This window comes from Phaeobacter sp. B1627 (genome assembly GCF_006265095.1).
Lineage (GTDB): Bacteria > Pseudomonadota > Alphaproteobacteria > Rhodobacterales > Rhodobacteraceae > Epibacterium.
Genome location: NZ_VCNK01000001.1, coordinates 1 through 115,343, shown reverse-complemented (window position 1 = coordinate 115,343; position 115,343 = coordinate 1). Strand labels below are relative to the sequence as shown.

The 115,343-nt window shown below is 61.8% G+C and carries 95 protein-coding genes and 1 pseudogene (1 of these 96 running past the window's edge); 58 read left to right on the top strand and 38 right to left on the bottom strand.

The window, feature by feature from the left end; genetic code table 11:
* From FGE21_RS00475 to FGE21_RS00455, 5 genes are all read right to left on the bottom strand, one after another.
* Positions 1 to 111, bottom strand: the 5' portion of a protein-coding gene (locus tag FGE21_RS00475) for a hypothetical protein (protein ID WP_139660732.1). 486 nt of this gene lie to the left of the window's left edge; 111 of the gene's 597 nt are visible here — the first part of the coding sequence; it begins with the start codon at positions 109 to 111; its stop codon lies beyond the left edge, outside the window.
* 90 nt (positions 112 to 201) lie between these two features.
* On the bottom strand, positions 202 to 507 hold the full coding sequence (locus tag FGE21_RS00470) for a hypothetical protein (RefSeq protein ID WP_139660730.1): 306 nt from the start codon (positions 505 to 507) through the stop codon (positions 202 to 204).
* 265 nt (positions 508 to 772) lie between these two features.
* On the bottom strand, positions 773 to 3,127 hold the full coding sequence (locus tag FGE21_RS00465; RefSeq protein WP_139660728.1) for a peptidoglycan -binding protein: 2,355 nt from the start codon (positions 3,125 to 3,127) through the stop codon (positions 773 to 775).
* A 3-nt stretch (positions 3,128 to 3,130) separates the two neighbouring features.
* A complete protein-coding gene (locus FGE21_RS00460) occupies positions 3,131 to 4,318 on the bottom strand; it encodes a biopolymer transporter ExbB (RefSeq protein WP_139660727.1) in 1,188 nt (395 codons plus the stop codon).
* Between the two features lie 77 nt (positions 4,319 to 4,395).
* Positions 4,396 to 4,923 carry a gamma-glutamylcyclotransferase gene (locus FGE21_RS00455; RefSeq protein WP_139660725.1) on the bottom strand — a complete coding sequence of 176 codons (528 nt, stop codon included), beginning with the start codon at positions 4,921 to 4,923 and terminating at the stop codon, positions 4,396 to 4,398.
* Between the two features lie 68 nt (positions 4,924 to 4,991).
* On the opposite strand from FGE21_RS00455, the gene FGE21_RS00450 reads away from it, so the two are divergent.
* Positions 4,992 to 6,005, top strand: coding sequence for a DUF2125 domain-containing protein (locus FGE21_RS00450; RefSeq protein ID WP_139660723.1), 1,014 nt, complete (start codon positions 4,992 to 4,994; stop codon positions 6,003 to 6,005).
* Positions 6,006 to 6,087: 82 nt separating this feature from the next.
* On the opposite strand, the gene FGE21_RS00445 is transcribed toward FGE21_RS00450, so the two are convergent.
* The 4 genes from FGE21_RS00445 to FGE21_RS00430 form a co-directional block, all read right to left on the bottom strand.
* A complete protein-coding gene (locus tag FGE21_RS00445; RefSeq protein WP_139660722.1) occupies positions 6,088 to 6,996 on the bottom strand; it encodes an extensin family protein in 909 nt (302 codons plus the stop codon).
* Positions 6,993 to 7,913 (bottom strand): prephenate/arogenate dehydrogenase family protein, encoded by a 921-nt coding sequence (locus FGE21_RS00440; protein WP_139661037.1) that lies wholly within the window; start codon positions 7,911 to 7,913, stop codon positions 6,993 to 6,995. The genes FGE21_RS00445 and FGE21_RS00440 overlap by 4 nt, the downstream gene beginning before the upstream one ends.
* A 23-nt stretch (positions 7,914 to 7,936) precedes the next feature.
* Positions 7,937 to 9,028, bottom strand: a complete 1,092-nt coding sequence (gene hisC / locus FGE21_RS00435; RefSeq protein ID WP_139660720.1) for a histidinol-phosphate transaminase — start codon at positions 9,026 to 9,028, stop codon at positions 7,937 to 7,939.
* A 64-nt stretch (positions 9,029 to 9,092) separates the two neighbouring features.
* Complete coding sequence (locus FGE21_RS00430; protein ID WP_139660718.1) at positions 9,093 to 10,553, bottom strand: aminotransferase class V-fold PLP-dependent enzyme; 1,461 nt, start codon at positions 10,551 to 10,553, stop codon at positions 9,093 to 9,095.
* 106 nt (positions 10,554 to 10,659) lie between these two features.
* On the opposite strand from FGE21_RS00430, the gene FGE21_RS00425 reads away from it, so the two are divergent.
* Positions 10,660 to 11,121, top strand: coding sequence for an Lrp/AsnC family transcriptional regulator (locus FGE21_RS00425; RefSeq protein WP_139660716.1), 462 nt, complete (start codon positions 10,660 to 10,662; stop codon positions 11,119 to 11,121).
* 208 nt (positions 11,122 to 11,329) lie between these two features.
* On the opposite strand, the gene FGE21_RS00420 is transcribed toward FGE21_RS00425, so the two are convergent.
* The 4 genes from FGE21_RS00420 to FGE21_RS00405 form a co-directional block, all read right to left on the bottom strand.
* Complete coding sequence (locus FGE21_RS00420; RefSeq protein WP_139660715.1) at positions 11,330 to 11,902, bottom strand: PA14 domain-containing protein; 573 nt, start codon at positions 11,900 to 11,902, stop codon at positions 11,330 to 11,332.
* A gap of 192 nt (positions 11,903 to 12,094) precedes the next feature.
* Positions 12,095 to 12,715: a 30S ribosomal protein S4 gene (gene rpsD / locus FGE21_RS00415; protein WP_139660713.1), complete on the bottom strand. Its 621-nt coding sequence runs from the start codon at positions 12,713 to 12,715 to the stop codon at positions 12,095 to 12,097.
* A 318-nt stretch (positions 12,716 to 13,033) separates the two neighbouring features.
* Complete coding sequence (locus FGE21_RS00410) at positions 13,034 to 14,095, bottom strand: Hint domain-containing protein (protein WP_139660711.1); 1,062 nt, start codon at positions 14,093 to 14,095, stop codon at positions 13,034 to 13,036.
* A gap of 234 nt (positions 14,096 to 14,329) precedes the next feature.
* On the bottom strand, positions 14,330 to 14,758 hold the full coding sequence (locus FGE21_RS00405) for a rhodanese-like domain-containing protein (RefSeq protein ID WP_139660710.1): 429 nt from the start codon (positions 14,756 to 14,758) through the stop codon (positions 14,330 to 14,332).
* A gap of 180 nt (positions 14,759 to 14,938) precedes the next feature.
* Here FGE21_RS00405 and FGE21_RS00400 point away from each other — a divergent pair, with 180 nt between their 5' ends.
* A complete protein-coding gene (locus FGE21_RS00400; RefSeq protein WP_255731190.1) occupies positions 14,939 to 16,273 on the top strand; it encodes an FAD-binding oxidoreductase in 1,335 nt (444 codons plus the stop codon).
* Between the two features lie 76 nt (positions 16,274 to 16,349).
* Here the strand turns inward: FGE21_RS00400 and FGE21_RS00395 are convergent, their stop codons facing one another.
* Positions 16,350 to 17,147, bottom strand: coding sequence for an IclR family transcriptional regulator (locus tag FGE21_RS00395; protein ID WP_139660706.1), 798 nt, complete (start codon positions 17,145 to 17,147; stop codon positions 16,350 to 16,352).
* A gap of 425 nt (positions 17,148 to 17,572) precedes the next feature.
* On the bottom strand, positions 17,573 to 18,511 hold the full coding sequence (pcaQ, locus tag FGE21_RS00390) for a pca operon transcription factor PcaQ (RefSeq protein WP_139660704.1): 939 nt from the start codon (positions 18,509 to 18,511) through the stop codon (positions 17,573 to 17,575).
* Positions 18,512 to 18,592: 81 nt separating this feature from the next.
* Here pcaQ and pobA point away from each other — a divergent pair, with 81 nt between their 5' ends.
* The 7 genes from pobA to FGE21_RS00355 are packed head-to-tail and all read left to right on the top strand — an operon-like array spanning position 18,593 to position 24,268.
* Positions 18,593 to 19,762 carry a 4-hydroxybenzoate 3-monooxygenase gene (gene pobA, locus FGE21_RS00385; protein WP_139660703.1) on the top strand — a complete coding sequence of 390 codons (1,170 nt, stop codon included), beginning with the start codon at positions 18,593 to 18,595 and terminating at the stop codon, positions 19,760 to 19,762.
* Complete coding sequence (gene pcaD, locus FGE21_RS00380; RefSeq protein ID WP_139660701.1) at positions 19,762 to 20,553, top strand: 3-oxoadipate enol-lactonase; 792 nt, start codon at positions 19,762 to 19,764, stop codon at positions 20,551 to 20,553. The genes pobA and pcaD overlap by 1 nt, the downstream gene beginning before the upstream one ends.
* Positions 20,543 to 20,947, top strand: coding sequence for a 4-carboxymuconolactone decarboxylase (gene pcaC / locus FGE21_RS00375; RefSeq protein WP_139660700.1), 405 nt, complete (start codon positions 20,543 to 20,545; stop codon positions 20,945 to 20,947). Before pcaD ends, pcaC begins: the two co-directional genes overlap by 11 nt.
* Positions 20,944 to 21,666, top strand: a complete 723-nt coding sequence (gene pcaH / locus FGE21_RS00370) for a protocatechuate 3,4-dioxygenase subunit beta (protein ID WP_139660698.1) — start codon at positions 20,944 to 20,946, stop codon at positions 21,664 to 21,666. The genes pcaC and pcaH overlap by 4 nt, the downstream gene beginning before the upstream one ends.
* A 2-nt stretch (positions 21,667 to 21,668) precedes the next feature.
* Complete coding sequence (gene pcaG, locus FGE21_RS00365; protein WP_139660696.1) at positions 21,669 to 22,286, top strand: protocatechuate 3,4-dioxygenase subunit alpha; 618 nt, start codon at positions 21,669 to 21,671, stop codon at positions 22,284 to 22,286.
* Between the two features lie 8 nt (positions 22,287 to 22,294).
* Complete coding sequence (locus FGE21_RS00360) at positions 22,295 to 23,128, top strand: 3-keto-5-aminohexanoate cleavage protein (protein WP_139660695.1); 834 nt, start codon at positions 22,295 to 22,297, stop codon at positions 23,126 to 23,128.
* Positions 23,129 to 23,185: 57 nt separating this feature from the next.
* Positions 23,186 to 24,268: a 3-carboxy-cis,cis-muconate cycloisomerase gene (locus FGE21_RS00355; protein WP_139660693.1), complete on the top strand. Its 1,083-nt coding sequence runs from the start codon at positions 23,186 to 23,188 to the stop codon at positions 24,266 to 24,268.
* A gap of 146 nt (positions 24,269 to 24,414) precedes the next feature.
* Here the strand turns inward: FGE21_RS00355 and FGE21_RS00350 are convergent, their stop codons facing one another.
* From FGE21_RS00350 to ectA, 4 genes are all read right to left on the bottom strand, one after another.
* Positions 24,415 to 25,854, bottom strand: a complete 1,440-nt coding sequence (locus FGE21_RS00350) for an aspartate kinase (protein ID WP_139660691.1) — start codon at positions 25,852 to 25,854, stop codon at positions 24,415 to 24,417.
* Between the two features lie 14 nt (positions 25,855 to 25,868).
* Positions 25,869 to 26,261, bottom strand: coding sequence for an ectoine synthase (locus FGE21_RS00345; protein WP_139660690.1), 393 nt, complete (start codon positions 26,259 to 26,261; stop codon positions 25,869 to 25,871).
* 22 nt (positions 26,262 to 26,283) lie between these two features.
* The gene (ectB, locus tag FGE21_RS00340) at positions 26,284 to 27,570 is read right to left on the bottom strand and encodes a diaminobutyrate--2-oxoglutarate transaminase (RefSeq protein WP_139661035.1); all 1,287 of its coding nucleotides are present in this window, start codon (positions 27,568 to 27,570) and stop codon (positions 26,284 to 26,286) included.
* Between the two features lie 64 nt (positions 27,571 to 27,634).
* Positions 27,635 to 28,186, bottom strand: coding sequence for a diaminobutyrate acetyltransferase (gene ectA, locus FGE21_RS00335; protein WP_139660688.1), 552 nt, complete (start codon positions 28,184 to 28,186; stop codon positions 27,635 to 27,637).
* Positions 28,187 to 28,414: 228 nt separating this feature from the next.
* On the opposite strand from ectA, the gene FGE21_RS00330 reads away from it, so the two are divergent.
* The gene (locus FGE21_RS00330; protein WP_139661034.1) at positions 28,415 to 28,918 is read left to right on the top strand and encodes a MarR family winged helix-turn-helix transcriptional regulator; all 504 of its coding nucleotides are present in this window, start codon (positions 28,415 to 28,417) and stop codon (positions 28,916 to 28,918) included.
* A 266-nt stretch (positions 28,919 to 29,184) separates the two neighbouring features.
* Here the strand turns inward: FGE21_RS00330 and FGE21_RS00325 are convergent, their stop codons facing one another.
* On the bottom strand, positions 29,185 to 29,391 hold the full coding sequence (locus FGE21_RS00325; RefSeq protein WP_139660686.1) for a cold-shock protein: 207 nt from the start codon (positions 29,389 to 29,391) through the stop codon (positions 29,185 to 29,187).
* 622 nt (positions 29,392 to 30,013) lie between these two features.
* On the opposite strand from FGE21_RS00325, the gene FGE21_RS00320 reads away from it, so the two are divergent.
* The gene (locus tag FGE21_RS00320) at positions 30,014 to 30,475 is read left to right on the top strand and encodes a CHAP domain-containing protein (RefSeq protein WP_139661032.1); all 462 of its coding nucleotides are present in this window, start codon (positions 30,014 to 30,016) and stop codon (positions 30,473 to 30,475) included.
* 171 nt (positions 30,476 to 30,646) lie between these two features.
* Positions 30,647 to 30,826 carry a PLDc N-terminal domain-containing protein gene (locus FGE21_RS00315; protein WP_139660683.1) on the top strand — a complete coding sequence of 60 codons (180 nt, stop codon included), beginning with the start codon at positions 30,647 to 30,649 and terminating at the stop codon, positions 30,824 to 30,826.
* Between the two features lie 242 nt (positions 30,827 to 31,068).
* Here the strand turns inward: FGE21_RS00315 and FGE21_RS00310 are convergent, their stop codons facing one another.
* Positions 31,069 to 32,316 (bottom strand): AI-2E family transporter, encoded by a 1,248-nt coding sequence (locus FGE21_RS00310; protein ID WP_139660682.1) that lies wholly within the window; start codon positions 32,314 to 32,316, stop codon positions 31,069 to 31,071.
* A 336-nt stretch (positions 32,317 to 32,652) separates the two neighbouring features.
* Here FGE21_RS00310 and FGE21_RS00305 point away from each other — a divergent pair, with 336 nt between their 5' ends.
* Complete coding sequence (locus FGE21_RS00305) at positions 32,653 to 33,567, top strand: PRC-barrel domain-containing protein (protein ID WP_139660680.1); 915 nt, start codon at positions 32,653 to 32,655, stop codon at positions 33,565 to 33,567.
* 142 nt (positions 33,568 to 33,709) lie between these two features.
* On the opposite strand, the gene FGE21_RS00300 is transcribed toward FGE21_RS00305, so the two are convergent.
* Positions 33,710 to 36,298, bottom strand: a complete 2,589-nt coding sequence (locus FGE21_RS00300; RefSeq protein ID WP_139660679.1) for an HWE histidine kinase domain-containing protein — start codon at positions 36,296 to 36,298, stop codon at positions 33,710 to 33,712.
* Entirely contained in the window at positions 36,291 to 36,851 is a 561-nt protein-coding gene (locus tag FGE21_RS00295; protein ID WP_139660677.1) for a biliverdin-producing heme oxygenase, read from the bottom strand. The genes FGE21_RS00300 and FGE21_RS00295 overlap by 8 nt, the downstream gene beginning before the upstream one ends.
* A 450-nt stretch (positions 36,852 to 37,301) precedes the next feature.
* On the opposite strand from FGE21_RS00295, the gene FGE21_RS00290 reads away from it, so the two are divergent.
* Positions 37,302 to 37,637, top strand: coding sequence for a hypothetical protein (locus FGE21_RS00290; protein WP_139660676.1), 336 nt, complete (start codon positions 37,302 to 37,304; stop codon positions 37,635 to 37,637).
* 106 nt (positions 37,638 to 37,743) lie between these two features.
* Here the strand turns inward: FGE21_RS00290 and FGE21_RS00285 are convergent, their stop codons facing one another.
* Complete coding sequence (locus tag FGE21_RS00285; RefSeq protein WP_139660674.1) at positions 37,744 to 39,105, bottom strand: aspartate aminotransferase family protein; 1,362 nt, start codon at positions 39,103 to 39,105, stop codon at positions 37,744 to 37,746.
* A gap of 325 nt (positions 39,106 to 39,430) precedes the next feature.
* On the opposite strand from FGE21_RS00285, the gene FGE21_RS00280 reads away from it, so the two are divergent.
* From FGE21_RS00280 to purU, 13 genes are all read left to right on the top strand, one after another.
* Positions 39,431 to 40,402 (top strand): TAXI family TRAP transporter solute-binding subunit, encoded by a 972-nt coding sequence (locus tag FGE21_RS00280; protein ID WP_139660672.1) that lies wholly within the window; start codon positions 39,431 to 39,433, stop codon positions 40,400 to 40,402.
* 86 nt (positions 40,403 to 40,488) lie between these two features.
* Positions 40,489 to 43,089, top strand: a complete 2,601-nt coding sequence (locus tag FGE21_RS00275; RefSeq protein ID WP_139660670.1) for a TRAP transporter permease — start codon at positions 40,489 to 40,491, stop codon at positions 43,087 to 43,089.
* Positions 43,086 to 43,514 (top strand): universal stress protein, encoded by a 429-nt coding sequence (locus FGE21_RS00270; protein WP_139660669.1) that lies wholly within the window; start codon positions 43,086 to 43,088, stop codon positions 43,512 to 43,514. The genes FGE21_RS00275 and FGE21_RS00270 overlap by 4 nt, the downstream gene beginning before the upstream one ends.
* Positions 43,515 to 43,881: 367 nt before the next feature.
* Positions 43,882 to 45,132 carry a sarcosine oxidase subunit beta family protein gene (locus tag FGE21_RS00265; RefSeq protein WP_139660667.1) on the top strand — a complete coding sequence of 417 codons (1,251 nt, stop codon included), beginning with the start codon at positions 43,882 to 43,884 and terminating at the stop codon, positions 45,130 to 45,132.
* Complete coding sequence (locus FGE21_RS00260) at positions 45,132 to 45,419, top strand: sarcosine oxidase subunit delta (RefSeq protein WP_139660665.1); 288 nt, start codon at positions 45,132 to 45,134, stop codon at positions 45,417 to 45,419. The genes FGE21_RS00265 and FGE21_RS00260 overlap by 1 nt, the downstream gene beginning before the upstream one ends.
* Positions 45,416 to 48,376, top strand: coding sequence for a sarcosine oxidase subunit alpha family protein (locus FGE21_RS00255; protein WP_255731184.1), 2,961 nt, complete (start codon positions 45,416 to 45,418; stop codon positions 48,374 to 48,376). Before FGE21_RS00260 ends, FGE21_RS00255 begins: the two co-directional genes overlap by 4 nt.
* Positions 48,369 to 48,959 (top strand): sarcosine oxidase subunit gamma, encoded by a 591-nt coding sequence (locus FGE21_RS00250; RefSeq protein ID WP_139660664.1) that lies wholly within the window; start codon positions 48,369 to 48,371, stop codon positions 48,957 to 48,959. The genes FGE21_RS00255 and FGE21_RS00250 overlap by 8 nt, the downstream gene beginning before the upstream one ends.
* Positions 48,960 to 49,141: 182 nt before the next feature.
* Positions 49,142 to 49,786, top strand: coding sequence for an XRE family transcriptional regulator (locus FGE21_RS00245; protein ID WP_255731183.1), 645 nt, complete (start codon positions 49,142 to 49,144; stop codon positions 49,784 to 49,786).
* 404 nt (positions 49,787 to 50,190) lie between these two features.
* Positions 50,191 to 51,117 carry a glutamine amidotransferase family protein gene (locus FGE21_RS00240; RefSeq protein WP_139660662.1) on the top strand — a complete coding sequence of 309 codons (927 nt, stop codon included), beginning with the start codon at positions 50,191 to 50,193 and terminating at the stop codon, positions 51,115 to 51,117.
* Position 51,118: 1 nt separating this feature from the next.
* Positions 51,119 to 51,796: a GXGXG domain-containing protein gene (locus tag FGE21_RS00235; protein WP_139660660.1), complete on the top strand. Its 678-nt coding sequence runs from the start codon at positions 51,119 to 51,121 to the stop codon at positions 51,794 to 51,796.
* A gap of 9 nt (positions 51,797 to 51,805) precedes the next feature.
* On the top strand, positions 51,806 to 53,149 hold the full coding sequence (locus tag FGE21_RS00230) for an FMN-binding glutamate synthase family protein (protein WP_139660659.1): 1,344 nt from the start codon (positions 51,806 to 51,808) through the stop codon (positions 53,147 to 53,149).
* A 66-nt stretch (positions 53,150 to 53,215) separates the two neighbouring features.
* Positions 53,216 to 54,541, top strand: a complete 1,326-nt coding sequence (glnT, locus tag FGE21_RS00225; RefSeq protein WP_139660657.1) for a type III glutamate--ammonia ligase — start codon at positions 53,216 to 53,218, stop codon at positions 54,539 to 54,541.
* 841 nt (positions 54,542 to 55,382) lie between these two features.
* The gene (purU, locus tag FGE21_RS00220; protein WP_139660656.1) at positions 55,383 to 56,267 is read left to right on the top strand and encodes a formyltetrahydrofolate deformylase; all 885 of its coding nucleotides are present in this window, start codon (positions 55,383 to 55,385) and stop codon (positions 56,265 to 56,267) included.
* A gap of 105 nt (positions 56,268 to 56,372) precedes the next feature.
* Here purU and FGE21_RS00215 read toward each other — a convergent pair whose 3' ends face one another.
* Together FGE21_RS00215 and FGE21_RS00210 are read right to left on the bottom strand one after the other, a co-directional pair.
* On the bottom strand, positions 56,373 to 58,133 hold the full coding sequence (locus tag FGE21_RS00215) for a sulfite reductase flavoprotein subunit alpha (protein ID WP_176695333.1): 1,761 nt from the start codon (positions 58,131 to 58,133) through the stop codon (positions 56,373 to 56,375).
* A gap of 13 nt (positions 58,134 to 58,146) precedes the next feature.
* A complete protein-coding gene (locus FGE21_RS00210) occupies positions 58,147 to 59,871 on the bottom strand; it encodes a NirA family protein (protein WP_139660653.1) in 1,725 nt (574 codons plus the stop codon).
* A 583-nt stretch (positions 59,872 to 60,454) separates the two neighbouring features.
* Between FGE21_RS00210 and FGE21_RS00205 the strand changes: the two genes are divergently transcribed.
* From FGE21_RS00205 to FGE21_RS00170, 9 genes are all read left to right on the top strand, one after another.
* Positions 60,455 to 61,303, top strand: coding sequence for a formate/nitrite transporter family protein (locus tag FGE21_RS00205; protein ID WP_139660651.1), 849 nt, complete (start codon positions 60,455 to 60,457; stop codon positions 61,301 to 61,303).
* Positions 61,304 to 61,354: 51 nt separating this feature from the next.
* A complete protein-coding gene (locus tag FGE21_RS00200) occupies positions 61,355 to 63,085 on the top strand; it encodes a bifunctional protein-serine/threonine kinase/phosphatase (protein WP_139660649.1) in 1,731 nt (576 codons plus the stop codon).
* A gap of 20 nt (positions 63,086 to 63,105) precedes the next feature.
* Positions 63,106 to 63,555 (top strand): cyanase, encoded by a 450-nt coding sequence (gene cynS / locus FGE21_RS00195; protein ID WP_139660648.1) that lies wholly within the window; start codon positions 63,106 to 63,108, stop codon positions 63,553 to 63,555.
* A gap of 428 nt (positions 63,556 to 63,983) precedes the next feature.
* Entirely contained in the window at positions 63,984 to 64,292 is a 309-nt protein-coding gene (locus FGE21_RS00190) for a DUF2218 domain-containing protein (RefSeq protein ID WP_139660646.1), read from the top strand.
* A gap of 88 nt (positions 64,293 to 64,380) precedes the next feature.
* Positions 64,381 to 64,503, top strand: a complete 123-nt coding sequence (locus FGE21_RS20260; protein WP_255731179.1) for a hypothetical protein — start codon at positions 64,381 to 64,383, stop codon at positions 64,501 to 64,503.
* A 33-nt stretch (positions 64,504 to 64,536) separates the two neighbouring features.
* On the top strand, positions 64,537 to 65,823 hold the full coding sequence (locus tag FGE21_RS00185; RefSeq protein WP_370285311.1) for an exonuclease SbcCD subunit D: 1,287 nt from the start codon (positions 64,537 to 64,539) through the stop codon (positions 65,821 to 65,823).
* Entirely contained in the window at positions 65,823 to 69,278 is a 3,456-nt protein-coding gene (locus FGE21_RS00180) for a YhaN family protein (protein WP_139660643.1), read from the top strand. The genes FGE21_RS00185 and FGE21_RS00180 overlap by 1 nt, the downstream gene beginning before the upstream one ends.
* Before the next feature lie 45 nt (positions 69,279 to 69,323).
* A complete protein-coding gene (locus FGE21_RS00175) occupies positions 69,324 to 69,509 on the top strand; it encodes a hypothetical protein (protein WP_139660641.1) in 186 nt (61 codons plus the stop codon).
* A 281-nt stretch (positions 69,510 to 69,790) separates the two neighbouring features.
* Complete coding sequence (locus FGE21_RS00170; protein ID WP_139660640.1) at positions 69,791 to 71,743, top strand: TonB-dependent siderophore receptor; 1,953 nt, start codon at positions 69,791 to 69,793, stop codon at positions 71,741 to 71,743.
* Between the two features lie 95 nt (positions 71,744 to 71,838).
* On the opposite strand, the gene FGE21_RS00165 is transcribed toward FGE21_RS00170, so the two are convergent.
* Positions 71,839 to 72,360, bottom strand: a complete 522-nt coding sequence (locus FGE21_RS00165) for a MarR family winged helix-turn-helix transcriptional regulator (protein WP_370285308.1) — start codon at positions 72,358 to 72,360, stop codon at positions 71,839 to 71,841.
* Between the two features lie 326 nt (positions 72,361 to 72,686).
* Between FGE21_RS00165 and FGE21_RS00160 the strand changes: the two genes are divergently transcribed.
* From FGE21_RS00160 to FGE21_RS00090, 15 genes are all read left to right on the top strand, one after another.
* Positions 72,687 to 73,988, top strand: a complete 1,302-nt coding sequence (locus FGE21_RS00160) for an amidohydrolase family protein (protein ID WP_139660638.1) — start codon at positions 72,687 to 72,689, stop codon at positions 73,986 to 73,988.
* 50 nt (positions 73,989 to 74,038) lie between these two features.
* Entirely contained in the window at positions 74,039 to 75,022 is a 984-nt protein-coding gene (locus tag FGE21_RS00155) for a BMP family protein (protein WP_139660637.1), read from the top strand.
* Between the two features lie 12 nt (positions 75,023 to 75,034).
* On the top strand, positions 75,035 to 76,396 hold the full coding sequence (locus tag FGE21_RS00150; RefSeq protein ID WP_139660635.1) for an amidase: 1,362 nt from the start codon (positions 75,035 to 75,037) through the stop codon (positions 76,394 to 76,396).
* Entirely contained in the window at positions 76,393 to 77,916 is a 1,524-nt protein-coding gene (locus tag FGE21_RS00145) for an ABC transporter ATP-binding protein (RefSeq protein ID WP_139660633.1), read from the top strand. The genes FGE21_RS00150 and FGE21_RS00145 overlap by 4 nt, the downstream gene beginning before the upstream one ends.
* Positions 77,906 to 78,949: an ABC transporter permease gene (locus FGE21_RS00140; protein ID WP_139660632.1), complete on the top strand. Its 1,044-nt coding sequence runs from the start codon at positions 77,906 to 77,908 to the stop codon at positions 78,947 to 78,949. The genes FGE21_RS00145 and FGE21_RS00140 overlap by 11 nt, the downstream gene beginning before the upstream one ends.
* Entirely contained in the window at positions 78,946 to 79,887 is a 942-nt protein-coding gene (locus FGE21_RS00135; protein ID WP_139660630.1) for an ABC transporter permease, read from the top strand. Before FGE21_RS00140 ends, FGE21_RS00135 begins: the two co-directional genes overlap by 4 nt.
* Before the next feature lie 89 nt (positions 79,888 to 79,976).
* Positions 79,977 to 81,104: an MHYT domain-containing protein gene (locus tag FGE21_RS00130; protein ID WP_139661026.1), complete on the top strand. Its 1,128-nt coding sequence runs from the start codon at positions 79,977 to 79,979 to the stop codon at positions 81,102 to 81,104.
* 111 nt (positions 81,105 to 81,215) lie between these two features.
* Positions 81,216 to 82,070 (top strand): xanthine dehydrogenase family protein subunit M, encoded by an 855-nt coding sequence (locus FGE21_RS00125; protein ID WP_139660629.1) that lies wholly within the window; start codon positions 81,216 to 81,218, stop codon positions 82,068 to 82,070.
* Positions 82,071 to 82,081: 11 nt separating this feature from the next.
* Entirely contained in the window at positions 82,082 to 82,576 is a 495-nt protein-coding gene (locus FGE21_RS00120; protein WP_139660627.1) for a (2Fe-2S)-binding protein, read from the top strand.
* Positions 82,573 to 85,002, top strand: a complete 2,430-nt coding sequence (locus tag FGE21_RS00115; protein ID WP_139660625.1) for an aerobic carbon-monoxide dehydrogenase large subunit — start codon at positions 82,573 to 82,575, stop codon at positions 85,000 to 85,002. Before FGE21_RS00120 ends, FGE21_RS00115 begins: the two co-directional genes overlap by 4 nt.
* 51 nt (positions 85,003 to 85,053) lie before the next feature.
* Positions 85,054 to 85,929 (top strand): MoxR family ATPase, encoded by an 876-nt coding sequence (locus tag FGE21_RS00110; RefSeq protein ID WP_139660624.1) that lies wholly within the window; start codon positions 85,054 to 85,056, stop codon positions 85,927 to 85,929.
* Positions 85,926 to 87,110: a VWA domain-containing protein gene (locus FGE21_RS00105; RefSeq protein WP_139660622.1), complete on the top strand. Its 1,185-nt coding sequence runs from the start codon at positions 85,926 to 85,928 to the stop codon at positions 87,108 to 87,110. Before FGE21_RS00110 ends, FGE21_RS00105 begins: the two co-directional genes overlap by 4 nt.
* Positions 87,107 to 87,898 carry an XdhC family protein gene (locus FGE21_RS00100; protein WP_139660620.1) on the top strand — a complete coding sequence of 264 codons (792 nt, stop codon included), beginning with the start codon at positions 87,107 to 87,109 and terminating at the stop codon, positions 87,896 to 87,898. Before FGE21_RS00105 ends, FGE21_RS00100 begins: the two co-directional genes overlap by 4 nt.
* Positions 87,885 to 88,499 carry an NTP transferase domain-containing protein gene (locus FGE21_RS00095; RefSeq protein WP_139660618.1) on the top strand — a complete coding sequence of 205 codons (615 nt, stop codon included), beginning with the start codon at positions 87,885 to 87,887 and terminating at the stop codon, positions 88,497 to 88,499. The genes FGE21_RS00100 and FGE21_RS00095 overlap by 14 nt, the downstream gene beginning before the upstream one ends.
* Positions 88,500 to 88,610: 111 nt before the next feature.
* A complete protein-coding gene (locus FGE21_RS00090) occupies positions 88,611 to 89,063 on the top strand; it encodes a CoxG family protein (protein ID WP_139660617.1) in 453 nt (150 codons plus the stop codon).
* Positions 89,064 to 89,153: 90 nt separating this feature from the next.
* On the opposite strand, the gene FGE21_RS00085 is transcribed toward FGE21_RS00090, so the two are convergent.
* Together FGE21_RS00085 and FGE21_RS00080 are read right to left on the bottom strand one after the other, a co-directional pair.
* Complete coding sequence (locus FGE21_RS00085; protein ID WP_176695332.1) at positions 89,154 to 90,776, bottom strand: alpha/beta hydrolase-fold protein; 1,623 nt, start codon at positions 90,774 to 90,776, stop codon at positions 89,154 to 89,156.
* 44 nt (positions 90,777 to 90,820) lie between these two features.
* Positions 90,821 to 92,953 carry a TonB-dependent siderophore receptor gene (locus FGE21_RS00080; protein ID WP_139660614.1) on the bottom strand — a complete coding sequence of 711 codons (2,133 nt, stop codon included), beginning with the start codon at positions 92,951 to 92,953 and terminating at the stop codon, positions 90,821 to 90,823.
* 199 nt (positions 92,954 to 93,152) lie between these two features.
* Between FGE21_RS00080 and FGE21_RS00075 the strand changes: the two genes are divergently transcribed.
* Positions 93,153 to 93,968, top strand: coding sequence for an AraC family transcriptional regulator (locus tag FGE21_RS00075; protein ID WP_139660612.1), 816 nt, complete (start codon positions 93,153 to 93,155; stop codon positions 93,966 to 93,968).
* A gap of 34 nt (positions 93,969 to 94,002) precedes the next feature.
* Here the strand turns inward: FGE21_RS00075 and FGE21_RS00070 are convergent, their stop codons facing one another.
* From FGE21_RS00070 to FGE21_RS00030, 9 genes are all read right to left on the bottom strand, one after another.
* Positions 94,003 to 94,755 (bottom strand): ABC transporter ATP-binding protein, encoded by a 753-nt coding sequence (locus FGE21_RS00070; protein ID WP_139660610.1) that lies wholly within the window; start codon positions 94,753 to 94,755, stop codon positions 94,003 to 94,005.
* Positions 94,752 to 95,696: an iron chelate uptake ABC transporter family permease subunit gene (locus FGE21_RS00065; RefSeq protein WP_139660609.1), complete on the bottom strand. Its 945-nt coding sequence runs from the start codon at positions 95,694 to 95,696 to the stop codon at positions 94,752 to 94,754. Before FGE21_RS00065 ends, FGE21_RS00070 begins: the two co-directional genes overlap by 4 nt.
* Positions 95,686 to 96,636, bottom strand: a complete 951-nt coding sequence (locus tag FGE21_RS00060; protein WP_139660607.1) for an ABC transporter permease — start codon at positions 96,634 to 96,636, stop codon at positions 95,686 to 95,688. Before FGE21_RS00060 ends, FGE21_RS00065 begins: the two co-directional genes overlap by 11 nt.
* A 6-nt stretch (positions 96,637 to 96,642) precedes the next feature.
* Positions 96,643 to 97,539, bottom strand: a complete 897-nt coding sequence (locus FGE21_RS00055) for a siderophore ABC transporter substrate-binding protein (RefSeq protein WP_139660605.1) — start codon at positions 97,537 to 97,539, stop codon at positions 96,643 to 96,645.
* 294 nt (positions 97,540 to 97,833) lie between these two features.
* Positions 97,834 to 100,401 carry a DUF3131 domain-containing protein gene (locus FGE21_RS00050; protein WP_139660604.1) on the bottom strand — a complete coding sequence of 856 codons (2,568 nt, stop codon included), beginning with the start codon at positions 100,399 to 100,401 and terminating at the stop codon, positions 97,834 to 97,836.
* Entirely contained in the window at positions 100,398 to 103,811 is a 3,414-nt protein-coding gene (locus FGE21_RS00045) for a glycosyltransferase (RefSeq protein WP_139660602.1), read from the bottom strand. Before FGE21_RS00045 ends, FGE21_RS00050 begins: the two co-directional genes overlap by 4 nt.
* 483 nt (positions 103,812 to 104,294) lie before the next feature.
* Positions 104,295 to 107,420 (bottom strand): hypothetical protein, encoded by a 3,126-nt coding sequence (locus FGE21_RS00040; RefSeq protein WP_139660601.1) that lies wholly within the window; start codon positions 107,418 to 107,420, stop codon positions 104,295 to 104,297.
* Between the two features lie 36 nt (positions 107,421 to 107,456).
* Positions 107,457 to 111,140 carry a hypothetical protein gene (locus tag FGE21_RS00035; protein ID WP_139660599.1) on the bottom strand — a complete coding sequence of 1,228 codons (3,684 nt, stop codon included), beginning with the start codon at positions 111,138 to 111,140 and terminating at the stop codon, positions 107,457 to 107,459.
* 127 nt (positions 111,141 to 111,267) lie between these two features.
* Positions 111,268 to 112,758, bottom strand: coding sequence for a hypothetical protein (locus FGE21_RS00030; RefSeq protein WP_139660597.1), 1,491 nt, complete (start codon positions 112,756 to 112,758; stop codon positions 111,268 to 111,270).
* 282 nt (positions 112,759 to 113,040) lie between these two features.
* Here FGE21_RS00030 and FGE21_RS00025 point away from each other — a divergent pair, with 282 nt between their 5' ends.
* From FGE21_RS00025 to FGE21_RS00005, 5 genes and pseudogenes are all read left to right on the top strand, one after another.
* On the top strand, positions 113,041 to 113,667 hold the full coding sequence (locus FGE21_RS00025; protein ID WP_139660595.1) for a hypothetical protein: 627 nt from the start codon (positions 113,041 to 113,043) through the stop codon (positions 113,665 to 113,667).
* Between the two features lie 104 nt (positions 113,668 to 113,771).
* Positions 113,772 to 113,957 (top strand): annotated as a pseudogene (locus tag FGE21_RS20255) (IS110 family transposase); the annotation flags it as partial.
* 85 nt (positions 113,958 to 114,042) lie between these two features.
* Positions 114,043 to 114,201, top strand: a complete 159-nt coding sequence (locus FGE21_RS00015; protein WP_176695330.1) for a hypothetical protein — start codon at positions 114,043 to 114,045, stop codon at positions 114,199 to 114,201.
* Positions 114,202 to 114,241: 40 nt separating this feature from the next.
* Positions 114,242 to 114,580: a hypothetical protein gene (locus FGE21_RS00010; protein ID WP_139660594.1), complete on the top strand. Its 339-nt coding sequence runs from the start codon at positions 114,242 to 114,244 to the stop codon at positions 114,578 to 114,580.
* 272 nt (positions 114,581 to 114,852) lie between these two features.
* On the top strand, positions 114,853 to 115,197 hold the full coding sequence (locus tag FGE21_RS00005; RefSeq protein ID WP_139660592.1) for a hypothetical protein: 345 nt from the start codon (positions 114,853 to 114,855) through the stop codon (positions 115,195 to 115,197).
* The last annotated feature ends 146 nt before the right edge of the window (positions 115,198 to 115,343 follow it).

The following is a 115,343-nucleotide window of genomic DNA, read 5'->3' as shown; positions in this document are numbered from 1 at the left end:
GGCTTGCACCGGATTGACGATCCAGGCGGTGATTCCGTGGCACAATACATAGGCCAACACGATAACGACTGTATCGGATGCGCCCGGAACTAAACCTTTAGAAGTATTCATGCCGAAGATGTAGCCGGCCTCTGTTCACAAAACAATTCCTGTCTCTTGCGAAAGCGGAAAACCCGGCGCCGCTGCAGTGCTCCAGCCACATCACAGGTCGTGCAGCAAATCCCGCCGCACAAGATAATGCTTCGCCCGGGTGCCGTCCGGGCGTTCCAGAAAACCGTGGTCCAGCAAGGTCTTCAACGCGCGGTGAAACGTCGCCTGTGCCAAATCCCGGGCCAGGTGATGCTGACGGATCTGATCGGACAGCACGAAATCTCCCGGCGCCTCGGTCAGGGTATGAGCCGCCTGGAATACATCCTTTTCAGCCGGACTCAGATCTTCCAACCCTATGTCGCGCTCCATCTGGCGCAGCATGTCACGGAGTTCAAAAATTGCACGCAACCTGTCCAAGATCTCAGTCCCCTCAAACCATTCAGGAAGAAGAAGTATAGATAAAACTCAACACGGAGACTATAGCACATTGAAATTGTCGCGCATGATAATTTATTGAAAGTTCAAGCCTTCCGTGATATTGCCTTGTCTGGACGAACCCAAATGCCGTGAGTGGTGGAGGCGTCCGTATTTCAGACATTCAATTTAATCATCCAGGCCTTGGCGATATCGTGTCGCCAAGGCCTATTTATTTCATGTTTTTCAAATTGATAACCTAGCCGAATCAGCGCTCTGTCAGCTTCAGTTCGATCCGCCGGTTCTGCGCCCGCGCCGCTGGCGTATTGGCCGGATTGATCGGCTGGAACTCGCCAAATCCATTCGCCGCCAGCCGGTTTGGGGGTATCCCCAGCTCATCCATCATGTAGCGCACCACCGACAGGGCCCGCCCCTGGCTGAGCTCCCAATTGTCGCGATATTTGCCCGTGCCATTGAAGGCCTGATTGTCCGTATGCCCGTCGACCCGGATGATCCAGTTGATATCGCTCGGGATTTCGGCGGCAATATCGCGCAGGATATTGGCAACTTTGGCGATTTCAACCTTGCCCTCCGCCGACAGTGTCGCACTGCCGAGCGCGAAGAGAACCTCGGAGGCGAAGACGAAGCGGTCGCCCTCGATGCGGACACCGTCCTGATTGCCCAGAACCTGACGCAATTCGCCAAAGAATTCAGATCGATAGCGTTCCAGATCTTCCGCCTTGGAGGTCAGCTGCGCGGCTTCAAGCTCCAGGCGCTTGCGCTCCTGCTCTTCCAGCAGACGGCGGCGGCGCTCCTCTGCTGCCGCGCGCGCAAGGGCCGAGTTCAGGTCCTGGCCCAGGTTCTGAAGCTGCACCGATTGCGAGGCATCGCGGTCCTTGAAATCGTCCAGCAGCGCCTGCAACCCGCCGAGCTGTTCGCGCAAAGCTGCCACCTGCTGATTGAGCAGGGCCGTCTCGCGGCGCGCCTCTTCCGAGATCGCCTTTTCTTCGGAGAGGGCCGCGCGCGCCTGTGCCAGCAGATCCGCCCGTTGCTGCGCCAGGCTCTTCTGCTCCGCCGCCTCGACCGAGGCCGCCTCGCCCTGGGACAGTGCCGCCAACAGGCGCCGCTGCAGCACGTCCTGATCTGACGCCGCCGCCTGCGCCCGTTCGAGCGCCTCCAGAGCGGTCAGCAGACGCTGCTCGACCGATGCGCGTTCCTCGGCGGTGGAGGTCGCCGCAGAACGGGCGGCTCTCAGATCCGCTTCGGTCCGCTGCAGCCGGGTTTCCAGTCCGATCCGGGTTTCCTCGGCCTCGCCGCGCAGGGTGGCCAGCTGGTCCTCCAGCGCGCGGCGGGTGACTTCTGTCTCCGACCGCAGCACAACCAGCTGGTCTTCGAGGGCCCGGCGTTCGGTGTCGAAACGGTCCTGAAGCTGCGCCAGTTCCTGTTCGTATTGCGATTGGGTTTCGACCGTCGCCGCCCGCTGGCGGGTCAGTTCTGCCTCCAACTGGCCCCGGGTCCGGGCTGCGTCCTGACGCGCCGCTTCCAGTTCGATCGCCAATTGGGTCCGGGTCACGCGGCTGTCTTCCCGCACCCGCTCCAGCTCGGCCTCAAGCGCAGACACCCGCGACGCCGCCTTGCTTTCGGAGACCTCCATCTGAGCCAGGATGCGGGTCAGGCGCTCGGCCAGAACATCCCTGTCCTGCGCCTGTGCCCGGGCCTGATCGATTGCCGTCAGGGCCGTTTCCAGCTCTGCATCGAGCCGGTCGCGCGCGGCCTCGGCCGCCGCCAGCAACGTCAGCGTATCCTCGGCCTTCCGCCGCTCTGCCTCGAGCGCCAGCGTCATGGCGGTGAGCTCTGCGTCAGCGTTCTCCAACCGCGCGCGCAGGGCCTCTGCTGCTGCGGTTTCGGTCAGGCGGGCGACCTCTTCCTGCGAGAGGCTGGCCTCCAGTTCCGCGATGCGCCCGCTCTGGGTCTCCCCTTCGGCCCGCAGCTCATCGACCAGCGCCTGCAGCGCCTCGGTGCGGGCGGCGGCCAGGCGGGCGGTTTCGGTTTGCGAATCCACCTCCTCCCGGGTCTGGGCGAGCGCGAGGTTCAGGGCCTCCTGCTCTGACAAGAGATCCGCGCGCGCCGCGTCCAGCGCATCCCGCTCCGTCTGCAAGGCCGCGATCTCTGCCTCGGCACTGTCGCGCCCGGCGATCAATGTGGCCACCTGCGCCTCAAAATCGGTGATGCGGCTGCGCGCCGCCGCGAGATCGGATGTGGCCTGATCTCTTTCGCCGGAGAGAGAGCTGATCAGCGCCTGCTGTCGGGTGAGCTGCTCGCGGGCCGCGTCAAGGTCGGACCGCGCAGAGTTGAGCGTCGCGCCCAGGGCCCCCAACCGGGCCTGCAGCAGGCTGGTTTCGCGTTCCTTCACACCCAGAGCGCGCGCCAGAGCCCGGATTTCGGTGGACAGTTCGTCAAGCTCGGTTTCCTGGCCGGTGATGGTTTCGCGCAGCACGAATTGCACCACCATGAAGATGGTCAGAACGAACATCAAAACCAGCAGGAGACCGGTCATCGCATCGACGAAGCCGGGCCAGATCGACCCCTGAAACCGTTGCCCCGTACGACGCGACAGAGCCATGGGTCAGCTTTCTCTCTGGGTTGCCACGCGCGACGCCCGGTCGAGCCCCCGCGGGCTGGCGAAGGCCTTGACCAGCAGGTCGATATCCTTGCGCAGCTCGGCGAGGCTTTCCTGCCGCCCGGCCGAGATTTCCTCCAGAATGCGCAGCATCTGCACATCGATGGAGCGCAGGCGCATGCGGCTTTCGGCGTCAATGCCGACATCGCCATGGGCGCGCATCAGCTCGGTCAGCGTCTCCTGCCCCACCGCCACCCGTTCGAGCGCGGCAGAGATCGACGCCACATCATCCTGACGGCGGTTCATATCGCTGATCGCGTCCACGAGGCGCGAGAGTTTGCTGTCCACCTCCGCCCGGCCCTCGGAGGTTTCGACGAACATCGCCTGCAGCGCGTCCATCTGCTCGGCCATCGTGTCCAGAACACCGGCCACGAGGTTACTGTCGCCGACGCCCTCCTCCCCCGAAGAGAAGCTGACGCGGGTGAAGGAGGCGAGCCATTCTTCCAGCTCGCGGTAAAAACGGTTCTGGCCGTGTCCTGCAAAGAGTTCCAGCAGCCCGACGATGAGCGAGCCGGCCAGACCAAGAAGCGAGGACGCAAAGGCCACGCCCATGCCCCCGAGCTGCGCCTCCAGCCCGGTCATCAGGCGATTGAAGATCGCGAGCCCTTCTTCGCCCTCCTGCGGGGCGAGGCTGCGAATGGTGTCGACCACGGCGGGCACCGTCGTCGCCAACCCGTAGAAGGTACCCAAAAGTCCGAGGAAAATCAGCAGGTTGACAATGTACCTGGTGATTTCGCGTTCTTCGTCGATACGCTCCGCGACGGAATCGAGGATCGATCTGGTGGAGGCCGACCCGAGCTGCATCCGTGCCGCGCGCGACCGCAGGAGCGAGGCCAGAGGCGCCAGCATGGAGGGCGGGCCGTCCTCTGCCGCATGCACCCCTCCGGCAAAGCGTTCGATCCAGCGCACCGAATTGATCAGCTGCACCACCTGCCAGAAACAGGCGAAGACACCGATACAGAAGACAAAGAAGATGAACCCGTTCAGATAGGGGTTTGCCTCGAACACAGGAAGCACCCGTGGCAGGGCGACAAACGACCCCGCCCCTGCCAATCCCAGTGCGATCAGCATCATGACGACCTGGCGCACCGGCTGAGAAAATTGTGGCCGGCCTTCGCGTTCGTGATGCGCCATTCCGTGCGGCTCCTGATAGGCTCTTTCGTGGTTCTGCGCGTGCAGCCTAGCTTGAAAGACCTAGGATCGCCAAGGATTTATGATAAAATTTGCCGGACCCGCTCGGTGAGCCAGCTGAGATCGGGGTCCCGCAGGCCAATTTCGTCCAGATGACTGGCCGTATTGAACAAATATTCGCGATTCGGCCCCCGTCCGCCCACCGCATGGGCGATGATCTGCGCCTGCTCTTCCAGCTCCAGGCGGCAATATTGGACATGCTGCGGGTCGATCACATAGGCGACGGCGGTGACCGTCTCTCCGGAGGCGAGATCCACATCGAGAACCCGTTCCAGATAGGCCGAGGAAATCAGCTCACGCTCGCGCAGGGCCTCCAGCGTGGGGTCCTCATGACCCGGCTCGACCGCAAGCGCCAGCCCCGTGCAGCGCGCGCCCTCAAGCGCGTCGAGCGCCAGCACCAGCCCCGGCTCGGCCTCGCTGCCGCGGTGATGGATCGAGCGCATGCAGAAGGAGCGCGCAAAGCCGTTCAGGGTCGCGACCTCGCGGCGCGCCACCGGAAACTCCGGGTTCCACAGCAGTGATCCGTAGCCAAATACCCACATCGTCATGTTACTGGTCCTTTTTCGCCCGCCCCTGTAAACAGCAAAACGGGCAGGAACAAAAGGGGCTGTGCTGGATGAAACGCGGGCTGAAAATCCTTCTGGGCATAGCGCTGATCTGGTCGCTGTATTGGGCGGTTGCTGCCTGGGGATTGCGCCAGAGCGTGGCCGCCTGGTTCGACGCGCAGGCGCAACAAGGCTGGCAGGTCGAGGTCGAATCCATCGCGCCCGCCACCCCTTTGGGGGGCTTTCCGACGCATCATCGCACCCGGATCACCGCGCCCGCCCTGGTCGATCCGGCGACCGGCGCGGCCTGGCGTGCGGATTGGCTCGACATCGAGAGCCCCGCGATCTGGCCGGGCCGGCAGGTGCTTCGGTTCGCCGACGGTCAACAGCGGCTGTCGTATTACGACCAGACGGCCGTGATCACCACCGAGGGGCTGCGGGCAAAGCTGACGCTGGCCCCCGGTCTGGCGCTGGAGGTCGAAGACCTCGGCCTGACGGCGCAGGACTGGAGTATCGGTGATGGGCAGACGGCCACCCTCGGCGCGGCGGATCTGTCGCTGCGGATGGTCCGGCAGGGAACATCGCAAACCTATCGTATCACGGCGGACGCCCGCGAGTTTCGCCCGGGTGCGGAGCTGCGGCGCTTGCTGCGCTCGGCCCCGGAGCTGCCGCAGACCTTCGAGGTGCTGACATTGGCGGCCGACGTGGCATTTGACGCTGCTTGGGACCGTTCGGCGCTGGAAACCCGCCGCCCGCAGCCGCGCCAAATCGATCTGGAGCGTATGGAACTCCGCTGGGGCGAGATGCGGATCAAGAGCACCGGTCAGCTGGACGTCGACGCGGCAGGCATCCCCACCGGAGCGCTGGCGCTGCAGGTCGAATCCTGGGCTGCGTTCCTTGATATGGCGGTGGACACCGGCCTGTTGTCCCCCGGCGCCCGCGATCAGGCCAGCCGCGTGGTGGCGATGCTGGCGCGCGCCACGGGCAACCCGGAGGATCTGGATATCACGCTGGGATTTCGTGGCGGCTATATCACCATCGGGCCGATCCCGCTCGGCCCCGCGCCCCGCCTGATACTGCACTGATACTACACGGAAACTGCACGGAAACTGGCCGGGTCCTGAACTGACCCTGCGCTGGTCCTGCCCCCCCCGCGAGACGGGAGGATCAGCGACAGTATCGCCCGCTGCGGTGGCGCGCCACATCCAGGTGAAAGTGATCGCGGTGGTAGATGTCCGCCTCCGGCCCGAGCACGGTGCGAAACGGTCCGCAGGCCGCTTTCCACAGGCGACGCAGAGGCCGGCGGGTCGGCTTGTCGCGCCAGCCCTTCAGCACGCTGACCATGGTGCCATCCTCAAGACCAAAACCGGAGATATCGATGGCACGTCCGCGCCCGTGTTCAGAGATCCTGGCGCCGGGACGGTTGTTGCGGGTGCGACAGGAATAATGCGCCGCCACCCGCAGGCGGGTCACCCGGTTGGAGCGGCCAAAGGCCTTTTCCACATCGCTTTTGACCCATTTGTGCAGCGCCTTGGCGGTGTCGCAGGTCATCAGCGCCGGAGTGCTGAGCTGAACTCCGGCCACCGAGCGCACCCGCACGGCATTCCTTGCGCCGCAGCCCTTGAGCGTGCCGGGGATGTGCCCCGCTTCCTCGCCCTGGATGTCGAGGGAGCCACAGACAGAGCCACGCCGTTTCTTCGCTCGCCCGAACAGGACCTGCTGCAGGAGTTCGGGACTGCGGACTGTGGGGCGCGGCGTGGTCTCGGGCGCAACCGGAAGCAGGCCTGCGGGGCGGTTGAGGGTGGCGGCGACCTGCGGCGACGGCGGGCGTTTGCGGGGACGCAGGACCGCGTTCGCCCCCTGCGGCACAGTGCCGATGCCGTCGGGCAACACCGCCCCGAGGTCGCCCGGCGGCAGGGCCGCCCCGAAGTCACCCGGAGGCAGGGCCGCCGCAAAGGCCAGACGGGCCAGCGGCGGCCGGGGTGTTGTGTCCGGCGCTGCGGCCTCTGTCACAGCGGCCGGCCCCACAAGCGCAAGGCCCAGCCCGATCAGACAGAGAGCCGCAGGGGACCTCATTTCTTCGGCCCGCGGCCGAAGTCCGGCGCAGCGGTATCCTGCCCCGCCTGAATGATGCCGCGACGGATGGCACGTGTGCGGGTGAAATAGGCATGCAGGTGATCCCCGTCGCCGGTGCGGATTGCGCGCTGCAGGGCGAACAGCTCTTCGGTGAAGCGGCCGAGGATTTCGAGCGTTGCGTCCTTGTTGGACAGGAACACATCGCGCCACATGGTCGGATCGGAGGCCGCGATCCGGGTGAAGTCCCGAAACCCCGCAGCCGAATATTTGATGACCTCACTGTCGGTTACACGACGCAGATCATCCGCCACCCCGACCATCGTATAGGCGATCAGATGCGGCGCGTGGGAGGTGACCGCGAGCACCAGATCGTGGTGATCCGCGTCCATCTCGTCCACATGGGCGCCCATGCCTTCCCAGAGCGCGCGCAGCCGGGCCACGGCGTCAGGGTCGCTGCCCTCGACCGGCACCAGCAGGCACCACCGGTTGTCGAACAGCTCTGCAAAGCCCGACTCGGGGCCGGAGTGCTCGGTGCCCGCAAGAGGGTGAGAGGGCACGAAATGGACACCATCGGGGATATGCGGCGCGACCGACTCGATCACCTGGCCCTTGACCGAGCCCACATCGGAGACGGTAGCGCCCGGCATCAAGGCAGGGGCGATCTCGGCCGCGACGGCCCCCATGGCGCCGACCGGCACGCAGAGGACGACCAGATCGGCCCCCTCGACGGCCTCTGCCGCACTGTCGCAGACCCGGTCACACAGGCCGATGCGACGGGCGGTGTCGCGGGTTTCCGCGCTGCGGGCAAATCCCGTGACCTCTCCTGCGAGGCCTGCGCGTTTCATCGCCCAGAACATCGAGGAGGCAATCAGCCCGAGGCCAATCAGCGCCACACGGTTGTAGACGGGTGTGGTCATGTCCGCAGGGAGAGGAGGCGTGGTCATACGGGGGCCTGCCCGGTTTTGAAGTCCTTGACCGCCGCAACCACCGCGCGGCACGCTGTCTCATCCCCGATGGTGATCCGCAGCGCGGCCGGCAGGTTGTAGCCCGCCACCCGGCGCACCACCAGGCCACGGGCCTTGAGGAAGTCATCGCAGGCCTCGGCTTCGGCCTGATTGGCAAAACGCGCGAGGATGAAATTGGTGCAGGATGTATCGGAGGGAACGCCCAGAGCGGCCAGCTGATCGGCCAGCCAGCCGCGCCATTTCGCGTTCTCCCGGCGGCACTGCTCCACGTATTCAGTATCGCGCACGGCGGCCTCTGCACCGGCAAGTCCGGTCAGGGACACGTTGAACGGCCCCCGCACCCGGTTCAGCACGTCGATGATCGCCTGTGGCCCGTAGCCCCAGCCAACCCGGGCGCCCCCAAGGCCGTATATCTTTGAAAAGGTCCGGGTCATGACCACGTTTTCGCGGCGCTCGATCAGGCTCCGCCCGGCATCGAAGCCTTCGACATATTCGGCATAGGCGCCGTCCAGAACAAGGATGGCGTCCTTGGGCAGGCCATCGGCCAGACGGGCGACCTCCGCATCGGAGATCATTGTGCCGGTGGGATTGTTGGGGTTGGCGATGAAGACCAGCCTGGTCTGCGCGGTGCAGGCCGCAAGCAGCGCATCCACATCGGTGACGCGCTCGTGTTCGCGCACCTCCACCGGGGTCGCCCCGGCCGCCAGAGCGGAGATGCGGTACATGGCAAACCCGTGCTCGGTATAGAGCACCTCATCCCCCGGACCGGCATAGCATTGGCACAGAAAGGCGATGATCTCGTCGCTGCCGGCGCCGCAGATGATACGGTCGGGATCTAGGTCGTGGGTTTCTGCAATCGCGCGCCGCAGATCGGAATGATCAGAGCTCGGGTAGCGGTGCATATTGGCGGCAACCTGGACCATCGCCTCGGTCGCCTTCGGGCTGGCGCCGAGGGGATTTTCATTCGAGGAGAGCTTGGTCACATTGCTCACCCCATCCACATGGGCGGCGCCGCTCTGATAAAGGACAATGTCCATGATACCGGGCTGTGGCGTGATTTGGGTCATGTCTTCGAGCTCCTTGACGTCCCTCCTCTCATAGCGCCCGGCGGCGCGCGGGAAAAGCGGCATCTCACGACATCGCAGCAGAACTCCGGTGCGGCGGTGGCGTCATCGAACGGGGATGAAAGCGCGCGGTGGCGGCGTCGGCCTCATACCAGGTGGCAAGATCTTCGGCCCGGGCAACCAGCTCCGTGACACTGTCGAGGATGTAGTCCACCGTCGTCTCCGGCATCAGATAGGAGAAATTCAGCCGCACCCAACCGGGTTTGCGGATCTCATGCCCGGCCTGAAGATCGGCAAACAGCGCATCCGATCGGGGTTGATCAATATCCAGAAGACGGTGCGCATAGGCGCCGGCACAGGCACAGCCGCCCCGCGCCTGAATGCCATAGGCGTCGCTCAGCATGCGGGTGAAAAGCTGCTGATGGATCGGCGCGCCGGAGGCGCCGCGCAGGGTGAAGGAAAAGATCGGCAGGCGGTGCACGCGCGGATGGCCCAGCAGGGTCAGCCCGGGCACCTTTGACCAGGCGGCGACCGCTTTGGCGCCGTAGCGGGCCTCGCGTTCTTCGATCTGCGCCTGCCCGACGGCGTCCTTGACCAGAAAGGCCAAAGCGGCGCGGATATCGCCGATCACATTCGGCGTCCCCGCCTCCTCGCGGGCGGCGAGGCTGGCGGCATAGCGATGGGACCAGGGCGAAACAAAGCTGACGGTGCCGCCACCGGGCCAGGACGGGGTGGTTGCCCGGACCGCGTCGCGGCGCAGGACCAAAACGCCCGAGCTGCCGGGACCCCCGGGGAATTTATGGGGCGAGACCACCACCGCATCCTTGGGAACCGCGCCACCGGCCCCCATGTCGATCGGCAGATAGGGCCCCGCCCCGGCATAGTCCCAAACCGCAAGCGCATTATGGGCCCGCAAGAGCCGGGTCACGGGATCGGGATCGGTGACAATGCCGGTGACGTTGGAGGCAGCGGAAAAGCTACCGATTTTCAGATCGCTGTCCGCATGGGCCAGCAAAGCGGCCTCGAGTGCCGCGAGATCGACGCCGCCCAGCGCGTCCTCGGGGATCTCCACCACCTCCGCCCGGCTTTCGCGCCAGGGCAGGATGTTGGAGTGATGCTCGTAGGGCCCAATAAACACCACCGGGCGTCTGGCCGCGTTGACGCCAAAGAGGCTGACCAATCGGTTGAGACCGGCGGTCGCCCCGGCCCCTGCAAAGATCACCTCACAGCCCTCCCCCGCGCCGGTCATACGCGCGATTTCGGCACGGGCGGCCTGGCGCAGGCGGGTCATATACTGGCCGCAATAGGAGGCCTCGGTATGGGAATTGGCATAGTAGGGCAGCACCTGGGCGGCGATGAAATCCTCCACCTGCTGCAGGGCGCGCCCCGAGGCGACATAATCGGCATAGACAAGCGGTACATCGCCAAAGGGTCCGGGGATCCGCAGCCCCTCCCCGATCAGCCCCTGGGCCAATTGCCCGGTTTTCGCTGCGTGGTTCAGAGATGATTTGAAGTCTTCGAGGATCATTGGCGCGCTCTTGTGATGATTTCCTCAATCATATCACCCTTGAAATAGATCATTTTCACATTTCTCATTGCCACGATTCGTAATATGACTATCAATTGACCCTGAAATGACGAAATCTATCGATCAAATTGACCGCGCGATTTTGCGGACCCTGCAGCGGGACGGCAGCCTGTCGCAACGCGATCTCGCGGACCGGGTCGGCCTGTCGCAGAACGCCTGCTGGCGGCGTCTCAAAGCGCTGGAGGAAAAAGGCATTCTGCGCGGCACCCGGGCAGAGGTGGATCGCCTGCAGTTGGATCTTGGGCTGGTTGTTTTTGTCATGCTGCGCACGCGGCACCACTCAAGCGAATGGCTGGACCGGTTTCGCCGTCATGTGCTGACCATTCCGGAAGTGGTGGATTTTCACCGGATCGGCGGCGACTATGACTATCAGCTGAAGGTCGTCACCCGCGATATGGCCAGCTATGACTCCGTCTACCAACGGTTGATCTCCGGGGTCGAGCTGGACAGCGTCACGTCGTATTTTGCCATGGAGACACTTGCCGAGGGGCGACCGCTGCCGGTTTAGGCCGCCCAGCCCCTACGTCCCCCCAGTCCCTACGTCCCCTACGTCCGCCTCCCTCCCGTGCGCCCGGTCCTTCCAGTCCGCCCATCTGCTGGCTGCTGGCTGCTTACTGTTGGCGGCTGGCGCTTCTGCCGCCCCATGCGCCAGCCCCACTACGCGCCGAGCCGTCTGCGGACTGGCGCGCCGATTTCAGGTTGGTATCTGGGGCTGCTCAATGTCCGAATGCGGCGTTGGGCATCCACTTCGGGCGCTTGCCCTTGGGACCCGCGCGCATGTGCAGACAGGCGGTGTTGGTGCGTTGAAACCACAGCGCCTTGAGCGGATACCACCCGGCCTTTGGAACCTCGACCTCGACCGCGAAGGTCTCCTCGCAGGGTTGACGGCCGTCAAATTCACCGACGGGCTGTCCGCCCACCATCGCCTCCAGCCCGTCATTGGTCAGGAAATCAATGGTATAGATCCCCGGTCTGTCAAACCGCACGTATCCCTGAATATCAGCCACCACGCGCTCTGCCCGCTTGGAGGTCAGAACCGCCTGCCCCAGTTCGGAATCGCGGTAGTCGAGGCCGCTCAGCGGTGCGCCCTGTTCCACCTTGTATTTCAACGCATTGCGGGCCGAGGCGAGGTTTTTCACATCGGAGGGATAGGCATAGCGCACAGAGAGCCCTGGTTTCAGGTTGGTGGGCTGGGGGTTGGCGGGCTGCAGTTTCAGCGGCGCGGCCACCGCCGATGCAGCGAGACCCGCAATGACCCCAAAGGCCAGAGCGATGGATTTCAGTGACATTGTATTCTCCCGAGGTATCCGGACCTCAAACCATATCAACGGCCGGATCCGGTGTCAGCGCCACCATAATCTGCAAACCCCTCCACCCCCAAGAGATTCCTGCGCCAGATGGCCAAGACGCAAAAAAGCCGCCCCAAACAGGAGCGGCTTTTGTAATCTTGCCATCCAACAGGCCTCCGAAGAGGTCGCGGATCAGTTTTTGGCGTAGAATTCGACCACGAGGTTCGGTTCCATAATGACCGGGTATGGCACGTCAGCCAGGGACGGTGCGCGCACAAAGGTCGCGGTCATTTTGTTGTGGTCGGTTTCGATATAGTCAGGAACGTCACGCTCGGCCAGCTGAACCGCTTCGAGAACAACAGCCAACTGCTTGGACTTGTCGCGCACCTCGATCAGGTCGCCTTCCTTGACGCGGTAGGACGGGATGTTGACGCGCTGGCCGTTCACCAGAACGTGGCCGTGGTTCACGAACTGACGGGCGGCAAAGACGGTCGGTACGAATTTCGCGCGATACACGACGGCGTCCAGACGGCTTTCCAGCAGGCCGATCAGGTTTTCACCGGTGTCGCCTTTGACACGCTCGGCTTCACCGTAGATGCGGCGGAATTGCTTTTCGGTCAGATCGCCGTAGTAGCCCTTGAGCTTCTGCTTGGCGCGCAGCTGAATACCGAAGTCGGACAGTTTGCCCTTGCGGCGCTGGCCGTGCTGACCGGGGCCATATTCGCGGCGGTTCACCGGGGATTTCGGACGGCCCCAGATGTTTTCGCCCATACGGCGGTCAATTTTGTACTTGGCAGACGTGCGTTTGGTCACGGCTGTTCTCCTTCGTTAAGTGGCGCTGCAGCGCGCCCTTGAACAAGGTCTCACTTTGTCGACCGCAGGGTCCCCCGCGGTCTCAGTGTTCACCTGCCCCAGGAAACCTGCAACATATGAAGGGCGTTGTCCTCTTGGGGTTGGATCCATCCGGATCCGCTGCCATGACAGGCTTCCCCTTGCGGGGGCCACCAACACCAATGTGAAGCCGGGCGTATATAGGAACCCGGCGCAGTGTCAAGCCGACATCCCATAGTTTTTCTGTCTGGCCTGCGTCTCAAGCTGATTGGCGGCCGCCGATGGTCCCACCCCTGCCGGTCAGGCCGCGTCCTGCATCAGGATCGCCGCCTCTGAGGCGGACAGATTGCGCCGGGCAAAGGCGCCGTAGCTTGCCGGGTCGGCCTCGATCCCCGGCAGTCGGCGCAACAGACGCCTACGGTCAGAGTTGTCCAGCGCCGACAGCGCCGCATGGGCGGGGTGAAAGCTCTCGGTCTCGACGCCGTTGGCCCAGATCACCTGATGGTTTTCCAGCAGGAGATGGACATAGGTCACCTCTGTCACCGTCTGATCGACCGAAATGGTACGGTTGTTGACCAGATCACGTGCCGCGACCAGCACCTCCGGCACGTTGAACAGGGCGCGCGCGGCATGCCCCCGCAGCAACATGCGGTGCTCGGGCGAGACCAGAAGCTCCTGTTCCGGGCGGTCAATGCCCAGCGCGCCAGCGCAGATACGCACCGGCCGCAGGTGCGGCATCACAAAGAGCCGGGCCCCGCTCATGCGACGCGCGCCGATCCACTGCACGCGCTGCGCGCCATTGTCCCGGGTCTGAACGAGATCGCCCTCGCGCAGGCTTTGCACCTGCCGTGGCCCCGACGGTGTGGCGATCCGAGTCCCCGGCGTAAAACAGATGACGCCCGGATCCTGCGCGATTTGTGCCGATGTGGGCTGTACCGAGGTGTGATGAACAACCCAGAGATCGGTATTGCGGGGCGGCACCTCATCGACGAACATCAGCAAAGGCAACCCGCCAGCACCGGTTTCAATCAACGTCACGGTGTAGATTCTGACGCCATTGGTGACAACAAAGGTGCTGTCGGTGGCCGGATCATCGACGTTGACGGCGCCGATGTCGGTCCGGTTCTGGACCGCAGCGCCGACAAGACGGCGCACCATGCGGGCGGCCTGTTGGCGTAGGTCGCCGTCTCCACGCAGCATGTCCGGACACAAGAACTCTGACGGGCCGTCCACACGCACCGCGTCACCATGCCAGGACCACGTTGCGCCGACATCGACCGCCGCAAGAGGGGCCGCGTCGAGACCGTCAATTTCCGTTTGCGTCCAGGAGATGACATACGTGCCACGAAAGCCCGTTTTCATCTGCAACACCCCATCACCATTCACCTCAAATACACATACCTAAACGTCAGGCATTTTCTCGGACATTAAGAGAGCCTTAACCAAACCTGCCCGCTGGGGAAAGACTGAATACCACAGGGCTGACCGTTTTTACGTATAGTCATTCCAGCGAAGGTATAGTTTGGCGGCCGTGGCGCGTGTGCAAAACAGCAACCGACGGCTTGCGCAGACATGTTGTTCCGGCATGTCGCTCGTTCAGGCCCCGCGCTCCGGGTCGTCGCCGGGCATCTCCACCGGACCGCCGGCCTTGGTCCAGCCGGAAAACCCGTCCCGAAGATGCGCCGCCTCGAACCCCATGTCCTGAAGCAGTGCCACCGACAGGGCCGAGCGCCAGCCCGATGCACAGTAGAACACGAACCGTTTGTCCCCGGCGGCGAATATTGTTTTGAAATAGGGGCTTTCGGGATCCACCCAGAACTCCAGCATGCCGCGCGGACAATGAAAACTGCCGGAGATATAGCCCGTCCGCTGGCGTTCCCGCACGTCGCGCAGATCGACAAACACCACCTCCGCGGAACCGGCCTGCGAATGATGCAGGGCAATCGCGGTGTCGCAGGCCAGCTCCTCTATTCGGGCGCGGGCGTCGGCGACCATCTGCGCCGATGAGATCTTGAGCGGTGCCATCGCGGGCCTCCTCCTTGGTAGGGTTGGCGGACACTATGCAGTATTGCCCGCGCAGGCCAAGCCCGATTGCCCGATTGACAGGCAGGCGTCCCTCGCTCAATGTTGCCACCGGCCCCGGCGCGCGCCTCCGTGCGACGGTCCCGCCCCCCAAGACATGTGCCAGAGAATGAGGCCCGCCAGGTGACCGCAAATCCCCCCATTTCCCTGTGGGACCATTCCTCCGAGGAAACCGCCACCGACCGGCCGCTGGCGGCCGAGAGCCGGAGTGCTGGTCAAGCGGGGCCAGAGACCAATTTAGCAGCCAGTTTCAGCGCCAGTCTCGATGTCGATGTCGCCATCGTCGGCGGCGGCTATACCGGTCTGTCCACCGCCCTGCATGGGGCGCTGAACGGTCTGGCCTGCCATGTTCTTGAGGCCAATGACATCGGCCACGGCGGGTCCGGGCGCAACGTCGGGCTGGTGAATGCGGGGCTGTGGTTGCCGCCGCAGGACGTCGCTCAGCGCTTAGGCACGGAGCGGGGAGCGGCGCTGGTGGCAGAGCTGGGCCGGACCCCGGATTATGTCTTTTCCCTGATCGAGCGCTATCAGATCCGCTGTGAAGCCACGCGGGCGGGCACGATCCATGCCGCCCACTCGGCCTATGGGCTGCGCGACCTTGAGCGCCGCGCGCTGGCCTGGCAGGCCCTGGGCGCGCCGGTGCGGTTGCTGACGGCCGAGGAAACCGCCGAGAAAACCGGCAGCCACCGGTTCCATGGCGGTCTGCTGGATGCGCGCGCGGGCACGATCAACCCGATGGGCTATGCCCGCGGACTGGCCCGTGCGGCCCGCGCAGCAGGTGCGGACATCTCGACCGGGACACAGGTGCTGGCGCTGATCCGGGAGGGCGACCGCTGGCGCGTCGAGACCAGCCGTGGCGACCTCACGGCAAAGCGGGTGGTGATTGCCACCAATGCCTATACCTCGGATCTCTGGCCCGGTCTGGCGCAGAGCTTCACACCGATCAATTTCTTTCAGCTGGCGACGGCCCCGCTGGGCGAGGCCGGGCGCATGATCCTGCCGGAGGGACAGGGCCTGTGGGACACCGGCAAGATCATGCTGTCGCTGCGGCGCGATCAGGCGGGCCGGTTGATCATCGGGTCAATGGGATCGGTGATCGGCGGCACCGAGGGGCTGACCCGCCGCTGGGCCGCGCGCAAGTTGCGGCGCCTGTTTCCGGATCTCGGACCGCAGATATTCGAGGACGCCTGGCACGGGCAGATTGCCTTCACGCCGGATTATCTGTTCCGCATCCATCGTCTGGCGGAGGGACTCTATGCGCCGATCGGCTACAACGGGCGCGGGATCACCACCGGCACCCTGTTTGGGCGCGCATTGGCGGATCTGTTTGTCGGCGCCCCCGAGGACAGCCTGCCGGTCCCGGTCAGCGATCTGACCCCCGACCGGGGCCGTGGCGTGAAAATGCAGGCCTATCGCGCCGCGTTCCTCGCCAAGCAGACCGCCGAAAGCCTGTTCTGACGTCGGGCGGCCGGAGTTTACGCGTCCCGCCTGCTCGCCCCGTCCCGCCTGCTCGTCCCCGCCTGCATGCCCCCGCCTACTCATCCAGCACCTGATCCAATGCGCGGTTGACGTCCCGCGCCGTGGCCTGCAGGGCGGCGAGATGCAGGTCGGCGAAGGCGTCAACCGGTTTGTAGCTGCGCAGCCACAGCACCGAGAGCGCGCCAAGCACCCGCCCCTGCGCGGTGATCGCAACCGCGATGGCGTGCAGGTCACTGTCCCGTTCGTGCTCGCTCAGATAGGCGGGGCTGCGGGCGGCGTAGCCCTGTTCCCGGATCTCGCCGATCCGCTGCATCAGGGCGGGCAGATCCAGACCGAAGCGCACGGGCCCCCATGTGAGATCCGGTTTCAGCGTCTCATAGGTGGCGCGGATCTCCGCATCGCTCAGCATGGCGAGACAGGCCAGCCCGGTCGCTGATCCGAAATGGGTGACGCGCCGGTTGATACGGCCCTGGCCGACCTGAAACTGGCTGGCCTGCCGGGTGCTGTCGATGATGCGCATCGCGCGGGCCTCGCGGATATGGATATCCGATGGCCAACCAATCGCCTGCGTCAGCGCCAGCGTGCGGGGGATGGCTGCATCTGCGACCTGCAGCATCCCCTTCGGCATCACCTCTGCGGAAATGTCGGGGAACACGATCAATGTGCGATAGAGCTGATCTGCCAAAGACCGGCGCACGATCCGGCGCGTGATCAAGGTCTGCAACAGCCGCCGCAGGGTGCTTTTGGGCAATCCGGTGGCCCGGTGCAGGTCAGCCAGCGACATGGCGCCTTGGCGGGCGAGCGTTTCCAGGATCGCAATGCCCCGGTCGAGTGAGCGGTTTTCCTTGACCATGGCCCCTCATGCCACTGTGCGGCACAGATTGACAAAGGGTATTTGCTGCCCGCGATCGCCCGTCGTGTTGGTGCCCGGCCGAGCTCACAGCCCGGTCACGGGGCGAACCGCACCGCTCAGGCGGAGAGGGGCGCACGGAGCCGGTCGCTCTCCCGCCCGGGCTGCAGGGATCAATAGATCCCCTTGCCCCGTTGGGCCCGGCGTCGCGCGCAAGGCGCGCGCCGCGGCTGCGCTCTGTGACTTTCGGGGAGACCCAAACAGGCGGAGATGAACTGCCCCACCACTGGGGGCGCATTCGGCTTGGGACTGGCTGGCGCTGGGGCTGCGTGGCGTCGGGGGTTTGGCGTCTGGCGGCCCGGCCGGTTGGCATCCCGAATCGCAAACAACCAAGGGGCGTATGTGGTGGGGCCGAACCGGGGTGACCCTCAGGTGACGTCATAGCCGATCACACGGATCGCCTCCTGCAAGGCATTGACAAAGAGGCTCTCCACCGGCGACAGCTCCGCATCCTGGCGCTGCATCAGCCCCACCGGCCCTTTGGTCAATGTGGTGTCGAAGGGCAACCGGACCAGCCGCCCGTCCGACAGTTCCGTACGCACGACGCCATGGGAAATCATCCAGATGGCATCGGTATCGCGCGTATAGACCCGGGCGAAGGCACCCGAGACCGTCTCGATGCGCTGCTGCGGCTCGGGCAGGCCGTGGCTGATCAGCCAGCGCTCCACCTGCGGCCGGATTGCCGCCGCGGGGGGCGGGAAGATGACCGGCCAACGCGCCAGATCCGCGAGGTCAGGTGCCTGCAGACAGGGATGGCCGGGGCGCACCACGCAGACGACTTCTTCGGTATAGAGCTGCGTGAAGGACACCCCCTGCATCGTCGCCGGATCCCCCATCCGCCCGATCACCATGCTCACGGCGCCGCTGCGCAACAGATCCATCAGCATCCCGTGCGGCCCGTCCGTGAGCCGCAGGATTGCCTCCGGTGCCAGTCTGCGAAAGCCCTCCGCAACATGCGGCAACAGCCCCGCCGCCACGCTGGGCAAGGCGCCGATGGTCACCTCTTGCGCGAGCACCCCGCCCCGCGTGCGGTCGATCCCCTCCAGGCCGTGATCCAGCGCAGCAAGGCTCATGCGGGCGAAATGGGCAAAGACTTCGCCCGCCTCGGTCAACTCCACCCCGGCGCGGCTGCGCAGCAACAGCGTGGAGCCGAGGATGTCCTCCAGCTCTTTCAGAGTGCGCGAAATGGCGGGCTGGGTCAGGTGGAGATGCTCGGCCGCGCCCTTCAGGCTGCCACGGGTCACCACCTCTGCCAGGCATTGCAAATGGCGGATCTTGACCTGTCTGCTGCGCGTATAGTTTACCATACCGATATCTATATCGGCCAAAAAGTCATTTTTGAATACCGAAACCGCATGATAATGGTGGGCTGAAGAGGGAGGACTTTCATGCGCACACAGGTGGTGATTGTTGGCGGCGGGCCGTCGGGGATGCTGTTGGGGCAGCTGTTGCACCGAAAGGGGATCGACACCGTCGTGCTGGAACGGCGCACCAGAGAGCATGTGCTCAGCCGCATCCGTGCAGGCATTCTGGAACAGGGTCTGGTGGCGCTGATGGGGGAGGCCGGCGTCGGGGACCGGCTGAAGGCCGAAAGCTATCTCCATGAGGGCACGCTGATCGCGCATAACGATCAGATGTTTGGTATCAACTTTCAGAACCTGATCGGACAATCCGTCGTCCTCTACGGGCAGACCGAGGTGACGCGGGATCTCTATGACGCGCGCGAAAAAGCCGGGGCCGAGATCGTTTTCGAAGCCGAGGATGTCAGCCTTCATGACGCCGACAGTGACGCCCCGTTTGTCACCTACCGAAAGGACGGCGAGGCACGGCGCATCGACTGCGATTTCATTGCCGGTTGCGACGGGTTTCACGGCGTCAGCCGCCGCAGCATTCCGGCCGCTGTCCGGACCGAATACGAAAAGGTCTATCCCTTTGGCTGGCTTGGCATCCTGTCCGAAACGCCTCCGGTCAATGACGAGCTGATCTATGCCAACTCGAAGGACGGCTTTGCGCTGTGCTCCATGCGCAATGCCAGCCTCAGCCGCTATTATGTGCAGTGCTCGCTGGGCGATGACGTCGGCGACTGGAGCGACACGCGGTTCTGGGACACGCTGCGCCACCGGCTGCCTGATGAGGTCGGCGAGGCGCTCGTCACCGGGCCGTCGATCGAGAAATCCATCGCGCCGCTGCGGTCCTTTGTCAGCGAGCCGATGCGCTGGGGACGGCTGTTCCTGTGCGGCGATGCGGCCCATATCGTGCCCCCCACCGGGGCCAAGGGGCTGAATACTGCAGCCTCGGATGTGCATTATCTGTATCAGGGGCTGCTGCAGTTCTATCAGGAGAAGGACAGCGAAGGCCTGGATCGCTACTCTGAGAAAGCTCTGGCGCGGGTCTGGAAAGCCGAGCGTTTCAGCTGGTGGATGACCTCCATCCTGCACCGTTTCCCGGATCAGAGCCCGTTTGATCTGCGGATGCAGGCGGCGGAGCTGGCCTTTTTGCGCGACAGCGAGGACGCCCAGCGCGTGATGGCCGCGAATTATGTCGGGCTCCCCTATTGATGCGCGTGGCACGTACCCGCGGCGCGGCGCTGCATTGGCGTCAGGATGGCGATCCCTCCGGGCCTGCGGTGGTCTTTGCCAACTCGCTGGGGACCGACCTGCGGCTCTGGGATGGCGTGGTGGAGCTGCTGCCGTCGCATCTGCGGCTGATCAGGTACGACAAGCGCGGTCATGGCTTGTCCTCCTGCCCGCCCGGTCCCTGTACCATCGACGATCTGGCGCAGGACACGCTGGACCTGCTGGATCATGCGCAGGTCGACAGCTGCGTCTTTGTCGGCTTGTCCATTGGCGGCATGATTGCGCAATCGCTTGCAGCCCGCGTGCCGGAGCGGATCAGCGGCCTCGTGCTGTCGAATACGGCGGCAAAAATGGGCGAGGCCGAGATGTGGCAGCAGCGGATCGAGGCAATCGCAAGCCAGGGGATCGAGGCGCTGTCCGGGCCGATCCTGGAACGCTGGTTCGCCCCCGCCTTCCTGCGCGATGATGCGCATCTGCCCTGGCGGCATATGCTGGAGCGCACCCCAAAGGCGGGCTATATCGCCTGTTGTCAGGCCATCGCAGGCAGCGATCTGAGCGCGACCACACTGGGGCTGACCCAGCCCACGCTCGGCATTGCGGGGCGTCTTGACGGCGCCAGCCCGCCTGCTCTGGTCGAGGCCACCCTCGATCTGATCGCGGATGCGCGGTTTTGCGTGCTCGAGAACAGCGGCCACCTGCCCTGTGTCGAGGCGCCCGAGGCCTATGCGGGCCTGTTGCTGAATTTTCTGAAGGAGCTTGGTCATGTCGACTGATACTGCCAATGAACGGTTCAACGCGGGCATGACCGTGCGCCGCAAGGTTCTGGGCGATGCCCATGTCGACCGGGCGGAGGCGAAGAAAACCGCCTTTGACGCGCCGTTTCAGACCTTGATCACCGAGGGCGCCTGGGGCACCGTCTGGGCCAGCGACGGGATCAGCGACAGGGAGAGGTCGATGCTGACGCTCGCGCTGCTGGCCGCCTTGGGGAATTTTGACGAGATCGCGATGCATATCCGGGCCACGGCCCGCACCGGCGCCAGCAAGACGGATGTTCTGGAGGCGTTTCAGCATGTGGCGATCTATGCAGGCGTCCCGCGCGCCAACCATGCGCTGAAGCTCGCCAAGGAGACCTATGCCGAGATGGAACGGGAGGAGAAAACCCTATGACCAACGGGTATGTGAACCGGGACCGGCGCTGGCACCCCGCCGCGCTGACCCCCGACTACAAGACCTCGGTGGCGCGGGGGCCCCGGCAGGCGCCGCTGTCTTTTCCCACCACCCTTGTGGAAGAGACAGGCCCGGTGTTCGGCCATGAGATGCTTGGCCGCCACGACAATGATCTGATTGTGAACTTTGCCACCGGCGACGGCATGGCGATCGGCCCGCGCATCATCGTGCATGGCCAGCTGCGGGACGAATTCGGCCGTGGGGTGCCGAACACGCTGATCGAGGTCTGGCAGGCCAACGCGGGCGGCCGCTATCGTCACAAGAAAGAGAGCTACCTTGCGCCGCTTGATCCGAACTTTGGCGGCTGCGGGCGCTGCATGACCGATGCGCAGGGGTTCTATGAATTCCGCACCATCATGCCCGGCCCCTACCCCTGGCCCAATACCATGAATGACTGGCGCCCGGCGCATATCCACTTTTCGATCTTCGGGCAGGCCTTTGCCCAGCGCCTGATCACCCAGATGTATTTCGAAGGCGACCCGTTGATCTGGCGCTGCCCCATCGTCGATACCATCCCCACCCGCGAGGGCATCGAGAGCCTGGTGGCGCCGCTGGACATGGCGCGGACCGTGCCGATGGATGCCCGGGCGTACAAGTTCGACATCACCCTGCGCGGCCGCCGCCAGACCCTGTTTGAAAACCGCATGGAGGGGCTTTAATCATGGTGCAACCTCTGGATCACCTGAAGGAATCCCCATCGCAGACCGCCGGTCCCTATGTCCATATCGGCTGCACCCCGAATTTTTCCGGCATCACGGGTGTCTACCCGCAGGATCTCGGCCATGAGATGATCACCGGAGAGGTCAGCGGCACCCCGATCCGCATCACCGGCCGTGTTCTCGACGGCACCGGCACGCCACTGCGCGATGCGATGATCGAGATCTGGCAGCCCGATGCCGCGGGCCTGTTCAACAGCCCGGCAGAGACCCGTGGCAGGGCGGATCCGAATTTCACCAGCTGGGGGCGCGCGGCCTCTGATATGGTGACGGGCGAATTTGCCTTTGACACCGTCAAACCCGGCGCGGTGCCCTATGTGGATGGACGGCTGCAGGCGCCGCATGTGACTTTGTGGATCGTGGCGCGGGGGATCAACCTCGGCCTGCACACCCGGATGTATTTTCCCGACGAAGACGCGGCCAATGCCGCCGACCCGATCCTGACCCGGATCGAGCATCAAAACCGGGTCCGGACGTTGATTGCCGAAACCCCGGGGAAAGGTCACTATCACTTTGACATTCACCTGCAGGGGCCAACCGAAACCGTCTTTTTCGACATCTGAGGCAGACCATGACCAACCCATGTATTCTATGCGTGGCGATCACCGGATCGCTTCCGACCAAGGCCAACAACCCGGCGGTGCCGATCACCGTCACCGAGCAGATCGAAAGCACCCAGGAGGCCTTTGAGGCCGGGGCCTCGATCTGTCATGCGCATGTGAGAAACGACGACCAGACGCCCTCCTCCGATCCGGAAAAATTTGCGCGCCTGAAGGAAGGGTTGGAAAAGCACTGCCCCGGCATGATCATCCAGTTCTCCACCGGCGGGCGTTCCGGCGCGGGCAAGACGCGGGGCGGCATGCTGCCGCTGGCACCCGACATGGCGTCGCTCTCGGTGGGGTCCAACAATTTCCCCACCCGCGTCTACGAGAACCCGCCGGATCTGGTGGATTGGCTGGCGGGCGAAATGCGCCAATACAAGGTGACGCCCGAGGTCGAAGCCTTTGATCTCAGCCATATCCTGCAGGCGATCCGCCTGCATCAGGACGGCCAGCTCTATGGCAGGCTCTATGTGCAGTTCGTGATGGGCGTGAAGAACGCGATGCCCGCCGACAAGGAAGTATTCGATCTCTATGTGGATCTGGTCAAACGCCGCGCGCCCGAGGCAAATTGGTGCGCCGCCGGGATCGGGGCAAATCAACTGCTGGTCAACGAGTGGGCGATTGCGGCGGGCGGACATACGCGCGCGGGGCTCGAAGACAACGTGCGCCTCGATCGCGACCACCTGGCGCCCTCGAATGCCGCCCTGATCCGCCGCGCGGCGGAGTTGTGTGACAAATACCAGCGCCCCGTCGCCACATGGCAGCAGGCCCGCGCCATTCTTGACGTGCCCCTGCGCAGCTGATCTGCCGCCCGGAAAATCGAGACCGACCGTGAAACCGACCCGAGGATATGCGCCACCGTGAACCCGCTGACCGCAACCAACCCGTTCTTTGCAGGCCTGTTTGCCGATGATGACATTGCGGCCCTGTTTTCGGGCACCGCGACGGCCCGCGCCTTTCTCGCCTATGAGATCGCCCTGACACAGGCCGCGTCCCAGGTCGGGCTGATTGACCGGGAGCTGGGGCAAAGAACCGTCGCGGCGATGGCAGACTTCAAACCGGAGATGGAGGGGCTGCGGAGCAATCTGCCGACCGATGGGCTGGCCGTTCCGGGCTATGTGCGGCAGCTCAAGGCCCATGTGGGTCATATGGGCGCGGATCTGGCCGGGGCCGTCCATCCCGGTGCCACCAGTCAGGATCTGATCGATACCAGCATGTCGCTGGCGATCCGGGCCGCGAATGACATCTACCAGACGCGGCTCACCACGCTGATCACCGCGCTTGAGGCGCTGGCCGAGGCACAGGCGGATCACCGGATGATGGCGCGCACCCGCATGCAGGCCGCGTTGCCGATTGACGCCTGCCATCGTATCGCCACCTGGGTCGCGCCCTGTCGGCGTCAGCTTGACCGGCTTCGCAGGCTTCGGCCGGAGGTGGAACTGCTGCAATTCGGCGGCCCGGTGGGCGACCGCCAGCGCAGCCAGCCGCAGGGCGACGCGCTTGCAGCCGCGCTGGCGCAGCAGCTCGGCCTGCAGAACCCAGCCCAGAGCTGGCATACGGAACGCGACGGGCCTGCGCTTTATGCCGGGTGGTTGTCTGCGGTGACCGGCACATTGGGCAAGATCGGCCAGGACATCTGTCTGATGGTGCAGCAGGGCATCGATGCGCTGGAGCAGACAGGAGGCGGCGGCAGCTCTGCCATGGCGCATAAGCAAAACCCCGTCACCGCAGAGCTGCTGGTCACGCTCGCCCGCTACAACGCGGGTCAGCTGCCCCTGATGCATCAGGCGCTGGTCCACGAGCAGGAACGGTCAGGCGCGATGTGGACGCTGGAATGGATGGTGCTGCCCGCCATGATGACCTGCACCGGCGCCGCCTTGGCGCTGGCCACCACCCAGATCGAGGCCATCACCCGGATCGGCAGCCCAGGTGACGCGGCCTGAGCGAGCGCCCGGGCCCGCGCTAGGGAATACGTCGCAGATCGCAGGCCGGATCAAACGCACCAAAGGCGCCCCGAAAGGCGCCTCTGGTCCCGCGTATCAGTATACGCAGCTTCTGTGCGCGTCCCTGTCAGACTGCGGCTTTCGGGTCAGGCTGCCGCTTTTATCGGCTTGGCCTGAACGGGCAACGCGTGCCCTTCAACGAGCTGTCTGTGCAGCGCGCTGATGACGGGTTTCAGATCTTCGCGTTCAACGATGAACTGCACATCGACGCTGCGGGGGCCTTGTGACGCGCCGACACTGGCAAGCCCCACATCCGCAATCGCCTGCAGCCCACGGGTCAGGACCGAGAGCCCCTTGAGATCCCGCCCGATGGCGGAGGCCATGGACAGCAGCCGGGCCGAGATTTCGGCATTGGGATAGCGCCGCGCCAGATCTTTCTCCACCCGCTTCATCACCGTCAGTGAGGTATCGAGGTAATGCGTGATCGTATTGGCGTTCGACGTCTTCGAGACAATGCGCACATCATGGCGGGTCAGCACCTCGAGGATCGCGGCATCATAGCCTTTGACACCGACCATGTCCTGTTCAAAGACTTCCAGCGCGATGATATCCAGCCCGGTGATCATTTCGACCGCAGGCTGTTCGGCGGGCTTGTCGTCGATCAGCGTGCCGGGGTCCCCCGGTTCAAAGGCATTGGTCACCCGCAGCGGCACATCGGCCTGGCGCAGCGTCTTGGCGGCCTTTGGGTGGATCGCCTCCATCCCCATGTTCGACATCTGATCCGCGACATCATAATTGGTGTGCCCCAGCTTGCGCGCGACGCCCGTACCCACCAGTTTCGGATCGGCGGAGGACAGGTGGAATTCCTTGTGGATGATCGCCTCGCTGGCACCGGTGAGCGCGGCCAGACAGGAAAAGGTCACCTCGGAATAGCCCCGGTCGAATTCGCGCATCAGCCCTTCGGCACATTGCGCATAGCCGGTGACGATGGGCATTTCGATGGCCGGATCGACCCCGCCGAGCGCCTGCGAGATCCGCTGTTCCAGCGTTACGTCGCCCTCGTCCCGCCAACCGGAAAGGTCCACGAAGCGCGCGTTGACACCGGCGCGTTGCAACATCAGCGCGGTGACAAAGGCGGAATGCGCCTCGCCCAGCCCGGACAGCAGCTCGCGGATCTGCAGCATGTGTTCGGCGAGACGAAAATGGCCGTAGCTGCACAGGCGCTGCAGATCGATCAGGCAGTTGCGCGCGCCCTCAATCCGTTCCGCCACAAAGCCATCCGCCTGCGCCACATCGCCTGCATTCTCCAACACCGCCCTGTGGGCCCGCCGCATTTCGTCGCCCACACGGGACAGGGCATCATGCCAGCCATGATCCGTATCCGCATCGGCGAAGCGGGCATAGACCCCCGGCTCTCCGGTTTTCTTGTGTTCCAGCAGGAGGTTGGTAATGCCTGCGAAGGCGGAGACCACAAAGACGCGACCATAGAGTTCCGCCTCGGTGCGCTGGCCCACAAAGAGGGCCTCCACCAGTTCATTCACGCGGGACATCGATGTCCCGCCAATCTTTTCAACGGTATGTGTCATGTCTCACCTGACGCTTATGCCAGCTCCTCGGCCGGAGCATAGGAGCCATCCTCGCGGTGGACTTCGGTGCCGGTCACCGGCGGGTTGAAGCAGCAGGCCATGTGCAGCTCTTCTTCGGCCCGCAGGATGTGCTTGTCATGCAGGTTCAGCGCATACATCACGCCGGGCCGGATCTCATGCGTCTCGCCGCTGGCAATATCGGTGATCGATCCCTTGCCTTTCATGCAGTAGACGCTCTCGAAATGATGCTTGTAGTGGAACTGATGTTCCGACCCCGCCTCAAGCACGGTGATGTGGAAGGAAAATCCCATTCCGTCATCGGCCAGCAGCATCCGGGTGGACGTCCAGCGCGCATCCGCCACAGAGCGGTCCGTGGTTTTCAGTTGGTTGAAATCGCGTATGATCATCTGTCTGTTCTCCGGTCGTGGCTTATTGAGCGGCAATTTTGGTGCGGGCGATCACGTCGCGCGCTGCAACGCTGAGGATGGCGAACCCCTCGCAGAAGGTGGCTTCGGAGGTGGTGACCGGGGCCAGGACCTTCACGACCTCATCGTGGGGGCCTGAGGTCTCGATCACCAATCCCAGCTCGTAGGCCCGGGCGCAGATCTCAGCCGCCAGCTCGCCGCTGCCCACATCGACCCCCTGCATCAGGCCCCGCCCCTTCAGGACAGCCCCCGGAATGTGACCGGCGACCTCCTGCAGGGCGCTGGTGACCAGGTCGGATTTGCGGGCAAGTTCGCTCGCGAATGCATCATCCGCCCAGAATTTCTCGATCGCCACGCGGGCTGTGACAAAGGCGTGGGTATTGCCGCGGAATGTGCCGTTGTGCTCTGCCGGGCCAAAGACGTCATACTCCGGGCGCACCAGAACCAGCGCCATCGGCAAACCGAAGCCGGAGACGGATTTCGCCATGGTCACCAGATCGGGCACCACGCCCATCTCGTCAAAGGAGAAGAAGGTCCCGGTCCGACCGCAGCCTGCCTGGATATCGTCAACAATCAAGAGCGCGCCGTGGTCGCGCGCCACCTGCGCGATCTTGCGGACCCAGTCACCGGAGGCGGCGTTCAGCCCGCCCTCGCCCTGCACGGTTTCCAACAGGATCGCCGCCGGCGCATCAATGCCACCCGACGGGTCAGACAGCATCTTGTCCAGCATCGCGGCACTGTCGAGCCCCTCAACGTAGCCCTCAAACGGCATCCGGGTCACGCCGGACTTGTCCATGCCCGCCCCACCGCGATGGTAGCCATTACCGGTTGCCGCCAGGGCGCCCATGGTCACACCGTGAAAACCATTGGTGAAGGAGATGATATTGGTGCGGCCCGTCACCTTGCGGGCAATTTTCATTGCCGCCTCGACGGCATTGGCACCGGTCGGGCCGGTGAACATCACCCGGTGGTCCATATTGCGCGGCGCCAGGATCAGGTCGTTGAAGGCATGCAGGAAGGCTTCTTTGGCTTCGGTATGAAAGTCGAGCCCATGGGTGATGCCATCCTTCAGGATATGCTCCACCAGCGCGTCCTTCATGTCCGGATCATTGTGGCCGTAGTTCAGCGAGGAGCAGCCCGCGAGAAAGTCGATATAGCGGGTGCCGTCCTCGGTAAAAAGCTCTGATCCACGTGCGGTATCGAAGGAGGCCGTGAAGGAACGGCAATAGGAGCGCGCATTGCTTTCGCGGCGCGCGTAAATTGATGTCTCGGATGCGATGTCTTTGGCCATGTCTTTGGGCATGGGGGAATCCTCTTCGGAAAAGTAAAATGTTGATGTGATGGGGGAGAAAGGGTCAGGCCGCCTGCAGCAGGGCCCTGACATCACCATCGAGGGCAATCGTCACCAAATGCTCGGTGTCATGTGCGCCATCGAAATGGGTCTCTTTTTTGAAATGCGGCTCATCGCGCAAATCGCCGCCGATATCGCGGGCGAAGCTGCGAAAGAGACCCCAGGAGGCCGCATTGTCTCTGGTGATGGTTGTTTTGAGGACGGATGCATCACGGATCGTGTCGCGCGCGATCAGCGCCGCCAGCATCCGCTTGCCCAGTCCGGTGCCCCGCGCGGCCTCACCCACCGCGACCTGCCAGACAAAGAACGCGTCCTGGCCGGGAATCATATGGCCGGAAATCCAGCCGACAATATCGCCATCAAGCTCCGCCACCACGCAGGTGTCACGGAAATGATCCGCCTGGATCAGATTGGCATACATGGAGTTGCGATCGAGCGGCGCACAGGCCCTGACCAGCTCCCAGATTGCGGCCCCGTCTGTCGCTTCAGGTTTGCGCAGGCGGGGCTGTCGCGTTCGGGGCTTCGCGGTCTCAGTCTGCAGGATGTCTTTGGGCATCGCTCGCTCTTTCCTAATTTCGTTCGCCTACCTAAATATAGCGGCATATAGAAAAGTTCAAGCTCCTTAGCAATATTACGCCCATAACGCCACATATGCCTTATTTATATGGCTTATTATTACTTCACTTAACAAAGCATAGATGGAAACTTTTACTTCACCCAAAGAATATTCCATGTGAACGGCAGGCATTGAAGGTTTTCTGCAATCATGGCACTTTGGGCCGCCATGGATGACCAACCGCGTGACAGAACGGATGACAGCCTGATTGCGCTCAGACGAATTCTGCGCGCAACCGAACTCTATTCGCGCAACCTCGCGCAGGCCTCGGGGCTGACACCGGCTCAGCTGCGGGTGCTGCAGATCCTTTCGTCTCAGGGCGGCAGCGCGACCCCAAAAGAACTGGCACAACGGATGGGCGTCGCGCAGGCGACAGTGACCTCGCTGGTGGATAAGATCGTCTCGCGCGGGATGGCGACTCGCCTGCGCTCAGAGGCGGACCGGCGCCAGACCAATGTGGTGCTTGAGCCGCGCGGCCAGGAGGCCGTGAAGGCGGCCCCCGATGCGCTGCAGCAGCGCTATGTGCGCGCCTTTGAAAAACTGAAGGACTGGGAGCAGGCACAGCTACTGGCCTCGCTCGAGCGTGTTGCCGCCATGCTGGACGCCGACGATATTGACGCAGCCCCCGTGCTGACAACAGGTGAAATCAAACCCGGCGATCGCCTCCCCTGACCGCCCGATCCCGTGGCGGCGCCCTGTAGTGGGCCATCAAAATGGGGCGATATAACGGGGCGCTCCCTGCTGTGCCTGTGGCGGCCCGGCAGGCGCTTGGACATCGGTGACGCGGATGGGGGTGACGCAGACGGGGGTGACGCCGAAACCCAAAGCCCCTGCAGACAGAGCCCCCAACAAAGCCGCTAAATACAAAACGCCTGCTAAACACAAAAAGAGCACCCCGAAGGGTGCTCTCAGATCTCTCAGCGTAAACCGGTTAGGGCTTATGCGAGTGCGAGGTTGCTCGCGGATTCACGTCCATCACGGCCGCTTTCGATGTCGAAAGTTACGGCCTGACCGTCGTCGAGATGCTGGATGCCAGCGCGCTCAAGCGCGGAGATGTGCACAAAAACGTCGCGGGAGCCTTGCTCGGGAGCAATAAAACCAAAACCTTTTTGAGCGTTGAACCATTTCACGGTGCCATTAGCCATCGTGTCGTCTCCTGTTATAATGCTACCCACACAACGCGATAGCCCGGCCTAGTGTCATCATAGGAACAACTGGGCCGTGAGGAAACAGAAGGTCGTAAGAAGAAGCTTTGCCTGCCCTAGATGAGCCGTACGGTGGAAAAATACAACCCCCAATCCGGGTGGTTCAATAATTTCCCCGCGAATTCTCGCCTCAAGGCAGCGTTTTCAGGGGCCTGAGAAGCCGTCGAACATCGCTCCCAACCGCAAAGAGGGCCTAGGCGCGCGCCCCTGCCCCCTACCCGAAAGAGCCGAGTCTTCGGCAAGGTCGGCCTTGCTGCGTTCAACTTTCTGCGGGCAAGGCTGGGGCTGAGCAAGCTATATTGCCCGCACCTGAGGCGCAAACCCGACACCCGGCAGAGGATGACCGAATTGTTCCATACCAAATTCGCAGGTGGCGGATTTTTGCCACCCTTCAACCTCCGGGCTTGGCAGACACAACCATTTGAAACAAAGTTACAGCGCATCACGAATTGAAAAGACGCTGGGGCTCGCTTTGCATCACTCGACACCTCGCCTGCGCAGGACGCCATTGCTTGGCGGGCTTCTGCTTCTTGTGACTCTTGCCCTGTCCGCCTGTGGCGAGATGCCGGGCAGCACCAGTCAGATCGACCCTCATCGGCGGGCCTTTGCGGTGAGCGAAGCGCAAAGCCTGCAGGCACGGGGCGCGCGGGTTTGGTGCGTGCCCTTTGCCCGGAACCTGTCCGGCGTCCAGATCCGCGGCAATGCAAAAACCTGGTGGCAGAAGGCGCAGGGTGATTTCGACGTCAGCAAGACGCCGACAATCGGTGCCGTTATGGCTTTTCGCGCGACATCCTCGATGCCGCTCGGCCATGTCGCCGTTGTCTCCGAGCTGATAGATGACCGGATGCTGCGCGTCGATCATGCCAACTGGCACCGCAACAAGATCTCCCTCGGGATGACAGTCATTGATGTCTCGGAACAGAATGACTGGAGCCAAGTGCGGCTTGAAAGCAACCCCGGCGCCTTTGGCCGCGTCTATCCGATAACCGGATTTATCCGCCCCGGGGCGAGTTCCAGAAGCTGATCCCGCCGCCACCGCGCCGGACACCGCATGCCGCATGCCGCATGAACACGCACGAACACTACGGGCGCGCGCGATATCGCCGCCCTGTCCCTGAGGGCGCATCCACATCAAAGGCGGAACAAAATCCGATCTCCCTGCGTTGATCCACGAATGCAGAACGGAGAAGATAAAATGGAATATGGTATTTTTGGCCTATTGGTCCTGATTGCGGACATCTATGCGATTTTGAAGACTTGGAGCAGCGGCGCCAGCACCGGCGCAAAGATCATCTGGACCCTGCTGATCCTTGTGTTGCCAGTACTTGGCTTCATCATCTGGTTCTTTGCAGGCCCCAAAGGTCAGACTGCATAACGACGGCGCTGCCGCGCCTCTCGCAACGGAGCGCCGGAGCACCAGCGGGCGCTCCGAACGGGGCGCAGGGCAGAGGATGCAATACAAGATACACCGGCCCCATTCCGAACACTTCGGAGTGGGGCTTCTTCTTTCCGGAGCCTCGTCACCCTATCAGCGCCGCTCCTGCCTGAGTGAGAGGCATGCCGCGATCTGCGAATTGGCCTCGTGGCGCGGGGGGGACGTCCGTTGGGAACGCCGGTTCAGTTGGCCTCCGTGGCGGCATGATCCTCGGATGCCGAGGGAGTGTCGGACGGCATCCCACCCCCGCCCCGGCTTGCACTCAGGAAGTTGCCGACAACGGCCAGCGCCGGAATATGATCGCACATCGACTTGAGGCAGACCAAAAGCGGAACCGCCATCAAGGCCCCGGCGATGCCCCACATCCAGGCCCAGAGCACGACGGCCGAGAACACCGCAACCGCATTGAGGTTGAGCCGCCGTCCCAGAAACACCGGCGTGACGCATTGCCCTTCGATCGCCGTTGCAAGCATATAGGCCAGCGGTGCCAGCATCGCATAGGTCAGTGAGGGGAAGGTCACCAGCGACACTGCGCCACATAACGCAATGCCGGTCATCGCCCCGATAAAAGGCAGGAAGTTGAACAAAAACGCGATTGCCCCCCACAGTGCAGGCTGAGGCATGCCGATCACCCACATGCTCGCGGCGACGACGAGGCCCACGCCTGCGTTGATCAGGGTGATGGACAGCAGATAGCGGGAAATGCGCCGTTCAATACTATACATGATCCGCAGGGCCCGGGTCTTTTCGGAGAGATTGGCAAAGCTCTCGACGATCTTGACATAGAAGATGTCGTTGGATGCCAACAGGAACAGCGCCAGAACGAGCGCAACCAGCGAGGTCGTCGCCAGCGACACCATGTCGAGCGCCGTGGAGGTCACGATCCCCGGCTGGTCAATGGCCACCTTGATCACATCCGTATCTTCGGTGCTCGCGGCGATATCCTCCACCTGCTCCGAGGCCTGGCGCACCGTTTCCAGCGAGGCCGTGATGTCGCGCAGGCGATGCTCCAGCTCCAGCCGCATACGGGGCGCCTGATCGATCCACTCCGATACCGGCCCGCTGAGCAGATAGATCCCCCCGGCGAGCGTCACCGCCACAGCGAGGATCAACAGGACCGCCGAGACGATGGGCGGCACCCCGTAGCGTTCGACGCCGCGGGTCAAAGGCCGCAGAGTCAGCGCAATCAGGATGCCCAGCACGAATGGCAGCACAACGTCCTTGGCAAAGAACAAAACGACGGCGGCGCAGATCACCACAATAAAGGCCAGAAAGTTGCGGATCAAAACGAGGTTCTGCCGCAGGGACAGCCGCCCCGGATGCGCATGGGGGGCAGCCGACAGCTCGGCCAGCGCGTCGTCGCGCCACTCATCTTCCGGATGATTGCCAGTTATGTCCTTCGACACCGCCACGTTACTGCTGTCACTCATTGCCTCTGCCCTTTTCTGACATGCGGCTCACGCATGCGCGGGATCGTCATGCTCCCAGTTCTGCTTCTCTACTCTAGCGCCGGAGCCCGCAAGCACCACCCCCGCCCGTGGCCCGCGACCGCGCCGGAAAAATTCAGAGGCGTTGGGGACGCGCCACCCCGGGGCGCATTTCCCTTGCCTGTATGATGATCTCGTCCGCATTGCGGCACAGGCCGCGCCGCCGTGCTTTGAAAATTCAGAAATCGTCAAAAAAATGCGGAACCTTTCTGCCGCATCCCCGTTGTCTGGATGAGTGTGGCCACCAACGAAGAGTGTAACTCAATGAGGAGAGTAACAATGAAAAATCTGTTGATTTCTACCGCTTTGCTGACCGCAACGTCCACCGTGGCGTTTGCCGACACCGCTATGTTCCGGGCCGAGGCGGATCCGACCTCCATCCACGCCTCCGAGTTCATCGGCCAGCGGATCTACCGCAGCGAAACCAACGTTGACTCCGATGCGTTTGCCGGTGTTCAGGGCGATTGGGAAGACATCGGCGAAGTGAACGACATCCTGCTGAGCCGCGACGGCGACATCCAGTCGGTTCTGGTCGATATCGGCGGTTTCCTTGGCATTGGCGAACGTCAGATCGCCGTCGAGATGGACGCCCTGAAGCTGGTGTCCGACAGCGAGACCGAGGATGACACCTCTGACTACTTCCTCGTGATGCAGGCAAACACGGCGGACTTCGAGAATGCCCCCGCCTATGAAACCAATGCAGGCCACAACCTTGGCGCGAGCATCGAGCAAGCCGCGAGTGACACTGCGACAGCGGTTGAGAACACGGCCAAGACCCTGCACAGCAGCGCCGAAACCGCGGCATCCGAGGTGGGAACCGCGATCAACAATACCGCCGCTGGCGCTGAAAAGCTGATCGCCGGCGACACCGCCCGCACCCATGATCCGATGATGCGTGACGGCTATGATCTGGTCGGCCACACAGACCTGACGGCGGAAATGCTGACCGGTGCGCGGGCCTATGATGTCAAGGACGAGTGGATGGGCGAAGTGTCCGATCTGATCCTCAACGACAAGGGCCAGATCACCCATGCGATCATCGATGTGGGTGGCTTCCTGGGGCTGGGCGAAAAGCCGGTGAAACTTGATCTCAATGAGATCGACATCCTGCACGAAAAAGACGGTGACGACGTGCGCGTCTATGTGCCGATGGCCGAAGACAAGCTGGACGCAATGCCCGCGTATGAAGGCTGATACGACTGTTTAATGAGTGCCGGGGGCTGTTCAGGCACCCAGTTACCGAGCTGCGGCCCGCCTGTTTGATCAGGCGGGCCGTTTTTTTGCCGTCATGCGTTTTGCCGTCATGCGTTGTGCAGTCATGGCACCCATCCTGTGCTCAGCCATCTGCGAACAGATCGGACAATCCCTTTTGCACATGTTCAAAGGTGTAGGGCTTGCGCAGTACAACCGTTTGCGGGTAGTCGGACACCGCGTCGCCGCCCCCACCATAGCCCGTCGCGAGAAGGGCCGGGATATTCAGCGCGGCACAGGTTTCCGCCACTTTGAGAGAGACCTCCGACCCGAGGTTCACATCCAGCAACGCAAAGCTGATCTGCCGGGTTTCCAGCAGCCTGAGCGCGGCAGCGACATCGCCTGCGGTGTGGACCTGCTCTGCGCCAAGTTCAGCCAGCATGTCGGCGGCATCCATCGCGATGATCATATTGTCCTCCACCACCAGCGCTTCGCCGCTGAGGGTGATATTCGACATCTCCTCCCGCGCGGCCTCGGCCACATCCGCAGCCTGCTGCGCGGCGCGGGCAATGGCGCGGGTCATTTTGCGGACATGCTGCACCGGCAACACAAAATCCGCCTCGATCCCGCTGGGGCGGAACCGCAATGACGCACTGCCCTTCAGTTCAAACGGAACCGAGCGTTCGATGATCGTGGTGCCGAAGCCCTTGCGGGTGGGGGGCCGCACCACCGGCCCGCCCTGCTCTTGCCAGTGGAGGGAGGCCGTCCCGTCGGCATTCAGCGTCACATCAAGCGTGACCCGCCCGCTATTGTCGCTGAGGGCGCCGTATTTCACGGAGTTGGTGACCAGCTCGTGCATGACCAGCGCCATGGAGGTGAAGGCCGCCGGAGACAATGCAATGTCATCCCCGGTTATGGCCACCCGTTCGCGGTCATCCGAGAGAAAGGCATCCACTTCGGTGCCGATCAGCGCCCGCAGCGAAATCCATCCCCAGTTCTCCTCGGTGAGCTGATCATGGGCGCGGGCAAGCGAATGGATCCGCTTGTCGAGCACATCGCTATATTCATCAATGCTGACCGCATCGCCGCGGCCCTGTGAAATCAACCCCCGGATCAGGTTGAGGATATTGCGCACCCTGTGGTTCAGCTCGGCAATCAACAGCTCCTGCTGCTCTTCTGCGCGCTTGCGCGAGGCGTTGGCCTCATCCGCCAGTTTCAGCACCACCTCAAGCAGGGTGATGCGCAGCGCCTCAGCCGCGCGTCGTTCACCGGGTCTCCAGGGCGCCGACTGACCATGCACCACATCCTGCCATGCCTCAAAACTCTTGCGCGGCGTCAGGCGCGGGCCATTGGGGCCACTGATCACCGGTTTGGCCGGATCACCCGCCCATCTGACGGAATGAACGAGCTCCCGGCGAAACAGCACCAGATAATCCCGAGGATTGCGTGAAATCGGCAGGGCAAGCACCCCCGCGGCCCGATCCGCGAACTGACCGGCCCGGTCATAGCGCAACCCGATCTGGTTCGACGCGTAGATTTCGGAGGTCCGGGTGGTATTGAGAAAGCGCGCAAGGCCGAGAAATTCATCCTCTGTCGGCGTGGCGCCGATTGACCTGAAAACCCCGTCGACATACACCACCAACCCGTGATGCGGGATGACGGCGGCGATCTCATTGGCGAGGGATTGAAACACATCCATCAGGGTGTCACGGCCTGAAACCTGCGTCATCAGCGTGTCATGCAGCTCTCTCGCCCGGTCAAGGTCTTCGAGCTCGCGCGCGGTTTCCAGATGTGCCAGTTCGTAGTTGAACATCTGCACGAACAATTCGATTGCGCTGCGCCGTTCATAGTCCACGTGAAAGGCGCTGCTGTGATGACAGGCGAACAGCCCCCACAGCTCGCCACGCCGCAGGATCGACACCGACATCGAGGCCCCGACGCCCATGTTTCGCAGATATTCCAGATGGATCGGCGACACCGCCCGGGTGACGGCCAGTGACAGATCCAGGGGCTGCCCGGTCGGGCTCTGTGCCGGGAGGATCGGGTGGGTTGGCGCGTTCACATCGGAAATAATCCGCAGCAGGCTGCGTTTGTAGAGTTCGCGCGCCTGTTTCGGAATGTCGCTGGCCGGATATCGCAGGCCGAGGTAGCTCTCGCCCTCTCCGCGCAGGGATTCGGCGATGACCGTACCGGTATCGTCCTCTTCAAATCGATAGACCATCACACGATCCATCCCCAGCAGCACCTGCAACCCGCGCGCAGCTTCCTGGCTCGCCTGCTCCAGATCGTTGTGTCGCTGCACCCGCGCGATCAGCGCCTGAACCAGGGCGATGTCGTCCCGGCTGGGCGCGGAGGTTTCGCGGGGTTCGAACTCGCAAACGAATATCCGGCCCATGCGATGGACGGAGATGTCAAAGAGACGGCCGTCTCCGAAGACATCGATCCGGAACATGCGCGCCGCGCCTTTCAGATTTGCAAGGGACTGCACTTGCGTGCGCAGAAAATGGACGAAATCATCACTGAAATATTCGAGAAAGGGCTGCCCGATCAGCGTATCCGGGGCCAGCCCCAAAAGGTCCAGACAATTGGCCGAAGCATGGGCGATCAGCCAGTCCGAAGAGACCGCAAGAAGACAGCCAAAGGACTGCGTATGCCCCAGAATATGGATCGGCTCGCGGTCGCAGTTGCTCAGGTCAACGGCCGGGGTATCGTCCTGTGTAGTGGGGTCAGACATATTCCTGCCTCTCTTCAAAGCTGCGATCGGCCGCTGTTTCGAACAGAGCGAAAAGGTCGGATGCATCACCGCAGATCCGCCGGGCCAGCGGTGTCCCCCCCGATATGTCGGCAGCGCTGGCGCAGAAGTCTCGCCAGATGTCGATGTATCGCGGCGCGGACATATACTGTCCGCCAACCCCGAGTTCCGCAGCCCGACCCGAGGCCCAGCGCCGCTGCAGGACCTCCGCGCCGAGACGGGAGCCGCCGATGACATAATCGACCGCCAGCGGGTGAAGCCGCGACAAATCGGGTGATTCAATCTGCAGACAGGACACGCCGCGCTGCTGCAGATCAGCCCGGGCGCGCTCTGTCAGATCGGCGATGGCTGCAGCTGTCGGGCCGCTGGCTTGTGACATGGGAAGTCGGGCGAGAGCCGCCTCCTGTACGCGCAAAAACGCTATCATGCCGTCGATCTCGGTCAGATCAAATCGCGACACTGATGCATCCAATGCATCATGCGCCGTCCGAAGACCATGCCGCAGCATCAGTCTTAGGTTTTCGTGTGTGTTCAAGCGAGTTTAACCTTCGCATTCAATGGACTTTGGTGATTGGCGACCCTGCCCCACAATCATCCCTTTTGCGATAAGATCACAAGGATGTCATCCGCGCAAACCTTTCTCACCGGTGAGGACCCTCCGTCATAAACGCCGCTGCTGTTCATGATCCGTCCGCCCCGGTGGAGTTAGTCCGCCCGCCGCGTCGGAGGAATAGCAGACGTTGCGTCAGCCCCATGGCGCCCGACGGATTCACCGCCAGCGGCCCGCGCATTTCACGCCCGCCGCCCTTGGTCCGGGCAGTATCTGGCTGACATCCCGCGATCTGAGCCGGAGGGCAAAACCCGTCCCTTCCCGCGCCGCATTCCGGGGGGGCAGGCAGCCCGGGTCAATCCATCCCATTGTTTTTCGCCCAGGCAATGGGCACGCTGGATGGAGCGCCCACCTTTCACATCCCGCGGAGGCATCATGGAGATCGAAGCCGGAACCAACATTGCAATCAAAGTCCCTGAATACAAATGGGCAGAGACGGTCGCCTTCTACAGGGACCGCGTGGGCCTTCAGGTCCGCAAGGAATATGACCACAGCACATCATTTGCCTTTGGCAACATGACGCTATGGATCGACTGCGTCCCCGCACAGAGCCAGGTCGATATCTGGCTGGAGCTGATAACCGATGACCCGGATCGTGCCCTCGACCAGCTCCGCAGCCCGGAGCGGGACGCTCTGGAACCCCTCGGCACGGTCAACGGCCACTGGACGTCAGACCCCGCTGGCGTTGTCCTCCTGGTGAGAGCGCAATAGCGCACAGACCAAACCCGGTGGTCCGAAGCTCTGCGTCCGGGGCTCAGGGACCGGAGCTCGGGGGCAGGAGACTGGAGTCTGGCGACAGGAGGCTGGCGACAGGGGTTCACCCTTGCGACCCGGCTGACCCAGTCTCCTTCACCGTCTTGTCCACTGTCTTGTTCACTGCCCGCACCAACGCATCCAGGGCGAATTCCAGCTCCGCTTCGCTGGCGATAAACGGCGGCGCCAGCAGCACATGATCCCCATGCCTGCCATCTCGTGTGCCGGGCATCGGGTAGCAGATCAGCCCCTCCGACACGGCGGCAGATTTGAGCCGGGCCGCGATCCGGGCGGAGGGGTCAAAGGGCATTTTGGTCTCCCGGTCGGCAACAAATTCGACGCCCCAGAACAGACCACGCCCCCGAATGTCCCCAACGTTGGGGCTCTGTTCAAATCGCTGTCGCAGCTGGTGTTCGAAAAAGGCGCCGCGCTGGCGGACCTGAGACACCAGATCGCGATCCAGGAGTTCGCGCACCACCGCAAGTCCCGCAGCCGCAGCCACGGGATGGCCGAGATAGGTATGGCCATGTTGAAAAAAGCCGCTTCCCTCCGCGATGGCCTGATAGATCCGGCGGCTGCACATCATTGCTCCGATTGGCTGATACCCCGCCCCCAGCCCCTTTGCGATGCAGAGGATATCGGGGGCCACAGCCTCGGCCTCGCAGGCGAACAAGTGACCGGTGCGGCCCATGCCACACATGACTTCGTCGAGGATCAGCAAGACGCCATAGGCATCGCAGATTTCGCGGATGCGGGCGAAATAGCCGTCAACCGCCGGCACCGCGCCGAGAGTTGCACCGACAACCGGCTCGGCAATGAAGGCCATGACGCTGTCCGGGCCAAGCCGCAGGATTTCATCCTCCAGCTCCTGCGCGACCCGCTGCCCATATGCGTGCAGGGTCTCGTTTGCTCCACGTTCCGCATAGTCATAGCAGGGCGCAATGTGGCTGACATCGGTCAGAAGCGGCGCGAACTGGTGCCGCCGCCACGCATTGCCGCCAGCCGCGAGCGCACCCAGCGTGTTGCCGTGATAGCTCTGGCGGCGGGCAATCAGATGGCGTCGCTGCGGTTCGCCCCGCTCAAGATGGTACTGCCGTGCGAGCTTGATCGCGCTTTCCACCGCCTCGGAGCCGCCGGAGACGAAATAGACCCGGTCCAGATCGCCGGGCACATGGGTGACAAGAAGATCCGCCAGCGCCTCGGCCGGCTCCGATGTGAAAAACCCCGTATGGGCAAAGGCGAGCCTGTCGACCTGATCCTTGATCGCTTGCGTCACACGCCTGTTGGAATGGCCCAGACAGGACACCGCAGCCCCGCCTGAGCCGTCGAAATACCGCTTGCCGTCGGCATCGATCAGAAAGCAGCCGTCTCCGGTCGCGGCCATGGGCAGCGAACTATGGCAGTGGCGGGGGAATACATGGCTCATGGCGAAGTCCTTTCAATCTGGTCAATCTGGCAGATTTCGGCGATCGGGGCGCGGGCCGATGCGGCTGTGTCAGAGTCAGTGTGCCTCACTGCGTCGGCCGGAGCGAGGCTGTTTTCAACCCCCACCCGCAGGCCGCCACCACGCCCGTCGGTGGCTCCGCAGCAGCGCGGATCGACCCTGACAGGACCTGCGCCCGGACAAGGCTGGCAATCGGATCGTCGGCAAAAAACTAATTTTAACGTGACAGGACGGGCGTTTTTCGCGACGCTCGGTTCTACCACAACGTGCGCCAAGCGCGGAAGCCAAATGTAGGGAGACACAGCAAATGACACTCAAGCACGCGATCTACGGGTTTGCGGCCGTAGCCACCATGGGCCTCGCCGGTGGCGCACAAGCGGCTGATCAGCAATTCGTCACCATCGGCACCGGTGGCGTCACCGGGGTCTACTATCCGACGGGCGGTGCCATCTGTCGGCTGGTGAACAAGGGCCGCAAGGAACACGGGATCCGCTGTTCCGTCGAATCGACCGGCGGCTCGGTGTACAACACCCGCACCATCCGCGCGGGCGAGCTGGACTTTGGCATCGTTCAATCCGACGTCCAGGCGGCAGCGGTCGCGGGCACCGGGAAATTCTCCGAGGATGGTGCCTATCCGGGGCTGCGGGCGCTGTTTTCAGTCCATCCCGAACCGCTCCATGTCATGGCGCGCGCCGACAGTGGCATCACGGATGTCGCCAGCATGGCAGGCAAGCGCGTCAATATCGCCAACCCCGGTTCGGGCACTCGTGTTCTGGCGGAAACGCTGATGACATACTCCGACCTGACCAGAGACAGCTTCTCGCTGGCGGCAGAGCTGAAGAGCTCCGAACAGTCGGCGGCCCTGTGCGATGGCAAGATCGACGCAACCATCTGGGCGGCCGGCCTGCCGAACGGGTCCAGTCAGGAAGCGACCTCGTCCTGCGAGGTGAAGATCATCCCGCTGACCGGACCAGGCATCGACAAGCTGCTGGCCGAGAACAGCGCCTATGCCGCCGCCACAATCCCCGGCGGCATGTATCCCAACAACCCCGACGACATCCCGTCCTGGGGCCCGAAAGCCACCTTTGTGACCTCGGCCGACGTGTCTGACGACGTGGTCTATGCGGTTGTCTCTGCGATCTTCGAGAATTTTGACGACTTCAAGAAACTGCACCCCGCCTTTGGTCGCCTCACGGAAAGCGAAATGGTCAAGGATGGCCTGACGGCCGAAATCCATCCGGGCGCCCTGAAATATTATCAGGAACGTGGCTGGAAATAAGCGCCCGACGGCCTGAAGAACCAACCTCCGACGCCTGACCGGGTGTCGGAGGCTTTTGCGCATTCATTTATCTGGGACACGGCATTATGGCACAAGAGGAAGACATCAGGACGCAGGACACCAATCTGGAAGACTTCGTCGCCGACAGTGATACAGGCGGGCGCCTGCCCCGCGACGCCTTTGGAAAAGCCGCCCTGTGGTACATCCCTCTGGTCTGGTCACTGTATCAACTCTGGATTGCCTCTCCGCTGCCGTTCATCCTGCGCATCGGGGTCTGGAACGACACCCAGACCCGCGCGATCCACCTTGGCTTCGCCGTGCTGCTTGCCTTCATCGCCTTTCCCGGGCTGAAGAGCAGTCCCCGTCACCGCATTCCGCTCCCCACATGGGTGGTGGCCGTTATCGGAGCGCTGGCCTCCTCCTATCTGTTCTACAACTACTCCGGTGTTGCGGACCGGACCGGCAACCCGAGCGGGATGGACGTCGCCATCTCCATTATCGGCATCGTCTTGCTGATGGAGGCCGCGCGCCGGTCGCTCGGCTTTCCGCTGATGGGGGTTGCGCTGTTTTTCCTGGCCTATGTGTTCTTTGGCTCCTGGTCCGGACTGCCGGAAGTGGTGCAGTGGAAGGGCGCCTCTCTGAACAAGGCAATGAGCCACATGTGGCTCACCACCGAAGGGGTCTTTGGCGTCGCCTTGGGCGTTTCCTCCGGATTTGTGTTCCTGTTCGTGCTGTTCGGCGCGCTCCTCAATCAGGCCGGCGCGGGAAATTACTTTCTCAAGCTCGCTTTTGCCGCTTTGGGACATCTGCGCGGTGGCCCGGCAAAGGCCGCGGTGATCGCATCGGCCGCGACGGGCCTGATTTCGGGGTCTTCCATCGCGAACGTCGTGACAACCGGCACGTTTACGATCCCCTTGATGAAGAAGGTCGGCTTTCCGGCAACGAAGGCCGGCGCGGTCGAGGTCTCGTCGTCAATCAACGGTGTGCTCACGCCCCCCGTCATGGGCGCGGTGGCCTTCCTGATGACCGAATATGTCGGCATTTCCTATGTCGAGGTGGTCAAGACCGCCATCGTGCCCGCCGCCATATCCTATATCGCCTTGGTCTATATCGTGCATCTTGAGGCCCTGAAGATGAACATGCCCGGCACCAGCCGGATGCATCCCGTCAAGTTCATGCTCGGCGCGATCTGCATTATCGCCACCTCGATCGTCATTGCCGGCGGCACCCTGTTCCTGTGCGGCGTAGTTGTCGACGCGGCCCAGTCCCTGTTCGGCGGGGCGGCCACCTGGGTCATTGTGGCCGCGATGGCCGTGGCCTATGTCGCCGCCGTCCGCTTCGCCGCCAAGGGGCCGGATCTGGAAATGAGCCTCGAAAGCATGGAGCATCTGCCGCCGACCAAGGAGATCTTCAAGACGGGTATCCACTATCTGATGCCGATCCTTTTGCTGATGTATCTGCTGATGATCGAGCGCAAATCACCGGGCCTGTCGGCCTTCTGGTCGACCATCGCGATGTTGGTCATCCTTGCGACACAGAACCCGCTGAAGGCCTTTTTCCGGGGCGAAACAGATGCGGTCGCCCATTTGCGCGCAGGTTTTGCCGATATTGCCGACGGCCTGATCATCGGCGCGCGCAACATGATAGGGCTGGCAGCCGCCATGGGCGTGGCGGGCATCATCGTCGGCGCCGTGACCCTGACCGGTATTGGCCAGGTGATGGCGGAATTCGTCGAATTCCTGTCGGGCGGAAACCTGTTGGCGATGCTGTTCTTCGTGGCTGTGATCTCCATAATTCTGGGCATGGGGCTGCCGACCACGGCCAACTACATCGTGGTCAGCTCCCTGATGGCAGGCGTCGTGGTCGAGCTCGGCGCACAGAACGGCCTGATCGTGCCATTGGTCGCGGTGCATATGTTTGTCTTCTACTTCGGGATCATGGCCGATGTGACGCCGCCGGTCGGGCTTGCGTCTTTCGCCGCCGCCGCGATTTCCAAGGGCGATCCTCTGCGCACTGGGTTCCAGGCCTTTTTCTACTCGATCCGCACCGCGCTTCTGCCCTTCCTGTTCATCTTCAACACCGACCTGCTGCTGATAAATGTAGGTCCCTATCAGGCGGTGTTCGTGTTCATTATTGCGATGATCGCGATGCTGTTGTTCGCGGCCGGAACCATGAACTATTTCATGGTCAAATCGAAGATCTGGGAAAGCGCCATTCTGTTGTTGGTCGCCTTCACTCTGTTTCAGCCGGGGTATTTCCTCAACAAGCTGCAGCCGGAATTCGAGACCCGCGCCGCCAGCGAGATTTTTGACAGGGCGGCGGCGGCCCCCGATGGCACGTCTTTGCGGGTGCGCCTGATCGGCGAGAATCTGAACGGAGACCCGGTGGACGCACGCTACCTGCTGCCGCTTGGCGACGCAGGCCCCGATGGGGAAACCCGACTGTTTGACAGCGCGGGCATCGAGTTCCGCGAGGAAGACGGGCAGCTGTTTGTTGACAACCTGAACTTCGGCGGCCCGTCGGAACAGCTGGGCATCGATTTCGACTGGGAACTTGCAGAGCTGGACGTCGCGGCGGACCGGCTGCCCAAAGAGCTCTTCTACATCCCCGCGTTCCTGCTGCTGGGGGCGGTGTACTTTCTGCAAATGCGGCGCAAACGTGAACAGACAGAAGGAGTACCAGCATGACCAAACACATCCTCTGTGCCGTCGACATGGCCCATCTCGACACTGAAACGCATTTGTTGGCCGAGGCAGCGAAACTGGCAAAATTCTATGGCGCATCGCTCAGTGTCGTCACCGTCGTCCCCGATTATGGCATGTCCATCGTCGGGTCCTATTTCAAGGAAGGCACCATGAAATCCGCCGTTTCGGCGGCCAACGACCAGCTCCACGCCTGGGTGAAACAACAGCTCCCGGATTTCCCGAAAGTGCAGCACATCGTCGAGGTTGGCACAGCCTATGAGATGATCCTGGAGGCCATCAAAGTGTCCCAGGCGGACCTTGTGGTGGTCGGCGCTCATAAACCCGATCTGATCGATCGTCTGCAGGGGCCCAATTCGGCGCGGGTCGCCCGCAAGGCGCCCTGCTCGGTTCTCATCGTGCGGTCCTGACCGAAGAGATGCGGCCCACGAGGTGAAGTTTGGCAGAGCCGACCACGGCTCATCCGGCTCTGTCAGGTTCTGCTGCGCGGCCTTTCGACGGCTGATCCGCCTGAAAGCGTTCAGCAGGTAGTCGCGTCGGGGATCGTCGTTGATCACCAGTGATCACCATTGATCGCCGAGTCCCTGGCACGCAGATTATCGCGGCTGCGGCTCACGCAGAAATATTCCCAAAAAGAAACACTTTTTCCCATCAGGATTATTGCCATCTGATTTGAAACCCGTTCAAGTGTCCTCAATGATCGGGGATTCGGTCAGGGCGCACAGACCCTCACCATCCTGTGCCGGTTGCTGAGAAGGGTCACGAAAAGGGGATCGCATGCGGTATTCAGGGTTTCGTGTCATCAAGGAGGCATTGACGGGTCACACGGGCTGGCGGCCTGCATGGCGCGACGCCGCCCCCCGGTCACAGTATGATATCGTGATCATCGGCGGCGGCGGGCATGGCCTGGCCACGGCGCATTACCTTGCCAAAGAATTCGGCCAGGCCCGCATTGCAGTGCTGGAGAAGGGCTGGATCGGCGGTGGCAACGTTGGCCGAAATACAACGATCATCCGCTCCAATTACCTGCTGGACGGCAATGAACCGTTCTACGAATTTTCGCTGAAGCTGTGGGAGGGGCTGGAACAGGACCTCAACTACAATGCGATGGTCAGCCAGCGCGGGATCCTGAACCTGATCCATTCCGACGGCCAGCGCGATGCGTTCACCCGGCGCGGCAATGCCATGATCCTGAACGGGGCCGACGCCGATATGCTGAGCGTGGCGGAGATCAAGAAACGCTATCCTTTCCTCAACACCGGTGATGCGCGCTTTCCGATCAAGGGCGGCCTGGCGCAGCATCGCGGCGGCACCGTACGCCATGACGCGGTGGCCTGGGGATACGCGCGCAGTGCCGACAGCCGGGGCGTCGACATCATCCAAAACTGCGAAGTCACAGGGTTTCGCATCGAAGGCGGGGTCTGCAAGGGCGTCGAGACCACCCGGGGATATATCGCAGCCTCCAAGGTCGGCTGTGCCGTCGCCGGGAATTCCAGCCGCCTGATGAGCCTGGCAAACATGCGCCTGCCCATCGAAAGCCATGTGTTGCAGGCCTTTGTGTCCGAAGGGCTGAAACCCATCCTTCCCGGCGTCATCACCTTCGGCGCGGGGCATTTCTATTGCAGCCAGTCCGACAAAGGCGGGCTGGTGTTTGGTGGCGATATCGACGGATATAATTCCTATGCGCAACGGGGAAACCTGCCGGTTGTGGAGGACGTCTGTGAAGGGGCGATGGCGATTTTCCCGATGCTCGGACGCGCCCGTCTGTTGCGCATGTGGGGGGGGATCATGGACATGTCGATGGACGGCTCTCCGATCATCGACCGGACCCATATCGAGGGTCTCTACTTCAACGGAGGGTGGTGTTACGGCGGGTTCAAGGCGACCCCCGCAAGCGGATTTGCCTTTGCCCATCTGCTGGCTACGGACACCCCCCACCCCACCGCAACCGCCTATCGGTTCGACCGGTTCCGAACGGGCCGCATGATCGATGAAAAAGGGATGGGCAATCAGCCCAATTTGCACTGATGATCATTGACCACCCGCTGCTCGGGCCGCGTGACAGTTCCGAATTCACCTATATGGGGGATGCCGCTTTGATCGACCGCCCCGATCCTGAGGCCGAAGATGCGGCGCAGGCGTTTTATGAGTATGCCTATCTGCGCGACAACCCGGCCGGCTGGCACCGGGAACTGTGGTTTCACGAGGCCGGAGACCGCTCCTGGCTGGTGGTCACGCGAAACACGCTGACCCATGAAATCTCCAATGTGGAACTTGCCCGCGACGTGGCCCGCAGTCGGGGACGATCAGCATGAGGATGAAAACCGCGGCGCAGAAAAACCGGCTTCAAGGTGGTCAGATTGATCGGGAGACGGAGCTGACCTTCACCTTTGACGGCAAACGCTATCGTGGCCATGGCGGCGACACGCTGGCCTCTGCGCTGCTGGCCAATGGGGTGCGTCTGATGGGGCGCAGCTTCAAATACCACCGCCCCCGCGGGCCGGTTTCGGCCGGATCCGAAGAACCCAATGCGCTGGTAGAGCTGCGCAGCGGTGACCGTCAGGAGCCGAACACACGCGCCACCACTGCGGAGCTGTTCGACGGGTTGCAGGCAAGGAGCCAGAACCGCCTGGGGTCACTGTCATTCGACCTTTTGGCGGTGAATGACCGATTGTCCAATTTCCTCACGGCCGGGTTCTACTACAAGACGTTCATGTGGCCGAAAGCGTTCTGGGAGAAACTGTATGAACCTGTGATCCGCCGCGCGGCCGGGCTCGGGTCCCTGTCCCTCCGGGAGGATCCGGATGTCTATGACAAGGGGTTCCTCCATTGTGATCTGTTGGTGATCGGCGCGGGTCCGGCCGGATTGATGGCGGCGCTGACGGCGGCCCGAAGCGGCGTGGATGTGATCCTTGCCGATGAGGATTTTCGCATGGGCGGCCGCCTGAACGCGGAGACCCTGACCATCGACGCGGCCCCCGCCGCGGATTGGGCCGCCCGCACGGTCGCGGAACTGGCGGATCTGCCCAACGTGCGCCTGATGCCGCGTACCACGGTGATCGGTGCGTTTGACCATGGAATCTACGGAGCCGTGGAGCGGGTCAGCGATCATCTGGCGGCTCCGCAACCGGACAAGCCGCGCCAGATCCTGTGGCGCATCTACACCCGGCGCACGGTTCTGGCAGCCGGTGCGATCGAGCGCCCGATTGCGTTTCAAAACAATGATCGCCCCGGCATCATGACCGCCAGCGCGTTGCGCACCTATGCGAACCGCTATGGCGTCGCCGTCGACAGGCGGGCCATGATCTTCACCAACAATGACGATGGCCACCGCACCGCTGCCGATCTGCAGGCCAAGGGCATCAAGGTCATCGTTGCGGACGTGCGCCCCGAGACGCCGCGCGCACTGGACTACGAAGTGCTCGCGGGGGCTCAGGTCACCGATACCATGGGGCGGCTGGGGTTGACGTTTGTAAAGTTGCAGCTCGCCGATGGCAGCGAACGTATGGTCGAATGCGGTGCACTCGGCGTATCCGGCGGCTGGAACCCCAACGTCCATATGACCTGCCATCACCGGGGGCGGCCACAGTGGAATGAGCGTCTCGCGGCCTTCGTCCCGGACAGCCGGCCCGGCGGCCTGCCCGAAGGCATGACCGTTGCCGGGGCCGCGAACGGAGATTTTTCGACCGCTGCGGCGCTGGAGGGCGGCGCCAGAGCGGCGCGGGCCGTGCTGGATCTGCGAGGCGCCCTGCCGGAGATCCCGAAGGCCGAGGACAGGCCGGTGCGCCTTCAGCCGTTCTGGCAGGTCAAAGGGGCCGGTCGCGCCTGGATTGACCAGCAGAACGACGTGACCGTCAAGGACGTGACCCTCAGCCACCAGGAGGGGTTCAGATCCGTGGAACACCTCAAACGCTACACCACCCTTGGGATGGCAACCGACCAGGGCAAGACCGCGAATATCGGCGGGCTTGCAATCATGGCGGAGCTTGCGGGAAAATCCATCCCGGAGGTCGGCACCACCATTTTCCGCCCCCCCTACACCCCGGTGGCCATCGGCGTCCTGGGCGGGCGACATCGCGGGCAACAGTTTCACCCCAAACGGCTGACCCCTTCGCATGCCTGGGCGCAGGAACAGGGCGCGGTCTTCGTTGAGGTCGGCAATTGGCTGCGGGCCCAATGGTTCCCCCGCACAGGCGAGACCACATGGCGCGAAAGCGTCGACCGCGAAGTCTTGGCAACGCGCGGTTCTGTCGGGGTCTGTGATGTCACCACGCTGGGAAAGGTCGATGTCCAGGGGGCAGATGCGGCCGAGTTCCTCAACCGGATCTACTGCAACGGGTTTGCCAAGCTGCCCGTGGGCAAGACCCGCTATGGTCTGATGCTGCGCGAAGACGGTATCGCGATGGATGATGGCACCGCCGCGCGGCTTGCGGAGGATCATTTTGTCGTCACCACGACCACCGCCAATGCTCTGTCTGTGTACCGGCATATGGAATTCGTGCGCCAATGCCTTGTGCCCGATATGGATGTGCAGCTGATCTCGACGACCGAGGCCTGGGCACAATTCGCCGTGGCGGGACCGAAGGCGCGCCGCGTGCTGGAAAAAATCGTCGATCAGGACATCAGCAACGACGCTTTTCCCTTTATGGCCTGTGCCAACGTCACCGTCTGCGGCGGTCTGCGCGCCCGCCTGTTCCGCATTTCCTTCAGCGGCGAGCTCGCCTATGAGATCGCGGTACCGACGGCCTATGGCGATGCGTTGATACGCCGGATCATGGCCGCCGGCGCGGAGTTCGGGATCACCCCCTATGGCACCGAAGCGCTCGGTGTGATGCGGATCGAAAAGGGCCACGCCGCGGGCAACGAACTGAACGGAACGACAACGGCACTGAACCTCGGGATGGCGCGGATGGTCAGTACCAAGAAGGACAGCATCGGCGCGGTATTGTCCCGCCGGGAGGGATTGAACGATCCGGGCGGCCTGCGTCAGGTCGGGATCAGACCCGCCGACCGTGCCGATCAGATCCCAGCCGGGGCGCATCTGATGGCCGCAACCGGCCCGGTGGACGCGGCTCATGACCAGGGCTACGTCTCCTCGGCCTGTTATTCGCCGACATTGGGCCATCACATCGCGCTGGCCTTCCTCAAAAACGGGGCGAACCGGCTGGGAGAGACCCTGCGTGTGGTCAGCCCGTTGACCGGCGTCGAACTGGCCGTGGAGGTCTGCAGCCCCCATTTTGTAGACCCCGAGGGAGACCGGCTTCGTGCATGATTTGACCCCCACCCCTGCGCTTGGCGTCGAGGCGCGGACCATCGGCTCCGTGACGATCACAGAGAATTCCGGCGTCGCTTTGGCCTCTGTTGCCGCCAGAAGAGGAGAATCCGACGTCTGCGCCAACGGCTTGAAGGCGCTTCTTGGTGCAGTGCCCGAGGTTGGGCGGGCGGTTCTGCATGATCCGGAAGCGGGTTTCTGGATGGGCCCGGATCAATGGATGATCGGCGCCCCCATGGCGACCCACGAAGATCTGGCTGATCAGCTGAAGGTCCGGTTCGGCACGGCGGCCTCCGTCACCGAGCAATCCGGCGCTTGGGTGGTCTTTGATGTGACCGGGGACAGCATGCCCGACCTGTGTGAGCTGCTGTGCAATATTGCGATCCGCAAAATGAAGGCGGGCGACGTGCAGCGCACGGTGATCCACCAGCTCGGCTGCTTTGTCATCCGCCGTGCATCCGATGACCATATCCGAATCCTTGGCCCGCGCGCCGCGGCGGGCTCTCTGCACCACGCCCTGGTCACCGCAGCCAAATCCATTGCCCAGGCCCCGGGGACGGCCGAGGGGCGGCCGGTCGCGTGACGCGGGCGATCGCGCAAACCGAGCCCGGGCGACCGCGCCCGGCTATGGGCTCAAAGGATCAGTTTCTGCGTCCCTTTTGAGGTTCCCATGCTAGACTCTCGTGATCTCCCACGGGATATGGTCAACCGACCGCTGCAAAGCGAACCCCGAACGCCCCGAACACATTGAGGATCCTGATCATCGTGAAGACCCGCACACCGGCCGCCACCCTTTTTTCCCAAGATCCACACAGCGTCCGTGAGCTGCGCGAAAAAGTTCTGGAGGTTGCGATCGGACGCGAGGTGCGGGCCCATCGTCGCAAGCAAAACATCACCGTGGCGGAGCTTTCGGAGGCGACAGGTCTGTCAATCGGAATGCTGTCCAAGATCGAAAATGGCAATACCTCGCCCTCCTTGACCACCCTGCAAACTCTGGCCAATGCCCTGTCGGTCCCGATCACCACCTTCTTTCGCGGTTTCGAGGAAGGCCGCTCCGCGGTTCACACAAAGGCCGGCGAAGGGGTTGAATTGAAACGCGAAGGCACGCGCGCCAATCACCAATACAACCTTCTGGGCCACATCGGCGCAAACGCCAGCGGCGTCATCGTTGAACCCTATATGATCACGCTCAATGAAGAATCCGACGTCTTTCCCACGTTCCAGCATGGCGGGATTGAGACGATCTATATGCTCGAAGGCGAAGTCAATTACCGTCACGGCGACAACGTATATCCCCTCAAGCCCGGCGATACGCTGTTCTTTGACGCCGACGCGCCGCATGGCCCGGAGGAATTGGTGAAATTGCCGTCGCGCTATCTTTCGATCATCAGCTACCCGCAAAAAACCTGACCCCCTTTTCAGAATTTCAGTGAGGCCCCCGATCAAAGTCGGGCAAGAGCCCCGCAGGATTGCTGGGGCTTGCGGACCTACCGGCGGTCGGGAACGGTGCCGGGCGCAGGTCCATGGGGTTGTTCGCTTGCAGATTGCCGGCCCGCTCCGGGGGCATCCTTGGCGCGGCAGGAAATCGCGTCGCGGGATGTTGCTTGTGATCGCCCTCTGTTCCTGTGGGCCAACCTCACAAAGGCACAACGGCATTTACTCGGCCTGTTTTTTGGCACGTCCTGCTTTTTGTCACTCTGAATTATTGCCTCTTGTGAAAATTTGTTTCCCTACAGTTGATCACCTGAAGGCAGGGTGATAGCGTCGGAATCGACGCAGCTGCGACGCGCAGGGCAATGAATGAGGACAAGGAAATGTGTGGGATTGTCGGGTTATTCCTGAAAGACAGAACGCTTGAACCCCAGCTGGGCTCGATGCTGACGAAGATGCTCGTCACCATGACCGACCGGGGGCCAGACAGCGCAGGGATTGCGATTTATTCAACAGATTCAATGGATAAATCGAAAATAGTTGTACAATCCGATGACCCCGAGACCGATTTTGAGCAGCTTGATCTTGCCGTGAGCAAGGCCATCGATGCCCCGGTGTCGATGACGATTGCCAGCACGCATGCCGTTTTGACCATGCCCAATGGTCTCATCGAAAAGGCGCGCGCCGCGATTGCGGAACTCAGACCTGCGCTGCGGATCATGAGCCGGGGCACCGCGCTCGAGATCTACAAGGAGGTGGGACTGCCCAAAGATGTAGCGGATCGATTTGAAATTGGGCAGATGTCAGGCACCCACGGCATCGGCCACACCCGGATGGCCACGGAATCAGCCGTCACGACGATGGGGGCGCATCCGTTCAATACGGGCGACGACCAATGCCTCGTGCACAACGGCTCCCTGTCGAACCACAACAGCCTTCGCCGCAAATTGCGCCGTGAAGGCATCCACATCGAAACAGAGAACGATACCGAGGTCGGGGCCGCCTATCTGACCTGGCAGATGCAAAAGGGCGCGTCGCTCGGCGAAGCCCTGGAACGCAGCCTCGATGATCTGGACGGGTTCTTCACCTTCGTGGTGGGCACCAAGGACGGCTTTGGCGTCGTGCGTGACCCGATCGCCTGCAAACCGGCTGTCATGGCCGAAACCGATCAATACGTCGCGTTCGGATCCGAATACCGCGCCCTGGTTGACCTGCCCGGCATCGAAGAGGCCCGCGTCTGGGAGCCAGAGCCTGCGACCGTCTACTTCTGGAGCCACACCGACCAGCCCACACATGAGAAAGCCGCTTAAAATGCAGACATTGGATATGGCGGAAGTCGCCCTGCGTGAGATGAATGCGACCCTGCACGCGCAGGCAGAAGCGACCAATCAGACCGCCTGGGAAATCCTGAACCCCAAAGGCGCGCACGCAATCGCCTGCGGCCTGGATGCACCGATCGAGGTCACCGTCAAAGGGTCGACCGGATACTATTGCGGCGGCATGAACAAGCAGGCGACGATCCACATCAAAGGCTCGGCCGGTCCCGGGGTCGCCGAAAACATGATGAGCGGCACCGTGGTCATTGAAGGCGACGCCAGCCAATACGCCGGCGCCACCGGACATGGCGGATTGCTTGTCATCAAGGGCAATGCCTCGTCGCGTTGCGGTATTTCCATGAAGGGGATCGACATCGTGGTGCATGGCAACATCGGACATATGTCGGCCTTCATGGCGCAATCCGGCAATCTCGTGGTCTGCGGTGATGCCGGCGAGGCGCTGGGCGACAGTCTCTACGAGGCCCGGCTGTTCGTGCGCGGCTCCGTCAAATCACTTGGGGCGGATTGCATCGAAAAGGAAATGAGGCCCGAACATCTGGAGCTTCTTGCCGATCTTCTGGACCGGGCGGGCGCGACGGCCAGACCCGAGGAGTTCAGACGCTACGGGTCTGCGCGCGAACTCTACACCTTCAAAATCGATAACGCATACTGAGGACCAGCCATGACAGATACCCGCAATGGCGCGCCTCGCACGGCGCCGATCCAATCCGCAACCTTTTCAAACCCGGTCAACGCCGAAATCCGCCGGGCGGCGGCAACCGGCATCTATGATATTCGCGGCGGTGGCGCCAAACGAAAGGTTCCGCATTTCGACGACTTGCTGTTTCTCGGGGCCTCCATGTCCCGCTACCCGCTCGAGGGGTATCGCGAGAAATGCGAAACCTCGGTGACGCTCGGCACCCGCTTCGCAAAGACCCCGATCCAGTTGGATATTCCGGTGACCATCGCGGGAATGTCATTCGGCTCCCTCTCTGCTCCGGCAAAAGAAGCCCTGGGACGCGGCGCCACGCTGGCGGGGACGTCAACCACCACCGGCGACGGTGGCATGACAAAGGAGGAACGTGGTCATTCAAACAAGCTGGTCTATCAATATCTGCCATCGCGCTACGGGATGAACCCCGACGATCTGCGCCGCGCCGATGCAATTGAAATCGTCGTTGGCCAAGGTGCAAAGCCGGGCGGCGGCGGAATGTTGCTGGGCCAGAAGATCAGCGACAGGGTTGCCGAAATGCGCAACCTTCCCAAAGGCATCGACCAGCGCTCCGCCTGTCGCCACCCGGATTGGACCGGGCCGGATGACCTTGAGATCAAGATCCTGGAATTGCGTGAGATCACCGGCTGGAAGGTGCCGATCTATGTCAAGGTCGGCGGCGCCCGTCCCTATTTTGACACCACGCTTGCGGTCAAGGCGGGCGCTGACGTGGTTGTTCTGGACGGGATGCAGGGCGGCACTGCGGCGACGCAGGATGTGTTCATAGAACACGTCGGCCAACCGATCCTCGCCTGCATCGGTGAAGCTGTTCGGGCGCTGCAGGACCTCGGCCTGCATCGTGAGGTTCAGCTGGTGGTGTCGGGCGGTATCCGCAGCGGTGCCGATGTGGCTAAGGCCATGGCGCTTGGCGCCGACGCAGTGTCGATCGGGACCGCGGCGCTGATTGCGCTTGGGGACAACGATCCCAGATGGGAAGCTGACTACAATGCCCTCGGCACGACCGCGGGCGCCTATGACGACTGGCACGAAGGCAGGGATCCGGCCGGGATCACTACGCAAGACCCTGATTTGATGAAACGATTTGACCCTGTCGAAGGCGGGCGACGATTGAACAACTATCTGCGCGTCATGACCCTGGAAGCGCAGACGATCGCGCGGGCCTGTGGCAAGAACCATCTGCACAACCTCGAACCGGAGGACCTTTGTGCGCTGACGATGGAGGCTGCTGCAATGGCGAAAATCCCCCTCGCCGGGACCGATTGGTATCCGGGCAAACCCGGCACCTCCTACTGACCCCAAAAAACGAGGGCGCGGCCAGCTGGCACGCGCCCCTTTCTTTCCACCACAGGGACCCACCCAATGACCAAAGATCTTGCCCAATTCGCCGCAGACAACGGCGTCAAATACTTCATGATCAGCTTCACCGACCTGTTCGGCGGCCAACGTGCCAAACTTGTCCCCGCGCGCGCCATCGCCGAGATGCAGCAAGACGGCGCGGGCTTTGCCGGTTTTGCCACCTGGCTCGACCTGACGCCGGCCCATCCCGATATGCTTGCAGTGCCGGACCCCGACGCCGTGATCATTTTGCCCTGGAACCGCGAGATCGCCTGGGTGCCTGCCGATTGCATCATGGAGGGCACCCCCGTCGCACAGGCGCCGCGCAATGTCCTGCGCCGCATGACCGAGGATGCCGCCCGCGAAGGACTGCGCGTCAAAACCGGTATCGAGGCAGAGTTCTTCTTGCTGACCCCGGATGGCGAACAGATCAGCGACCCCTACGATACGGCCGTCAAACCCTGCTACGACCAGCAGGCGTTCATGCGTCGCCTGGATGTGATCCGCGAGATCAGCGACCACATGCTTGAGCTGGGCTGGAACCCCTACCAGAACGACCACGAGGATGCCAACGGCCAGTGGGAAATGAACTGGGATTTTGATGATGCCCTGGCCACTGCAGACAAGCACAGTTTCTTCAAGTTCATGGTCAAGACCGTCGCTGAAAAGCACGGCTACCGCGCCACATTCATGCCCAAGCCCGTCGAGGGGCTGACGGGCAACGGCTGTCACGCCCATGTATCGGTCTGGGATCTGGAGGGCCGCACCAATGTCTTTGCGATGGCGCCCAACGACAGCAGCCAGACGGCCGAGCTTGGCCTGTCCGAGGAGGGGCGCAACTTCCTCGGCGGGATCATGAAACACGCAAGCGCGCTGCCCGCGATCACCAATCCGACGGTGAACAGCTACAAGCGCATCAATGCGCCACGCACCGTCTCTGGTGCGACCTGGGCGCCGAACACGGTCACCTGGACCGGCAACAACCGCACCCATATGGTCCGCGTGCCCGGCCCCGGGAGGTTCGAATTGCGTCTGCCCGACGGCGCGGCGAACCCCTATCTGCTGCAGGCAGTCATCATCGCAGCCGGCCTGTCCGGGCTGAGGTCAAAGGCCGACCCCGGAAAACGTCACGACATCGATATGTATGCGGAGGGTCACAAGGTGCGCGGCGCACCCAAACTGCCGCTCAATATGCTGGATGCCTTGCGTGAGTTTGACAAGGACAAGGGCCTGAAGGCCGCCATCGGGGAAGAGTTCTCGCGGTCGTTCATCAAGATGAAGATGGAGGAATGGAACAGCTATGTCAGCCATTTCAGCCAATGGGAAAAAGAAACCACACTGGATATTTGATCCCAGTCGAGCGGACGTGGCGAGGGCTGCGGACGACGCGACGCGCTGGCCGCCTGTCGGAGCCGGTGTCACCCTTGGGGCGGCACCGCGCAGGGTGCGCTGCGAGCGGCAGCGCGGACAGGTGCGCTTCGAGCGGCACCACGCACACGCGCGCTGCGGCGGCTTCGGGCGATCCGTCTCGCGCCTGCTTTGGCTGCACGCCCCCAAATCCCAGGGCCAGATCTTGCCGCAAACAGACTACAACAAGACGCATCGGCCTGCGCCGCCCCTCCCAAAACACGCCACTGTCAGGCAAGGAGAAATTCAGGAAACGTTACCGTGTCACATGCTTGGCTGCTCAGATTTCATTCCCCCGTCAGAAACATCATTGGCTTGTGGTAATGGCTGAGATGCACCCGGGCATTGTTTTTCACAGGGGGTTCACGGGGGGGTCACAGGGGGGTCTCAGAGGTTTCTCAGGACCGAACGCATTGCCTGTCCTGACGCAGGTCCTGCCCGGTCCACCGCTCCTGCCCGAACGGGCGCGGATCGCGCATGCCCCCGCGCCAGAAGAAGGGGAGCATGACATTGCACGGCAACGGGTATAAATCGACCACAAGCGGCGCCGTGGCCCAAGAGCTCTCGCCATGGAAAGATGCAGGTGATGACAGTCGGGAGACCCACCCACAAAACTGAACAGATCTCTTCAACACTCCGAAACCAGACCTGGCTCTGCGCAGTCTCCGTGGGGTCAGGTAAACCGGTGGGCGCGACTGCAGGCTGAGTATTGGCTACGGTCCGTCTGCATAACTCCTTCAAAACGGGCACATATTGCCGCATATTTTCCGACAGGACCCCAACCATGAGCACCTACGCCCTCACAGTGACTTGCCGATCCACGCGTGGAATCGTTGCTGCCATCGCGACATTCCTGGCCGAGAACGAGTGCAACATCACCGACAGCGCCCAGTTCGACGACAAGGAGACCGGCAATTTCTTTATGCGGGTCAGCTTCGAAAGCACGGCCAGCGTTGACCTCGCCAGACTGAGCGAAGGCTTCGCACAGGCCGCTGATCCGTTTGACATGAACTATGAATTCCACGATGAGACCGTCAAAATGAAGGTTGTCATCATGGTGTCGCGGTTCGGACATTGCTTGAACGACCTGCTCTATCGCTGGCGTATTGGCGCACTGCCGATTGACATCGTCGCGGTGATTTCAAACCATATGGAATACCAGAAAGTGGTCGTGAACCACGATATCCCCTTCCATTGCATCAAGGTGACGCCGGAAAACAAACCGGATGCCGAGGCGCGGATCATGTCCGTCATAGAAGACACCGGTGCCGAGCTGATCGTGCTCGCGCGCTATATGCAAATCCTGTCGGATGAGATGTGCCAGAAGATGTCGGGCCGGATCATCAACATCCACCATTCGTTCCTGCCAAGTTTCAAGGGCGCGAACCCGTATAAACAAGCCTTTCAACGGGGGGTGAAACTGATCGGTGCGACGTCCCATTACGTCACCGCCGATCTCGACGAGGGGCCGATCATCGAACAGGATATCGTCCGGGTCACCCATGCCCAGTCGCCCAACGATTATGTCTCGCTCGGGCGGGATGTGGAAAGCCAGGTTCTGGCGCGCGCCATTCATGCCCATATTCACCGCCGGGTGTTTTTGAACGGCAACAAGACGGTCGTTTTCCCGGCCTCGCCCGGCTCCTACGCATCTGAACGGATGGGCTAAAGGGCCGACCCGTCCGCGGTCACGATTGCGGACGGGCCAAAATCTCACCGGCGGATCGGCCTACGCCTGCGGGATTTCGCGCGTCTGCTACACCATCCAGCTGGTTCAATAGACATCGCGCTGATAGCGACCTGCCTTGCCCAGCTCCGCCAGATAGGCTTTGGCCTCGTCCTCGCTCAGGCCTCCGAACTGTGCGATCACCTCACAGATGGTGCGGTCCACATCGGCCGCCATGCGGGTGGCATCCCCACAGACAAAAATGGCAGCCCCTTTGGTCAGCCAATCATAGAATTCGGCTCCGTCCTGGCGGATCAGATCCTGCACATAGACCTTCTGTGCCGTGTCCCGCGACCATGCCAGCGAGGTTCGGGTCAAAACGCCGGCGGCCTCCCATGCGACGATCTCGGACTGGTATAAAAAGTCGCTCTCCTGATGCTGATCGCCAAAAAACAACCAATTCGGCCCCTCGGCCCGGCAGGCTGCACGCTCTTCGAGAAAGGCCCGGAACGGAGCGATTCCGGTGCCGGGACCGATCATGATGACCGGAGTTGCGGGATCTGCAGGCAAATGGAAATGCGCGGATTTCTGGATATAGACGCCGACCTGCCCGCCGGGCTGCAAGCGCTGTCCCAGATAGGTCGAGGCCACGCCCTTGCGTCTGGTCCGCAACTCATAGTGGACCTCCCCCACCGTCAGATGCACCTCGCCGGGGTGCGCCTTGGGACTGGAAGCAATGGAATAGAGCCGGGGCTGCAGAGGCCGCAATCCGTCAACAAGCTCTTGTGGGCCCAGCGCCAGCGGCGTGCATTCAATCACATCAATGATCTGTGCATCCTCTGTCGGTTTTTCGACCTTCCAAAGCGTCAGCGCCGCCGGGGTCACTGTCGTCAGGTCGAGACGGTTCAGCAGCGCCGCCCGCAACGAGGTGGGTACGTCTTTCAGCATCACCGTTTCGGCGCCGCTGGCACCGATGGCCTGCAGGATATGCGAGACTTCGACCGGACAATTCGTCGGCCAAAGCCCCAGCGCATCGCCCACCTGATAGTCCATATCAGCGCCACCGCCGGCGAGGCTGATTTCAATATGGTTCACGGTTTTCGCAGAGCCCGCACCGCTCAATTTCTCGACATGCATCAACGTGCCGGCAAAGGGGCGGTTTTTGTCAAACAGCGGCCCTGCCGCCTCGGGTTCGGCGGCCTGGCTGGCGCCCGCAGCCTCCGCAAACGCCGGGCTGGCGAAGACGGCAGACTTCCACTCCGCATAGGCGTCCTCATAGGCCACATCACAGGCCACCAGATCATGCACCCGGGTCGCCCCGAGGGCGGCCAGCCGCGCGTCCAGCTCCCGCGCGGCCTGGTTGAAACCGGCGTAGCTGGTATCGCCAAGACCACAGACCGCGAAGTTGAGCGATGCCGGCAATGCCGGTGCATCCTCGGCCATCAGGGCCGCGTGGAACTGCACGGCGTTGTCGGCAGGTTCCCCCTCGCCAAAGGTCGCGGCGATAATGGTCAGATGTTGGAGCCCCGCTAATTCGGCCACATCGAAATCATCCAGCGCCGCAACCTTGGCATCAAAGCCCTTGGTTTTGGCGAATTTGCGCAGGTCCTTGGACAGGCTTTCACAGGTTCCGGATTGCGATCCGAAGAGGATTGTCATGGTCGTGGCGGGTGCATCGGTGCCGGGGTCTTTTGTGTTCTCCGCCGCCATTGCGATCGCCTGCAGGCCCGACAACAATCCGTTGAGCCAGTTGCGTTGATCCCGGTCAAACGGGGCATCCTCGGCAATCAGCCCGGTCGAGCGTGTGGCCTCTGTCCGGCCGATTGCATCGGCAAGGGCAGTCGTGATGGTCCGGTCTTGCTTCGTCATGAGTGGGATCCAATTATGCAGAACACTGGACGAGGGCGGGCAAGGCCTCATCCGGTTGGCGTCGTGAAAAGGCGAGGAAGGTTTCATTGCCATCGCGCTTGTGCAGATAGTTGGCCACGAGCGTCTCAAGCACGGAACAGACGTCGCGGGCAGCGACCGGCCCGCAGAGCGGGCGCGCCAGACCACGGTCGCTGTCATTCCCACCGCCGAGGACAATGTGATAGCCTTCGGTGTTGTCTTCTGCCGTGGTGCCCATCAGCCCGATGTCACCGATGTAATGCTGCGCACAGGAGTTGGGACAGCCCGTCAGGTGGATGTTGATCGGGCTGTCGAGGCTGAATTTATCCTCCAGATGGCGCACGATCCGGGTCGCGTCTTGCTTGGTGTAGGCAAGCGCCAGCTTACAGCCCGCTTTGCCGGTACAGGCCACGGCACCTGCGGCAAAGGATGTCGCGCTGTGGCCGAGCCCCACCTCTGCGAGACTGTCAGTCGCCTGTTGCAGATCCCCATCGCTGATATGGGGGATGAGCGTGTTTTGCCAAACGGTCAGCCGGACGTCATTCTTGCCATAGCGCTGTGCCACCTCGCCGATGCGCCGCATCTGTGCGCTGGACAGATGGCCGACCTCCTGTGCAATGCCGATATAGTTGAGCCCCTCGCCCGCCTGGGGATGGATGCCGATATGGCCCGTCCGGTCTATCGGCCCACGTGGCGCGTCATGCTCTGCGGATTGGTGGATCAGCCGCACCTCGGGCGCGATGTCGGCCAGGGCCTCCTCGGTGCGGGCGATGAACCAGTCAAACCCCTCGCGGTCCAGAAGATATTTCAAACGCGCCCGTTTGCGATTGGTGCGGTCCCCATGTTCGACAAAGACACGCAACATGGCGTGGCCAACGTTTACTGCATCTTTCGGCTGGCACAGCACACCGGTGTCGCGGGCAAAGTCCTTGTGGCCCGTGATGCCCCCCAGCAGGATGCGGCAATATACCCCCGGCTCGATGCCGCCTGTCACCTGCACCGCCTGGAATGAAATGTCATTCGTATCGCTGACGCAGGACAAGATGCCACCGTTGTCAAAAGAGATGTTGAACTTGCGAGGAATCGCCTGCAGTTCCCGCGTGGCCTTGATGCGCTGCGCAAGGCGCACGGCGCAGGGCAGCAAGTCGATCAGCTCCTGACGGTCGAAACCGGCGGTCGGCGATGCGGTCAGATTGCGGGCACTGTCAGCGCCGGTGCCATGGCAGGACAGCCCGGCATCGCGGAGCGCAAAGAAGACATTTAAAACGTCGCCCGGCGCGATTTCGCGCAGCTGCAGGTTTCCACGGGTGGTCACATGCGCGTAGCCACCGGCATAGGTGTCTGCGACATTTGCCAGCGCGATCATCTGATCTCCCCGCAGCAGACAGCCCGGCAGACGCATCCGGATCATATAGCCCGGGCTGTTGGGTTCCACATTGAAAAACCCGAGGTGGCGCAGCAGGAATTGATCCAGCCCGGTCGCCATCTCCCCTGCATCTGTCCACGCCTCAAGGCGGGACCACATGTCCAGCGGATGCAGCTCGAGTTTCTTCAGCTCTTCTTTGCACAGCTCATCAACCGGAGTCCCGTAGACATGCGCAGCTTCGGGCTCTGCCGTGTGCGGGCTGCCCCCGAACAGGCGCTCCAGCCCAAGTTGGGCCAGCGCTTCGACGAGGTAGTTTTGTTGCTCTTGCGAAAAACCTGATGTTTGGTGCGACATGCGTTGACGATCCTTTTAGCTCACGCGCATGAGCAATGAGGAAGACCCCTGCCTCTGCGAACAGCTTCAAATTAATCTGGGATATTGTGTCGACATCGTTGCCAAAACACGTTCGTCGCGGCCGCGTTGCCTGTCGACGATTGATGCTCACAGGTGTTTCACTGTGCAGGTTCATGGATGTAAATTCCCGCACCAGTGTCAAGCGCTCCGGCTTTCAAGGCGCGACCAGTTTCCGTCACGTTCGGCGACGGGCTATTTTTTGGGCTAATTTGCACAAGCTGCCCCGCGAACTGCCTGCATTCTGCGCGGCCAAAGAAAACGCGGCAGATATTTGAAAATTTCAGAAGACATCTCTTGAAAGACCGCGCGTCATGCCAATGCTCAACTCAAGATGACTGCGGGGTCTACAACGGCGTAGACAAACGAGCCCCGATCGAACTGCCAGCAACGTGGCTGTCTCAACTCACCAAATTAAAAAAACACGACCGCTTGAATGGTCCGTGACCGATGGCCCCGACCGCCACAGGTCGCGCCATAGTTATAGCTGTTGTTTTGAATTCCAACCCCCAGAAAGGTGCTTGAAATGTCATACGTAGCCCCCGCTGAATTTGCGTCAAAAATGATTGACGCAGGTGAGGCCAAAGTTTTCATGTCCACAAAGGATACGCTCATCCGAGCATTCATGGCCGGCGCCATATTGGCGCTTGCGGCGGCCTTTGCGGTCACGATTGCGGTGAATACCGGCAACTTCCTCGTCGGTGCATTGTTGTTTCCGGTCGGGTTTTGTACGCTCTATCTTCTGGGATTTGACCTGCTGACCGGTGTTTTCACGCTGTGCCCGCTCGCCCTGCTGGACAAGCGTCCAGGTGTCACGGTCAAGAGTGTCTTGCGCAACTGGGGCCTTGTGTTCTGCGGTAATTTTGCAGGTGCCTTTACCGTCGCGATCTTTATGGCAATCATCTTTACCACCGGATTTTCGCATGAACCCAATGCGGTTGGCCAGAGGATCGGGTTGATCGGCGAGGCCCGGACCGTAGGCTACAAAGAGGCCGGCGCCTCCGGCATGCTGACCTTGTTTATCCGCGCAGTGATGTGCAACTGGATGGTGTCGACAGGCGTCGTGGCTGCGATGATGTCAACATCGGTCTCGGGCAAGGTCATCGCCATGTGGATGCCAATCCTGATCTTCTTCTATCTCGGGTTTGAGCACTCCATCGTGAACATGTTCCTGTTCCCATCGGGCCTGCTGCTGGGCGGCGACTTCACAGTCGGCGACTATCTGCTGTGGAACGAAATCCCGACTGTCATCGGCAACCTCGTGGGCGGGCTGACCTTTGTTGGGGCGACGATCTATTCAACGCATTACAAGACATCACCTGCGATCAACACGCCCGCTTCGGCCGCGACCGCCGAAGCGACCGCGGCAGAGTAACGAACTGGCCCCGGTGCCCCATCCCAGAGCACCGGGGCGGTTCAGGACCTCATGTCAAAAGATCTGAATCCCCCCCCAACCCTTGCGATCAGCCTAGGCCAATGGTCCAGCGCCGGTCGCAAGCCCGACAACAAGGATTTCCACGGCGCAATTGTGCCGACCGGAGAAACCTTGGCGCTCAAAGGGATCACGGTCGCGATTGCGGACGGGATCAGCAGCAGCAGCAAAGGACGCGACGCGGCCGAGATCGCCGTGAAGGGCCTGCTGACCGATTATTACAGCACATCGGACGCCGCCACGGTCAAACCGGCCGCATCCTGCGTCATCGCAGCCACGAATGGGTGGCTCCATAGCAAGAACCGCGCCGCCCATATCGAGGATATCGACCACGGTTGGGTCACCACATTGTCAGCACTGATCCTCAAGGGAGGCAACGCCCATATCTTTCACGTCGGAGACAGCCGCATCTGGCGCCTGTCGGGCCGCAGCCTGGAGCAGCTGACACAGGATCACACCGTCAGCACCGGCTCGGGCGGCCATATCCTGAGCCGCGCCATGGGGGCAGGCGCGCGTGTCGAGATCGATTACGTCAGAGCGCCGCTGGCCGTCGGGGACGTGTTTGTGCTGACCACCGACGGCGTCCACGAGACCATATCGGGGCCGGATGTTGCCGAGGCATTGCACAGCGCAGCGGATCTGGATGCCGCGGCCGAGGCGCTTGTCCGGGCCGCCTTCGAGGCCGGAAGTCCCGATAACCTGACGGTGCAAATCTTGCGGATAGATGCGCTTGCGCCGCCTGATACGGCAACACTGATGGGCGAGATCGAAGACCTGCCCTGTCCGGATTTCCCCAAAGCCGGAGATATAATTGACGGCTACACGATCCAGCGCGCGATACATGCCAATGCGCGCAGCCATATCTACCTCGCCCTTGCCCCGGACGGGAGCCGCGTCGCCTTCAAGATCCCCTCGCTGGACCTGCGGGCCGACCCCGCCTATCGGCGTCGTTTCCTGATGGAGGAGTGGATCGCGCGGCGGCTGGACAACACCCATGTTCTGCGCGCGGTGCCTCCCCCCTCAGAGCGGACGAAATTCTACATATTGTCCGAGTTCGTCGAAGGCCAAACCCTGCGGCAATGGATGCGCGACAGGCCTCGGGCGTCCCTGCAGGAGGTCCGCGACATTATTGCCCAACTGATTGCCGGTGTCCGGGCAATGCACCGACGCGAGATGCTGCATCAGGATATCCGGCCCGAGAACGTGATGATCGACCCCTCCGGTACGGTCCGGATCATCGATTTCGGCTCCACCTTTGTGGCCGGGGTGGCGGAAACGGCCCGGACGCCGCCGGAGCAGGATATTCTTGGCACCCTGCAATATGCCGCGCCGGAATATTTTGCAGGTGATCGCGCAGGACCGGCTTCTGACCTCTACTCCATTGGTGTGATCGCCTATGAGATGCTGACTGGACGGCTGCCCTATGGACCCCATGTGGCCCGGGTGCGGGCCCATCGCGATCTGCACGCTTTGCGATACAGTCCCGCACGAGACGACACCAACGGCATCCCTGATTGGGTGGACGACGCCCTGAGACGCGCGGTTCATCCGATCGCCGCCAATCGTTATCCGGCCATGTCCGAATTTCTTGCTGATCTCAAAAGACCATCGGCGCAATGGTCCCGAAAGACGGCAGGCCCGCTGATGGAACGCAATCCAGTGGCCTTCTGGAAGGCGCTTTCGGCCGGGCTCTTTGTGATCTTGATGATCGTCTTGGCCCTGTAACCCCAACCAAAGGAAACAAAATGGACTTCGTGACCAAAGAAGATGCAACAGCAATGATCTTGTCGGCAAAACGTCAGGCCGGTCTGACATGGGAGGGGATTGCGGAGAAAATCGACATGTCCCCCGTCTGGACCCATTCGGCGGCTATGGGCATGAACGCCTTTCCCCGGGATAAAGCCGAGGCGATTGTGGCCTGCCTCGGCCTGCCGCAAGAGACCGTCTCAGCATTGACGGAGAGCCCGACAAAGATCTGGGAACAAACCGTACCGACCGATCCCTGTATCTACCGGTTCTACGAAATCGTCGGTGTCTATGGCCCGACGCTCAAGGCGCTGATCCATGAAAAATTCGGAGACGGCATCATGTCAGCAATAGATTTCGATATGTCTGTGACCCGCGTGCCGAATGAGAAGGGCGACCGGGTCAAGGTGGAGATGTCGGGGAAATACCTCTCCTACAATGCCTGGTAACCGTTAACGGCAGGGGCGACATGCGTCCACTTGCGGTGTCTCAGGGCCCGCATCGGCTCCACTCCAGGCCACCGTCTCCCCCCCCTCTCCGCCCCGGGACCGCCTTCCGCAATCCCGCGCACACATCCGACACGCACATCCCGCGTGCCGGATACCCGGGTGCCGGATACCGGGCGGGAATGGCATCCGGGTGGCATTTAGCCGGTCGCCCGAGAGCTGTCTGGCTCCCAAGTGTCCTCGGCGCAGGATCCCTGCTCAGCGACCTGCTCAGCCTTGGCCAGAGCAGGCTGACCATCTTAGGGCTTGCCTGCAGCTCCCAACCACGCGAACAATCACGCGAACGATCGCACCTGCGGACAGGGTCGCAGCCTGTCCTGTTCCATGCTCCACATTCGCGATCACTGACTGAACTGAAAGTAAGACGCAGTATGTACAAACAACTTGGCCAACGCGCCACGCCCAACGCAAGCAAGTATCTCCAACAGCTTTGCAAACATTTCGGGCATAAAGTCGACGTCACATTTGACGAAACCCAGGGCCGGATTTGCTTTCCTTTTGGTCCGGTCCATCTGTCCGCAACGGATACGACACTGCAGGCCGACGTGATCGGAGAAGACGAAGACTCCCTGAGCCGGGCGCGGCAGGTTATCGATTCTCATCTGGAACGGTTCGCATTTCGGGAGGATTTTTCGGCGCTCGACTGGGGACCTGCTACAAAATCAGACCAGCCCGGCTGAGGCCAAATCACCGTTTGGCACGGTTGCTGATCGGACAATTGGAGACGAAAGTCACCGGCGAAGACATCATGACGAAGAGATCATCCAGATGATCAAGGACCAGGACGCAGGCGAGAAGACCGCGGACCTGCGCAGGCGCTATGGGTTCAACCAGGGCGTGGTTTGCAAATACAAGTCAGGCTATGATGGCAGGGAGCCTTCGGATGCTTGACACCTGCCGGAATGCCGCAAAGAGCTTTGTCTATTGTTTCAAACGCAAAACATTGGTTCAGTCGTCCGGAGCCTGGGGGTAAATTTGATTAAAATTATCCATACCGCTGACATCCATTTGGACTCCCCCCTCAGATCTCTCGCGCTCCGTAACTCCGGTCTGCGCGATGTGGTCGCGGCGGCATCCCGCTCTGCGTTCAGTCAACTTGTCGACCGCTCCATCTCCGAAAAGGTCTCTGCCCTCCTGATCTCCGGCGACCTCTTCGATGGCAAAGAGCGCAGTGCCAGGACGGCAGCTTTCCTGATGGCCGAGTTGGACCGCCTTGGAGACGCGGGCATCAGGGTCTTCTACATCAAGGGCAATCATGACGCGGAAAACCCAATCACCGGGACGCTCGACCTCCCCTCCAACGTTCACGTCTTCGACGCACGGGGCGGAAAAGAACAACTGACCGATGAAGTCTGGATTCATGGTGTCAGCTTTGCGGACCGCCATGCGCCGGACAGTCTTCTACCGCGCTTCAGGGCGCCGGTGCCCGACACGGTGAATATCGCCATGCTGCACAGCTCGCTTGGGGGCTCCGTCGGCCATGATACCTACGCCCCCTGCAGCGTCCCGGATCTTGTCGGTATGGGCTTCGATTACTGGGCACTCGGGCATATCCACAGGCGTCAGATCCATTCAGACGCGCCCTGGATCATCATGCCCGGAATCCCCCAAGGCCGCGATATCGGCGAAGCTGGCCCCAAGTCTGCGACCATGATTGTGATCGATCAAGGCCGCATCGATGTGACCGAAGTGCCCACCTCGGTCGTTGAATTCGCCCAAATCGAGGTGGATGTGACGGAGGCGGCAGATGACGAAGCCCTGCGCGGACTTCTGAAACGCCAACTGAACGCCTTGCGCAAGCGGATCGCTGCGCCGGTCGGCGTGATCCGCCTAGCCCTGACCGGTCGCCCCGCTCGCCATTGGCAGATCCTGAGGGATCGCGACGTCTGGATCGAACAGGTGAATGCCCTCGCCGAGGCCGCAGGCGACCTGTGGATCGACAAGCTGATGTTTGACCTTCTGCCTCCGGCAACTGACGAAAGTGCAGGTGGCGCCACAGATGAGCTGGCCGAGACAATGGCGGCGATCCCCACGGAACCAGGTTTCGCGGCCTTCGCCCGCAAAGAGGTCGAGGCCCTGTTGCAGGATCTTCCTGCCGCACTTCGCGAAAAAATATCTCCCGACGAGGCCGACCGAGATGCCCTGATCGACCGGCTGACGAAGGCTGGTACCGATCTTGTCCTGGCACAGATGAAAGGCGCCGGGAACTGATGCGGATCCAACGCCTCACTCTTGATCGCTTCGGCCATTTCACCAACCGGGAGTTCGACTTTGGCACAGCCGGCGACGGCCACGACTTCCACATCATCTATGGGCCCAACGAAGCCGGCAAGACCACCACGATGGAAGCTGTCCTGCGGTTGTTCTACGGTTTTCCGACGCGCGAGAGCTACGCGTTCAAGCATCCGCGCAACAACCTTCAGATCTCGGCTACGCTGAACATGGACGGTGTCCTGCGCACCTTCACGCGGCTGCCGACGCGCGGTGGCTCGCTGATCGACGAAACCGGCAGCGCCCTGCCCGAGGCGGCCCTATCCGCACATCTCGCCGGTCTTTCAGAAACGGATTACCGTCGCCTTCTCTGCCTCGATGACGAAACCATCGAACGCGGCGGTGAGGAAATCGCGAACGCCGAAGGCGATATCGGCCGCCTGCTCTTCTCTGCCGCTGCCGGCGTCGCAGACCTCAGCACCGTGCTGGACAGCGTCCGCGCGCGCGCTGATGCGCTTTGGAAGAGACGCGGGCGCACGACGCGCATAGCCGAGATGAAACGTCAGCTGGCCGAGGTGGAAAAAGAGATCAAGGCGCGCGATGTGACGGCCAGCGCGTGGAAGGCGCTGAAGCGCGACCTGAAAAAAGCGCAGTCGGTCGAGCACGATGCCCGCGCGGCACGAGACAGGCTGAACGAGAAAAGGGCAGACACAGAGGCACAGCGGCGCGCCCTGCCGCTGCTCGGCGAAATTCGTGAACTCGAAGCGGCGATCTCCCCCTATGCGCATCTCCCCGATCACCTCGATTTCGACCCCGAGCGCCTGATCGAGTTGCGTGGCAATCACGGGCTGGCCACGCAGAACATGGCCCGCCTCAGCGCGGATATCGCGGCGCTCGAACAGGAGCGCACAGGCCTCGCGGTGGCGCCTGAGCTTCTTGAGCTGTCGGTCGCGCTGGCCGCGCTTGAAGACCTTGCCGCACGGGACCGCACCGCACAGCTGGATCTGGACAGGCGCCAGGACGAACGGAAAGCCGCCGAGGCCTCCATGCTGCAGGCGGCAAAGGAGCTTGGTATCACGGCGCCCGACGCGGATCTGCCCGCCCTGGTTCGGTCGAGCGCGGATATTGCCATGCTGGAGGACGCCAGGGACCGCCTGCGTACAGCCCTGTCCCAGGAGGAAGCGGAGGCCCGAGAGGTCGCCGACCTCAAGACGCGGGTGGCCCGGGCGCAAGACGCGCTTCAGGACTGCACGCCGACCGAGGCAGGCGCCTCGACCTTCACGGACATTCTGCTGCGCTTCGATGCGGACCGGCTGGCCCCTGCCCATGCGGCGGCCCTGCAGGCAATCGCGACAGCCAAGACCAAGGCTGACCGCGCTCTGGCGGCGCTCTCCTTTGGAGAGGTCAGCTTCGATCCTCTGCCCATCTGCCCGACGTCCCGCCTGCAGGCGACCTCCTGGGCCGAAAGGCATCAGGAGCTTGCGCGCGACCTTCGCACGACCATGGACAAGCGCGACGAGCACTTGGAGGACCAGGAAGCATGCCGCGCCCAGGCCGTGGCATTGGCGAGGGACGCGAAGCTCGTGTCCGACGCTGATGCAAAAGCGCTGCGGGCAGAGCGCGACGCGCTCTGGTCAGAGCATCTGACCGCTCTCGACAGGCAGACGGCTGCCGGGTTTCACGCAGCCTTGCAAAACCATGACATCGCCGCCGACACGCGGTTGGCGCAGTCGCGCGAACTGGCGCAGCTCCGAGAGATAGGACAGGCCGAAGCCAGCGCCCGAAGCCGCGCCGACCACGCGGAAAAACGCCTTGCCATCCTTCGCAAGGAAAGCAGTGCGATCCAGGCCTCGGTCAGTGCGGCAGCGGCTCAGCTCGGCCTGCCAACCTGCATCACCCCTGCCGAATGGCAGGACTGGGTTCTGCGTCATGAAGCCGCCCGCGACGCCGCGCAGGACCTGCAATCAACGCAAGAAGCCAATCATGGCACCGTTCAACGGGCCGAAGCCTTGCTGGCGGAGCTTGCAGCCGCCCTGCCCTTGCCCCCCTCGGATCTGAGCGATGGCCTGAATACGGCCCGGCGCCTGGCCGAGGACGAACGCAAACACGCCGACGCCCGAACGAAAGCCACAGAGGCCCTGCGGCAGGCGCAACGCGATCTTGCCCGGCGCAAGGAGCGTCACGCGGAGGCGCTGGCGACAAGGGACGATGCAAACAAGACCTGGCAGGCGTCGATCCGCGCCCTTCTCGGAGAGACCGTTCTGCCCGAGCGCCTGATGGCCTCGTTGGAGCCCCTGCGCGCCCTGCGCGAGCACGAAAAAGCCCGCGCCGCAGCAGCCCGCAGGGTCAGCACGATGCAGAACGATCAGACGCAATTCGCCGAGGAGGTCGGATCCCTGGCCCGCAGTCACCAAATAGACGCCCAAGGGGCTGCGGCCCAGACATACGCCGACCTCAAGACGCTGGCGGAGCAGGGCCGGTCCGACAGGGAGGCACTGGAGAGGGTCAACCGGGAGATCGACAGGGCGAAGCGCGAACGCACGCGAAACAAGGACATACGGGATGCCATCGAGCAAGAAGTCGCCGCGATCGCCGCAGTCTTCTCTGACCTCGACACCAAAAGCGATATCGACACCGCAAGCGACATCGACGCCCTGCGCAAGCTCGCCTCAAGGGCGCAACAGGTGATCCGAAACCGCGCCTCGCTTGAAAAACGAACGCAGCAGGTCCTCTCCGAACTGGGGGCCGCAGATATCGGTACGGCAAGGGCCCAGCTGGCCGAAACTTCGCTCACCACGCTGGACGCCATCCTGCAGAGCTATGGCGCCGACCTCGCTCATGCCGAGGAGGCACTGACCCAGGCCATTCGGGATCGGACGACTGCCGAACATGCCCTCGCCGAGGTGAAGGGAGACGACACGGTTGCCGCGCTTGTGGAACAGAAGGCAACTCTGGAACTGCAGATCGAAGAGGCCGCGATGGCGCACCTTGAGCTTTCGCTGGGTCATCACCTCGCGTCTGACGCCATCCGCCGCTATCGCGACAGCCACCGCAGCGGGATGTTGACCGCAACGGAACAGTGTTTTGCCAGCCTCACCCAAGGCAGCTACCCGGCGCTCAGCACCCAGATCGACAAGGATGCCGAGGTGCTGCTGGCCCTCGACAGGAATGGTGTCAGCAAGCGTGCCGACGAGATGTCAAAGGGCACCCGCTTTCAGCTCTACCTCGCTCTGCGCGCGGCGGCACACGCGCAGCTGGTCGACCAGGGCACGACGCTACCGTTTTTCTGCGACGACATCTTTGAAACCTTTGACGAGGCACGCACGAGCGCGGCATGCCGTGTCATGGAAGCCATCGGCGGACGTGGGCAAGCGATCTACCTGACCCATCATCGACACGTGGTCGAGATCGCCCAGACAGTCTGTGATGTACCGCCTGTCATTCATCAGTTGTAACTCAATACGCCCGCAACGCTCACAACGCCCACAAAGAGGCGTGATTTGAAAGACCGCGCCGACATCCGCAAGGCGATGTCGGAGCGTGCCGACGCGCGCCGCCGGTCCAGTTGCCGCCGGCTCTGCGTCCTGCCGGAACGCCAGGGCATGCGCCTGCAGTACAAGCAGCGCCATGACAGCGGTCGCAAAGAGGGGCGAATGCCCACCGGGCTGAAAGCATTGGGCTCGTAGCCCGAGACATACAGAAGCCATGTATCGCAGGGTCGCCCCGCCGACGCTCCCAGATATATAGACCCCAGAAACCACTTGGCCTTCTTTGGGACGACCTTCGATATATCGCACAGAGCCGGGCCGACTGTGTCTTCTGTACCAGCCCAGACAAGAAGTTTCACAATTGCTGCACGCGCCATGACATGCACTTGCATGTCAAGATATTTAAACTGTATAGTTTGGCCAACAGCCAGCCTTTCCCTCGAGCCAGCCTGAAGTAACCACAAAACTTGGGACCTCGAATGATAGCCATGAACACTTCTTTGCGTGCCCGTCTGCTCGGCGGTGCGGTTGCGGCATTGCTCCCTGTCGCCCCGGTCGCGGCGCAGACCATCTCCTCTGATGTGATAACCCTTGATCCCATTCATGTGCGCATGAATGACCCGGTCGGTGATGCTGCCGACCGCGCGACTGCAGTCTATGTTGCGGACGCGGAATTGGAACGCGCCCGGTTGGGCGATCTGAAAGATCTGTTTGCCGGTCTGGCTTCGGTATCCGTTGGCGGTGCGATCCCGGTCGCACAGAAGATCTTTGTGAACGGCATCGACATGCTGAACCTGACGATCGCCGTTGACGGTGCGTTGCAGAACAACCGCGCCTTTCACCACGTGACCGCAAATGCCTTTGATCCCGGCGTGCTGAAATTCGCCCGCGTCGATCCCGGCGTGGCCGCGGCTGACACCGGCCCCAATGCCGTTGCCGGTGCCGTGATCATGGAAACGGTCGATGCCGCAGACGTGCTGCAGGATGACGACAACTTCGGCGGCAATTTCCGCTTGGGATATGGCAGCAACGGCCAGACCACCAGCGGCTCTGTCACCCTTGCGGGACGCAGCGAAAGTGGCTTTGAAGTTCTGGCCTATCTCAAACGCGCAGTCGGCGACGACTACAAGGACGGAGAAGGCAACACCGTTCTTGGCACCGGCGCGGATATGAAAAGCCAGTTGCTGAAATTCGGCTGGGAATCGCTCGAAGGTCATCGCGTTGAGTTGTCCGGGCAGCAAATCGTCGATGACGGTGCCCGCCCCTACCGCGCCAACATCGGGGATCTGGTGGGCAGCACCACGCCGAAAACCCGGATATACGAGACCAGCCGGAGCAATTTCAGCCTGCGCTACGAGAACCTGAACGACTTCGGCATGTGGGACCCTGAACTGGTTCTGGGATACTCTGAAAGCGACATTCGCGTCCCCGACCCCTACCAGAGCACGGGCATTTCCAGCACGCTGTCCTTCAAGGCCCAGAACACGTTCCACCTGTCTGACAGCAAGACGATCACCGCCGGTATCGACTACTACAACAAAACCTCCGAATATTCCGAGCCGGGCGACGTATATCGCGAAGAGGGTGCGAAGAACTTTGGTGTGTTTGCCCAGCTTCGGATGGAACCCAGCGAGAAATGGCTGCTGTCGGGCGGTCTGCGCTACGACTGGCAGGATTTCGACGGGCTCGGCGACTATGAGTCCTCGGTCGATGGTGGCAGCGGCAACGCATCCATCACCTACCGCATTTCGGATCGCTTGTCCGTGCGCGGTGGCTATTCCAGCGTGTTCGGAGGCATCCAGCTGGAAGACAACTATGAATTCTGGCGGGGCTGGACCTACGATGGCCTGCGCAGCGCGCGTGCGCACAATTATGTCGCCGGGATCGACTGGACCAACGACAGGCTGACATTGGGCGGCGAAGTTTTCCTGACCGAGATCAGCGACGCACGCAGCGGCGGCGCCAATATCGACTTTGAAAGCAAGGGCTACAGCCTTGGCACGACCTATGGTTGGGATCTTGGTTTCCTGCGGTTCACCTATATTGACAGCGAAATCAGCGTGAACGGCGACGCCTCCGGCAGCTACGGCGCGCAGGATCTCGGCGCGCCGCTGGGTCAGGTCATCGCATTGGAAGTCCAGCACGAGCTGCCCGCATATAACCTCGTCGTGGGCGGGAACCTCGATATGGCGCTGGACTATGACGACACTGAAGGCACGTCTGACAAGGGGTTGGAAGGCTATGAAGTGGTCAATCTGTTTGCCGAATACACGCCTCCGTCCCTCGCGGGTGTGACGGTTCGCGCCTCGGTCCAGAACCTGCTGGATGCGGACTATTCCGATCGCGCAACCTACGGCGCCGACTACGCATCTGTGGTGGCCCTCAAGGAGCCGGGACGGTCGTTCGGCCTGGAGCTGATCGCGCGTTTCTGAACGCCCGGCGACATCAAAACGAAAATCAAAAGGCCCCGAGCGGGGCCTTTTGGCGTTGCGGCGACGCGTCAGGAAAATGCCTCAGGACAGATGCCTCAGGACAAAAGTTTGATCATCAGCTTTGACAGCGCATAGGCCTCATCCGTGGTCATCAGCCCGGAGAGTTCCTTTTGGATCGCGGCCATATATCCGGGCCAGATCCTGTTGTGCAAACCAAGTCCCTGATCCGTCAGGAACAGAACCTGCTTGCGGCGGCCGTCACTGATATAGGTTCTCTTGATCAGCCCCTTGTCCAGCATTCTGCCGACATGGCGGGAGAGCGCGTATTGCGCAACAAACAGCTTCTTTTCCAGTTCAGCCATCGGCTGCCCTTCGGCACCGGCGCGGGCCACTTCCAGCAGAATTTCGTACCAGATCGGATCGCTGACGCCCTCCGCCTTGAGGGCACGGGATATATCGGGAAGGAACTTTCGATGCGCCCGCATGACATTGAACCAGACCCGGTTGTAGGCGACAGAAGGATCCTCATCGCCGAAAAAAGCGGACGCCTCACGCGCAAAAGTGGTGTTGTCCATAATGAGCTTTGCTTCCTGCGAGACGTTATCGACCGTGGGCATCTGACAATACATTGTGATCCTAACGCTTTGTGACCAAAGATCAATCTCGGGCGTATATTTGATAGAAACCGCAGGATAGGGCCTGACGGCGTTCCCCTCCGCCAAAGCGCATTGCTGGTTTCTCATTTCTGGGACATCGCGCGGCCCGCCGTCAGGCCATGCCCCTGAACACATCCTGCCGCAGGGGCACGCGACTGACCCAACGCCCAAAAATTAGCCAATCGAACGCCCTGAGGCGCGATTTTGAAAAATAACACCGCCGCGCGCACATTGGTGTAGCATCGGATAAAAATTTTCCCTTTGGTAAAATTATTGGGAGATCAGAAATGTTGGACATTCTCGTCAGACAGGCAAATTTGCCGGATGGCCGTGGGCCTTTGGACATCGCGATCCAAGGTGACAAAATCGTTTCAATCGCGGCGCATATCGAGGCCGAAGCCCGTGAAGAGATCGACGCGAGCGGACGGCTCGTTTGCCCTCCGTTTGTCGATCCGCACTTTCACATGGATGCCACACTGAGCCTCGGCAGCCCGCGCCTCAACCAGTCCGGAACCCTTCTGGAAGGGATCGCGCTCTGGGGTGAGCTCAAACCCTTGCTGACCCCGCAGGCCGTGATGGAACGGGCCCTGCGCTACTGTGATCTGGCGGTCTCTCAGGGGCTTTTGGCAATTCGCAGCCATGTCGATATCTGCGATGACAGGCTGACAGCCGTCGAAGCGCTGATCGAGGTCCGCAAACAGGTCGCGCCCTATATTGACCTGCAGCTTGTGGCCTTTCCCCAGGACGGGCTGTACCGATCGCCCAATGCCGAGGACAACCTTTTGCGGGCGCTCGACATGGGGGTGGATGTGGTCGGTGGCATCCCGCATTTCGAGCGGACCATGGCCGACGGTGCCCGGTCCGTCACGCGTCTGTGCGAGATCGCGGCAGATCGCGATCTGATGCTGGATCTGCATTGCGATGAAAGCGACGATCCCTTGTCCCGCCATGTCGAAACGCTCGCGGCAGAAGCGACCAGACTTGGCATCGGATCCCGTGTTGTGGCCAGTCACGTCACGGCGATGCATTCCTATGACAACTACTATGCGACCAAGCTGATCCCTCTGATTGCAGAAAGCGGGATGCACATTGTCCCGAACCCTCTCATCAACATTACCCTGCAGGGGCGCTCCGACACCTATCCCCGGCGGCGTGGTTTGACCCGGGTGCCCGAGCTGCGGGCGGCAGGGGTCAATGTGGCGTTTGGCCAGGATTGCACGATGGATCCGTGGTACTCGCTGGGATCTGCCGATATGCTTGAGGTTGCGCATATGGCCGTCCACGCGGTTCCCATGACCTCCCGCGAGGCGATGGAATGGACGTTCACATCTGTGACGCAAAATGGCGCGGCGGCCATGGGCCTTCCCGATCCCACACTCCGGCCGGGGGGACCTGCAAATCTGGTTGTTCTGCAGGCCCGCGACCCCATCGAAGCCGTCCGCCTGAAAGCCACCAGGCTTGCCGTGATCAAACGGGGTAAAATTCTCTCCCGCACGGCGCCACGCCTTGCCACCCTGACGCTGCCCGGCCGGCCACAGATGCTGGATCCCGCCGCCTATGCACCCGTGGCATCGGATCCGCTCACCTGACTTCACCTGTAAACCCGCAAACCCGTAGACCCGCAAAAAAGGAAAGCCCCGTGAAACCATCCGTAACCCGTCGCCAACTGCTTGTTGGTGCTACCGCCACCCTCGCCCTTCCCGCCTATGTCCGCCGCCTTGGCGCACAAGCTGTCACCCGGGTCGCGGGCGTCCATATGTCTCCGGTCGAAAACGCCTGGAACAGCCGGGTTCATCTGGCGTTTCAGAACGCTGCGGCGGCTGGGCTGATCGAATATGAATTCTCTGAAGGGGTCGCCCCGACGGATTACCCGCGCGCCATGCGTGAATATGCCGAGAGCGGCGCGCAGCTGATCTGGGGCGAATCCTATGCGACCGAGCGGGAGGCCCGTGAGGTCGCAGCCGACTACGCGGACACCGCCTTCCTGATGGGCTCGTCCGGTGGCCCACAGGGCGACAACTTCGGTGTGTTTGGCACCCGCAATCACGAAGCAGCCTATCTGTCCGGCATGCTCGCTGGAAAAATGTCCAAAACCAATGTGTTCGGCTCTGTTGGCGGCTACCCTATTCCCGAAGTCAACCTTCTGATCAATGCGTTCCGCGCGGGCGTGGAGGACGTGAACGCGGAGGCCACATTCGTGAATGGCTTTATTGGCGCATGGTTCGACCCGGCCCGCGCGAAAGAGGCCGCAATGGCCCAGATTGATGCCGGGGCAGACATCCTGTTTGGGGAACGGATCGGCACCGCGGATGCGGCTCAGGAACGCGGCATCAAGGCGATCGGATCCCTGATCGACTACACCCCACGATATCCCGGCACCGTATTTGCAAATGCGATTTGGAACTATGGACCGACAATCGACGCCATCGTTGCCGACATTCAGGCGGGGAAACCTGTCGGGCGTGACTATACCGAATATTCATTCATGGCGCATGGAGGCAACGAGTTGATCTATGTGGCCGAGGATGTGCCCGCCGATGCAATTCCAGCCATGGAAGCCAAACAGGCAGAAATCCGCTCCGGGGCCTGGAATGTCCCGATCAACAACGACGAACCGGCATAGGCGCAGGCCGATATGACCGATGCCACAGCCCTCGCTGCGGCCATTGCTGACGGGCGCACCAGCGCCTGCGCAGTAATGGAGGCAACACTGGCCGCTTGCGAAACGCAGGCGGACCTTGGGGCTGTGGTTTACTGCGATACAGGACTGGCCCGCGCTCTCGCCCGGGCTGCGGACGCAACGCCAACGGAACAAAGAGGACCCTTTCACGGCGTTCCCTTCCTGGCAAAAGATCTTGGAGCCGTGGCAGCCCGTCTCCCCGTCGCGGCGGGGTCGGCAGCGCTGCGGGCGAAAGCGGCGAGACCCGCAATTGACAGCCACCTGTTTCAGGCCTTCGCCAAGGCCGGGCTGCTGACCTTTGGCGTGACCGCGACGCCGCCCTTCGGCCTTGCCCTCAGCAGCGCCCCCGAGGACCGCCCGGAGGCCCGCAACCCCTGGAACCCGGACCTCACTCCGGGGGGATCATCCGGCGGAGCGGCCGCCGCGGTTGCCAGCGGCCTTGTGTCCATTGCGCATGCAACAGACGCCGCGGGCTCGATCAGGGTGCCCGCCGCCTGCTGCGGTCTGGTCGGTCTCAAACCGTCCCGTGGGGCAATTCCAGGCGGTCCTGACTATGGCAACCATCTGATGGGGCTGGCATCCGAACTGGTCCTTGCGCGATCCGTTCGCGATGTCCGGTCCGTTTTTGAGAGGGCCCACCTGCCGCTGCCGCCCGTAGCACAGCCTGCCCCCGCACGCATCGCCCTCGCGCTGCCTGACCGCTGCGATGCAACGCAACTCAGCGCCGTAGAGGCCGCCGCCGACGCCCTGTCGGATGCAGGCTGTCACATCATTGAGATCTCCGCCCCCGATACATTGGGTCAGGAGGCGCATGACATAGCCCGCCGCATCCTCTCGGTTTCCCTGGCGGAGTGGATGGCCGCGCTGGAGATCTGCGATGACGCGCTGCCTGCTCTGGCCGCCAGCGTTGCGGCGGAGGGGCGCGCGACCACGGCCCCCCAGTTGTTTGCGAGTTCACGCCAAATGGCCAGCCTGTCCGAACGCGCACATCGCGCCCTGTTCGCAGGTGCCGATGCGGTGCTGATGCCGGTCCTGTCGTCTTCTCCCCCACCCGTCGGTGCGCAGGAGGTGACTGACTGCGATCCCGACGCGCATTTTGCACGCATGGAGCGCTTTGCCCCCAATGCGGCCCTTGCCAATGTGGCCGGTTTTTGTGCCATCGCCCTGCCCTTCGGGCTGGCGGACCACCTCCCGCTCGGCGTGCAGTTGCTGGGTCCCGCTGGGTCTGATTTCAACCTGTGCCGGCTCGCCGCCGAGATTGAGGCCCGCGCCCCCGCATTTGCCTTTCCCGGACCGATCGCGGGCCTGCCGACATGACACATCCCGTCCTGGAAATGCATCAAATCACCAAACGCTTTGGCTCTTTCACGGCCATCGACGATGTGACGCTGACACTGGGTCAGGGGGAAATTCTGGCCCTGCTTGGCGAAAACGGGGCCGGCAAGACCACCTTGATGAATATTCTCTTCGGGCATTACGCGGCAGAGGCGGGCCGTGTCCGCGTTTTTGGCCAAGATCTCCCCTCCGGTCGGCCCCGCGCCGCAATCGAGGCGGGGGTCGGCATGGTGCACCAGCATTTCGCGCTGGCCGGGAACCTGACGGTACTGGACAACGTCATGCTGGGATCGGAATCGCTCTGGCGCGCGCGCACCGCGCGCGGTGCCGCACGCCAGAAACTGCTCAAGATCGCAGATCGTTTTGGCCTGCCGGTGGACCCGGAGGCAAAGGTCAACCGGCTCTCTGTCGGGGAGCGCCAGCGGGTCGAAATACTCAAGGCGCTGTATCGCGATGCCCGCGTTCTGATCCTCGATGAGCCGACGGCTGTCCTCGCGCGCCCCGAGGCACAGCGCCTTTTTGAGACCCTTCGCGAGATGGCAACAGAGGGGCTGTCGCTGATCTTCATCAGCCACAAACTGCCGGAGGTCATGGCGGCCTCTGACCGGGTCGCCGTTTTGCGAAGCGGACAAATGATTGCAGAACGAAAAACGGCAGAGACCAGCCCCGGAGAGCTGGCGGAATTGATGGTGGGGCGCAAAGTGACCCGGCCCGTCCGTCAGGATCATCCCATCGGAGCACCGGTTCTGATCGCACGCAACCTCAGTCGTGAGGATGATGGGGAAACCCAGCTGCAGGATGTCTCTTTCACTGTGAACGAAGGTGAAATCCTCGGCATCGTCGGCGTTTCGGGCAATGGACAGGCCACGCTGAGCCGACTGTTGTCGGGACTGGCGGCCCCGACGTCCGGGACTGTCATGTTGTCCGGCACAGATATCCGCATGCTCGGCCCGCGTGGACTGATTGCCGCCCGAGCCGGACGGGTGCCGGAGGATCGGCTGACCGAGGGCGTCGTGGCTGATCTGGCGATCTGGGAAAACGCCATCCTCGAACGGATCAGAACCCCTGCGTTCTCGCGTCATGGCTTTGTTCGGCGGGCGGCCGCCAGGGACTATGCGGACGAGCTGATCACCCGGTTCGACATTCGCGGCGCAACCCCCGAGACGCGCACCGGCCAATTGTCCGGCGGCAACATGCAAAAGCTGATCCTCGGGCGGTGTCTGTCGATTGGCCCGAAGTTCATTCTCGCAAACCAGCCCACCCGCGGCCTGGATGAAGGTGCGATCGCGGCCGTGCACGAGACATTGCTGGAGGCCCGCAGTCAGGGCGCCGCAATCCTGCTGATCTCGGAAGAGCTGGATGAAGCTGTGGCCCTGTCCGATCACATTCAGGCAATCGTCAAAGGCCGATTGTCGCTCCCCGTTGCCTCTGCAGAGGCGAATGCACAGAGGCTGGGTCTGATGATGGCCGGGATTTGGGAGGGGGGCGACCATGCGGCTTGAACGGCGATCCCACGTTCCCCTGCACCTCGCCTTCCTCGCGCCGGTGAGTGCGGTCCTTGTTGCGCTGTTTCTCGCGGCGGGGCTGATCGCAGCAGCAGGCGTGAGCCCCCTCACCGCCTATACGGAATTGGTGCGCGGCGCGTTCGGATCGCGTCTGGCGCTGTCCGAAATGTTGACCAGAGCCACGCCCCTGATCTTTACAGGGCTTGCCGCAGCCGTCGCATTTCGCGCGCGACTTTGGAATATCGGGGCGGAGGGGCAATTCTTCATGGGGGCCCTGATGACGGCCTGGGTGGGGCATTCGCTCTCTCTGCCGGGGCCGCTCGGGATGATCGTTCTGATGCTGATTGGAATGGCCGCCGGTGCGGCCTTGCTTGCCGGCCCTGCTTTCATGCGCCTGCGGTTCGGGGTGGACGAAGTTGTCACCACGCTGCTGCTGAATTTCATCGTCCTGTTGTTTGTCGGTTTGATGATCGAGGGTCCACTGCGCGATCCTCTGGCCTTCGGCTGGCCCTCATCGGTTCCCGTCGATGGCGCGTATCGGTTGCCCGATCTGATCCCCCGGACCCGTCTTCACTGTGGCTTTCTGGTCGCGCTCGGTGCTGCGGGCGCGGTCTGGCTGGTCTTTGCCCGCACAGTGTTCGGGATGGAATCCCGTGCCACCGGACTGAGCGGCTCTGCCGCTCGTTTTGCGGGAATTTCCTTGCCCGGAACGCTCATGCGGGTTGCTCTCTTTTCCGGGGCGCTGGCGGGGCTGGCCGGCTCAGTCGAAGTTCTTGGCGTCACCGCAGGTGTCACAACCACAATGTCGCCCGGATTTGGCTACGCCGGGATCGTGGTCGCGATGCTTGCCGCGCTGCACCCTGTCGGGGTCGTTGGCTCCGCGATATTCGTTGCGACCATCTTTGTCGGCGCCGATGCCATGAGCCGCGCCACCGGTGTGCCGAGCTTTATCGCGGACGTCATCGTGGCGCTTTGCCTTCTGACAATGCTGGTTGCGCTTCTGTTCACAACTCATCGGGTGCGGAGATGACCGACGCGATAGATCTCTTGCTCAATACAAATCTGTGGGCCGCTGTCCTGCGGATCGCAACGCCGCTGATCTTCGGCGTGTTGGGGGCGTTGCTGTGCGAACGCGCGGGCGTCCTGAACCTTGGCATCGAGGGGATCATGACCATGGGGGCCATGACCGGCTGGCTGACCGTCTATCTGGGCGGCGACCTCTGGATGGGGCTCTTGGTTGCCGCATTCGCAGGCGGGTTGATCGGCCTGCTTCACGCAGGCCTGACTGTGCCACTCGGCCTGTCACAGCATGTGTCCGGTCTGGGCATCACCCTCTTTGCATCGGCTGCGTCCTACTACATCTTCCGGCTGGTGGTCGAAGTGGGCAGCCTGCCCCCCACAATCGAACCCTTTCGCCCCGTTGACATTCCGTATCTGTCGGAGCTGCCCGTCATCGGGACCATATTATTCTCGCAGACCCTCCCGACATATCTGGCGCTGCTGGCTGTCGCGATGATGGCCTATATTCTGGCGCACACCCCCCTTGGCACGGCCATCCGCATGACCGGTGAGAACCCGCATGCGGTGGAGGCACAAGGCCTGAACCCCATGCGCATCCGCATCGGTGCCGTCGTTGTCGGATCCGCATTGATGGCCCTGGGCGGCGCTTTTCTGACCACGGCAGCCTTCAACAGCTTCTTCCCCGAGATGGTACAGGGGCGCGGCTGGATCTGTATTGCATTGGTGGTCTTTGCCTCGTGGAAGCCCGGCAAAGCACTGGTTGGCGCGCTGCTTTTTGCCTTCTTTGACGCCTATCAACTGCGGTTGCAGACTGTGGTCGACGGCGTGCCGTATCAGCTTTTCCTGATGGCTCCATACGTTTTGTCGATCGTCGCCCTGGTGCTGGTCGCGCGCCGGGCTCAGGTTCCGGCCGCCCTCATGACCCCCTACAGACGCGGTGAACGATAGGGCCTCCGCACAGCGCCCGCGGCCGGCAGCGTCAGTGCCCCCGAAATCCTGAATTGCCAAACGCCCACTTTTTCGGCAGTTTTACCGGGATGGAGAGCCTGCAGTTCACACATAACGCCTTGCTTGTACTGATGTCGTGCATTGTTGCGCTGGCGGCAGGGTTTACAGGCCTGTCCCTGACCCGCAACCTGTCGCAAAAGACCGTGACTCAAAGAAAGTTCTCGGTCGCCCTGGCAGCGGTGGCATTGGGCGGCGGCATTTGGTCCATGCATTTCGTGGCAATGCTGGGTCTTCAACTGCCGGTGCTGTTTTTCTACGACGCAGCCATTACGCTGATTTCAGCCCTGACAGCGATCCTGATCGTCGGCGCCGCCCTGATCCTTCTGCATTTCACCAAACGAACCCCGCAGAGGATCGCACTGGCCGGAACCATCGTCGGTGCAGGCGTCCTGGTGATGCACTATATCGGGATGGCCGGGCTTGAACTCTGCCGCGCGATTTACACCCCCTTTGGCATAATTGTGTCGTCGGGCGTGGCGATCGGCCTTTGTATCCTCGCCTTCGGAGTCGCCTACGGCCAGCGCACCAACCGAAACATATTTCTCGGCACATTGTGCTTTGCGGTCGCCGTCTGCGCCGTTCATTTTCTGGCGATGGCCGGAACCCGTTTTGTATCCGAAGCGCCGGTGATGGATTTCGGCCCGAGCATGAGCAACGAGGTTCTGGCTCTCGGTGTGATCCTGTCGAGTTTTGTCATTTTTGGCGCGTTCCTTTTGGTCAGCATCACCTATCTGGTGCCCGTGGCCACAACTGACGCAGAGCCCCTCCCGCCACGTGAGGCCGCGCTCCCACAGCCGACAGGCGAGTTCCACATCCCCTGCGAACGCGATGGCACCAAGGTCTTCGTCCCCTTCAGTGACGTCGCAATCGTGCGTGCGGACGGCCACTACACCCAGATCTATACCGAACGGGACCGGCTGTTTTGCGCCTGGCCCATTACCGAAGCGACCAAGCGCCTGTTGCCTGCCGGATTTCTCCAGACCCATCGCAGCTATCTGATCAACCCGGCAAAGGTGGCGCAGTTTGAACGGACCAAAGACAAGGGGCGCTGCATTTTTGAGGCAACGGGTCTGCCCCCGGCGCCGGTCAGCCGCTCCAAGCTGCAGGCGATTCAGGATGCGTTGACCCTCCCCGTCGGCGCAACTCGTGCGGGCTAGAGCGCATTTCGTGCAATTTATCGGTGTTTCACCAGTTTTCTAAAGCCATCGCAGACCTTCGACTGCACCCTTCTGGATAGCGAGACAGTCAGCTTTCAGGGAGGAGAGCCAATGATTCCAGCGGCATTTGAATATTACAGACCAAGCGATATGGCAGGCGTCATTGCGCTTCTTGAGGAACACGGAGACGACGCCCGCGTCATGGCCGGCGGGCACAGCCTGATCCCCATGATGAAGCTGCGGATGGCAGACGTCCCCCATTTGATTGACCTGCAAGGCCTCTCCGGTTTGTCGGATATCACGGTGGACACGGACAGCATTCGAATTGGTGCGCTGGTCACGCAGACCGATATCATCCGTCACGAGGGACTGGCGGCGGTGGCGCCGATCCTGCGCGAAACGGCGCTGCAGATTGCGGATCCCCAGGTCCGCAACATGGGCACGGTCGGCGGCAATGTCGCCAATGGCGATCCCGGCAACGATATGCCAGGATTGATGCAATGCCTGAATGCCAGCTTTACCCTGGTTGGGCCCGATGGGGAACGCGATGTCGCCGCCCGCGCGTTCTATGAGGCCGCCTATATGACGGCCCGAGAAGACGACGAGGTGCTGACAACCGTGTCGATCCCCTTGCCTGAGGGCGGCTACGCCTATGAAAAGCAAAAGCGCAAGATTGGCGATTATGCCACCGCCGCTGCGGCCGTTCAGATCACCAAAACAGGCGAGATTTGCGCCGCCGCATCGATCGCGATGACCAATCTGAGCGACACGCCGGTTTTTTCCGAGGCGGCGAGCATGGCGCTGGTCGGGACATCCATCGACGGGACCGCCCTGAGCGCAGCCGTCAGCGCAATGCTGGGCGATATCGATCCGACCGAGGATAACCGCGGCCCCGTGGCTTTCAAAAACCACGTAGCCGGCGTCATTCTGCGCCGCGCAATCGAGCGCGCTTGGTCACGCGCGTGAGGGAGGAAAACATGTCGACGAAAATGCATATCAAGCTGACCGTGAACGGCAAAAACGAAGAGTTTCTGGCCGAACCACGCGAACTGCTGATCTACACCCTGCGCGAACGGCTGAACATCACCGGTCCGCATATCGGTTGCGAGACCTCCCATTGCGGCGCCTGCACCGTCACCATCGGTGGCAAATCGGTCAAGGCCTGCACCATGTTTGTCGCACAGGCCAATGGAGCCGAGATCACCACGATCGAGGGGATCGGGAGCCCGGACGATCTTCATCCGCTGCAAACCGCGTTCAAGGAACACCACGGGCTTCAGTGCGGATATTGCACCCCCGGGATGATCACCCGCGCGACCAAGCTTCTCGAGGAGAACCCTGACCCGACCGAAGAGGAAATCCGTTTCGGCATGGCCGGCAACCTGTGCCGCTGCACCGGATACCAGAATATTGTGAAGTCCATCAAAGCCGCCGCCGCCGAGATGAATGCCGCGAAGGAGGCTGCAGAATGAAGGACGAAATCGAAAGCCGCGATGATCGCGTCGCCAACCTCAAGGGAATGGGATGCTCGCGCAAACGGGTAGAGGACGCCCGTTTCACACAGGGCAAAGGCAACTATGTCGATGACCTCAAACTGGACGGAATGCTGTTTGGCGACTTTGTCCGCTCGCCCTATGCCCATGCACGTGTGGTCAGCATCAACACCGAAGAGGCGCTGAAGGTTCCGGGCGTTCTGGCGGTGCTGACGGCGGCCGATCTGGAACCCCTGGGGCTGCATTGGATGCCGACGCTGGCCGGTGACAAGCAGATGGTCCTGGCCGATGGCAAGGTGCTGTTTCAGGGGCAGGAGGTCGCATTCGTCGTCGCCGAAGACCGCTACGCTGCCGCCGACGGGATCGAACTGGTCGAGGTCGAATATGACGAGCTTCCGGTCATCGTCGATCCGTTTGAATCGCTGAAATCCGACGTCGTCCTGCGTGAGGATCTGGTGGCCGAGGACGGCGGTCTGCCCGATGGCGCCCATGGGCCGCGAAAGCATCACAACCATATCTTCACCTGGGAGGCCGGGGACAAGGAGCCCACCGAACAGGTGCTCGCCGAGGCCGACGTCGTTGCGACGGAAACGATGTACTATCATCGCACCCACCCCTGCCCGCTGGAAACCTGTGGCTGTGTCGCCTCGATGGACAAGGTCAACGGCAAGCTGACGCTTTGGGGCACCTTTCAGGCCCCCCACGCGATCCGCACGGTCGTGTCCCTGATCTCTGGCATAGAAGAGCACAACATCCGCGTGATCTCACCCGATATCGGCGGCGGGTTCGGCAACAAGGTCGGCGCCTATCCGGGCTATGTCTGTTCTGTCGTGGCCTCTATCGTGACGGGCAAACCGGTCAAATGGATCGAAGACCGGATGGATAATCTGATGACCACCGCCTTTGCGCGGGATTATCACATGACCGGAAGGATCTCGGCCACCAAAGAGGGCAAGATCACCGGCCTGCATTGCCATGTGACGGCGGATCACGGCGGCTTTGACGCCTGTGCAGATCCGACCAAATTCCCCGCCGGTTTCATGAATATCTGCACCGGGTCCTATGACATCCCCACCGCCTATCTTGAGGTCGATGGCGTCTACACCAACAAAGCGCCGGGCGGTGTCAGCTATCGCTGTTCCTTCCGCGTGACCGAGGCGGTCTATTTCATCGAACGGATGATCGAAGTCCTTGCGATCGAGCTGAACATGGATGCGGCAGAGCTGCGCCGGATCAATTTCATCAAGAAGGAGCAATTCCCCTACACCGCCGCTTTAGGCTGGGAATACGACAGCGGTGACTATCACACCGCCTGGGACAAGGCGTTGAAAACCGTTGACTACGATGGGCTCAGGGCGGAACAAGCCCAGCGCGTCGAGGACTTCAAGGCCGGAAAAACCCGCAAGCTGATGGGCATCGGTCTGAGCTTCTTCACCGAGATCGTCGGCGCCGGACCGGTCAAGAACTGCGACATCCTCGGGCTGGGCATGTTTGACAGCTGCGAGATCCGCATCCACCCGACCGGATCGGCGATCGCCCGGCTTGGCACCATTTCGCAAGGCCAGGGCCACGCGACCACCTTTGCACAGATCCTCGCCTCCGAGATCGGCCTGCCCGCCGACAGCATCACCATTGAGGAAGGCGATACCGACACCGCCCCCTACGGGCTTGGCACCTACGGGTCGCGCTCGACCCCGGTGGCCGGGGCTGCGACCGCGATGGCCGGGCGCAAGATCCGCGCCAAGGCGCAGATGATCGCGGCCTACCTGCTTGAGGTTCACGACAACGATGTGGAATTCGATGTGGACCGATTTGTGGTGAAGGGAGCGCCTGAACGGTTCAAGACGATGAAGGACATCGCCTTTGCCGCCTATAATCAGGCCATTCCGGGGATCGAACCGGGCCTTGAAGCGGTCAGCTACTATGATCCGCCGAACATGACCTATCCCTTTGGCGCCTATGTCTGCGTGATGGACATCGACGTCGACACCGGTGTCCCGGAAATCCGCCGTTTCTATGCGTTGGATGACTGCGGCACGCGGATCAACCCGATGATCATCGAGGGGCAGGTTCACGGTGGCCTGACCGAGGCGCTCGCCGTCGCACTGGGCCAGGAGATCGCCTATGATGACATGGGGAATGTCAAGACCGGGACCCTGATGGACTTCTTCCTGCCAACCGCATGGGAGGTGCCGAACTACGAGACCGACTTTACCGTCACTCCCAGTCCGCATCACCCCATCGGAGCCAAGGGCGTCGGTGAAAGCCCCCATGTGGGCGGCGTGCCATGTTTCTCCAATGCGGTGCAGGACGCCTTCCGTCCCTTTGGCAACCGGCACACGAATATGCCGCATGACCATTGGCGGATCTGGCAGACAGCCAACAAACTTGGCCTGCACGACTAGAAAAGGACGCAGGGCGGGTGGTGACCGCTGCCCGCCGCTGCGAACACACAGATGATCTGGACAGATTTACAAACCGCGCTCGGGCGTCAGGGCTATGTTGCTTCGGACGACCTTGCCGTTGCGCTTCACCTTGCCTTGGCGCTTGGCCGCCCCCTGCTGCTTGAAGGGGCCGCTGGCGTGGGGAAAACCGAAGTCGCCCGCACCCTTGCGGCCGCCCGTGACACGCGCCTGATCCGGTTGCAATGCTACGAAGGGCTGGACGCCGCGCAGGCGATCTACGAATGGAACTACCAACGCCAGCTGTTGACCATCCGGGCCGCGGCGGAGGACGGCGAAACCGGCAAGGCGGTCGAGGCGCGGATCTTCTCGCGGGATTTCCTGCTGGAACGGCCGCTTCTGGCCGCCATCACGCAGGACACAGCCCCTGTTCTGCTCATTGACGAGATCGACCGGGCCGATGAGGAATTCGAGGCCTACCTGCTGGAAATCCTGTCGGACTATCAGGTCTCGATCCCCGAACTGGGGACGATCACCGCGACGACCCGTCCGGTGGTCATTCTCACCTCGAACGGCACCCGCGACCTGTCCGATGCGCTGCGTCGGCGGTGTCTTTATACCTTCGTGGACTATCCTGACCGCGAGACCGAATTGGCGATCCTCAAGGCGCGCTGCCCCGGGATCGAGGCGCGGCTTGGCGCGCAGATCATCGGATTTGTACAAAAACTGCGCGAAGAAGATCTGGAGAAGGTGCCGGGCATTGCCGAAACACTCGACTTCGCCGCCGCCCTGATGGGGCTCGGGATTGCGGATCTGACAGCGGATCCGGCGATGTTGCAGTCGGCGCTGACAACCCTGCTGAAGACCCAGACCGATCAGGCCCGGATCACACCGGAAGTGGCCGCCCGGATCGCGGGGCGCGCGGCATGAGCCGGGTCTCGCGCTTTGCCGGGCGCGACCCCGGCCCCACCGCGCGGATCGCCGGCTTTATCGCGCATCTGCGCGAAAACGGCCTGCGTTTGGGGGTTGGCGAAGCGGAACTCTGCCTTGCGGCCTTGTGCGAAGTGAACCCGGTCCGGCCATCGCAGGCCCGCCGCGCCCTCCGGGCCGTCTGTACCGGCTGCAAGGAGGACGCAGAGCGTTTCGACACCCTGTTCGACAGCTATTGGATGGACGCCGGGCGGGTGAAACAGAAGGTCATCAAAAGCCCCTCCTCCTCCGCCATGACCGACGATCTCCGTTCGTCGCGCGATGCATCGGGTCAGGACGCCCGTTCCACCGGCGCCGCCACCGCGCCCGATGCCGGTCAGGAGGAAGCCGAAAGCGACGGCACGGGCAAGCTGATCGCGACCGAGGTCCGTAACCTGTCCCGCAAAGATCTGCGCGAAATCATACGTCCCGAGGAGATCGCCGAGGCCGAAGCCGTTGCGCGTCGCCTCGGGGCAGCCCTGCGGGACCGGCGTTCCCGGCGCCGGATTGCCGCGCGCAAAGGCGACCGGCTGCATTTCCGCAAAACCATTCGCCATAGTCTTGCGACCGGCGGTGAGCCTGTTCGTATGCTGCGCAAACGTCGGCCGGACCGCAGCCGCAAGATTGTCGCCCTGTGCGATGTATCCGGATCGATGACGGTCTATTCACAGGTCTATCTCGCCTTTTTGGCAGGCCTGATGCGGGCTGATACCTCGGCCGATGCCTATCTCTTTCACACCCGGCTCCTGCGGATCACAGAGGCCCTGCGCGACAAGGACGCAATGCGCGGGATCGGGCGGATGTCGCTGATGGCGGACGGGTTCGGGGGCGGCTCCAAGATCGGGCCCTCGCTTGGATTATTTGCCGAAACCTATGCCCGGCGCTTTGTCGACGGGCGCAGCGTCGTCCTGATCCTGTCGGACGGCTATGACACCTCGCCACCGGAGTTGATCGATAAAGCCTTGGCTCGACTGAAGAAACGAGGCTGCAAGATCATCTGGCTCAACCCTCTCAAGGGCTGGCGCGATTACGCTCCGGTGGCCGAGGGCATGGCGGCCGCGCTGCCGCATCTGGACCTGTTTGCCTCGGCAAATACGCTTGCCGACCTTGCCAATCTGGAGCAGGAGCTGTCTTCCCTATGACCCCGGCAGAGCTACAGTCCAGCGATCTTGCACAAGCCGCACAGGAACTGCGGGCAAAGGCCGAACCCTTTGCATTCGCAACGATCGTGCGCACAGCCGGACCCACAGCAGCGAAACCCGGCAGCAAAGCACTGCTGAGCGCGGATGGTACCATTCTTCATGGCTGGCTCGGCGGCGGCTGCACGCGCGGCGCCGTAAAACGCGCGGCCCTTGAGGCCCTGAAATCCGGCACGCCGCAGCTGGTATCCGTTGCGCCAGAGGATTTGCTGGCGGAAAAAGGTGTCGCGCCAGGCGAGGAAATCGACGGCACACGCTTTGCCCGCAATGGCTGCCCGTCGCGCGGTACGGTGGACATATTTATCGAACCCTGCATCCCGGCGCCGCAACTTGTCGTGCTTGGCGCCTCGCCGGTGGCCGAAGCCCTCAGCCGTCTCGCACCCCAGTTTCATTGGTCCACCGGCTCGGTTCTGGCCTCCCCCCCCGATGCGGCTGCGCCCCGACAACAGGTCATCGTGATCGCGACACAGGGCCAGGGCGACCTGGATGCCCTGACCCAGGCCCTGGCGTCACAGGCGGTCCATATCGCCTTTGTCGGCAGCCGTCGCAAATTCGCCGTTCTCGCCGAAAAACTGGCGTCCAAGGGCCTGCCAGAAGATGCAATCGACGCGGTCAAAGCGCCGGCGGGGCTGGATATCGGCGCGGTCACACCCGAAGAAATCGCGCTCTCCATCCTGGCAGAGCTGGTCTGCGTGCGCCGTGGCAAGGGGAAGCAACATGAGGGGGGCTAGTGTCGCCACGATCCTTCTGGCGGCGGGGCAATCGCTGCGCATGGGGGCGCGGAACAAGCTGCTGTTGCCCATCTCGGGCATCCCTATGATCCGGCATATGGTCCTGTGCTACCGCGCCGCATCCGATGGCGAGGTGCTTGTCGTGACAGGTCACGAGGCCGGTGCCATCGAAGAGGCGATTGCCGGCACCCATGCCAGACCCCTGTTCAACCCGGACTATGCGCAGGGACAACAGAGTTCTGTCATATGTGGTTTGACCAATGCCGCAGAGGCGGAAGCGATATTGATTGGCCTCGGGGATCAACCCTTGCTGACGCCCACAGACCTGCGCGATCTGATCTCGGCGCATCGCGCGGCAGGAGGTGACAAGATTTCGATCCCGATGAAGGAGGACCAGCGCGGCAATCCCATCGTCGTGCCCGCCACGCTTCGCGCCCGTCTTTTGGCGGACCCGAAGGGGCCTGGCTGCAAACGGTTCACCCGCACACAGGCGGAGCACGTGCAGCCCCTGCAAATGACGGCCCCCGGCTTTTTCGCCGATGTCGATACGCCAGCGGCCTACGCGGCACTAACGGCCCCCGGGCACGGGGGGGCGCCGTGACCCGGCTGTGGAGAGCCCTCGCGAGGTTGCGCCGGAAAATGGCCCTCACTCCGGCGCAGGCTGATCAGCTTTCCCGTATAAAATTTCCATGTTGCTAACAGAGGACGCCCAATGGAACTCGCTGACGAAATCATCATCAATGCGCCAAAGGACCGCGTGTATGCGGCGCTGAACGACCCTGATGTCCTGCAAAAATGCATTCCCGGCTGTGAAGAGCTGGTGCAGCATTCCGAAACCGAATTGGAGGCGAAGGTCGTATTGAAGGTCGGCCCGGTGAAAGCCCGCTTCAGCGGTGACGTGCAACTGGACAAAAGCGGCGCACCGGATGCGTTTTCCCTGACCGGTCAGGGCAACGGAGGAACCGCAGGCAACGCCAAAGGCGGCGCCGATGTCACCCTCACAGCGGCGGGCGACACCACGATACTGCGGTACGAGGCAAAGGCCGCAATCAGCGGCAAACTGGCGCAGCTCGGCAGCCGCCTGATCCAGAGCACAGCCAAGAAGCTGGCCGCCAAGTTCTTCAAATCCTTTCAGGACATCATGGAAGAGGATGCGGTTTCCTGAGCATCGAACCGGCCGCACACCGACATCGACCTGATCACGGATGCGGCCCTGCCGACTTGGCAGGGCCGACAGCAGCGGCCGACATCCCGATCAGTCCGTTGCCCGCGACTTCGTTGATTGGCCAAAGAGCGCGAGCAACCCATCCGCATAGGCTCCGCGCCAGACAAAGCCATCGTGACCCGCGCTGTATTCCCGCCAGTGGCTCTCTTCTCCCAGAGCGCGGAGAATACCGTGGACCTGCCGCGACGTTTCGCGGATTTCATATTGGCCATCGGGACTGGTCTCGAAGTGCCCGGCGGCAATAAAGCTCCGCAAGCCCGCCGCTTGTCCCACCGTCTGTTCCGCCATCTGTCCTGGCGTCTGCCCCGCAGTATTTTCTACCGCAGTTTCTGTCGCATTTCCCCGTGAGATCAGGCGATTGGCGACATAGGACAGACCATTGTCCGCGACCTCCTGCCCCTCTGGCGACCACCAGTAGGACCCTGACAGGGAGATCACGGCTCCAAAGCTCTCTGGCCGATCGAGCGCTGCATTGGTTGACCCGATACCACCATAGCTTGCGCCGGCGAGCACGGTGCGCTCCCGTTGATGCGCCGCGCCCAGTTTCCCGAGGACATACGGCAGGAGTTCATCGGCGAGGAAGGCGCTGAATTTCGGGTTTCCCGGCAGCTCCGCGCCGCGATGCGTCCCGTCAATGGGGTCAATGAAAACGGCCGCCACCGATGGCAGCTTGCCGGACACGGTCAGCGTATCGAGCATCCCCGGGATCTGCAGCTCCGAGATCGCGCGTGGGCCGTCGAACATGAAAAGCAGGATCGCATCTTCATCGGCAGGATCATACCCCGGCGAACGATAGAGGCTCACCGCCCGCCTGTTGCCAAGGATGTCCGAGGTGAAATCTTCTGTTCTGAGGTTGGATACCACGCCCCGGCCCACAGGGAACCCGGGCTGATCCGGCGCGTCCCGCAGGCTCACGGTTGACCATTGATGCCAGCGATCCGGCGCCGCCGGCGGCCAGGGGCTGCGATTGGCGGGATCCGCGGCTGCGGTTGCAAGAATCGCGATCCGCTTCTGGCGCCAATTGGCGTCGAATTGCGGTACGTCAGGGGCAAGACGATAGGACAGCCGCGTGTCCCAGGGGACGTGGTAGCTCTTGAACCAGATGTCGGAGGTCCCGAGGCGGCTCAGCCAGTCATGATCCGATGACGGTCCCCCCAAAAGACGCACGTTGTGCTGCGCGCCGCGGTAGAGAAAGGTGAGTATCGCCTTGTCCCCTTCCCCCTCGACCAGCGGTGTGCCGGTGGCCGCGAGTTGGGACCAGATGTCATCCTCGCTTTTCCCGGCTGCCAGCTGCGTTGACGCCGCGCGCAGGGCCGGGCTCTCGGGAGCAGAGGTCGGCGCGCTTTGATCCGCGCTCAATGGCCGTCGCATCAATCGAAGATCAAAGGCCGCACCGTCCGGCCCGACGAGCTCCAGCCTGCTTTCCTCGGTCTGGGCGATGAAATGAACCCGTTCAGCCCCGCCGCTTCCCTGCGCCAGCAACCGCATGCGGGGCTGCTCCGGCTCATTTTGATACAGGTGCAGATCCTGCCCGGTCAGGGTGCCGCTGAAATAATCCCCGGCGTGGGCCTTCAGATCAATGAGGATGCTGTCGGCCGAAATCGTTCCACTGATCGACACATCCTGTCCAAAGGCCTGAAGCGGCAGGATCATGGATCCCACCGCCGCAGCCAGTGCCAACTGTCTCACCCGAGGCATCAGAAGGCAAAGTCCAGAGATGCCGTGACCGTGCGCCCGGTGCCTACGAAACAGGCGTAGACAGACGCGCAGGAGGCCGCATAGTACTCATCCGTCAGGTTGCGGATATTGACTTGCGCCTTCATGCCTTCCAGCGACGGATTGCGCGCGCCGAAATCATAGCTGAGCGCCAGGTCAAACAAGGTGACGTCCGGGACGGTAAAGCTGTTCGCGCCATCGCCCTGGCTTTCGCCGATATAGCGCAGGCCCGCGCCGAGACCGATGCCATTTTCCATACGATAGTTCGCCCAGATGGACGCCTGATGTCCCGGAAGCCGCGAGGGTGTCTTGCCAACCTCATCCGAACGGATCGACTCGGCCACGGTGGCATCCAGATAGGAATAGGATGCGATCACATCGAGACCCTGCGCAAGCTCCATCCGGCCTTCGAACTCGAAGCCCTGGCTGTCGATCTGACCGGTCTGCTCATATCCGCCAAGGGTCGAATTGTAGTTCAGCACGCCCGTCTGGGTGATGTCAAAGATGGCAGCCTGAGCGAAGAAACGTCCGTCCTGCGACAGCCACTTCACACCGGCCTCGATCTGTTCGCCTTCGGTCGGGTCAAAGGCGGGGTTGCCCGCCAAGGGCGATTCTGTCACCGGCTCGAAGCTGGTGGCGTAGCTGATATAGGGCGCGACGCCATTGTCAAAAGTATAGAGCGCCCCGATATGGCCGGTCAGCGCGGTGTCGTCAAAGCTCGACACGCTGTTGCCGATGTTGCCGATGTTGTCGGTGATCTCGGTGTCAAACTTGTCCAGACGCAGACCGGCAGAGAGCTGCAGCGCCCCCATTTCAATGCGGTCCGAAACATAGATGCCGGACTGGCGCGCAACGGTGTCTGTATCGCTCTGGCGGTCGCTCAGCGGATAGTCTGCCGGGTTGAGGCCGTAGGCCGGATCACGCCAGTTGAGCGAGGGTACAGAGAAGTTGAACCCCCAATTGTAGTCGCGCTTGTGCTGTTGCAGGTCCAGCCCGACCAGCAATGTGTGATCCGCTGCCCCTGTGGTGAATGTCGTCTCCACGCCGACATCCAGCGCCAGCTGGAACAGATCATCGGTGCCGCCCGAGGCAGTCCGGGAGATGGTCTCCTCATCCGCCGCCAGGGATCCCCAGGTCAGGGTGCGGTAGTCGGTGGTGATGTCGGTGGCCCGGAAATTCGCTCGCAGGCTGCTGTTGGCGCCGATATCCTGTCGATACTGAACCGACAGTGCATTGGTGTAGCGTTCAGATTTCTGGAAACTTGGGTCCGAAATCAGGAAGTCTCTGGGGATATAGCCGAAAGCGGTCGGATCGACCGTGCCGAGTTTCTCGCGGAAGTTGCGGAACCCTGCGTCAGGGTCGCTCTGGCTCAGCACGGAAACGGTCAGACTGCGACTGTCATCCGGTGCCCAGGTCAACGACGGCATGAAGGCATACCGGCGCTGTTTCAGCCCGTCTTCCGGGGTATCCGCCTGCCATGCGGTCCCGGCAATACGCCAGCTCAACGCATCATTGTCGGCAAATGTGCCCCCCATATCAAAGGACATTTCAGCGCGGGCATCCGATCCCACGGCAACCCGGCCCCGGCGGAAGGACTCTCCGGTCGGACGCTTGGTCGCAAGATTGACGATCCCGCCCGGATTGGCCTGCCCATAAAGCACGGAGGCCGGGCCCTTCAGCACTTCGACCCGCTCCAGCAGCCAGGGATCAATCTGACCAAAGGAATTGGTGCCGAACGCCAGCCCATCAACAAAACGGGGCACATAGCCGAAACCGCGCACATACATCTCGTCATGCAGGTTGGAGGTGCCGCGATATTCGGTGACAACACCGGGCGTAAAGCGCAGAGCCTCGGCAACTGTCTCAGCACCCTGGGCTGCAATCTGATCCGCCGGAACGACGTTCACCATCTGGTCGATCTTTGTCAGCGGCACGCCGGTCTTGGTGCCACTGGTGCTCGTCGTGGCAATAATCCCTTCGACAGGACCTTCCGGATCCTCGCCTGCGACATTGATCGGCTGAAGTTCAATTACGTCCTGCCCATAGGCGGTCAGCGGCAGCGCAACCGTCATCATCAGCGCAGCAAAAGCCGCGCGGCTCCCAAGTCTGGTCATTGATGTCCCCTTCTGTCCTGAAATCCGGCTGGAAATGTCGAAAATTTCCGCCGTGGCTCAATCGTTGAATACTTGAGCCATTTAGGCAGGTATTATAGGGTATCACCTAGCTCGTCGATAATCAGAGCATTTGCCCGATGGACAAATACCTTTGATTTCGCGCCACCCCTTAACTTGACAACCAAATTGGATTGGCGACATGGCAATCGACCGGTTTCCCGGAAATCTGCGCGTCGGAGTGCTGAACAAGAGAGTGGACGGCGTCCTCGGGAATGATCCGCGCAAGGCGGAGCCCAAGGTCTCGCTCCTGTGTCTTCTCTCGGGATTTCAGCAATTTCGTCTTGGCGACCACAAATTCGAACTGGATGCGCGCCAACAGCCTCATGCGATGCTGTTTCACAGCAAGGTGGCGTTGACTGTCTTCTACGAGGTCAACCTTGGCCATCCGCTGATCAAGACAGTTGTGTCCCTGTCACCGGAATGGATCGACATGCTGGACGGCGGGCAATTGCCGGACATGGTTTCTGCGGATGCGGATCTGGACTATCGGCTTTGGCATCCGGCGCCGGGGATGACCGCCCTTGTCTCCGATCTGGTCGAGAGCACCTCGCGCATGTGCCGGATGACGATGGGGCTCGACCTGCTGAACCACGCGGTGGAGGATCTGCGGGCACTGTCCCAGAACGACACCGCCCGCATACAAAGGGCCCGCAGCTTCATCAATCAGAACCTGCACCGCAGTATTTCCTCGCAGGATGTGGCCCAGGCCTGCGGGATCGGTCTCAGAACCCTGCAACGGTTGTTTGCCGATCACGAAGGTACCAGTCTTGGGGCCTATCTGCGCCTGCGCCGGGTCGAAGCCGGACGCGAGGCCATCGTGAGGCTGGGCCTCAGCGTGGCCGAGGCGGCCTATCGCGCCGGCTATTCAACGCCCGAGAATTTCGCCACAGCGATCAAGAAAGCCTACGGCGTGGCACCGTCACAGCTGCGCCCGCAGCAAGAAACCTCGGCCTAGCATCCCTGTGCCCTCGGCCTAGCACCCCTGTGCCTCAGACCATAACGACCGGGCGACCGTCCACGATCCGCAGCGGGGCATCCGTCTCAAACACGCCATTTATCAGCTCCGGCGTCACCACGTCCCGGGGCGGCCCATCCGCACAAAGGCGTCCATTCTTCATCACCAGCACCCGATCCGCATAGGCGGTCGCAAAATTGATGTCATGCAGAACGATGATGATCGTTCGCCCCTTTTCATCGGCGAGCTCTCGGAGCCGGACCATCAGCGCGCGAGACGCGGCCAAGTCCAGATTGTTCAGAGGCTCATCCAACAGCAGGTAATCCGTGTCCTGGACATATGTCATGGCCACAAAGGCGCGCTGCCGTTGTCCGCCCGACAGCGTATCAAGGGACCGGTCCGCCATGCCCGACAGATCAAAGAGGCGCAGCCCGTCTTCGACGCGGTCACGATCCTCTGCGGTGGGATGGCCCCGGTGATAGGGGTAGCGGCCAAAGCTCACCAGATCCCGCACCGACAGGCGGCTGGTTGCCTGCATCGTCTGCGGCAGGATCGCCAGACGACGCGCCAGCTCCCTGTCATCGCTCTGCCCCACGACCAGCTCGTCCACCGTGATGCGCCCCTGTTGCAGCGGCAAGAGCCGCGCCATCAGCGACAATAGCGTGGATTTGCCTGCCCCGTTGGGACCGATCAGCGCGACAATGCCACCGAGGGGCACACGCATCGAAATATCGGTCAGGATCGCGGCGCCCGCGATGCGATACGTCAGATTGTGAACTTCGATCAACGCTTCAGTCCTTTCAGCAACAACAGCAGGAACACCAGGCCGCCCAGGAACTCCACCACCACGCTCAACGGGGTCGAGAAGGCAAAGACACGTTCCAGGGCCCATTGCCCCCCCACGAGGATCACCCCGGCGATCAGGGCACTGCCGGGCAGCAAGACGGCGTGCCTGTAGGTCGGCAGCACCAGATATGTCAGGGCAGACACCAGCAGCCCAAAGAAGGCAACCGGCCCGACCAGTGCCGTCGACACGGAAACCAGCACCGAAATCAACAACAGCGCCCATCTTTGCCCCTTGAGTGGTGGCTCGCCAAGCGAGGTCGAAACCACCGGTCCCAACGCCAGCACATCGAGCCGGTGCCGCATCCGCCAGGCAAGCGCCAGCGCAGCCAGACACAGCGCCGCAGAGACCCCCAGAAGGTCCGTCTCTGCCCGCGCAAAACGGGCGTAGGACGCAGCCTGTACAACCGCATATTCACTCGGATCGATGACCCGTTGCAGCAGACCGGTGATCGAGCGCAGCATCACGGCGAGCACCACCCCCGTCAGCAGCATCCGCATCAGGTCATCCCGCCCCTTGCGCAGGAGCAGCCCGAACAGCAGGATCGCCGCCGCGCACATCAAGCTGGCATTGGCCAGCATCAACAGACCGGCATCCAGACGCAGGTAGGTCGGCGCGCCCAAAAAGACGACGGCAGCGGTCAGGATCAAGACGTAGAGCGCATCAAAGCCCATGATCGATGGCGTCAGGATGCGATTGCCGGAAATGGTCTGAAACATCACCGCCGCCACCGCCTGAGCGGCGCTGATCAAAAGCAAGGCGGCCAGCTTCTTGCCCCGAAACATTACCGCGAACTCGAGGCTGCCCTTCACGTCGGTGAACAGATAGCCCAGCGCGCAAGCGAGCAGCAGCAAAGCCAGAAGGCCCAGTCGTTTATGATACATGCGGCCCCCTGCCATAGAGCATCCAGAGGAACACCGCCGCTCCGACAATCCCGATCACCGTCGCAACCGGCACTTCGAACGGATGCACAACAAGCCGGGCAAAGATATCCGACGCCAGCACCAGCCCCGCTCCGGCCATCGCCGTCAGCGGCAGGCTGCGCCGCAGGTTGTCGCCGGCGATCCGGCTGATCAGGTTTGGAACCACCAGCCCCACGAAGGGGATCGCGCCAACCGTCACCACGGTCAGACCGGTCACAACCGAAATCACCACCAGGCCGCTCAGCACCACCTGGCGATAGTTGAGGCCGAGATTGAGGCTCACCGTTTCGCCAAGACCCAGAATGGAGAACTGATCCGCCACGATATAGCTCAGCCCCGCAACGCCCCCGGCGATCCACAACAGCTCATACCGGCCCCGCATGGTGCCCGAGAACTCCCCCGTGAGCCAGATGCTGATATATTGCAGCATGTCCAGTTGAAAACCGAAATACACGGCCGCGGAGCCAATCACGCCGCCGTAGACGATGCCGACCAAAGGCACCAGCAGCGTCTCTTCGGGTGGCAGGCGGCGAATGATCATGAAAAAGCCAATGCTGCCAAGCAGCGCAGCCAGGGCCGCCAGGGCCATTTTTATTCCAATGACAGCCGAGGGCAGAAAAACCGAAACCAAGAGCAGCCCCAGCATCGCGCTCTGGCCTGTGCCTGCGGTCATGGGTTCCACGAAGCGGTTGCGCGCGATCAGCTGCATGATTTGACCGGCTATTGCCAGCGAGGCGCCCGTCAAGACCACCGCGAATGCGCGCGGCAAGCGGCTGTCGCGGATCAGCTCCCAGGCCTCTTGCGTCAACAGATCCGCCGGAACGAGCGGGGTCGCTCCGACAAAGAGCGACCCCAGAAACAAAAAACCGAGGGCAATCAGCCCCGAAACCGCACGCGCCATGGCCAGTCAGTGCCCCTTGAACCCGGCCTCGATGTCAGACAGCGTGCGCATCATGGACTGGATACCGCCGCCGGAAATGTAGATATCCGAGGCATTGAGATAGATGATCCGGTCGTTTTTCCAGGCGCGGGTTTCATGCACCAGCGTATTGTCCAGCGTGGTCCTGGCGTCCTCGCCCGGCTGGCCCACGGCCGCAAGACGATCCACCACAATCAGCCAATCCGGGTCCACCGTCTGGATGAATTCAAACGAGATGCTTTCACCATGCGTGGAATCACTGATCTTCAGCGCCGCCTCCGGCAGATCCAGAGCGCTGTGCACCCAGCCGAAACGGCCCGCCTTGCCGTAGGCCGAAATTTTCGGACCATTGGTCAATACGATCAAAGCTGTGCCTTTCTCGGCGACGGCCTCCCGCGTATTTGCCAGCTGGGTATCAAATGACGCGCGCAGCTCGGCCGCTTTGTCTTCGCGCGCAAAGATCTTGCCATAGGCCTCCAGACGCTGCAGCCCTTGTCCAACCACATCTTCCCAGATCGTCATGTCGATTGTCGGCGCAAGATCCGCCATCGGGTCCAGCTGATTGGCGCTGCGGCCTCCGACGATGATCAGATCCGGCTGCAGGGCATGAACGGCCTCGAAATCGGGTTCAAACAAGGTCCCGAGATCTTCGGCCTTGTCGGCCACATCCGCCAGGTAGTCCACATAGAGGTTTCCCGGCGCGCCGGTGACCTCAACACCCAGTGCGGAAATCGTATCCACCGCCGCAATATCGAAAACGGCAATTCTCTCGGGATCTGCGGAGACGTCCGCAGCTCCGCGATAGGTCTCAACAGAGAGGGTCTCGGCGGCAAAAGCCGGCAGGGCAACAAGCAGCGCAGCGCCGCACGCAAGCGATCGAAACATCGGAAAGGACTCCAGGTCATTTCAAAGTGAGGATAAGATCAGTCTTGCTGGCTGGTGCGAGTGCAGACGCTGGCGGTGGGACCCTGCCACAGGCCTCGCAAAATGGCCATGGGCATTTCGCGAAAAGCGACCAAGGCCTTGATATGTCATTTGATAGCCGCCCATGAAAGCTGCGGATCATCGGATATGCGCCCATATTTTCCCGGCCCCTTTTTTCGGGCCTCGCAGCCCACTGATACCAAGAGGGGAAGGACCGCCCGATGAGCCTATGCTGCGGTGTTCAGCCCGAGGGATTCAACCTGTGGGATTCAACCTGTGGGCAATCGCCTGCAGGATAACGCTGTTTGTATTGAGGTCGCTATAGGAGGAGGTGGGCATGCCGGATTTCACGAAAATACTGGACGCATATCCGTTGCGGGTCTTGGCGATCCTGCGCACATGGTCGCGCAGCAGCTCCGAATACTCCTGCGGTTTATAGGCGGACCACAAGAAGGCAGCCTTGCTGCTGACAACCAGGTTTTCCTCCACAAAGGCGCGGGTGCGATATTCCGGTTCCAGATCGACCGAGTCTATGGCCCAGGTCCGCGGTGCCGCATCAAGTTGCAGCCCCTGATACAGGAACCAGGGACTTTTGTTGATCGGCCCCTCAGACACACAAACAAGGCGCCCTGTTTCCTCATATTCTTCCAGCTGCGCAGAGAACAGCACATCCGCGAGATAGGCGCTTTCCGGTGACATCCCAAGCTCCATCGCTTCCAGCAACAAAGGCTCTGCCCCGAATGGCCCAATCCGCGACGCGGATTCGAGCAGGGCCATCTGTCCATCCGCCTCGGATCGTCCGGCCAGAACCTCATAGGGGGAGTTCACCTCAAAGCCCCAACGCCGGAACGCACGGGCGGCGTAATGCGCACTATGAGAGATATAGGTGCTCTTCAGCTCACCTTCGAGGACGGAAAAAACCTCTCCCCCGATGATGATTTGCTCAAAGTCGTAGGACGCCACAAGCTCTTGCAGGCGGTCGCCAAAGTCACTGTTGCGGCGCAGGTTGTCCAGCGCAGACAGCAGCCGACCGGCGTCGCTGCCATCAAAATCCCGGTTGCCCCATCTGATCCGATCTGTCCGGATCCAGCCTTGCGGCAACCGCCTGCCATCGGAGACGCGCCCGGCAATGTTCGGCAATATCCTGGAAATCGCGGTCTCCAGGCCCTTGTCGTCGATCAGCCCGATCTGAGAGGCGGCAACCAGCGCATTGATCTGGCTTCCCACATCCCACATGGTGACCGCTTCAAGCAACTGCCCGCCGGGCGCGAAATTCACCGTGGCCGGGCACAGACCCGTTTTCGGATTGGTGAATTCCTCAAAATACCGCCAGGCGACCGCCGCATCCTCCATCAGCTCGTCCCGCATGATCTCGGAAAGAGCCGCGTCCTGCGCCACGATCGCTGGCCGGGCCGCCGCCAAACGCCTTTGACGCTGACAAATCGGACTGGTCGGCGCAATCAGACGGGCATAGTCACCGATGGTTCGAAATGCCGTTACCCCATCCGCAGGCAGGCTCTTCAGAACCTGAACCAGATCCCGTAGCGCCCGCTCATCCGAGAAGGCCCCGGCGTCAAGAACGATCACCTGATCTTTCAGCCCGGCGAAAACCGCGGCAAGCATTTCTGGCGAAACAGCGCTGTTGATATCGCGCTGTGCCACCGTCAAAATCCCGTCCCCCCCGAGCCCGGGCGCCGCCGTGTCCGGCCCGGTCCGCACCCCGATCCCGGCAACCAATGGCCGCGTCGTGCGCACCTCGGCCGCTCGCCCGTCGCCGCCCGGCCGGATCTGAACAGGAACAGCTGTCGGCCAGGCCGGCTTTCCGGGCCGGGAAAAATGTTCCGTGTCAGTCGAAACCCAGACCCCAGCCTGCGCCGCCTGCCCTGCCGATCCCAAATCGGGTCCTCGGGTATAGGGGATGGCGAGCCCGTCCAGCGTGGATACCAATCGTGTGTAGGCCAATCGCTCCGGACCGGAGAGCGCCAGGGGTTCGGCCAGATGCAGGCAAATGATCCGCTGGAACTGGTAGGAGTCCCGCAGCTGCAGATCATAGACCGCAAGAAGCGACCGTTCGCCTGCCAGCTCCTGCTGCGATAGCGCCTCCGCAAACTGGTCCGCGGCCGCTTCGGCTTGGGCCAGGGGAAGTTTGCCGAACGACGCTGCGGAAAGATAATAGACCGTTTGTGTGGCTGCCTCGGTCTCGGCGGTTTGCGGCGGCACCCTGAGATCACACAGGGTGCCGCCAAAAAGCCGGGCGACGCCGTTGTCCCATGTTTCGGACTGCACCTCACGGGTGCTGTCAGGCAAGCTCAGCACGTTGAAAATCCCGGCAGAGCGCAGCGCCTCGGGTGATGCGGGCCGTGGCATGCTGCTGCAGGCGAGCGTCTGAATGCGCAGCGGGGCCGGCAGAGCCCCCGCCACCGGAGCCAGCATCCTGTACAGGGTCTGCACGGCCTCATGGGCGGAGCGTGCCTGAAAATACTGCGACCGGCCGGCGATATCCGGCAGAAAAGGTGCGATTTCAATGCTGCTGCCCCCGAGCAAGAGACCGGACAGCAACCGGGCAAGAGCGCTATCAGCGCCGAGCGCCTGCCCCTCGTCATCATAGGGCGACACAAGACAGGTGACGGGAATACTGCGCGATCCGAATGCGTCCAGCACCGCGATCAGATGGGCAAAGGAGGTCCGCCCGTCCACATGGGATATGACAGGATAGCCTTGCGGCGAAACCGCGCCGCGAAACCCGCGTGCGACGGCACCCAGCGGCGTGAGACTCGCCGCGCCCGCCGCCACGACGGTCTTCAGAAAGCACCTTCGTTTCATGACCGGGCCGTTACAAGGCTGTAGTCCCGCCCCTGCCGCTTCAGCGCGCCCCAGCTCGCCAGTCGTCCGGTGATGGCGCGCAAGACGGCGCGAATGACCGAATAGTAGAGCAGCGGCCGGTAGAACACACGTTGCACAGGATATAGCAGCAGCGACCAGAGGCTTTCGTCCTCATCCCGCGCAAGCGCAAAGGCGGCGATCAGGAACTCCAGCGCAGGCAGTGTGAAATAGGCCCACAGGTAATGCGACGGCTGGCTGCCGATACTGCTGCCGGCTTCGCCCGCCCCGCCATCCATGAAGAGTTTGTAGAGCATGATGCCGACGAAGAGATCCGCAATCGGCGCCAGAAGCGGGAACAGATACCCGAATATGAACATGTCGGGGATAGAGAACAGCCCGACCATGCGCCCCTCGAATATCGAGCTTTTGTGCTTCCATGCGCTTTGGAACATGCCGAAGGACCAGCGCAGGCGCTGCTTCAGAAGCTGGCCGACCTGCTCGGGCACCTCTGTGTAGGCGCGCGCGCGCGGTTCGTAGACGATCCGGTAGCCCGCCCGGTTGACCTGAATGGTGAGATCGGCGTCTTCGGTCAAGGTGGCATCGCTATAGAGCCCGGCCTTGCGCAACGCCGAAACCCGCCAGGCGCCCAGCGCACCGGGGACAACCAGAATACCGTTGACCAGATCAAACGCCATGCGCTCCACATTCTGCGAGGTCGCGTATTCAAAGGCCTGCATGCGGGTCAGCAAATTCACCTTGTTGCCGGCGATGATCTTGCCCGCCACACCGCCGACTTTCGGGTCATTGAAATGCTTCACGAGCTGGGTGATCGCGTTGGTTTTGATCTGCGTGTCGGCATCAATGCAAACGACGATATCGGCTTCCACCCCCAGCAAGGCCCTGTTCAATGCGCTCCACTTTCCCTGATTGGGCTGTGAGATCAGGCGCACGTCCTGTTTGTGACTGAATTTGAAGACTTCGTTCAGGGTATTATCGGTAGATCCGTCGTCCACGACAATAATCTCGAAGTTCCGGTAGTCGCTGGCGCGCACGCTTTCGATACAGGTCCGGATCACCTCTTCCTCGTTATGTGCCGGGATGATCACCGCCACCCGTGGCGAGACCAAAGTGACCGCCTGGCGTCCCTTCCAGTTGAGAACCGAAAGCACCAGAATGACGACCGAACGGATCACGCCGATGGCCAGGATGACCCAGAACACGCTAACCGCAAAGGTTTTCGCGCCAGCGACCGCCGAGAAGGACACCCGGTCAAAGGTCTGATGGCCGCCTTCGGCAACCGGCATCAGATCCGCCCGGGTGGTTCCCAGCAGGTCCGCCATGGTGGTGAAACTATAGCCCCGCGCACGCAGATCCGAGATGATCAATGGAACCGCCGCCACGGAGGCTTCCCGGTTCAAGCCGCCGTCGTGCAGCAAGATCACGTTGCCCGCACCGCGCTCCACCTCCTGAACCACAAAATCGGTGATCTCGCGGCTGCTCCACCCCTCCCAGTCTCTGGGGACGATATCCATACCGGCGATCTGGAACCCGCGTGCCATTGCCGCCTCAAGGGGTCTGACACGCTCCGCGCTGATTGGTCCGCCGCTGCGCTGAAACGGCTCGCGGTAGATCACCGTCTTGCGCCCGGCGGCCCCCGCAACGATCTTGTCCAGCAAACTGAATTCCAGGTCCAGGCGCGTCTTGGAAATCTGATCCATGCGGGGGTGTGAGAAAGTATGGGCCCCAACCTCATGTCCTTCGTCGATGACCCGTTTCAAAAGGTCAGGCGCATCCATGATGCTTTTGCCGGTGACGAAAAAAGCCGCAGGCGTTTGAGTAGCCTTCAGACTGTCGAGAACCTGCGCCGTGTTGGTCGGGTGCGGGCCGTCGTCGAAACTCAAAACCACCTTGCGCCCAGCCGGTTTGCCGTAGCGCTCCATCGTATAGGGGCGCGGCATGAGATCATAAACCTGCGAGGCAACCCGACCGGTTTCAGGATCAAACCGCACCTGGCGGATGCCCGGGGACTGGCGTGTTTCAACACGCAGAAAAGCGCCATCGCCCCGGTAGCCAACAAAATTGTCGAGCTGGACGACGGCCAGATCCGCGCTCATTTCATCCTGTGTCATCTGCTGACCACGCAGCACGGTCCAGACACCGGGATCCTCTTGTCCCAGGGACCACAACCCGATGCGCGAAATGCCGAGGGCCGACAGCGCCGTAATTTGATTGTGAAGCGTCGCGGCATCCTGCAGCCAGATCTTGTGAGACAGTCCGACGCTATCCTGAAACGCGCTGAAACTGCCTGATGTCTTGGGACTGAAGCGAACGGTTGCGCCGGCTCTGGCGATCTTGTCCATCGCCTCGGCATAGGGCAAGACGGTGGGAAGAGGCTGGCCCGACACCCACTCCACCGCAAAATTACCGAGTGCGGCCACCAGCTTGTCATGTCCCAAGGCCTCAGCCGCGAGCCTGGCCGTTTCAACGAACCAGGCATCGGGCGCCAACGGACCGGGAGCGGTACCGACCCAAGGCTCGCTGAACATCTTCAGGATGACCTTGTCAAAAAACGCCATGCTGCCGGCGTCTTGCCACAGGCTTTCGGTCGCGCTCAGAACGATGCAGCTCTGCAGGCCTTGGGCCTCGAACCCGGCCGTCAGAGCGGTCAGAAACGGACGCAGCATCCGCAGATCACCGGAGTTCAACTCCATAAAGTCGAAACAGGCCCCCTGCGCATAGAGCGGCAGCAATTTGTCAACCAAACCCGCTACGATGTTTGGCGCTTCGGAGTTGAGAGTGGTGAAAAAGCCAGGTTTGTCCTGGCCGGGATCCAGGGTTACCGTTGGCATCAGGTCCGGCACCAAACGCGACGACCTGCGGAATTCCTCCGCCGCCATGCGGGTATAGCGGTTTTCCATCGTGGTTTCGGCGGCGGTTCCGTCCCACGTGATCCGGAACCATTCCGGCACCAGAACTCCGATCGTATTGCAACTGTCCTTCAACGAGAGGTGAGCCCAGTCAAAGGTGGTCGGCAGATGCGCGAAGACAACATCGTTGGTCGGATCCGCCATCGCCGTAAGATAGGGTTGTCTGGGCTGTTCGCAGCTTGGCCGGGTATCCAGTTGCGGCTGAAGCGAGGCGAGCCTCAGGTGCTCAAGCGGCTGTGATGTGGCGGTCAGACGCCTTTGAGCCCCGTTTTCGCCCCCCCAATAGCGGCTCAGGTCACTGTAGGCCGTCTGCCAGGATACGGCTCCGTTGAGGAATAGCCCCGCCCAAAGGCAAAGACCGAAGCCCAGCGCAAGAATGACACGCCGCAGCCTGCGCGCCCGCAGTTGCCGCGGGTCATCAAAGACCTTTAGCGCATTCCGGCCAGACGTCAGGTTTTCATAGTGGAATGCAAATCTGCTCACAGAGGAATTCCCCTGCAAAGTATTGATACCACGATCAAATGAGACGAGTAGATCCTCGTCGGAGATATAATCAGCACTATAACTGGCACGGTTCCCCCGAACCCGCTGCAAGCTCCAGTCAATTCTCCGGCGATCCGAAATCGAGGTCCCCACCCCTCACGGACACACCAGATCTGAAGCCCCTATGGGTCAGGTGGCAGAATCCCGCCTGTCGAACCCTTTGTCAAAATCTTCTTAATTTTTAATCCAAAACTCTGCAAATTTTATTCAAATTTCGGTATCAATGCACCTAATCACGAGAGGATTGTGCACCAATCCTCATTTATCGCCCCGACTGGCCTGCTGCCGGTAGGCTCGATTCGTCAGCCCTGGTTCAGACAGGCCCGGGTTCAGACAGGCCCGGGTCTAGATAGGACGGGGTCAGACAGGATCGGACTCAGACAGGCGCGTGGTCTGACCCGGGGCGGGCCGGGCTCCGCGATCTCAGGAAAGGGCGATCTGGTCCGGAAATTTCTTGATCAGCTCTGCATTCTTTCGGGTGCCCGCGGCCTGGGCGCGTGCCATCACAGCAACGGTCTTGCTGACGGCCTGCATCCCGTCATGTACCGTCGCCCCAGAGCCCGCGACCACTGGACGATACTCGCCCGCCGCAGCCGCAAGACGTTCGAGAAGATCGACTGCGGCAGACAGATTGGACACCAGCGCGGCCAGCTCCTGATTGAGCGCGTTCGGCGCGGGTTCTTGATCGGCAGCCATGGTGCTGTCGGTTTGGCGCGCGTTCTCAAACAGTTCCGGTTTTTGCCATTCCTCAAGCTTGCCCAGTTCGACGAGGCACCGGTCAATCGCCGGTGTGCTCATGCTTTCTGCGTCCAGCTTCGGGACGGCGGATTTGGCCGCCGCCGCCTTGAACGCGGTCCAGCCGGTGAGCGTCAGAGACGGCTTGCCGGGATGCCAGTTGCTGTCCATCTTCTTTTCAACGCCAAGCACGGTGGGGTCGTCTTTCAGTTCATTTTCGAGATAGGCGATCAGTTTGACGCAGATGTCCTTGTCATTCTTGAAAGCCTCAACCGACAGACCCGAAATGCGCAGCGCGTTCTGGGCCGAGGCATCGCCCATGATCGACGCGCCATATGCGATACAACATTTCGCCAGGGTCGAATTCAAACGCATCGCAGCCCGGGCAGCTTTGCGATTGCCGGGATTATCCCGCGCCTTGAGATAGGCAGCCCAGCCGTTTTTGATGGCGATCTCAGTATGCATCTTGAAGCCAAATTCGACCACGGCATTGGCCATCTTGTTGGTGCTGGCAACGATAGAAGACACCCCGGTGGGGTCCAAAAGCTTGGCAGCCTCGGCCCCCAGCGCGACGGAATCAAAGGCCACCTGTATCCGCGCGTGATTGAGGTGCACATAGCAGTTCCCAAGGGTCTGTTCGATGGCCGGCGCAGTGCCCGCGCGGGCGGCAAATGCGGTTCGCATACTGTCCACCCAGGCGTTGTGCACATCTGCGGCCTTTTGCATCTTGACCAGATCCACCACCAGCTTCTGCAGCATCACCGCAAGGCCCGCGCCGGGCACGATTGCGGCAGCAACTCCCAAGGCACCAGCCGTCAGCGTATTCCAGAACTCCGCTTGCTGACGAAGCTTGGACGTATTGGCCATCGCCCGGTCGATACATTCCTGCGCCCGCACCAGTTCTTCTTCGGTCTTGCCGGTGATGTCCGGATCAGGAAAGGCATTGGAGTACATTTCCTCGAACCCGACCAGCTCCGCATCGGCCTCAGCAAGGATCGCCGCCATCCCTTCGGGCGAAAAGGCAGCCTCCAGCTCTTTGCGGGCGATGGCTTCCTGGCTGAGGGCGATTTCGTCGTCCAGGTCGCGCCCCAGGCTTTCCGCTTCACTCTCGGGCTTCAGGGTGGCCGCCGTATTGTTCAACTGTGACAGGGCGCTGTTCAAACTGCTCATCATCGAAGCGGAGCCACTGTCGTGAACTCGATCCGACTGGATTTCCGCATAGGCGCGTCTGAAATGGTCCAGTTGCTCGATTTCCTCAGCAGACATATCGTCCCGGAGCCCATCGTACATCTCTTCGCTGAAACCGATACTGAGACCTGCGGCCAGGCCATTTGTCAGCAGAAACGCAGCCTGACCTGCGTTTTTGTCAACGAAGATCGCCCTGCCCAGAGCTTTGACATTCACTCCGGCCGTTATGCCAAGTTTCAGCGCCGCGGCGAATTGCTGTTGTGCGGCGATGTAGTCTTTGCGGTCGTTGACTGCATTGTTGTAGTCATCCTGAGTGCTGAAATCAGACTCCTTCAGGTCCGCATAGGACTTGTTCGCAGAGGCCACGATTCCGGCCGCAACCGCATCGCCCAGACCGGCGATGACCTTCATGATTTCATCGAAACCACCCTCGTAATTGCGGTCATGGAATTTCTGCCCCATGACAACGAGCTGCGGTAGAACCTTTGCGCTTTTGAAGGCTGTACTGATGGCCCCCGTCGTGAAAGCGACCTTTGCCTTGGACTGCGCGTCTGAAGGATTGGACTGGCTGGCGGTCATCGCGGACTGCACTGTGGCGACGGTCATGCTTTCGGCAATCGACAAGGCCTGAGAAATCGTGTTGGTCCATTTGTCCAGCGGCGCGGCTTTGGAATGGCGATGTTCGTCGATCAGCTCAACTGTAGAAAGCCCGCCGATGATCACCGTCGTCGCGGCCTTTGCAATCATCTCATCCGTGCCCGCGATAGCGATCTCCTTGTTGCGCGTGGCGATGAGGTCCCCCAGACGTTCCTGTTCAGCCGGGTCGGTCGCTGCCGATTTCTCTGCCTTGAGTTCGATCAGCTCCTGCTTTTTGGCGGCGACATCCATCGCATCTTTTGCCGAGAGCACCTCCGCAGTCAGCGTCCCTGCAAGCTGCACGCTTTCCTTGGCTATTTTCATCCCCAGCTTGAAATTCTCGCGCCCGGTGGTTGTGGTCGCGGAAAAGGCTTCGATCTTCTTTTCGTAGAATTCCGCAGCCCCGTTGAAGGCAATGGCATGTTCGGAATATTTGTCCGGGACCAGATTGTCCGGAATGACGCCCGCACGCACCAGCGGTGTCCAGACTTCCCGGCGGATATCATCATCATCAAACAGCGGCATCCCGTCCGGACCGATCTGCAGCTCCATCTTGCGTTGAGCCTCCATCGCCTGCTCATAGCCTTGCCGCATCTTTTCCAACGCAACCGGGTCAATCGCATGCGTATCTTCGCCGATGTCCTCCTTGGTGTCGATTTCGACATCCACCAGCATCGCCCATTTGCCCAGTTTCGCGTTCTCCAGATCCCCCTCGTTGGCGCGCCAGGGGATTTGGGTGACGTTTTTGTCCTGAGTACCAACCAGTTGACGCCAGGCCCGGGTGATGGCCAGCGGATGATTGTCGTTCGAAATCACCAGATCCTGACTTTCGGCAATCGTTTCACGGATCCCGTCAAGATAGTCATCCATCACCCCGAGGAATTCCTCACGACCCGCTGCACGTTCCTGCGCCAGCGCATAGGCCGCCTCATCGAGTTTCTTGCCGGATACATACCCAACCCAGTCAAATTCATCGCTTGTCAGTGGCATATTCGGTCCCCGGTCAAAATCGCACGCCCCGGCCTGTTACGGCGCGAGGTTCTTCAGAATTTCTGTTTCCATATTCAGCAGGGTGGCGGTCAGCTGCACCCAGGTCTGCCCACGATCGAGCGGGTTGTTCCTGTAGATCTCCAATGCCGGATCGCTTTCGAGCCGGGTCCGGATGCGCCTGACCTGCTTCAGCGTGTCCTCGCGGAGCTGCGCCATGATCGCCTTTTTCTCTTTCAGGGGCAGCTGGCCGTCGGCGTGATCGGAATTGCGAAGGTTCGCCAGGCGCTGCGTCACGGCGGGATCGAAAACCAGCACGCTATTCTTGTCGCCCTGACACATGTTCAGCACCGTGTTCACGGCGGCCACCGCGGCCTTTGCCTCGTCATCGTCTTTGCGCTCATCATCGGAGAACTTGCCGTTCAGCATTTCCTGAACCTTGCCGGCGGCCACGGCGACCTTGGCGACGGATGCCCGCATTTTCGTTTGCCAGGCATCGAAATCGAAAAACCACTCGGCCTCTGCGATCACCTGCGCATTGGTGACGTCATCATGGAGATCGCGCCAGTTTTTGGTCGCGTCCATATAGTCCTGCCCGGCGCGTTTGTAATCCTTGGAGGCCTCCAGGTTCCGTCCGATCGAGTCATAGGTCCCGCCCAGCGCAGCCGCGATGGAGGTGTACTCGGTATAATTGGCATGGGTCTCCAGGCTGTTCTGATCCAGCCAGTCCTGCACCTTTTTCCGCTCTTCCTTGCACAGACGTTTTTGCTCTTCGGCGAACTCGAAGTCGTTGCGGGCCTCCATTGTGCCTTTCTGCGCCTCCCCCAAAAAGGCCGCCATCCCGAGCAAGAACGCCTCCGGATTGCTCGCCTTGTTGGCCAGCAGCGCATCCAGCTCCACCAAAGAGCGCCTCAGCTCATCCGACAGCGCGTCAGCCCGGCGCTGCACGTCATCCACCGAGGGGCGCGACCGGGTTTCCAGGGCCTCCCTCAGGTCCAAAAGCGTGGCACGGATCTTGCCCTGGGCGCCCGCGAACGTCTTGTCGGCCTCCCTCATATAGGAAAGCGCCCCGCGAATAATGTCAGGCGCCGCAAGCAGTTGCGCCTTTTCTTCGTCTGTTTTCGTTTCCAGATTGATCGCGGTCCCTGCAAACAGATCCTCGGGCTTCATCTTGGTCAGTTGCGCAATTTTGGCGCCGACATTGGCCTCTGTCCCCTTCTTGTCCGCCGATAGATCCTTTTCGATCTCATCCAGCTTTTTCTTGGCTGTCGCATGATCTTCACGCAGGGATTCTGCTGCGGGTTTGTGAATCTGGTCGAACCTGTCGTAGAGAGCGCGGGCTTCGCGCACGACGTCTGCGGGCTTTTTCGACCCCTCCCAACCGTCTTTCAACCGGTCAAAAGCGGCCTTGTCAGCCCCATAGCCATCGGGGCGCCAGTCCTCAAAAAGGACCCGTATTTTCACGTCGGCCAGATATTCGGCGACCCGCTTGATTTCGTCATAGGCCGCTTTGTAGGCGTCACCGTCCTGGACCTGTTCAAGCAGCTCTTGTACCGCGGCGGTCGCGTCCTCCAGCATCTTGGCACAGCCCGGAGCGTCGGTGTCAGACAGCAGTTCGAGCATCTGCATCTGCTGGCGCAACCGCGTCATATCCTCGCGCGGCACGTTCTTGTAGTCCTCGCCCCTACGATCAATCATCAAGTTGCTGTCAGAGGATTCCTTCATCTTGATTTCATAGAATTTCTTCTCGCCGTTCGAGTCGGTGATGGAAATCACATGATCCTCAGGCAGGTTCGCCAAAAGGCTCAGATCGGTAATCTCTCTGGTCTGAAAAATGTCCAGCATCTCGCGTTTGATTTCAGAGACCTTCGCCACTGCGGCCTCTTTCGCGGCATTGTCCTTTTCCAGCACCACCGGATCGCGGTCGGGAACCGTGGCATTCACAATATCGCCCTCAAGCGCGCTGAGGGCCTGTGTTGCCACGCTCAGATCGGGGTCCGCCCGAAGCTTTTGCGCATCGCGCATGTCCTTGATGTCAGACAGCCGGGCCCGGAGCGCCCCATCCGCATCCCCGCCTTTGCCCCAGAGCGTATCAAGAAGCACAGCGACTGAGGTCAGGGTCCGCTCAAAGGCCTCAAACGGGTCAGGTGCCTCTGCCTGAGGCTTGGGCAACGCAAAATGGCGTGACGCGACAAAGTCCGTATGCAGAGCCAGAGCATCCGTCCGGATCATCTCCGCCTCGTTGTATTTCCCGGCAGAGGCCAAAGATTTCGCGTTGTTGATCATCATGGTCAGCGTGCCAAGCTGTTCCTGAGTGATGCGCGTAATTTCGGGTTCACTCAGGAACATGCGTGCCTCGGGGACCACTGTTTCTGACGATTTGGTGTATGTTGCCAGGTCCATGTCCAGCCGTGCCAGAACCTGCTCCCTGAAGGTGCTGCTGTCGCTGTTCGACGACGCGGCCTCCTTGACGGTGCGCGCGTCGGGGGGCTTGGATTCCAGATAGGCCTGAAACGCCTCTTCCGGCGTCGGGGTGCCGTCGCGGATCGCGGCCATCAGGAGATTGACGGCCGCCGCCTCTGCCGCAATGTCCTCGATCCGGCCGACCCGGTCTGCCGTTTTCTCTTTGTAGGCAACCAGTTGGTCCTGCCGCTCCTGCAATGCGGCCTTTTGCGTCTCAATCCCGCGCAGCTCTTCGGCAAGGCGCTGCTTTTCCTTGAACCCCTCTGCCGCCTCCAGCTTTCCGGTCAGGGAGGTGATTTTCGCCGACAGCGCATCAATTCCGGTCTGCAGCCTATCGACGGTCTCGTCCATCTTGACCTGCCGGGCCACCTCGCGACCGGCAACCGGATCGCTGCCCGCCAATTCGGTCAACCGGTCCAGCACGGCTTCGCGCATTTCCTCGACAACGGACAACAGGTCCCGGATCGGCGCCGCCCGGTCGCTGCTTGCCGTCCTCACCGCAGAGGTCAGCTCCGCACCGAGTTCGGTCAGCCGGTCGCTGGTCGTGTCCTCCGCGATTGCCTCGGCCCGCAGCGCCTCAAGCGCCTCCGCAAGAGCAGCATGCACCCCATCCAAGGCTCCGACCGCCCCCGCACGGGTGTCTTCAGCCTCGTCGTCCCCCGCGATCGAACGGTTAACCAGCGCAGGGGTCAGAACGCTCTCATCCGTGAACGCCTTCATCTCCGCAAGCTGTTGACCTGCCTCTTTGATCCGGTCCAGCAACAGGGCTGCAGAAGCCCTGCGCTGCTCTTCCTCACTCAAATTCTCCCGGCGTCTGTCGATTGCCTCGGCGGTGATGCCCGCGCGCAAGCCTATTGTGGCGATCCGATACTGAATGGCCCGCAGCTGTGCCGTGCCGGCCTCGAAGGCCGGGCTGTCCCCCGGTGCATTATGCACCTTTCTCGCTATGTCTTGGAGCTCAGCATCGGTCTGCTGCATCCGGATCTTGAGATCCTCCATCTGGTCCCAATATCCGGAATATTCGGTCATAAGTTCCCGAAATAGCCCATCGGTTTTCTGCTTGGCGTTCACATATTCGACGTATTGTCTTTTGACGTTGTCCTGAAAATCGCGAACCTTGGTTTTGCTGAGCATTTTGCGACGCAGCCGCTTTGCGAGGCCTCCGGACACAATCGCATTCTTTCCCAGCCATTTCGACAGAAAGGCCAGCATTTTGGTGTCCAGATCGCTGACCGTAATCGGGGCGTTGTCATCAGGCATTTTGCGCTCCATTCCCAGCAGCCGGTGTCGCGGGCTGCCTCAGGCTGTGTGGCGATGAAAAATCAGACCGGTTGGGCGGCCTCAATAAAAAGTCTTCAACGACGTCTTGCGAGCCGGTCAGCCCGGATCAGGCTACCGGCTCCTTTTCCCTATCGAGCTCTTTGGCAACCGCATCCAGCGCCGCAACCGCGACTTTGCGCACCTTGAGCCCGGAAACAAACCCGTTCCCATCATCAATAATCGTGAAGATGCCGGAATTCAGTTCGGCCACATAGTCACCGATGACAGCATGACATTTCCGACGCAGGGGACCGCGCTTCACCGGGTCCGCCTCCTGTATCAGATCGTCCAGCGCATCCTCGAGTTTTTCGTCGATGGGGTCCAAGTACCCCTGCAGGTCCCCGACCGCGTTTTCGATACCCTCAAAGTCTTCTCCGTCGCAGGCCGATACGATCTCCTTGCCGAGCCTATCAATTTCAGCCTTCAGCAGGGACCTGGCCCGGCTCCAGAGCAATCTGGTCTTTGTGAAATCCACCAGCGCACTGTCGGAGGCACTGGCTTGTTCCTTGTGCTTCTGCAGAGAGGTCTTCAGGGCCTCTTCGAGGCGGTTGGCAATCGCGATAGCCTTTTTATAGTCACCGACAGACGCCGCTTCGTCGGCCATATGCATGGCCGCACGCATCCGCTGGGCATCGGGCAGGTCGGCATTGAGCGCCTTCAGCAAGACTGGTGACAGCCGCCCCCACAGCGTTTCCCACTGTTGCTGCAGCGGATCGGTGACCGGGTTTTCGGCAAGCGCCGCCTCGATTGCCTTGAGCGCCGCCTCGACCCCGGCGAAGTCCTTTCCACGGAGCTTTTCCGCAGCCAGCCCCCAGGCTTTCATGAGCCTTTCATTGGCAGGAGGCGGGGTGGATTGGCAACGCGGGCGCAGATCTTTCAGCCGTTCCACCAGCGCATTGGCTGTCTGCCCGTCCTGTTTGCCCGTTTCCGGCGACGCAACAGCCCGGCGTTTCCTGAGGTCGGCCTCGATTGCCGCCACAAGCTTTGCGGCGGCCTCCGTCTCGCCCGTCTCGTTCTTGTCCAATGCAGCCTTTGCCGCAGCCTGAAGCTTGGTCCGGGCGGGGCCGTTCAATGCGCGGATGTCCGGCACAAGAGAAAGGATGCGCTTGTGCAACTCCTGGGCCGCCGGATCGGGTCCGTCATCTCCCGTGCCCTCCCCGTCCTCGACGTCGGGCTCTTCATCATAGAGGGCATCGTCCGGAAGATCCTCAATGTCGGTGTCAATGACATTGCCGTTTTCGTCCAGAATTTTAACGTTGTAAGGGGCCTTCTGCTTTTTCAGCCATTTCTTCAAACGCTTCGCCAAAGCGGGCAATTCACGCTGGCAGGTCAACACCATTTCCTTGCTCTCAACAGAGCACAGACCATAGGCTATTTTGTTGATTCCACTTTCTTTTTTGACACCTCGCGCGACAATCTCCGGCGCGAGCCTCTTGTGCAGGGCAAAGAAAAAGCTGTCCCCGTCTGTCCCGGGCGCAACCGCAAAGGCGAGCGGGCGTTTCTTGGCGACTTTGACAAGCTTCTTAAGTTCGGTGCCTTCGACCGAAAACTCTCCCATAACATCCCCCGGCCACCTGATGGCGCTGACAATTTCGCTGGTGCCAATACAAGGCGCATTCTGACCGGTGCGTTAACGTTACGTCAAGGTTTAAAGCAGCCTCCGACGTCGGAGCTAGACCGGCACCGCATGCGCGTTGATGAATTTTTGCAATTTTTGCTGAGGCGCTTTGAGAGATTAATCCAATCACAATTCATCCCCCTTCATTCTCTGAGTCCGTTTCGGAACTGGAAACAATCCCATTCCGGAGCCCGCTACTCAGTTCGTAAGGATGGTGAAGTAATGAGTACCCTGTTTAAGTCCCTCGCATGTTTTGCGACCGCCGTAACTCTCTCTGCCTGCAGTGATGCGCCACGGGTCGGCTACGATACCCTGACCCGGGCAGGCACCAACCTGCGCCTCGGCGACAGGATACCCTACGCCTCCCGCGACATCGCCCGCGAAAATTCGGAGCAAAGGATGAACGTGTATTTGACCGGATACAGTTTCTGGGACAATACGCCGCGCGGCTCGGCTCAGATCGCGCGCCCGGTCATCCATCGCTCTGCAGGCGGCACAGGAACCTATGCCGACCCCGTCACGCTTGCGGTGGGCCACAGGCGCCAAGGCAGAACGAGTATTATGGACTATCCCGCAGGAACGCGTTTCTACATCGAGAACCTGCAGAAATACGCCATCGTCGAGGATCTCTGCGGCGACGGCCCCAGCCCGCAGAACGGACCCTGTCACAGCGGACACCAGGGTCACGACTGGATCGACATATATGTGGGTGGGCGTGGCATAGATGAGGCCTGGGTGGATGGTTGCATGCGACGCATCACCGGAATTCAGCGCGTGGTCCTTAACCCACAACCGCACTACCCGGTCAAGCCCGGTGAAATCGCCGCCACTGGCTGTCAGACATTTTAACCACAAATAATGGGATGTACCGGCTGCTTCAACTAGCAGGTTAGGCTGTAACTACGTCTGCAAGTTGGAGAAATAGCATAGAGAAGAAAACCTTCGATCAGCTGATGTCCATCGGGATCGACATCGGCAGGGATATGTTCCACCTCGTCGGGTCCGACCGGGATGGACGATTGGTGTTGCGCAAACAGATCAAGCGGTTGGCGCTGATCGCGACATTCGAGAAGTTGCCGCGATGCATCGTCGGGATGGAAGCCTGCCTCAGCGCCCATTTCGTCAGTCGGACGCTGCGGGGCATCCAGGAACTGGCCCTTGGCGGCATTTGCCGCGACACGCGGCAGACACTGGATGCGCTGGCGACGGAGGTAGTTCGACGACATGTGGAACGCGCTGATCCCGGCGAAACAGGCACGCGTGGTCAGGCTGCTGGTGGCGCGGGTCACGGCCAGCGAGGCCGGGCTGGCGGTCGACCTGCGTCATGAAGGTCTGGGTGCAATTGCCGCACTCATGGCCCCGGGCAAGTCGGAGGTGGCGTGATGGCAGAGCCGGAAGCCTCCGTGTCCACATACCGCTCACAATGCGCAATCGCGGCGGGCGCCCGCGCATCCTGCCGCCCAAGGAGATCGAGGTGGCCATGGATCGCGGCCAGGACGCTCGGCTGTTGCGCGCCATCGGCCGTGCGTGGGACTGGCGGCGCAGGCTGGAGCGCGGCGACGTCACCACCATTGCCGATCGCGCCAGAGAGGAAGGCATCTCCGACCGCTATGTCAGCCGCGTGATCCGGCTGGCATGGCTCGCGCCCTCAGTTCTGGAGCGGCTGGTGCTGCGACGCGAACCCACAGTGCTGTCGATCTTCGACCTCTGCGGCGTGGCGGAGATGCCGTGGGTAGAGCAGCCGGAAAAGGTGTTTGACTGAGGGTCAGCCCCTCTTAAGACCAGACGAAGTTAGAGCGATGGCGCCAATAAATTTGGCCAAATGCTCCAGAACTCGCATCGAATCCGCGCGGTGAAAGACAGCCCAGGGCCAATTTGTTACAATGGCGAGTACCGCAGCATGTGACAATTCGGGTAGCTCTGCAACAATTGCTGCGAGTTCTCACGAGTTGGTTTCTTAGCCGGCACCGAGATGGCTAACTGCCTGTTTGCGCATGGCCAAGCGAAGATCTAGGCTTCTGCTCAAGATGTTGGATGACTTTTTCGCGGCAGGAAACCGGCGGTAGAGGCAAAGTGAACTACAGACATGAAGCGCATCAGGCACTCAATCGTGCCCGCGAGGCTCTGGAAGACGACGACACGCGGCTGAAATATGCCGCGCTAGAACTGCGCATGGCGATGGAATCCCTGACCTATGACAGGGCGCGGGCCTACAAGGACGAATTCCCTCCAGAGGAATACGAGACCTGGCAGCCGCTCAAGGTCATGGCGGTGCTTCTTGAGATCGACGCTACAGCCGATAAAGACAGTACCTTAATCATACGGCGTTGGAGAGACCCCGGGCCAGCCATCGGCCAGAATGACAATGCTCGGTACTGAGAAGGTCCTAAACATGGAAACGCTGCGCAAGCACTACGATGCGCTTGGCAGCTTTCTTCATGTGCCAACCTTCAAACAGACCAGGTCCGGCAAGGCCCACGACCCCGGAGAAACAACGGAAGCGTTGAGCCTCCCCCTTTAAAGTG

What these genes read in the sequence shown, in the direction of transcription:
- FGE21_RS00210 (WP_139660653.1), bottom strand. Translation starts at nt 59,871, where the DNA reads ATGTCGCACCAAACATCAGGTTTTTCGCAAGAGCAACAAAACTACCTC.
- FGE21_RS00120 (WP_139660627.1), top strand. Translation starts at nt 82,082, where the DNA reads ATGTCGACGAAAATGCATATCAAGCTGACCGTGAACGGCAAAAACGAA.
- FGE21_RS00005 (WP_139660592.1), top strand. Translation starts at nt 114,853, where the DNA reads ATGACTTTTTCGCGGCAGGAAACCGGCGGTAGAGGCAAAGTGAACTAC.
- FGE21_RS00050 (WP_139660604.1), bottom strand. Translation starts at nt 100,401, where the DNA reads ATGAAACGAAGGTGCTTTCTGAAGACCGTCGTGGCGGCGGGCGCGGCG.
- FGE21_RS00190 (WP_139660646.1), top strand. Translation starts at nt 63,984, where the DNA reads ATGTACAAACAACTTGGCCAACGCGCCACGCCCAACGCAAGCAAGTAT.
- FGE21_RS00300 (WP_139660679.1), bottom strand. Translation starts at nt 36,298, where the DNA reads ATGTCTGACCCCACTACACAGGACGATACCCCGGCCGTTGACCTGAGC.
- FGE21_RS00180 (WP_139660643.1), top strand. Translation starts at nt 65,823, where the DNA reads ATGCGGATCCAACGCCTCACTCTTGATCGCTTCGGCCATTTCACCAAC.
- FGE21_RS00255 (WP_255731184.1), top strand. Translation starts at nt 45,416, where the DNA reads ATGAGGATGAAAACCGCGGCGCAGAAAAACCGGCTTCAAGGTGGTCAG.
- FGE21_RS00230 (WP_139660659.1), top strand. Translation starts at nt 51,806, where the DNA reads ATGACAGATACCCGCAATGGCGCGCCTCGCACGGCGCCGATCCAATCC.
- FGE21_RS00285 (WP_139660674.1), bottom strand. Translation starts at nt 39,105, where the DNA reads ATGAGCCATGTATTCCCCCGCCACTGCCATAGTTCGCTGCCCATGGCC.
- purU (WP_139660656.1), top strand. Translation starts at nt 55,383, where the DNA reads ATGAGCACCTACGCCCTCACAGTGACTTGCCGATCCACGCGTGGAATC.
- FGE21_RS00140 (WP_139660632.1), top strand. Translation starts at nt 77,906, where the DNA reads ATGCGGCTTGAACGGCGATCCCACGTTCCCCTGCACCTCGCCTTCCTC.
- FGE21_RS00010 (WP_139660594.1), top strand. Translation starts at nt 114,242, where the DNA reads ATGCGCAATCGCGGCGGGCGCCCGCGCATCCTGCCGCCCAAGGAGATC.
- FGE21_RS00280 (WP_139660672.1), top strand. Translation starts at nt 39,431, where the DNA reads ATGACACTCAAGCACGCGATCTACGGGTTTGCGGCCGTAGCCACCATG.
- pcaG (WP_139660696.1), top strand. Translation starts at nt 21,669, where the DNA reads ATGGTGCAACCTCTGGATCACCTGAAGGAATCCCCATCGCAGACCGCC.
- ectA (WP_139660688.1), bottom strand. Translation starts at nt 28,186, where the DNA reads ATGCCCAAAGACATCCTGCAGACTGAGACCGCGAAGCCCCGAACGCGA.
- FGE21_RS00395 (WP_139660706.1), bottom strand. Translation starts at nt 17,147, where the DNA reads ATGGTCAAGGAAAACCGCTCACTCGACCGGGGCATTGCGATCCTGGAA.
- ectB (WP_139661035.1), bottom strand. Translation starts at nt 27,570, where the DNA reads ATGGCCAAAGACATCGCATCCGAGACATCAATTTACGCGCGCCGCGAA.
- FGE21_RS00015 (WP_176695330.1), top strand. Translation starts at nt 114,043, where the DNA reads ATGTGGAACGCGCTGATCCCGGCGAAACAGGCACGCGTGGTCAGGCTG.
- FGE21_RS00410 (WP_139660711.1), bottom strand. Translation starts at nt 14,095, where the DNA reads ATGAAAACGGGCTTTCGTGGCACGTATGTCATCTCCTGGACGCAAACG.
- FGE21_RS00080 (WP_139660614.1), bottom strand. Translation starts at nt 92,953, where the DNA reads ATGACCAGACTTGGGAGCCGCGCGGCTTTTGCTGCGCTGATGATGACG.
- FGE21_RS00405 (WP_139660710.1), bottom strand. Translation starts at nt 14,758, where the DNA reads ATGGCACCGCTCAAGATCTCATCGGCGCAGATGGTCGCCGACGCCCGC.
- FGE21_RS20260 (WP_255731179.1), top strand. Translation starts at nt 64,381, where the DNA reads ATGATCAAGGACCAGGACGCAGGCGAGAAGACCGCGGACCTGCGCAGG.
- FGE21_RS00125 (WP_139660629.1), top strand. Translation starts at nt 81,216, where the DNA reads ATGATTCCAGCGGCATTTGAATATTACAGACCAAGCGATATGGCAGGC.
- FGE21_RS00025 (WP_139660595.1), top strand. Translation starts at nt 113,041, where the DNA reads ATGAGTACCCTGTTTAAGTCCCTCGCATGTTTTGCGACCGCCGTAACT.
- FGE21_RS00030 (WP_139660597.1), bottom strand. Translation starts at nt 112,758, where the DNA reads ATGGGAGAGTTTTCGGTCGAAGGCACCGAACTTAAGAAGCTTGTCAAA.
- pcaQ (WP_139660704.1), bottom strand. Translation starts at nt 18,511, where the DNA reads ATGGTAAACTATACGCGCAGCAGACAGGTCAAGATCCGCCATTTGCAA.
- FGE21_RS00105 (WP_139660622.1), top strand. Translation starts at nt 85,926, where the DNA reads ATGAGCCGGGTCTCGCGCTTTGCCGGGCGCGACCCCGGCCCCACCGCG.
- FGE21_RS00350 (WP_139660691.1), bottom strand. Translation starts at nt 25,854, where the DNA reads ATGACACATACCGTTGAAAAGATTGGCGGGACATCGATGTCCCGCGTG.
- FGE21_RS00145 (WP_139660633.1), top strand. Translation starts at nt 76,393, where the DNA reads ATGACACATCCCGTCCTGGAAATGCATCAAATCACCAAACGCTTTGGC.
- cynS (WP_139660648.1), top strand. Translation starts at nt 63,106, where the DNA reads ATGGACTTCGTGACCAAAGAAGATGCAACAGCAATGATCTTGTCGGCA.
- FGE21_RS00115 (WP_139660625.1), top strand. Translation starts at nt 82,573, where the DNA reads ATGAAGGACGAAATCGAAAGCCGCGATGATCGCGTCGCCAACCTCAAG.
- FGE21_RS00445 (WP_139660722.1), bottom strand. Translation starts at nt 6,996, where the DNA reads ATGAGGTCCCCTGCGGCTCTCTGTCTGATCGGGCTGGGCCTTGCGCTT.
- FGE21_RS00205 (WP_139660651.1), top strand. Translation starts at nt 60,455, where the DNA reads ATGTCATACGTAGCCCCCGCTGAATTTGCGTCAAAAATGATTGACGCA.
- FGE21_RS00085 (WP_176695332.1), bottom strand. Translation starts at nt 90,776, where the DNA reads ATGATCCTGCCGCTTCAGGCCTTTGGACAGGATGTGTCGATCAGTGGA.
- FGE21_RS00455 (WP_139660725.1), bottom strand. Translation starts at nt 4,923, where the DNA reads ATGACGATGTGGGTATTTGGCTACGGATCACTGCTGTGGAACCCGGAG.
- FGE21_RS00095 (WP_139660618.1), top strand. Translation starts at nt 87,885, where the DNA reads ATGAGGGGGGCTAGTGTCGCCACGATCCTTCTGGCGGCGGGGCAATCG.
- pcaC (WP_139660700.1), top strand. Translation starts at nt 20,543, where the DNA reads ATGTCGACTGATACTGCCAATGAACGGTTCAACGCGGGCATGACCGTG.
- FGE21_RS00110 (WP_139660624.1), top strand. Translation starts at nt 85,054, where the DNA reads ATGATCTGGACAGATTTACAAACCGCGCTCGGGCGTCAGGGCTATGTT.
- FGE21_RS00450 (WP_139660723.1), top strand. Translation starts at nt 4,992, where the DNA reads ATGAAACGCGGGCTGAAAATCCTTCTGGGCATAGCGCTGATCTGGTCG.
- FGE21_RS00200 (WP_139660649.1), top strand. Translation starts at nt 61,355, where the DNA reads ATGTCAAAAGATCTGAATCCCCCCCCAACCCTTGCGATCAGCCTAGGC.
- FGE21_RS00360 (WP_139660695.1), top strand. Translation starts at nt 22,295, where the DNA reads ATGACCAACCCATGTATTCTATGCGTGGCGATCACCGGATCGCTTCCG.
- FGE21_RS00325 (WP_139660686.1), bottom strand. Translation starts at nt 29,391, where the DNA reads ATGGCTAATGGCACCGTGAAATGGTTCAACGCTCAAAAAGGTTTTGGT.
- FGE21_RS00275 (WP_139660670.1), top strand. Translation starts at nt 40,489, where the DNA reads ATGGCACAAGAGGAAGACATCAGGACGCAGGACACCAATCTGGAAGAC.
- FGE21_RS00310 (WP_139660682.1), bottom strand. Translation starts at nt 32,316, where the DNA reads ATGAGTGACAGCAGTAACGTGGCGGTGTCGAAGGACATAACTGGCAAT.
- FGE21_RS00060 (WP_139660607.1), bottom strand. Translation starts at nt 96,636, where the DNA reads ATGGCGCGTGCGGTTTCGGGGCTGATTGCCCTCGGTTTTTTGTTTCTG.
- FGE21_RS00150 (WP_139660635.1), top strand. Translation starts at nt 75,035, where the DNA reads ATGACCGATGCCACAGCCCTCGCTGCGGCCATTGCTGACGGGCGCACC.
- pcaD (WP_139660701.1), top strand. Translation starts at nt 19,762, where the DNA reads ATGCGCGTGGCACGTACCCGCGGCGCGGCGCTGCATTGGCGTCAGGAT.
- FGE21_RS00075 (WP_139660612.1), top strand. Translation starts at nt 93,153, where the DNA reads ATGGCAATCGACCGGTTTCCCGGAAATCTGCGCGTCGGAGTGCTGAAC.
- pobA (WP_139660703.1), top strand. Translation starts at nt 18,593, where the DNA reads ATGCGCACACAGGTGGTGATTGTTGGCGGCGGGCCGTCGGGGATGCTG.
- FGE21_RS00265 (WP_139660667.1), top strand. Translation starts at nt 43,882, where the DNA reads ATGCGGTATTCAGGGTTTCGTGTCATCAAGGAGGCATTGACGGGTCAC.
- FGE21_RS00100 (WP_139660620.1), top strand. Translation starts at nt 87,107, where the DNA reads ATGACCCCGGCAGAGCTACAGTCCAGCGATCTTGCACAAGCCGCACAG.
- FGE21_RS00055 (WP_139660605.1), bottom strand. Translation starts at nt 97,539, where the DNA reads ATGTTTCGATCGCTTGCGTGCGGCGCTGCGCTGCTTGTTGCCCTGCCG.
- FGE21_RS00465 (WP_139660728.1), bottom strand. Translation starts at nt 3,127, where the DNA reads ATGGCTCTGTCGCGTCGTACGGGGCAACGGTTTCAGGGGTCGATCTGG.
- FGE21_RS00320 (WP_139661032.1), top strand. Translation starts at nt 30,014, where the DNA reads ATGCCGGGCAGCACCAGTCAGATCGACCCTCATCGGCGGGCCTTTGCG.
- FGE21_RS00160 (WP_139660638.1), top strand. Translation starts at nt 72,687, where the DNA reads ATGTTGGACATTCTCGTCAGACAGGCAAATTTGCCGGATGGCCGTGGG.
- FGE21_RS00315 (WP_139660683.1), top strand. Translation starts at nt 30,647, where the DNA reads ATGGAATATGGTATTTTTGGCCTATTGGTCCTGATTGCGGACATCTAT.
- FGE21_RS00035 (WP_139660599.1), bottom strand. Translation starts at nt 111,140, where the DNA reads ATGCCTGATGACAACGCCCCGATTACGGTCAGCGATCTGGACACCAAA.
- hisC (WP_139660720.1), bottom strand. Translation starts at nt 9,028, where the DNA reads ATGACCCAAATCACGCCACAGCCCGGTATCATGGACATTGTCCTTTAT.
- FGE21_RS00420 (WP_139660715.1), bottom strand. Translation starts at nt 11,902, where the DNA reads ATGTCACTGAAATCCATCGCTCTGGCCTTTGGGGTCATTGCGGGTCTC.
- FGE21_RS00305 (WP_139660680.1), top strand. Translation starts at nt 32,653, where the DNA reads ATGAAAAATCTGTTGATTTCTACCGCTTTGCTGACCGCAACGTCCACC.
- FGE21_RS00065 (WP_139660609.1), bottom strand. Translation starts at nt 95,696, where the DNA reads ATGTATCATAAACGACTGGGCCTTCTGGCTTTGCTGCTGCTCGCTTGC.
- FGE21_RS00290 (WP_139660676.1), top strand. Translation starts at nt 37,302, where the DNA reads ATGGAGATCGAAGCCGGAACCAACATTGCAATCAAAGTCCCTGAATAC.
- FGE21_RS00345 (WP_139660690.1), bottom strand. Translation starts at nt 26,261, where the DNA reads ATGATCATACGCGATTTCAACCAACTGAAAACCACGGACCGCTCTGTG.
- FGE21_RS00425 (WP_139660716.1), top strand. Translation starts at nt 10,660, where the DNA reads ATGACGAAATCTATCGATCAAATTGACCGCGCGATTTTGCGGACCCTG.
- FGE21_RS00135 (WP_139660630.1), top strand. Translation starts at nt 78,946, where the DNA reads ATGACCGACGCGATAGATCTCTTGCTCAATACAAATCTGTGGGCCGCT.
- FGE21_RS00330 (WP_139661034.1), top strand. Translation starts at nt 28,415, where the DNA reads ATGGATGACCAACCGCGTGACAGAACGGATGACAGCCTGATTGCGCTC.
- FGE21_RS00165 (WP_370285308.1), bottom strand. Translation starts at nt 72,360, where the DNA reads ATGCCCACGGTCGATAACGTCTCGCAGGAAGCAAAGCTCATTATGGAC.
- FGE21_RS00270 (WP_139660669.1), top strand. Translation starts at nt 43,086, where the DNA reads ATGACCAAACACATCCTCTGTGCCGTCGACATGGCCCATCTCGACACT.
- FGE21_RS00260 (WP_139660665.1), top strand. Translation starts at nt 45,132, where the DNA reads ATGATCATTGACCACCCGCTGCTCGGGCCGCGTGACAGTTCCGAATTC.
- FGE21_RS00430 (WP_139660718.1), bottom strand. Translation starts at nt 10,553, where the DNA reads ATGATCCTCGAAGACTTCAAATCATCTCTGAACCACGCAGCGAAAACC.
- FGE21_RS00240 (WP_139660662.1), top strand. Translation starts at nt 50,191, where the DNA reads ATGTGTGGGATTGTCGGGTTATTCCTGAAAGACAGAACGCTTGAACCC.
- FGE21_RS00235 (WP_139660660.1), top strand. Translation starts at nt 51,119, where the DNA reads ATGCAGACATTGGATATGGCGGAAGTCGCCCTGCGTGAGATGAATGCG.
- FGE21_RS00460 (WP_139660727.1), bottom strand. Translation starts at nt 4,318, where the DNA reads ATGGCGCATCACGAACGCGAAGGCCGGCCACAATTTTCTCAGCCGGTG.
- glnT (WP_139660657.1), top strand. Translation starts at nt 53,216, where the DNA reads ATGACCAAAGATCTTGCCCAATTCGCCGCAGACAACGGCGTCAAATAC.
- FGE21_RS00130 (WP_139661026.1), top strand. Translation starts at nt 79,977, where the DNA reads ATGGAGAGCCTGCAGTTCACACATAACGCCTTGCTTGTACTGATGTCG.
- FGE21_RS00040 (WP_139660601.1), bottom strand. Translation starts at nt 107,420, where the DNA reads ATGCCACTGACAAGCGATGAATTTGACTGGGTTGGGTATGTATCCGGC.
- FGE21_RS00215 (WP_176695333.1), bottom strand. Translation starts at nt 58,133, where the DNA reads ATGACGAAGCAAGACCGGACCATCACGACTGCCCTTGCCGATGCAATC.
- FGE21_RS00170 (WP_139660640.1), top strand. Translation starts at nt 69,791, where the DNA reads ATGATAGCCATGAACACTTCTTTGCGTGCCCGTCTGCTCGGCGGTGCG.
- FGE21_RS00440 (WP_139661037.1), bottom strand. Translation starts at nt 7,913, where the DNA reads ATGACCACACCCGTCTACAACCGTGTGGCGCTGATTGGCCTCGGGCTG.
- pcaH (WP_139660698.1), top strand. Translation starts at nt 20,944, where the DNA reads ATGACCAACGGGTATGTGAACCGGGACCGGCGCTGGCACCCCGCCGCG.
- FGE21_RS00090 (WP_139660617.1), top strand. Translation starts at nt 88,611, where the DNA reads ATGGAACTCGCTGACGAAATCATCATCAATGCGCCAAAGGACCGCGTG.